The organism is Albidovulum sp. (genome assembly GCF_041919395.1).
Taxonomy (GTDB): domain Bacteria; phylum Pseudomonadota; class Alphaproteobacteria; order Rhodobacterales; family Rhodobacteraceae; genus Albidovulum.
Genome location: NZ_JAYRTX010000003.1, coordinates 1 through 82284, shown reverse-complemented (window position 1 = coordinate 82284; position 82284 = coordinate 1). Strand labels below are relative to the sequence as shown.

Genomic DNA, 82284 nt, shown 5'->3' with positions numbered 1-82284 from the left:
GCCCGGCAACCTCGTCGGCAACGGCGCCTATCTCTTGAAGGAGCACATCCTCGGCGAAAAGGTCGTGATGGAGCCGAACCCGGCGTACTGGGACAACGAGCACACGATCCTGACCAAGGTCACGGCGCTGACGATCAACGACGAGAATGCGGCGCTGACGCGCTACCTCGCCGGAGAGCTTGACCGCACCCAGATTCCGGCAGGCCAGTATCCGCGCCTGAAACAGGAATATCCCGACCAGGCGATCTCGGTCCCGCAGTCGTGCTCCTACATCTACATGTTCAACGTCGACAAGGAGAAGGGGCCCGCGGCGCTGCAGGACGTGCGCGTCAGGAAGGCTCTTTCCTACGCAATCGACCGTGACATCATCGTCAACAACATCCTGCAAGGCGGCCAGGCGCCGTCCTACAACTGGACCCACGCGGCGACCGAAGGCTTCAAGCTGCCCGAGATCGACTACGCCAAGTGGACCCAGGAAGAGCGCACCGCGAAGGCGAAGGAACTTCTGGCCGAGGCGGGCTACGGCCCGGACAATCCGCTGAAGATCACGCTGAACTACAACACGTCGGAGGCGCACAAGAAGATCGCCATCGCCGTCCAGCAGTTCTGGAAGGGCGTCGGCGTTGACCTCACGCTCAACAACATGGAATGGAAGGTCCATACCGACAAGATGCAGAACCAGGACTTCGAGGTCGCCCGCTATGCATGGTGCGGCGACTACAACGAAGCCTCGACCTACCTCGACCTCTTCACCTCGTACTCGGGCCACAACAACGGCAAGTTCTTCTCGGAGCGCTATGACGAGCTGATGAAGCAGTCGAAGACGGCGGCCGATCCGAACCCGATGTATACCGAGGCCGAGCAGATCCTCGCCGAGGAGATGCCGATGGCGCCGATCTACCAGTACACCAAGGTCGAGATGATCAAGCCCGACATGCGCGGGCTCGGGCTGAACAACCTGATGCAGAACTGGTACCTGAAGGACATGTACCGCGTCGCCAACTGACGCTTGACACGGGGTGCGGCCCACGAAGGCCGCACCCCCCCTCTCCTTTCGGGTCACCGCAGATGTTTTCCTTCGTCGTCAAACGTCTGGCCGTCGCCGTGCCGACGCTTCTTCTGTTGATCGTGATTTCCTTCCTGCTGATGCACGCGGCCCCGGGTGGGCCCTTCACCCAGGAACGCGCGCTGCCGCCGCAGGTTCTGGCAAACCTGGAGGCGAAGTACGGGCTCGACCAGCCGCTCTGGCGCCAGCTTGTCACCTATGTCTGGGGCATCGTCGCCCATTTCGACTTCGGACCCTCGTTCATCTACAAGGACCGCACGGTGAACGAGATCATCGCGCAGGGCTTCCCCGTCACGCTGACCTACGGATCGGTCTCCTTCGTCGTCGCGGTCATCGTCGGCATAACGCTCGGTGTCGCGGCGGCGATCCGGCACAACTCCTGGCTCGACTACCTCGCCGTCGGCATCTCGATCGGCGCGCAGGTGCTGCCGAACTTCGTCATGGCGCCGCTGCTGCTCCTGACCTTCACCTGGTGGCTCGGCTGGCTGCCCGGCGGCGGCTGGGAAGACGGCCAGTGGCAGTACATGGTGATGCCGGTGATCGCGCTTTCCACCTCATACATGGCCTCCATCGCGCGGCTTACCCGCGCTTCCATGCTGGAAGTCCTGACCTCGAACCACATCCGTACCGCCCGCGCCAAGGGCCTGCCGGAACGCCAGGTGATCCTGCGCCATGCGCTGAAGCCGGCGCTCCTGCCGGTGATGTCCTACCTCGGCCCGGCCTTCGTGGCGATGATCACAGGGTCGGTGGTGGTCGATTTCTTCTTCTCCACCGGCGGCATCGGGCGTGCCTTCGTGGACAGCGCGCTGAACCGCGACTACGCGGTGATGCTCGGCATCACGATCCTCGTCGGTGCGCTGACGATCCTCTTCAACCTCGTGGTCGATGTCCTCTACGGCTGGATCGACCCCAAGATCCGGTACTAGGCCATGGCGATCGACGTGAGGGCAATGGACCGTCTTGCCGAGGGAGAGGTCAAGGGACGCTCGCCCTGGGCCGACGCGCGGCGACGGTTCTTCCGCAACAAGGCAGCGGTGGCGGGGATGGTGACGCTCCTCCTCATCACGGCTCTGGCGCTCTTCGGGGACGCGCTGGCGCAATGGTCGAACGAGGAGATCGACTTCACCGTGATGGGCCAGGCCGCCCAGCTCGGCCAGCCCTCGATCGCCAACGGCCACTACTTCGGCACCGACGACCTCGGCCGCGACCTCTATTCCCGCACGCTCCAGGGGACGCGGATCTCGCTCATGGTTGGCATCGTCGGCTCACTCATCGCGGTGGTCGTCGGCACCCTCTACGGCGCGGTCTCGGGCTACGTCGGCGGACGCACCGACCAGATCATGATGCGGATCGTGGACATCCTGCTCGCCGTGCCGTTCATGTTCGTTGTCATTCTCCTTCTGGTGATGTTCGGCCGTTCGCTCTTCATGCTCTTCTTCGGCATCGGGCTCATGTCCTGGCTCAACATGGCGCGGATCGTCCGGGGCCAGACGCTGAGCCTCAAGCACAAGGAATACGTCGAGGCTGCGCAGGCCACCGGCGTGCCAACCTTCACTATCATCCTGCGCCACGTCGTGCCGAACCTCGTCGGCATCGTCGCGGTCTATGCGACGCTGCTGGTGCCCGAGATGATCCTGATCGAAAGCTTCATCTCCTTCCTCGGGCTTGGCGTGCAGGAACCGCTTACCTCGCTTGGCGCGCTCATCTCGGAAGGCGCGCGGACGATCTACTACGGCACGACCTGGCAGCTCCTCTGGCCGCTGGCCTTCTTCATCGCCACGCTCTTTTCCTTCTTCTTCGTCGGCGACGGGCTGCGCGACGCGCTCGACCCGAAGGACCGCTGAGATGGCCATGCTGGATATCCGGGATCTCACGGTGCGGTTCGACACGCCCGACGGCACGGTCACGGCCGTGAACGGCGTCAACCTTTCGCTCGACCGGGGCGAGACCCTCGGAATCGTCGGCGAGTCCGGCTCTGGCAAGAGCCAGCTCGCCTTCGCGGTGATGGGCCTCCTGGCGAAGAACGGCCGGGCGACGGGGTCGGTGGCATTCGACGGGCGGGAAATCCTGAACGCGCCGCCCGCGGACATCAACCGGGTCAGGGCGACAAAGATCGCCATGGTCTTCCAGGACCCGATGACCTCGCTCAACCCCTACATGCGCGTCTCGGACCAGATGGCCGAGGTGCTCATCCACCACAAGGGCATGTCGAAGTCGCAGGCGCTGGCCGAATGCGTGCGGATGCTGGACGCCGTGAAGATCCCCGACGCGGCCGGCCGGGTGCGACTTTTCCCGCACGAGTTCTCGGGCGGGATGCGGCAACGCGTGATGATCGCAATGTCGCTTCTCTGCCGGCCCGAGCTTCTGATCGCAGACGAACCGACGACGGCGCTCGACGTGACCGTGCAGGCGCAGATCATGACACTTCTCGGCGACCTCAGGCGCGATTTCGGCATGGCGACGATCCTCATCACCCACGACCTCGGCGTGGTGGCGGGGTTCTGCGAGCGCGTCGTCGTGCTTTACGGCGGCCAGATCATGGAGCAGAGTCCGACCGATCCCCTGTTCGCCACGCCCGCGCATCCCTACACGCGCGGCCTTCTCGGCGCGATCCCGCGTGTCGATCAGGAAGGCGAAGAGCTTTCGGCCATCCCCGGCAGCCCGCCCAACATGACCCGCGCGCCGAAGGGCTGCCCCTTCGCGCCGCGCTGCGCCCATGCGGGCGAGGATTGCCTCGACCACCTCGATCCCTTGACGGAATTCGCGCCCGGGCGCTGGCGCGCCTGCAACCGCTCGGTGGAGGAACTGGCATGACCAAGCCTCTCTTGTCCGTCGAGAACCTGCGCGTCACCTTCGAACTCAGGCGCGCGGGGGACATGCCCTGGACCCAGCCGCGCCTCCTTCATGCCGTCTCGGGCGTGAGCTTTGCGCTCCTGCCCGGCGAGACCCTCGGCATCGTGGGGGAGTCGGGCTGCGGCAAGTCCACGCTCGCCCGGGCCTTGGTGCAGATGGTTCCCGCCACGGGCCGCGCCGTCTGGACCGACGGCACCGACCTTCTGTCGCTGTCCCGCGCGCAGATGCTGAAATACCGGGCCGACATCCAGATGGTCTTCCAGGACCCGCTGGCGAGCCTCAACCCCCGCATGACCGTGGGCCAGATCATCGCCGAGCCGCTTCGCACGCATCACAAGGGCCTTTCCGATACCGAGGCGAAGGCGCGCGTGAAGGAGATGATGGACCGCGTCGGCCTCCTGCCCAACCAGATCAACCGCTACCCGCACGAGTTCTCCGGCGGCCAGTGCCAGCGGATCGGCATCGCTCGCGCGCTTATCGTTCGGCCGAAGCTCCTGATCTGCGACGAGCCTGTCTCGGCGCTCGACGTTTCGATCCAGGCTCAGGTGATCAACCTCCTGGCCGAGCTGCAGCGCGACCTCGGACTGGCGATGATCTTCATCGCCCACGATCTATCCGTCGTGAAGCACATATCGGACAGGGTGATGGTGCTCTACCTCGGCCGGACGATGGAGATCGCGGAAAGCGGCGCGCTCTACTCCGGTCCGCAGCACCCCTACACGCAGGCGCTGCTCTCGGCCGTGCCGATCCCCGACCCCGCGGCGGAGCGGGCGAAGCGCATCATCCCGCTCGAGGGCGACCTTCCCTCGCCGATGCACCCGCCTTCGGGCTGCGTCTTCCGAACCCGCTGCCCGCGGGCCGAGGCCGTCTGCGCCGAAAAGGTTCCGGTGCTCTCGACGGGCGAACATGGCGTGGCCTGCCACTTCCCCGGCCCGATCCCAAGGACCCGGCGCATGGCCGAGCCGGCCTGAGCCTCCTCAGCCGGCAACCACCCGCTGGGTCTGCACGCCTAACCCCTCTACCGAGAGCCTCATGACATCGCCGGGCCTGAGAAAGCGTGGCGGCTTCCGCCCCATGCCGACGCCGGGCGGCGTGCCGGTGGCTATCACGTCCCCCGGCTGGAGCGACATGAAGCGGCTGACGTAGGCGACAAGGAAGGGCACCTTGTAGACCATGGTCGCCGTTGATCCCGTCTGCATCCGCTCGCCGTTGACGTCGAGCCACATCCCGAGGTTGCCCGCGTCACCCACCTCGTCCGGCGTGACGAGCCAGGGACCGAGCGGTCCGAACGTGTCGCAGCCCTTGCCCTTGTCCCAGGTGCCGGCCCGCTCGATCTGGTACTCGCGCTCCGACACGTCGTTGACGACGCAGTAACCGGCGACGTGGGACAGCGCGTCGTCCTCTTCGATGTATTTTCCGGCCCGGCCAATGACCACGCCCAGTTCCACTTCCCAATCGGTCTTGACCGATCCGCGCGGGAGTTCCACATCGTCGTCGGGACCGGTTATGGCCGAGGTCCACTTGCCGAAGACCACCGGTTCCGGCGGCACCTGCATCCCGGACTCCGCTGCATGGTCGGCGTAGTTGAGTCCGATGCAGATGAACTTGCCGACGCCCCCGACGCAGGGACCGAGCCGCAGGCCGGCCTGCGGGACTCCTGGCACCAGCGGCAGCGATTCCGGTTCCAGGCCCGCGATTTCGCCGAGAGTCGCCGGCAGGAGAGCGTGACCGGCGATGTCCGCAACCACGCCCGAAATGTCCCGCACCCCGCCCTCTGCGTCGAGCAGCCCCGGTCGTTCCGCTCCCCGCGCCCCGTACCGTACCAGTTTCATGTCGCCTCCCCCGTCGCTGCGGCCGCAGGCTCGCCGCTCGGGCCGGCAGGGTCAAGGCCATGCCCTGCCGCCTTTGCGCTTGACTTCGATTTTTACCAAGAGGTTAATCGATCCACGACGCCCCGGCCGGCCGGTACGGCTCGAGAATCCGGGGACAACAACAAACGACCGACAGCGGAGAGTTCATCCATGCATCACAGTCGCAAACTGCTCGCGGCCACCGTCGCGGCCTTCGCGTTCTTCAGCGCGCCGGCCGTCAAGGCGGAAACCCCGCCCGACACGCTCATCCAGGCCTGGGCCATCGACGACATCATCTCGCTCGACCCGGCCGAGATATTCGAGTTCACGGCCTCCGAAATCGCCGGCAACTCCTATGAGGGGCTGATCGGCTACGACCCGATGGACGTGACCAAGATCTACGGCAAGATCGCCGAAAGCTGGGAAGTCGCCGAAGATGGCATGTCGATCACCTTCAAGATCCGGCCCGGCCGCACCTTCGCCTCCGGCAACCCGATCACGGCCGAGGACGTCGTGTTCTCGCTCACCCGCGCGGTGAAGCTCGACAAGTCGCCGGCCTTCATCCTGACCCAGTTCGGGCTGAACGCCGATAACGTGGACCACATGGTCGTGCAGACGGGCGAGGACACCGTCCAGTTCAAGATGGACAAGCCCTACGCGCCGACGCTCGTCCTCTATTGCCTGACGGCGACAGTCGGCTTCATCGTCGACAAGAAGCTCGTGATGGAGCACGAGGCGAACGGCGACTTCGGCTATGAATGGCTGAAGACCAACTACGCCGGCTCCGGCCCGTTCACGATCCGCGAATGGCGGGCAAACGAGACCGTGGTGATGGAGCGCAACCCGAACTATTCGGGCGACGCCCCGCCGATGGCCCGCGTCATCTACCGCCACATCCCGGAAGGGGCGACCCAGCGGCTCCTGCTCGAACAGGGCGACATCGACATCGCCCGCTCGCTTGGCGCCGAAGAGATCGACGCGGTGCGCGCGAACCCTGACCTGAAGATCATGGAAGGCCCCAAGGGCTCGATCTACTACCTCGGACTCAACCAGAAGAACGAGAATCTCGCCAAGCCGGAAGTGCGTCAGGCGATGAAGTATCTCGTGGATTACCAGGCCATCGCCGACACGATCATGAAGGGCAAGGTAACCGTTCACCAGGCATTCCTGCCCAAGGGCTTCCTCGGCGCGCTCGAGGACACGCCCTTCTCGCTCGATGTCGCCAAGGCGAAGGAGCTTCTGGCGGCGGCCGGCCTGCCCGACGGATTCTCCGTCACGATGGACACGCGCAACACGCCCGAGATCACCGGGATCGCCCAGGCGATCCAGCAGACCATGGGCGAGGCGGGCATCAAGATGGAGCTGATCCCGGGCGACGGCCAGCAGACGCTGACGAAGTACCGCGCGCGCAACCACGACATCTACATCGGCCGCTGGGGACCGGACTACCAGGACCCGCACACCAATGCCGACACCTTCGCGCGCAACCCCGACAACTCGGACGATGCGGCCTCGAAGCCGCTGGCCTGGCGCAACGCCTGGGACATCCCCGAGATGACGAAGAAGGCCGACGCCGCCGTGCTCGAGGCCGACGCAGAGAAACGCGCCGAGATGTACCGCGAGATCCAGCGCGAGCATCAGGAAACGTCGCCCTTCGTGATCATGTTCCAGGAGATCGAGGTCTCCGCGATGCGGTCGAACGTGAACGGCTTCGTCGTCGGCCCGTCGTTCAACGACAACAGCTACGCCCATGTGACGAAGTGATCGCATGAGCGATGCGACCACCGACGGGGGGCGCGAAAGCGCCCTCCTGCGTCTGCTGTGGAAGGCGGCGAAGCTGCTTGCCACGGTCGCGCTGACGTTCCTCGGCCTTCTCGTCGTCACCTTCCTGATCGGACGGGTCGTCCCCGTGGACCCGGTGCTCGCGGTCATCGGCGACCGCGCACCGAAGTCGGTCTACGACCGCGTCTTCGTCGAGCTCGGGTTGGACCGGCCGCTTTACGAACAGTTCTGGATCTATCTCCATAAGGTCTTCACCGGCGATTTCGGCGAGAGCTTCCTGACGAAGCGGCCGATCATCGATGACATCGCCCGCGTCTTCCCCGCGACCCTGGAGCTTGCGACCGTCGCCATCCTCATCGGCACCGTTCTCGGGATTCCGATGGGGGTCTGGGCGGCCGTGCGGCAGGGGCGGCTCGCCGATCAGGTCGTGCGCGTCCTCGGGCTCGTGGGCTATTCCGCGCCGATCTTCTGGCTCGGCCTCCTCGGCCTTCTGGTCTTCTATGCGCGGCTCAACTGGGTCGCGGGGCCGGGGCGCATCGATATCGCCTACGAATACGCCATCACGCCGAAGACCGGGCTCCTCCTTCTCGACAGCGCGATGCAGGGCCAGTGGGACGCCTTCCGCAACGTCTTTGCGCACATAATCCTGCCCGCCGCGCTGCTCGGCTATTTCTCCATGGCCTACATCAGCCGGATGACGCGCAGCTTCATGCTGAACGAACTGGCCCAGGAATACGTGACGACCGCCCGGGTGAAGGGCGTGCCGGAGTGGCGGATCATCTGGGTCCATGCGCTCAGGAACGCCGCTGTGCCGCTGGTGACGGTGGTCGCACTTTCCTACGCCAACCTCCTCGAAGGCTCGGTCCTGACGGAGACCGTCTTCGCCTGGCCGGGGCTCGGGCAGTACATCACGAACTCGCTCCAGAACGCCGACATGAACGCGGTGCTCGGCGGCACGTTGCTCATCGGTGCGATCTTCGTCGGGCTGAACCTTCTTTCGGACCTGCTCTATACCCTTCTCGACCCCCGCGTACGGAAGCAGGCATGACCGCGATGACCCGCCGTGACTGGCTCCTCTCCGACCAGCCCGCCTCGCGCAGCCAGGCGCGGCTCGGCCAGGCCTTCCGCACCTGGCTTGCGTTCCGCTCCAACTGGCTGGCCATGGTCGGTCTCGGGATCGTCGTCCTTCTCATTCTCGTCGCACTCGGCGCCAATCTCATCGCCCCCCACGATCCGCTTCTGGGCGGTGACCTGCGGACCGAACGCTTCCTCCCGCCCCTGACCGAGGGGCATCTTCTGGGCACCGACGACCTCGCCCGCGACATTTTCAGCCGCATCGTCCATGGCTCGCGACTCACGCTCATGGTCGTGGTCCTGGTGGCCGTGATCGCCACGCCGATCGGCCTTCTCGTCGGCACCACGGCCGGCTATTTCGGCGGCTGGATCGACACCGTCCTGATGCGGCTCACCGACATCTTCCTCGCCTTCCCGCGGCTCATCCTCGCGCTCGCCTTCGTGGCCGCCCTCGGCCCCGGCATCGAGAACGCGATCATCGCCATCGCCATCACCAGTTGGCCGCCCTATGCCCGCCTCGCGCGGGCCGAGACGCTGACGATCCGCGACAGCGACTTCATCAACGCTGCGCGCCTGCAGGGCGCCTCCTCCGCCCGCATCCTCTGGGGCCATGTCACGCCGTTGTGCCTCTCCTCCGTGATCATCCGCGTCACGCTCGACATGGCGGGCATCATCCTGACCGCCGCGGGACTCGGCTTCCTCGGCCTCGGGGCGCAGCCGCCACAGCCGGAATGGGGCGCCATGATCGCGGCCGGGCGACGTTTCCTCATCGACCAGTGGTGGGTCGCCACCATGCCGGGCATCGCCATCTTCATCGTCTCGCTCGGCTTCAACCTCCTCGGCGACGGCCTGCGCGACGTGCTCGATCCGAAGGCGCGCAAATGAGCTTTCATCTTGCCCCAGACAGCTCCGCCGGAGGCTCCCGCCCATGAGGCCGCTCCTGACGGTCGAAGACCTGCGCATCACGTTCCCGACCCGCCAGGGCCCCTCCGAGGTCGTGCGCGGCGTCAGCTTCACGCTCGGCCGAGAGCGGCTCGGCATCGTCGGCGAAAGCGGCTCGGGCAAGAGCCAGACCGGCAGAGCCATCCTCGGCCTCACCCCGCCGCCGGGGCGCGCCACCGCGAAGGTGCTCGACTTCGACGGCATCGACCTCCGCACCGCCTCCGCCGCCACCTGGCGGCGCCTGCGCGGCGCGCGGATGTCGATGGTGATGCAGGACCCGAAGTTTTCCCTAAACCCCGTGATGACCATCGGCAAGCAACTGCTGGAGGCGCTGAAGTTCGGCGCCGGCGAAACCCGTGCCGAGGCGAGGGCGCGCGCGCTCGCCATGCTGGAAGCCGTGCAGATCCGCGACCCCGAACGGGTCTTCCGCGCCTATCCGCACGAGCTTTCGGGCGGCATGGGCCAGCGGGCGATGATCGCCATGATGCTGGTGACCGAACCCGACCTGCTGATCGCCGACGAACCCACCTCGGCGCTCGACGTGACGGTTCAGGTGGAGGTGCTGCGCATTCTCGACCGGCTCGTGCGCGAACGCGGCATGGGACTCATCTTCATCAGCCACGACCTCCGGCTCGTCTCCTCCTTCTGCGACCGCGTGCTTGTCATGTATGCCGGCCGCGTGGTGGAGGAACTGAAGGCCGCCGACCTCGGCAAGGCGCAGCACCCCTACACGCGCGGCCTCATGAACTGCCTGCCGAAGATCGAGGGCGGGGTGCGTCCGCTACCGACTCTGGAAAGGGATGCGGCATGGGCGAGGTGATGCTGTCGGTCGAGGCGCTCGACGTCACCTTCCGGCGGGGCGGCGACACGGTGCGCGCCGTGCGCGGCGTCAGCTTCGGCGTGGCGCGCGGCGAAAGTTTCGGCATCGTCGGCGAATCCGGATCGGGCAAGTCGACGGTGCTGCGGGCCATCTGCGGCCTTGCGCCGACCTCGGCGGGGACAATCCGGCTGAAGGGTCAGCCGCTGCCCGACCCCCGGCCCGCCGCATTCTTCCGCGCGGTACAGATGGTCTTCCAGGACCCCTATGCCTCACTTCACCCCCGCCACACGGTGGACCGGGTGCTGTCCGAACCGCTCGCGATCCACGGCTTCGACCGGCGCGAGGAGCGGATCGAGGGCGCGCTCAGGGACGTCGGCCTCGGGCCCGACTTCCGCTTCCGCTACCCCCACCAGCTCTCCGGTGGCCAGCGCCAGCGCGTCGCGGTCGCCCGGGCGCTGATCCTTGAACCGGAGGTGCTGCTGCTCGACGAGCCGACCTCCGCCCTCGACGCCTCGATTCAGGCCGAGGTCTTGAACCTCCTCGACCGGCTTCGGGCGGAACACGGGCTCACCTACGTCATGGTCAGCCACGACCTTGCCGTCGTTGCCCACATGTGCGACCGGCTGATCGTGATGCAGCATGGGGCGGCGGTGGAGGAACTGACGCGCGCCGCGCTCTCCGCCCACCGGGCCGAGACCGATTATACCAAGAAACTGCTCTCGGCTTCCGAGGGCTACACTCCAGCCTGAGGCGCCATGATCCCTGTCTTCGACGGCCACAACGATTTCCTGCTGCGCCTTCTGCGCGACCCCGAGAACCGCGAGACCATCTGGCTCAAGGGCGAGGGCAAGGGCCATCTCGACCTGCCGCGCATGAAGGCGGGCGGCTTCGCCGGCGGCTTCTTCGCGGTCTACATCCCCTCGCCCACCGCCCATGACGCGCCCGACTACGAGGCGATCATGGACGCGCCGCCCTACGACCTGCCGCTGCCCGACCTCATCGGCGCCGAGGCGGCGCAGCCCGTGGCCGCCGCGATGATCGGCCATCTGATGTGGATGGAGCGCACCGGAACGCTCGCGATCTGCCGCTCGGTCGCCGAGATCCGGGCGGCGATGGCGGCGGGAAAGATCGCGGCGATCCTGCACTTCGAAGGCGCAGAGCCCATCGGCGAGGATCTCGACGCGCTGCATCTCTGGCACGCGGCGGGCCTGCGCTCGCTCGGGCCGGTCTGGTCGCGGCCCACGGTCTTCGGTCATGGCGTCCCCTTCCGCTTTCCCGGCCACCCGGACACCGGGCCGGGCCTGACCGAGGCCGGCAAGCGACTCGTCCGCGAATGCAACGGGCTCGGGGTGATGATCGACCTCAGCCACCTGAACGAGGCGGGGTTCAACGATGTCGCCGCGATTTCCGACGCGCCGCTCGTTGCCACCCACTCCAACGCCCATGCCATCACGCCCTCCACCCGCAACCTGACCGACCGGCAGCTCGCCATGATCGCCGAAAGCGACGGCATGGTCGGGCTCAACTTCGCCACCGTCTTCCTGCGCGAGGACGGGCGGAAGTCGCCCTTCGACGGATGGGATCCGGTGCTGAGACACATGGACCACCTCATCGGCGCGCTCGGCGAGGATCGCGTCGGCCTCGGTTCCGATTTCGACGGCGCGACCCTTCCGGCCGACATCGGCGACGTGGCCGGACTGCCGCGCCTCGTCGGCGCGCTCAGGGTGCATGGCTATGACGAACCGCTGCTGAGGAAGCTCGCGCACGAGAACTGGCTTGCGCTCCTGTCGCGAACCTGGGGCGGATGATCCGGGTCGCGCATGACGCTTCCGATCCTTGGCAACGAACCGGCGCGGCGGCTCTTTCTTGACCGCCACGCGCTGATCGAACCGCCCTCCGGCCCGGCGAAGGGTGCGGACCTTCTCGCGCTGATCCGCCGGCTCGGCTTCGTGCAGGTGGACAGCGTCAATACAGTCGAACGTGCCCACCACATGATCCTCTGGTCGCGGCGCCAGTCCTATCGCCCGGAGAACCTCGCCCGGCTTCTCGAGCGCGACCGGGCGCTTTTCGAGCACTGGACGCATGACGCCTCGGTGATCCCGACGGAGTTCTTCCGCTGGTGGAAGCTCAGGTTCACGCGCGACGCGGACCGTATCAAGGAGCGCTGGACCGGCTGGCAGGGCGCGGACTTCCACGACCGGATCGGGGACGTGCTGTCCCATGTCCACGCCACCGGCCCCGTTGGCACCGGCGATGTGGGCGCGGACGAGGTACGGGCCGGGGGCGGCTGGTGGAACTGGCACCCCTCGAAGACGGCTCTCGAATATCTCTGGCACACGGGAGAGGTCTCGGTCTGCCACCGGACGAACTTTGCCAAGCAGTTCGACCTGACCGAGCGCGTCCATCCGGCGGAATGCGCGGAGCCGGCGCCCTCGGAGCGGGAGACCATCGACTGGGCCTGCAACGCAGCACTCGACCGGCTCGGCTTCGCCACCTCGGGCGAACTCGCGGCCTTCTGGGCGACGGTGAAGCCGGAAGAGGCGAAGGCCTGGTGCGCAGGGGCGCTGAAGCGCGGCGAGATCGTCGAGATCGCCATCGAGGGGGCCAACGGAACGTTGCGGAAATGCTTCGCCCGCCCCGACGCGCGCGACGCCGCCGCGGCGGTCGCGCAGCCGCAGACCCGGGTCCGCATCCTGTCGCCCTTCGACCCGGCGCTTCGCGACCGGGGGCGGGCCGAGCGGCTCTTCGGCTTCTTCTACCGGATCGAGATCTTCGTGCCCGAGCCGAAGCGCCAGTATGGCTACTACGTCTTCCCGGTGATGGAGCGCGACCGCATCATCGGCCGGATCGACGCCAGGGCTATCCGCGCCGAAGGCAGGCTCGCCGTCCGCGCCTTCTGGCCGGAACGCGGCGTGGCGATGGGCGCCGGCCGGCTGGCGCGGCTTGAGACCGAGCTTCAGCGCCTGTCGCGCTTCGCCGGCTGCGGCGACGTGACGTTCGCTCCCGACTGGCTGCGCCCGGCCTGAGGCCTGGTCGCAAACGTCGGTGGCCGAGGTCGCTGCCGGGCAAGCCGGCATCCCTTCCCGTCGCCAACCTGAGGCCCGAGGAGAGGCAGGATGGCAGGCGGAACCGGATACCGGCGGGGCGTGGCGCTCGTCGTCGCGGCGGCGGCGCTCTGGTCGCTCATGGGGCTTGCGATCCGCCTGATGGGCGACGCGGGCACATGGCAGGTGCTGTTCTGGCGCTCGTTCGGGCTCGTGCCCGTGCTCTTTTTCGTGATATTGCGCCGGTCTGGCGGGAAACCTCTGACACTGGTCCGAGCAACCGGCTGGGCAGGTGCCATCGGCGGCACCGGCCTCGTCTTCGCCTTCGCCGGCGCCATCTTCGCGATCCAGTCGGCGCCGGTGGCGAATGCCGTCTTCCTCTTCGCCGCGGCTCCCCTGATGACAGCAGTCATGGCCTGGCTGCTTCTCGGCGAACCGGTCCGGTCCGCCACCTGGGCGGCGATCGCGGTCGCGGGCATCGGAATCTTCGTCATGGTGCGCGAGGGGCTCGCCCTTGGCGCGGGAATTGGCAACGTGGCGGCACTTCTCTCTGCGGCCGGGTTCGCAGCCTTCACCGTGACGTTGCGCTGGGGCCGGCTGGGCGACATGTTGCCCGCCGTGCTGATCGGCGGGGTGCTGTCGGTCGCCGTGTCCGCCATTGTGATCGCGCTCAGCGGCGAGGATTTCGCACTGCCGCCCCGGGCAGTCGCCATCGCTCTCCTCATGGGCGCACTGATTCTCGGCGGCGGTATGGCCAGCTATACCGCCGGCAGCCGGGCCGTGCCGGCCGCGGAAATCGGCATCCTCTCGCTGGTAGAGGTGATGCTCGCCCCCGTTTGGGTCTGGCTCTTCCTCGGCGAGGGGGCGAGCGCCGCGACCTTCGTCGGCGGGGCGATCCTGCTTGTAGCCATAGCGCTCAATGCCCTTACCGGGATGCGCCACCGCCCGCCGCCCATCACCGCTTGATCAGCGCGAACGGCGGAAGAAGCGGGCGCGCGCATATAGGTCTTCGAGCCGCTTCATGCGCGCCTGCGTCTCGTCCCAGATGAGCGTCTGGACCGCGGCCAGGAGCGTCTCGACCAACACCTGGATGGCGACCGTGGAGTCCCAGGCCGAAGGAGCCTCGATATGCGCCGACAGCCGGTAGCGCGCGCGCTCGGCGGCCGGAGAGACCCACTGGTCGGTGATGAGGACGACCTCAGCCCCCTGCTCGGCCGCGATCTCCACGAGGCTGAGCACGTTGTTCTCGTAGCGGCGGATGTCGAAGGCAAGCAGGACGTCCCCCGGCGCCATGTCGATGATCGCCGGCGGCCAGGCGTTGGACATGTCGGAGATCAGCGACACGTCGCGGCGGATGATCTTCATGTGGGTGACGAAGTAGTCGGCCATCGCATGGGTGATCCGTCCGCCCATGGCGTAGATCTTGCGGCCCTTGTCCGCCATGAGTTGCGCGATGGCGTCGAACTCCGCGTGGTCGATCTGTCCGAGCGTGGCCTGCAGGTTGCCCACCACCGCATCGGCGAAGCGATTGAGGATATGGGTGTCCGGCACCCCGCCCGCCCAGCGATCGTGCTTGGCGATGGGCGAGATCAACCGCTCCTCCACCTCGGCGCGGACGACGGCCTGGAAATCGGGATAGCCCTTGTAGCCGAGCTTCTGCACGAGCCGGACCACCGTTGGCGTGGAAACCTCCGCCCCCTTGGCAAGTGCGGTGATGGAACCGAGCGCGACCACCGGATAGTGCCGGGTTATATGGTTCGCGAGCTGGCGCTCGGCGCGGGTCAGGTCGGCGAAGCTCGCCCGGATCTGCTGTTCGATTGTTCTGGCAGCACTCGGCACACTCTTGTCCTCCCTCGCGGGCGGGTTCCGCCGCGCCGCGCCAGAAAAGATTGTAACAGGATTCTCCATCAAGAAAACATCTTGACAGAAACAGAGGTGGCGAACGAGCCTTGTAGTCGTGAATCGGGGGGGAAGCAGAACGATGGCGGGGGCGCAGAAGTCCGGCCTTGAGGTCGTCGTGACAAAGAACCGCGAGGCGCCAGGGCCTTTCCTGGTCGTCTGCGAACATGCTTCGAACCACTTCCCGGCCGCCTTCGGCACGCTCGGCCTGACGCCCGAGGCGCGCGCGGCGCATATCGCCTGGGATCCGGGCGCTCTCGGTGTCGCCCGGCGGCTGGCCCGGCTGCTCGATGCGCCGCTCGTGGCGGCAGGGGTGTCGCGCCTTGTCTACGACCTGAACCGCCCGCCGCACTCGCCGGGGGCGATGGCCGCCCGCAGCGAAGACTACGACATTCCGGGCAATGCGCGCCTCTCCGCGGCCGAGCGGCGCCGGCGGACGGAAGCCGTCTATCTTCCCTTCCACGCCGAACTCCGCGCCGAGATCGCCCGCCGTCTCGCCCGCGGCCGCCCTCCCGTCATCGTCACGATCCACAGCTTCACGCCAGTCTGGTTCGGCCAGCCGCGCGCGGTCGAGTTCGGCGTCATCCATGACGAGGACCCGGCCCTCGCTTTGGCTGTCCTGGCCGAGGCGAAGGCGCAGACCCGGCTCGACTGCCGGCTGAACGAGCCCTACTCCGCGGCCGACGAGGTCACCCATACGCTGCGGCTCCAGGCGACGCCCTACGGGCTTGCGAACGTCATGCTGGAAATCCGCAACGACCTCATCGCCACGCCCGGGGCCGAGGAGGCGATGGCGGCGACGCTGGCCCCCGTGCTCAAGGCCGCGCTTGCGGCGATCAACCCGCCGGTGACCGAGGAGGCAATGGCCTGACATGCCGGACTGGGCGCGATCCTACGTGAAATTCGTCGAGGCGCTGAACTTCCGGATCGGGCGCTTCGCGATGTATCTCCTCTTCGTCATGATGGCGATCCTGATCTGGTCCTCGATCACCAAGATCATCCGGGTGCCGGCGATCTGGACCCTGGAAATGGCGCAGTTCACGCTGGTGGCCTACTACCTTCTGGGCGCACCCTACACGTTCCTTCTGAACACCAACGTGCGGATGGACCTCGTCTATGCCCGGCTCAGGCCGCGCACGCAGGCGTGGTGGGATGTCTTCACCGTCTTCGCACTCCTCTTCTATCTCGGCGTCATGCTCTACGGCGCGATCGGCAGCACCGCCTATTCGTTCGAGACCTGGGAGCGGAACCCCACCGGCTGGCGCCCCTACCTCTGGCCGATCAAGGTGGTGATCTGCGTGAGCTTCTTCCTGATGATCCTTCAGGCCATTGCCCATCTCATCCGCGACGTCGCGGTCATCCGCGGTGAGGAAATCTGATGTCCTACGAGATGATCGCCACCCTGATGTTCTCGACCATGCTCCTGATGATGATCACGGGGCAGCGGGTCTTCGGCGCCATCGGCTTCGTCGCCGTGGTCGCCGCGATCCTCCTGTGGGGGCCGGGCGGGTCCGACATGGGCTTTTCCTCGGTCATGAAGCTGATGAAGTGGAACGCGCTGCTCACGCTGCCGATGTTCGTCTTCATGGGCTACGTGATGTCGGAAAGCCGGCTGGCGGAGGACCTCTACAAGATGTTCCACGTCTGGTTCGGCCCGCTGCCGGGCGGGCTTGCGGTGGGCACTATCCTGCTGATGGTCATGATCTCCGCGATGAATGGCCTGTCTGTCGCCGGAATGGCGATCGGGGCCACGATCGCGCTGCCCGAACTCGTGAAACGCAATTACGACAAGCTGATGATTTCGGGCGTCATCCAGGGCGGGTCGAGCCTCGGCATCCTCATCCCGCCCTCGGTCGTCCTCGTGCTCTACGCCCAGATCGCCCGCCAGCCGGTCAGCGAACTCTGGCTTGCGGGCCTCATGCCGGGGCTGCTTATGGCCTCCTTCTTCGTCGTCTACATCGTGGTGCGGTGCTGGCTGAAACCCGGCCTCGCCCCGCGGATGAACGCGGAGGAACGCGCCGCGATCACCTGGGCCGAGCGCATCCGGCTTCTGCAGGCGGGACTCCTGCCCGTCGTCATCTTCGGGGCGATGATGATTCCCTTCGTGAAGGGCTGGACGAGCCTGACCGAGGCTTCGGTCGTCGGCGCCCTGACGACGGTTGTCGCCGCAGCGATCAAGGGCCGCTTCACGCGCGAGGTCTTCGAGGTGGCGACACGCTCCACCCTCGCCATCACGACGATGTTCATGCTGATCATCATGGCGGCGCTGTCGTTCGGCGCGGTCTTCGACGGACTGGGCGCCGGCCGCGCGATCGAGAATTTCTTCGTCCGCGACCTCGGCCTCTCGGCCTGGCAGATACTCGTCCTGATGCAGCTCAGCTTCCTCGTCATGGGGATGTTCCTCGATGACACCGCGATGCTCGTCATCGTCGCGCCGATCTATGTCGGCCTTGCCAAGGCGCTCGGCTTCGACCTGATCTGGTACGGCATCCTCTACACGATCACCTGCCAGATCGCCTATCTGACCCCGCCCTTCGGCTACAACCTCTTCCTGATGCGGGCGATGGCGCCGGCGGACTTCTCGCTGCCGATGATCTACCGCTCGGTCTTTCCCTTCGTCATGGTGATGATTTTCACCCTGATCGTGCTGATGATCTTCCCGGAGATCGCCCTCTGGCTGCCGGAGAGACTGCTTTGACCAAGAAGAAGACCCCGGGGGGGCCCGGGGCACCTGCAACAAGGAGAAGTGAGATGACGACAAGACGCAAGTTCCTGACCTCTGGCGCGCTTGCCGCGGGCGCCACGCTGGCCGCGCCGGCGACGTTGCGCGCGCAGGACACGATCAAGTGGAGGCTCCAGACCTACGCGGGTGCGGCGCTCGGCGCGCAGGTCATCCAGCCGGCCATCGAGGCCTTCAACACCATCGCGCAGGGCCAGATGGAGATCGAGCTCTACTTCTCCGACCAGCTCGTGCCGACGGCAGAGCTTTTCCGGGCGATGCAGAACGGCACCATCGACGCGGTGCAGTCGGACGACGATTCGATGGCCTCGCCGACCGAGGTCACGGTCTTCGGCGGCTACTTCCCGCTCGCGCTGCGCTACTCGCTCGACGTGCCCGCGCTCTTCAACCACTACGGTCTCGACGAGATATGGAAGGAAGAATACGCCAAGGTCGGCATCCAGCACATCTCGGCGGGGTCGTGGGACCCCTGCCACTTCTCGATGAAGGACCCGGTGACGAAGCTCGCCGACCTCAACGGCAAGCGCGTCTTCACCTTCCCGACCGCCGGACGTTTCCTCGCCCAGTTCGGCGTGGTCCCGGTCACGCTTCCGTGGGAGGACATCGAGATCGCGCTGCAGACAGGCGAACTGGACGGCGTGGCCTGGTCCGGCATCACCGAAGTCTATACTGCGTCCTGGGCAAAGCAGGCGCCGAATTTCCTGACCAACAACATCTCCGGCGCCTGGATCGGCCATTTCTTCGCCAACCAGGAACGCTGGAACGCGGTGCCGCCGCACCTGCAGCTTCTGATGAAGACCTGTTTCGAGCAGTCGCACTACTACCGCCAGCACTGGTACTGGGCGGGCGAGGCGAAGCTGCGCGTCGAGGGCGCCGATACCAAGCTCACCTCCATCCCGGACGAGGAATGGGCGACGGTCGAAGAGGCCGCGCGGAAATTCTGGGAAGAGATCGCGGCCGAAAGCGAGACCAAGGCCAAGGTCGTCGCCATCATCGAGAAGTACAACGAGAACATGGTCAAGGCCGGGCGGCCTTACCGTTACACATGACAACCAGAAGGGGCGGCGGGCATTCCGCCGCCCCTTTCCTTTCGCAGAAAATTTGATCAAATACCGGATCGACAGGGTGGGGCCCGAATCCGGGCCCGAAAAGACGAGCGAGGAGAGGCGAAATGCCCGCAAACCTGACCTTCGACGCGCTGAAGAAGGCCGTCGCCGCTGGCGAGATCGACACCGTCCTCGTGGCCATCGTGGACATGCAGGGCCGCCTCATGGGCAAACGCTTCGTTGCCCAGCACTTCGTGGACAGCGGGTGGGAGGAGACGCATTGCTGCAACTACCTCCTCGCCGTCGACGTCGAGATGTTCACGGTTCCGGGCTACAAGTCGGCCGGCTGGGAAAAGGGCTACGGCGACTATGTGGTGAAGCCGGACCTCGCCACGCTGCGCCGCGTCCCCTGGCTTGCGGGCACGGCGCTCTGCATGGCCGACCTTCTCGACCATCACACGCATGAGGAGGTCGCCGTCAGCCCCCGCGCGATCCTGAAGCGCCAGGTCGCCCGCGCCAAGGCGATGGGCTTTGACGCCATGATGGCGACGGAGCTGGAATTTTACCTCTTCGAGGAAAGCTTCGACGCGCTGCACGACCGCGACTACCAGAACCTCCGCACGCTCGGCCGCCACAACGCCGATTACGCGATCTTCGGCACCAGCAAGGAAGAAGCGGTGATGCGGGCGATCCGCAACGGCCTCTGGGCCGCCGGCATCCCGATCGAGTGCTCGAAGGGCGAGGCCGAGGCCGGGCAGGAAGAGGTGAACGCGAAGTATTCCGACGCGCTCGACACCTGCGACATGCACGCCATCATCAAGAACGGCGTGAAGGAGATCGCCCATGCCCAGGGCCGGGCCGCGACCTTCATGGCGAAATACGACCACCGCCGCGCGGGCTCGTCGAGCCACGTCCACCAGTCGCTGTGGAAGGGGGGCAAGCCCGCCTTCCGCGACGAGAAGGACCCGCACGGGATGTCCGCGCTGATGAAGCACTACATTGCCGGACAACTGGCCTACGCGCGCGAGATCACGCCGCTCCTCGCGCCCTACATCAACAGCTACAAGCGTTTCGTCGTCGGCATGTTCGCGCCCACCAAGGCCGTCTGGTCGCTCGACAACCGCACGGCGGGCTTCCGCGTCTGCGGCGAGGGGACGAAGGCGGTCCGAGTCGAATGCCGCATCGGCGGCGCCGACCTCAACCCCTACATGGCCTGCGCCGGGCTTCTGGCGGCGGGACTCGCCGGGATCGAGCAGAAGCTGGAACTGGAGCCCGCGATCGCCGGCGACATCTACCACGCCCGGCGCGTAAGGGAGATCCCCCATACGCTCGGCGAGGCGGCGGCGCTGATGAGCAAGTCGAAGATGCTCCGCGCCGCCTTCGGCGAGGACGTGGTGGACCATTACGTCCATGCCGCGGAGTGGGAAGTCAGCGAACACAACCGCGTCGTGACCGACTGGGAAGTGAAACGGGGATTCGAGCGGCTGTAAGGCCGTGACAGGCGCGCAAGGCGCCAAGTGAGGACCAGATGACGAAGATGATCCAGTGTATCTCGCCCGTGGACGGGCGGGTCTATGCCGAGCGGCCGCCGCTTTCGCCGGAGGCGGCGGCTTCGGTCGTGGCGCGGGCGAAGGCGGCGCAGCCCGCCTGGGCGGCCCGGACGCTCGACGAGCGCATCCGGCTCGTGAAGGACGGCGTGGCCCGGCTCAATGCCGACAAGGAGCGGATCGTCGAGGAACTGGCCTGGCAGATGGGCCGCCCGACCCGCTTCGGCGGCGAGTTCGGCGGGCTGAACGAACGCACGAACTACATGGCCGGCATCGCCGCCGAGGCGCTGGCGCCGATGCTGGTTGAGGAGACCGACCGCTTCGCCCGCCGGATCGAATTCGCGCCCCATGGGCTCGTCTTCGTCGTCGCGCCCTGGAACTACCCCTACATGACCGCGATGAACACGGTCGTCCCCGCGCTCATCGCCGGCAACGCGGTGATCCTGAAGCACGCGAGCCAGACGCTCCTTGTTGGCGAACGCATCGCCGAGGCGCTGCATGCCGCGGGCGTGCCGCAGGACGTGTTCCAGAACGTCGTCCTCGACCACGCCGGGACAGAGAAACTCATTGCCGATCGCTCCTTCGGCTTCGTGAACTTCACCGGCTCGGTCGGCGGCGGCCAGGCGATCGAACGGGCCGCGGCAGGCACATTCACGGCACTGGGGCTGGAGCTTGGCGGCAAGGACCCCGGCTACGTCATGGAGGATGCCGATCTCGACTGGGCGGTCGATGTGCTCATGGATGGCGCGATGTATAACGCCGGCCAGTGCTGCTGCGGGATCGAGCGCATATACGTCAACCACAAGCTCTTCGACGCGTTCGTCGAGAAATCGGTGAAGTGGGTGAACGCCCTGAAGCTCGGCAACCCCTTCGAAGCCGACACCACGCTCGGCCCCATGGCCAACCGCCGCTTCGCCGACACGGTCCGCGCCCAGACCGCCGAGGCCGTTGCTGCTGGCGCCAGGCCGCTGATCGAGCGGCAGAACTTCCCGGCCGATGACGGCGGAGCCTACCTCATGCCGCAGATCCTGGTGAACGTCGATCACTCCATGCGGGTGATGACCGAGGAAAGCTTTGGCCCCGTCGTCGGCATCATGCCCGTGAAGGACGACGCAGAGGCGCTCAGGCTGATGAACGACAGCCCCTACGGGCTGACCGCGAGCCTCTGGACCCAGGACCCTGACCGCGCCTGGGCGCTGGCCCGGCAGATCGAAACGGGCACCGTCTTCATGAACCGCGCCGACTACCTCGATCCGGCGATCTGCTGGACCGGCTGCAAGGACACCGGCCGTGGCGTCGGCCTGTCGAAGCTTGGCTACCAGTCCGTCACCCGTCCCCGCTCCTACCACTTCCGCAAGGTGAAACCATGACCGTGCCCACCGCCAATTGGTCCTATCCGACCGCCGTGAAATTCGGCCCCGGCCGCATCCGCGAGCTTGCCGACCACTGCAAGGCGGTCGGCATGAAGAAGCCGCTTCTTGTCACCGACAAGGCGCTGGCCCCGCTGCCCATCACGGCAGAGGCGACGGGCATCCTCGATGCCGCCGGCCTTGGCCGCGCGGTCTTTTCCGAGGTGGACCCGAACCCGAACGAGATGAACATGGAAGCCGGGCTGAAGGTCTACCGCGCCGGGGGGCATGACGGCGTCGTCTGCTTCGGCGGCGGCTCGGCCTTGGACCTCGGCAAGATGATCGCGCTGATGGTCGATCAGAAGGTCAGCGTCTGGGACCTTGAGGATATTGGCGACTGGTGGACGCGGGCGGACGCATCGAAGATCGCGCCCATCGTAGCAGTGCCCACGACCGCTGGAACCGGGTCCGAAGTCGGCCGCGCCGGGGTGCTGACGAATTCCGCCACCCACAAGAAGAAGATCATCTTCCACCCGAAGCTCTTGCCCTCGGTCACGATCTGCGACCCGGAACTGACGGTGGGGATGCCCCGGTTCATCACGGCGGGCACCGGGATGGACGCGCTCGCCCATTGCCTCGAAGCCTTTTCGAGCCCCTTCTACCACCCGATGAGCCAGGGTATCGCGCTCGAGGGGATGCGGCTCGTGTTCGAGAACCTGCCGAAGGTCTACGACAACCCGAACGACCTGGAAGCCCGCGCCCACATGATGAGCGCGGCGGCGATGGGGGCTGTGGCCTTCCAGAAGGGCCTCGGTGCGATCCACTCGCTTTCTCACCCGGTCGGCGCGGTTTACGGCACGCACCACGGCACGACGAATGCCGTCGTCATGCCCATGGTGATGGAGTTCAACCGTAAGGCCATCGAAGACCGGATCGAGAAGGCCGCCGCCTACATCGGCTTCGGGGGGGGCTTTGCCGGCTTCCACGATCAGGTCATGGAGCTGCGGGCGAAACTGGGCATCCCGGAGAGCCTCTCGGCCATGGGCGTGCAGTTCGGCGACCTCGACATGCTGACCGAAATGGCGCTGGAGGACCCGTCATGCGGCGGTAATCCGGTAGCGATGACGCGGGAGAACACCCGCGCACTTTTCGACGCCTGCATGTGATCTGCGCGAGCCGCGGGGCGGTCTCACCGTCCCGCGGCACCAAGCGTTGCATTAATGACCGCCAGGCGGCGAAGCATCGCCCGCCGAGTGGGCGGATTTGCCTTAGCCCCTCGCAGCCGCCGGTGATCCGTGTATAGTGTCGGCAAACAAAGGCGCCGCAACAAGAAGACGGAGAGCAGGGTGCGGGGACAGAAGATCGCAGGCATCGGCCTCACCACTGTGGCCGCGCTTGGAGCCTTGGTAGCCTATGCCGAGCCGACACTCGCGCCCAGCCCGGGGACCTTCGGCCTGCCCGGGCTCATCGACATGCCGACGGCCGAAAGCAACCCCGAAGGGATCATCACGGCGAGTGTCTTCCGCTTTCCCGGCGCGCTCAGGATTACGGCCACATTCCAGGTTACGGACCGGCTTGGCGGCGCCTTCCGCTATTCGCGGGTGCCGGGCATCTTCACCAACGGGACTGCGCTCTACGACCGTTCCTTCGACGTCCAGTACCGTGTGCTCGACGAGAAGGGCTGGCGTCCGGCGCTCGCCATCGGCCTGCGCGACTTCATCGGGACCGGTGTCTATTCTGGCGAATACGTCGTCGCGTCGAAGACGATAACGCCGCGTCTCAGGGCAACGGCCGGTCTTGGCTGGGGCCGTCTCGGCAGCCATGGCGACATCGCAAGCCCCTTCGGTTCGCGCCCGGTGCTTGACATCGGCGAGGGCGGCAAGGCCAACACGGACCAGTTCTTCCGTGGCCCGGTATCGCCCTTCTTCGGCCTTGCCTGGGCGGCGACCGACAAGCTGACGCTGAAGGCGGAATATTCCTCGGATGCCTACGACCGCGAAACGACGGCGGGCACGTTCTCCCGGGATTCCTCGGTCAACCTCGGCTTCGAGTATCGCTTCAACAAGTCGGCGAGCCTGACGGGATACTACCTCTACGGCTCGGAAGTCGGGCTCCAGTTCAACCTGACCGTCGATCCGCGCCGCGCGCCCGCGCCGAGCGGGCTGGAGTCGGCACCGCTGCCGGTCCGGCCGCGCCCCGCGCCGTCGGCTGATCCTGCGGCATGGGCGACGGACTGGACGGCCGACCCCGAGGTGCACCCCGGCGTGCAGTCCGCGCTGGCCAAGGCGTTGGCCAAGGACGGGCAGGTCCTGGAAAGCATGGCGCTTTCGGCGACACGGGTGGAAGTGCGCATCCGCAACCAGAAATACCTCTCCCAGCCGCAGGCGGTGGGTCGCGTCGCGCGGGCCCTGACCCGAGCCCTGCCGCCCTCGGTCGAGACATTCGTCATCACCTCGATGGCGAGCGGGATGCCGACATCCTCCGTGACGCTGCGGCGAAGCGACATCGAGCGGCTGGAGAGCGAAGGCTCGGTGGAAATCCTGCGGACGGCGGAGTTCACCGATCCGTTGACCGGGCCGAACACCGGCCTTGTGCCGACTCCGGGCACCTACCCGCGCTTTGTCTGGTCCCTCTCGCCTTATGGCGAGGCAAGCGTGTTCGATCCCGACGATCCGGTCAGGGCCGATTTCGGCGTGCAACTCGCCGGGCGCTACGAGTTCGCGCCCGGGCTGATCCTGTCGGGCAGCCTGCGCAAGAAGATCGTAGGCAATCTGGACGAATCGACGCGCGTCTCGGACTCGACGGTCTATCACGTCCGTTCCGACCTCGTGGAGTATCAGAAGCAGGGTGACCCGGGCATCCACGACCTGACGCTCGCCTGGTATGCCCGGCCCGCCCCCAATCTCTACAGCCGAGTGAGCGTGGGCCTCCTCGAACGCATGTACGGCGGCGTCTCGGGCGAGGTGCTCTGGAAGCCGGTGGACGGTCGGCTCGCGCTCGGGGCCGAGGTCAACTACGTGAAGCAGCGCGACTTCGACACGCTCTTCTCCTTCCGCGACTACGACGTGGCGACCGGCCATGTCTCCGCCTACTACGACTTCGGCAAGGGCTTCCTCGGCCAGGTCGATGTGGGCCGCTATCTTCTCGGCGACTGGGGCGCGACCTTCACGCTCGACCGAGAATTCGCGAACGGATGGAAGGTCGGCGCCTACGCGACCTTCACCGACCTTTCCGAAGCCGACTTCGGCGAGGGCTCCTTCGACAAGGGTGTGCGCCTGACGATCCCCGTCAGCTGGACGACCGGCAAGCCTTCCGTCAACAAGGTGACGACGGTGATCAAGCCGCTGAACCGCGACGGCGGCGCGCGGCTCGACGTCGACGGAAGGCTCTACGAGACGGTCCGCAGCACCCACCAGGGCGACATGCAAATCCAGTGGGGGAGGTTCTGGCGGTGACATCCCAGGCCGCGCCCGCCGGGCGCACGCTCCGCCGTGCCGCCTTCGTCGGCGCCGGTCTCGCGGCGCTGTTCCTCGCAGGCTGCGGCACGGATACCTCGAAGACCGAGGGGACGAAGATCGCTGTCGGCGTGGTCAAGGGCATGACGGCAAGACTGTCGCCGAAGCGGTCCGCGGGGCCGGCGACCGTGCCTGACCCGGAAAAGCTCGCCGCTTCGGCCATGACATCCTTCAAGGGGCCGCTGATCCTGGCGCAGATCGAGAAGGCCGGGCTGTTGACAGCGCTGGGTGAGACCGGACGCAACGGCGCGGTGCGGACCTTCGCCACGCCGAACGAACAGACTCTCGTCCTGCGCAACGGCCTGCTCACCGCCACGCGCGGACTCGGCGACGATCTGATGTCGGCGAAAACGGGCGCGGCGGAAGGGTTGATCCTGCGCCGCCAGACCGGCACGGCCGATCGCATCTACCGCTATCTCGACGGCGAGGGGATCGAACGCCCCCTTCCCATGACATGTACTGTCACGACGGGGCCCGCAAAGTCCTTCGACTTCGCGGGGCGCCATTACGACACGAAGCAGGTGGATGAATCCTGCCAGGCGACATCCACGGCGCTGACCGTCAGCAACAGCTACTGGGTCACCGCCGACGGCACCGTGGCGCTGTCACGGCAGTGGATTGGCCCGGCACTCGGCCATGTTACGATCCAGCTCGTCCGGCCCTGAGACATGTTCGGGATCGAAGGCGCGGCTCAGGGTCATCCCCGCCCGCAATGACGAAGGCCGGGCGCACAGCACCCGGCCTTCGCCTGGATTATCAAACTTCGGTCCCGAGATCAGGAGTCCGACGAAGCCGCCGCGATGACGCCCAGCAGCAGCAGCGCCGGAACGATCAGGCCCGCGTTCGACGAGCTCGCGCCGGTTTCCACGGCAACCGGCTCGGCTTCCACGACGGGGGCCGAGTAGCCGCCGGCGAACGCCGCGCCGGCCGAAATGGTCATGACCGCAGCGAGGGTCGCAATTTTCTTCATGTTCATTCTCCGCTCTTAGCCTTCAAGAGCCGCCACTCGCGGCAGCATCCTGTGGCAGGAGAGCATAAACCTGCACGAAATCAAAGCAGTTTTCAGCGTTGCTGCGGCGCGGCTACGATAGTGTTGCAAATACGCCCGTGGCCCTGCCACCTGCGTGCGTCAGCCCGCAAAGCTCTGCGAAACGTAATAATTTCCGCAGTATGGCGCCTTGCCATCGAAACCGATCCCCGAGCCGACCCGCGTCACCTTGCGGTCGAGGATGTTCCGGCGATGATCCGCCGAAGCCATCCAGTAGGCGACAATCGTACGCGCCAGAGTTGAATAGGAGTGGGGTGGAATCACCTGACCATCGCCGCCGAGAAAGCCGCAGGAGGCCGCGTCGGCGATCCGGAAGGATTTGCCGTCTATCTGGAAGCGCGCGATCTGGCCGATGTTCTCGGACCCTGCGCGGAACCTGACACCGGAGGCTCTTATCCGCGCGAGGGTTGTCGCCTGCCCTGGCGTCTGGGACTGGTGCGACAGCACCCGGGCACTGGCCATCCACTTCGCGTGTCGGCCCGCGACCTTTCGCAGGCCCTGCGCGTCCGAGAGCGCGGGCAGTCCGGCCTTGCAACGGTGGTAGTTGAGTTCTGCCAGTATCGCGGCATCGACCACTGCCTGGTCGATGCGCGCCTCCGGTCGGATCGGGGCTTCCGCGCCCGCAACCGTCGCGCGCGAACATGCATCGGCCGCACCCACGAGTGTCACGCCGGCGAGGAACCCGGCGGCAACGAGTTTGATGGTGCGCGCGATCATTCCCGGACCCCGAACCGAACGACGACAAGTCACGACATTTCGCGCGACTGTGCACGAAACCACGGCATTTCAGGGGCAGGATTGCGCCGAATTACGGCTGAGGCGTTGACAGGCGGGTTGGGATGGGTCCTTCTCCAGCCCGAGTATTGGTCGGGGGCTGTTTCATGAAGATCGCGATGATCGGCACGGGCTACGTAGGGCTCGTCTCGGGCGTCTGCTTCTCCGATTTCGGGCACGAGGTCGTCTGCGTCGACAAGGACCCGCGCAAGATCGACATGCTGAATGCGGGACAGGTGCCGATCTATGAACCCGGTCTCGATGTCCTGATGGCGAAGAACGTCGCCGCCGGACGTCTTTCCTTCACCGGCAATCTGGCTTCGGCCGTCGATGGCGCCGATGCGGTCTTCATCGCCGTGGGCACGCCAACGCGCCGCGGCGACGGCCATGCCGACCTGACCTACGTGATGGCGGCCGCGGAGGAGATCGCCCGCGCCCTGACGGATTACGCCGTCGTGGTGACGAAATCGACGGTCCCGGTCGGCACCAATGCCGCGGTGCGCGCGGTGATCGAACGGACCGCGCCCGGCAAGGAGTTCGACGTCGCCTCGAACCCGGAGTTCCTGCGTGAAGGCGCGGCGATCGACGACTTCATGCGGCCCGACCGCGTCGTCGTCGGCGTTACCTCCGAGCGGGCGAGAAAGGTCATGGGCGAGGTCTACCGGCCGCTCTTCCTGCGCGACTTCCCGATCCTCTACACGGATCTGGAGACGGCCGAGCTGATCAAGTATGCCGCCAACGCCTTCCTCGCGACGAAGATCACCTTCATCAACGAAATCGCCCGGCTCTGCGAAAAGGTCGGCGCCGATGTGAAGCAGGTGTCGAAGGGCATCGGCCTCGACGGCCGGATCGGCAACAAGTTCCTGCACGCCGGCCCAGGCTACGGCGGGTCGTGCTTCCCGAAGGACACCTCGGCCCTTGCCCGCATCGGCCAGGAACACGCCGCGCCGATGCAGATCGTCGAAACAGTCATCAAGGTCAACGACGAGATCAAGCGGCGCATGGTCGACAAGGTGATGGACCTCTGCGGCGGCTCTGTGAACGGCAAGACGATCGCCGTGCTCGGCGTCACCTTCAAGCCCAACACCGACGACATGCGCGACGCCCCCGCGCTTACCATCGTGCCCGCACTCGTCGGCAACGGCGCGAAGCTGCGCGTGGTCGATCCGCAGGGCCGGCGCGAGGGCGAGCATCTCCTGCCGGGCGTCACCTGGATGGATGACGCCTATGCAGCGGCGGCGGGGGCGGACGCCGTCGTCATCCTGACCGAATGGAACGAGTTCCGTGCGCTCGACCTGTCCCGCATGGCGAAGGCGATGACCCACGCCCGGATGGCCGACCTCAGGAACGTCTATTCGCCGAAGGACGCCGCCGAGGCCGGGTTCGAGGCCTACACCGGCGTCGGCCGGTGAGTCAGGAGGCGAAGATGTCCCGGAACTCCTCGCGCAAGACCGTCTTCTGCACCTTGCCCATCGTGTTGCGCGGCAGGCTGGCGCGGAAGGCCACGACCTTCGGCTGCTTGAACTTCGCCAATGTCTCGGACAGCGACGCCCGGATCGCGGCCTCATCCAGCGGGGCGCCGGCCTCCGGCACGACGACTGCCACGACACCCTCGCCGAAATCGGGGTGCGGAGCGCCGATCACCGCACTTTCCAGAACGCCGGGCAGCGCGTCGATGGCAAGCTCCACCTCCTTCGGATAGACGTTGAAGCCGCCGGTGATGACCAGGTCCTTGCCCCGGCCGACGATGGACACATAGCCGTCTGCGTCCACGAAGCCCAGGTCGCCGGTAATGAAGAACCCGTCCGAACGCAGTTCCTCGGCGGTCTTTTCCGGCATGTTCCAATAGCCCTTGAAGACGTTGGGGCCCCGCACTTCGATGGTGCCGATCTCACCCCGCGGCAGTTCGCGCCCCGCCGGGTCGCAGACCTTCAGTTCCACCCCCGGCAGGGGCAGGCCGACGGTGCCTGCGCGCCGGTCGCCGTCGCAGGGGTTCGAGGTGTTCATGTTGGTCTCGGTCATGCCGTAGCGTTCGAGGATGCGGTGCCCGGTGCGGGCCTCCCACTGGCGGTGGGTCTCGGCCAGCAAGGGCGCCGAGCCAGAAATGAAGAGACGGACCTTGGCGGCCAGGTCACGGGTCAGGCGCGGGTCCTCAAGCAACCGCGTGTAGAAGGTCGGCACCCCCATCATCGCGGTCGCCTCGGCCAGATGGCGGATCACCTGATCGGCGTCGAACTTCGGCAGGAAGATCATCGGACAGCCGGCGAGAAGCGCCACGTTGGTGGCAACGAAAAGCCCGTGCGTGTGGAAGATCGGCAGCGCGTGAAGGAGCACGTCGCGATCCGTGAAGCGCCAGACGTCCACCAGAACCTCGGCGTTCGACAAGAGGTTCGCATGGCTCATCATCGCGCCCTTCGACCTGCCCGTCGTGCCGGAGGTGTAGAGGAGCGCGGCAAGGTCATCGGCCGCCCGCTCGGCCACCGGCCCCGGCGCGGCGGCGCGCGCAGCTTCGGCGAAGCTGCCGCTTCCGTCGGCGTTCAGCGTGGCAAGGCGCGCGCCCGCCGCCGCGGCCACCGGGGCGAGGGCGGTTTCAGTCCGCCCATCGCATAGCAGGAGCCGCGCGCCCGCGTCAGCGACGAAGTAGCTGATCTCGGCCGGCGTGTAGGCGGTATTGAGCGGCAGGAAGACGATCCCCGCCCGGATCGCCCCGGCGATCACCGCCAGCATGTCGGGGCTCTTCTCCAGTTGCAGCGCCACCCGGTCGCCAGATTCGAGCCCTGCCCCCAGAAGGGCGGACGCATAGCGCGCGGCCATGGCGCCGAAACCGCCGTGGCTGAGCCGCGACCCGTCCGGAAGGATCAGGAAGTCTGCCGTGCTCCCCTCGTGCCGTCCGAAGAGCGCGTCGTAGAGATGATTGGCCATTCTGTCCCCCGGGGGTCTTCCACCCGGCCGGAATATCGCTGTCGCGGCCGGGAATCTAGCGGGCGCGGAAGGGGATCAGGCTCAGGCCGAAAAGGCCGGCGGCGGCGGCGACGATCGAGGGTCCCGCGGGCGTGTCGAGGAAAAGCGACAGCGAGAGCCCCGCCACCACCGAAACCGCGCCCACCGCCACCGCCCAGACCGCCATCGCCTCCGGCGTGCGGGCAAGCGCGCGGGCGGCGGCGGCGGGGATGATCAGCAGGGCGGCGATCAGGAGTGCGCCGACGATCTTCAGCGCCACCGCGACGACGAGCGCAAGCGCGAGCGTCAGGGTGAGCTTCTCCCGCCGCGGGTCGATACCGGCCGCCTGTGCCAGTTCTTCGTTCACTGTCGCGGTCAGAAGCGCATCCCACCGCCAGACGAGGAGCGCCAGCACCGCGACCGAACCGCCCCAGATCCAGAGGAGGTCTCCCATCCCCACGGTCAGCACGTCGCCGAAGAGCCAGGAGGAAAGGTCGGAGCGGACGTTCGGCAGGAACGACACGGCGACGAGCCCGAAGGCCAGCGCCGAATGGGCCAGGACGCCGAGCGCGGTGTCCGCCCCCCTTCCCCGGTTGCTGAGCACGGTGACGGCAAGCGCCATCAGGAGCGCCACCACCGTCGTCCCGGCCGCGACCGGCATGCCGGACGCCAGCGCCAGCGCCACGCCAAGAATGGCCGCATGGGCGGTCGCATCGCCCATGTAGGCCATCCGCCGCCAGACGACGAAGGCACCGAGGGGACCGGCCGCCAGCATCAGGCCGATGCCGGCGAGCCCCGCCATGATCAGGAAGCTGTCAGGCATCCTCGTCCTCGTGCCGGTGCGCGTCGCCCTGCGCATGACCATGGTCGTGGTTGTGGCCATGGGGATGATCGTGGGCATCGGTGGTACCATCATGCGCATGGTCGTGGACATGGCGATAGAGCGCGAAGGCCCCGCCAGTCCCCGCCCCGAAGAGTGCGCGGTATGCCGGCGCCGCCGAGACGACGCTCGGCGTCCCCTCGCAGCACACATGACCGTTGAGGCAGACGACGCGGTCCGACGCGCTCATGACGACGTGAAGGTCATGGCTGACCATCAGCACCGCGACGCCCGTCTCCCGCCGCACCTCCTCGATGAGCCGGTAGAAGGCCGCCGTCCCCGGCTGGTCAAGGCCCTGCGTCGGCTCGTCGAGGATGAGTATCTCGGGCCGCGCCAGAAGCGCGCGGGCAAGCAGCACCCGCTGCAATTGTCCACCCGAGAGCGACGCGACCTGCCGGTCCTCAAGCCCCGGAACGCCGGTCCGGTCGAGCGCGCGCGCCGCCGCGTCCCCGCCCACGCGCCCCGGCAGCGAGAGAAACCGCGCCACCGTCATCGGCAACGCGGCGTCGAGATGCAGCCGCTGCGGAACATAGCCGATGCCGAGGCCCGGGCGCCGCACGACCGTCCCTGACACCAACTGCTCGAGTCCGATCAGCGCGCGGACGAGTGTGGACTTTCCCGACCCGTTCGGGCCCACGATGGTCACGATCTCGCCGGCCGAAATGGCGAAATCGACGTTCTCCAGTACCGCCTGCGCGCCATGACGGATGCAAAGCCGGCTGGCCTCTACGAGCTTCATTCCGTGCTCTCCGCGCAGGCGGGACAGAGCCCGAGCGCCTCGACGTTCATCCGCTCCACCGTGAAACCGATCCCTTGCGCGACCTCCGCCAGGGCATCGCGTACCGTCTCGGCCGGCGCCTCCGCGACAGCGTCACAGGCGCGGCAGATGAAGAACACCGGGCTGTGTGTCTCGCCGGGGTGCATGCAGGCGGCAAAGGCGTTGAGCCGGCGGATGCGGTGGGCAAGCCCCTGTTCGACGAGAAAATCGAGCGCCCGGTAGGCCACCGGCGGCTGGTTGCCGAAGCCTTCCTCCGCCAGACGCTCCAGCACCTCGTAGGCGCCGAGCGCCCGGTGGGAATGCAGCAGGATTTCCAGCGTCCGGCGCCGGACCGGTGTCAGCCGCGCACCCGCGGCCGCGCTCACGGCCTCTGCCCGCGCCAGCACCCCGCCGGCGCAGAGCGCATGATCATGGTCCGCGAAGGCCGTCGCGGGGTCGACCCGCGGTTCTGTGTCAGGCAAGGCAAGGTCCCCTTGACATGTTATGATATTACATACGATATCTCCGAGACCCGGACAAGAGCCAAGGAGTTTCCGATGCCATCCATGCTGCGCCTGGCGGCCGCGGCCGCGCTGGCGGCCATTCCCGCGAGCGCCGATGTGCCGCAGGTTGTGGCCGACACGCCAGTGGTCCACTCGCTCGTCGCGATGGTGATGGGCGATCTCGGCGGGCCGGCGCTCCTGCTCGGCCAGGGCGCGGATGCGCATGACTTCCAGCTCCGGCCGTCCCAGTTGCGCGCGGTCAAGTCGGCCCGGCTCGTCGTCTGGATCGGGCCGGAGATGACGCCGTGGCTCGACCATGCGCTCGCGAGCGGGCACGCGGGGCAGGACCTCGCCCTTCTCGGCCTGCCGGGAACGTTCCTGATCGACTACGACGACGGCACCGCGGATCCGGCGGGAAGCCATGATCACGGCGAAGCCCACGACCACGGCGACACCGACCCGCATGCCTGGCTCGATCCGGCCAACGCCGCGCTCTGGGTGGGCGCAATCGCCGGAAAGCTGGCCGCGCTCGACCCCGGGAATGAAGGCACCTACCGCGCCAATGCCGCGGCGGCGCGGGACCGCATCGCGGCGCTGGACGCCGCGCTCACCGCGCGCCTTGCGCCGACGCCGGGCAAGGGACTGGTCTTTGGCCATGCCGCCTACGGCTATTTCACGGGCCACTATGGGCTTGCCGTCGCAGGCAGCCTTGCCGAGGGCGACGCGGCCGATCCCGGCGCAGCCCATGTCGCGGAGCTGCGCGCCCGTGCCGAGGCGGGCGAGGTCGCCTGCGCCTTCCCCGAGGCCGGGCATGATCCGCGCGCGATCGAGAGCCTCGTCGCCGGCACGCCCGCCCGACTCGGCGCGCCCCTCGATCCGGAGGGCCGGGCGGCCGAACCGGGGCCGGGGCTCTACCTCGCCGTCCTGGACGGCATCGGCACCGCCATCGCCGACTGTCTCGCAGGGGATTGACGGCGGCCGTGCGGGCGCGACCATGCCGCCAGCGGGCGGACGGGGGAGGGCAGCGATGATCGAGGCGGGCAGGATGGCGGACGGGCGCGCCGTCCATGCACTCCACCTCACCGGCGGGGGTCTGAGCCTCCGCCTGCTGACCCTCGGCGCGACGGTTCAGGACCTCCGGCTAGCCGGCGTGGACTGGCCGCTCGTTCTCGGCGCGGCGGACCCCGCGGATTACGCAGGCCCGCTTCTCTACGCCGGCGCCATCGTCGGACCGGTCGCCAACCGCATCGCCGGGGCGCGGGCCTTCATCGCCGGCCGCCTCTGCCACTTCGAGGCGAACGAGGGCCGCACGCTCCTGCACTCCGGCGCGCGCGGCCTTCACGCCCGGATCTGGGCGGTCGAGGACGCCGGGCCGGACCATGCCACGCTCCGCGCAGACCTCGCCGACGGCGAGGGCGGATTTCCCGGCAACCGGACGATCCGGGCGCGCTTCCGGCTAGCGTCACCGGCCACGCTGACCCTGGACCTGACCGCGACGAGCGACGTCATGACGATCGTGAACCTCGCGCACCACGGTTACTGGAACCTCGACGGCAGCGCCGATACCGGCGGCCACCGCCTTGCGGTCGCCGCCGACCGATACCTCGCGGTCGATGCCGCGATGATCCCCACGGGCCCGCCGCTCTCCGTCGCAGGCACCTCGTACGACTTCCGCGCGGCCCTGCAATTGTCCGGCGCGCCGCCCCTCGACCACAACTTCTGCCTCGCCTCCGCCCGCCGCGACCTGACCGAAGTGGCGACGATGACGGGGTCATCGGGCGTCCGGCTCAGCATCGCGACGACCGAACCGGGGCTTCAGGTCTATGACGGGCGGCATCTCGCGGTCGCCGCCGGCGGCGGACTCGACGGCCGCGCCTACGGCCCGCGCGCGGGCATGGCCTTCGAACCGCAGGTCTGGCCGGACGCGCCGAACCGGCCGGACTTCCCGCCGGCGGTGCTCGGACCGGGCGAGAGCTATCGCCAGACGACCCGCTTCCGGCTCGACCGCGTGCGGACGCCTTGACGGAGCGGCGATTTTCGCGAGGCTGGAACAACCCTTCGCGAAAGAGCACCATGGCCGCCACCCAAGCCTTTCCCGAAATCGTCGCCGAACTGGGAGCGCTCTGCGGCATCTCGCGCCCCGCCGGGCAGTGCTTCGCGGCGATCTGGCGCGCGGCCCAGCCGCCCTGCGCCGACGACCTGACCCAGGCGCTCGGCCTGTCCCGGTCGAATGTTTCGACGGCGCTGAAGGAACTGCGCGAATGGGGCCTGATCGCGCGGGCCCGCGCGCCGGCCGACCGCAAGGACTATTTCACCGCGCCGCCCGACCCCTGGGAAATCATCCGCCTCCTTGTCGGCGGGCGGCAGCGCCGCGCGGTCGCGCCGCTCCTGGACCGGCTGCTCGCGGCCGAATCCGCATCCGGCGATGCCCGCATCGCGGCGCTGCATGAGGTACTCGCCACCGTGTCGGCACGGATGGAGGCAATTGCGGCGCTGGACGCCGCAAGGCTTGCGGATGTTTTCGAGGCCGATCCCGGCGGGGAGACCGCGACCGACCGGGTGCCGGGCAAGAAGAAGAAAAAGAAGAAGAAGGCCTAGCTAGGACCCACGGACTGCCACCCTGCGGTCAGCGCCGGCCCCGCCCCTCGTCCTCGTCATCCTCGTCATCGCCGTGCGGCAGGTTGAAGAAGCTCTCCGCATCCGAATAGTCGGCCGGGTTCTTCTCTTCCTCTTCCTGTGCGCGCGAGAAGGAGAAGTTCTCCAGCCCGGCGATGGAAGAGGGAATCTTCGGCTCGGTGGACATGCCGAGCGACTGCTCGGTCGAGACGAGCTTGCGGCGTTCGTCATCCGACATCACCGCGCCGTCGCCCGCCTTCTTCTTCGCCGCCTTCTGCACCGCCGCGTCAAGCTCGGTCTGCCGGCATAGGCCGAGCGCCACCGGATCGATCGGCGTGATGTTCGAGATGTTCCAGTGCGTCCGGTCGCGGATCGAGGCGATCGTGGGCTTCGTCGTGCCGACGAGCTTGGCAATCTGCGAATCGGCAAGCTCTGGGTGGAACTTCACCAGCCACAGGATCGCCGCCGGCCGGTCCTGCCGCTTGGAAAGCGGCGTGTAGCGCGGGCCTCGGCGCTTTTCCTCGCCCAGAGCGGCCGGGTTGTGCTTCAGCTTCAGCCGGTAGAGCGGATCGGCCTGCCCCTTCTCGATCTCGCCAGGTTCGAGCTGGTTGTTGGCGATCGGGTCGAAGCCCTTCACGCCAGTTGCAACGTCACCGTCGGCGATGCCCTGCACCTCAAGCTCGTGCATGCCGCAGAAATCGGCGATCTGCTTGAAGCTCAGCGTCGTGTTGTCCACCAGCCAGACGGCCGTGGCCTTGGCCATGAGCGGTTTCGTCATCGGGCTTCTCCTTTACAAATCTCTCCCGAGCCGGGAAAACGGCTGCGACCCTCGGGCCGCGGTTCCTCGTTTTCGGGGAATTGCGGCGCTATATAGTCGCTCTGCCCCCCGGAGAAAAGAGAAAATGCGCGCCCTCGCCCTCCTCCTTCTCAGCGCCCTGCCCGCCTCGGCCGAAGGCGAGCGGGCCGGGGTGTTCGATTATTACGTCCTGTCGCTTTCGTGGTCGCCGACCTTCTGCGCCCTTGATGGCGATGCCCGGGGAGAAGACCAGTGCGATCCCCGCCATGACTTCGGCTTCACGCTCCACGGTCTCTGGCCGCAGTACGAGTTCGGCTGGCCGAGCTACTGCAGGACGGGCGCACGCGATGCCACGCGGGCGGAAACGCGCGCAATGGCCGACATCATGGGCTCCGCCGGGCTTGCCTGGTACGAATGGAAGAAGCACGGCCGCTGTTCCGGCCTATCGGCCGCAGACTATTTCGAGACGTCGCGGCAGGCCTACGAAGGCATCGTCATCCCGGATGTCTTCCGCGCGCTTCGGCAAGACGTGACGCTGCCCGCGTCCGTCGTCGAAGAGGCCTTCGTCGAGGCCAACCCCGGCCTCGATGCGGCGATGATCACGATCACCTGCGACGCGGGACGGATCGAGGAGGCAAGGATCTGCCTCACCAAGGAACTCGCCCCCCGGCCCTGCGGGCTCGACGCCGCGCGCGACTGCCGGATGCGCGATGCGCTCATGGAGGCAGTGCGATGACGGACCGCCTCGACGATCTGGAGGTCGGCTACGACATTCCGGCGCGGCCCGGCATGGCAGAGGCCGAGGTGCAGACGCCCTGCCTCGTGCTCGACCTCGACGCGCTCGACCGCAACCTCGCGAAGATGGCGGCGGCGGCGCGGGCGGCCGGGCTCAGGCTCAGGCCGCATGGGAAGATGCACCGCTCGGCCGACGTGGGGCGCCTGCAGGTGAACCACGGGGCCGTCGGCCTCTGCGCACAGAAGGTGAGCGAAGCAGAGGCCTTCGTACGCGGTGGCATCGCCGACGTTCTGGTGACAAACGAGGTCCGGAACCCGGCGAAGATCGACCGGCTCGCCCGGTTGCCGCTGCTCGGGGCGCGGGTAGGGGTCTGCGTCGATGACCTCGCGAATGTGGCCGAGCTTTCCGCCGCCGCCGCACGCCATGGCACAGGACTCGACGTCTACGTCGAACTCGACTGTGGCGGTGCCCGTTGCGGCGCGCCGGACGCAGGCGTGGCCGTGATGCTCGCCCGCGCGGTCGCCGAGGCACCGTGCCTCACATACGCGGGGCTTCATGCCTATCATGGCGGGATGCAGCACATCGAAGCGCCGGAAGACCGCCGCCGCGCGGCCGAGACCGCGTTTGCCCGCGTCCGCGAGGCCATTGCTGCGCTGACCGCGGCGGGGCTTGCGCCGACGGTCGTCACCGGCGCCGGCACCGGATCCTGGCCGCTGGAGGCCGGTTCGGGACTTTACACGGAACTGCAATGCGGATCCTACGCCTTCATGGATGCGGACTACGCGCGCATCCGCGGCGAGGGGAACGCTCGGCTCGACGGTGAGTGGGAGCACGCTCTTTTCGTGCTCACCGAGGTGATGAGCACCCCGGTCCCCGGCCGCGCGGTCTGCGATGCGGGTCTGAAGGCCCATGCGACCGACAGCGGCCTGCCGCGGGTCGCGGGGAGGGCGGACCTGACCTATGCCTCGGCCTCGGACGAACACGGCGTGATCGACGATGCCGGTCACACGCTGAAACCGGGCGACCGCCTGCGCCTGATCCCCGGTCATTGCGACCCGACATGCAACCTTCACGACTGGTATGTGGGCCTGCGCGGCGGCCGTGTCGAATGCCTCTGGCCTGTCACCGCCCGCGGCCGGGGATACTGAACGGCCGGGAATTCGGGCGTATCGGGTACATTTTCGGCATTTTCAATCGCTTGCATGCGGCTAGGATCGGCGCGGAACAAGAAGGGGCTGCCCATGACGATCCGCGTCGCGCTCAACGGCTTCGGCCGCATCGGCCGCTCGGTGCTGCGCGCCGCCCTTTCGGGGTCGTCCGGCGACGGGCTGCAGATCGTCGCAGTGAACGACATCGCGCGGCCCGAATTGGCCGCCTATCTCTTCGAATACGATTCCACCTTTGGCCCCTGGAAAGGCGAGGTGCGGCTGGAGCCGGATACGCTCGTCGTGGACGGGCGCCGCATCCGGCTGACGGGTGCGCGCGACCTCGGCACGCTCGACCTGTCCGATATCGACGTGGTGATGGAATGCACCGGGCTCGGCGGAGAACGGTCCTTCGCCGAGGCGGGCCTCCGGGGGGGCGCGCGGCGGGTGCTCGTCTCCGGCCCCTCCGCCACGGCCGACTTCACGCTCGTCATCGGCGCAAACGACGAAAAGCTTTCGCCCGGCCATCGCATCGTGTCCAACGCCTCCTGCACCACGAACGCGCTTGCGCCGCTTGTCCGGCTGATCGAGCGAGAATGGGGCGTGGAAACCGGGTGGATGACAACGATCCATTGCTATACCGGCAGCCAGCCCACGGTGGACGCGCCGGGGGCCGACTATGCCCGCAGCCGCGCGGCGGCGCTTTCGATGGTGCCGACCACGACCTCGGCGCAACGCCTGCTGGACGTCGTGCTGCCGGAGATCTCGGGCCGGATCGAGGGCGCGGCGGTGCGCGTGCCGGTGGCCTCCGTCTCGGCCGTGGACCTGTCGGTGATGACCCGTGCGCGGCCCGGACGCGAGGCGGTCATTGCGCGGCTCGCCGCGACGGGCGGCGTAATCGGCTGGACCGACCGGCCGCTCGTGTCATCGGATCTGCGTGCGCGGCCCGAAAGCATCGTCATGGCCTTGCCGGAGACCCATGTGACAAAGGGCGGACTGCTCCGCGTCTTCGGCTGGTATGACAACGAATGGGGCTTCTCCAACCGCATGCTCGATGCGGCGCGGCTGATGGCGCGCCGCTGACACCCCTGCCGCCTTGGCGGGAATTGCGCCAAACTCGAACCGACTTTCGCCGAATCGGACGCAATCATGGATCGCCTCGCCTCGGACCGGATGTTCATCGCGGTGATGGAGACCGGCAGCTTCACGGCCGCCGCGCGCCGCTTCGGTACCACGTCGGGGCAGGCCTCCAAGGTCGTCGCGCGGCTGGAGGCGGAACTGGGGGTGCGGCTTCTGAACCGGACCACGCGCGCCGTCTCGGCGACCGAGGTCGGACAAGCCTATTACGAGCAGCTCCGCGGCCTCGTCGAGGAATTCGATGCACTGGACCAGAGTGTCCGCGACGCCTCCGCAAGCCCCCGCGGGCGGGTGCGGCTGACCGCGCCCCTGACCTTCGGCACGACCGAACTCGTCCCCGCGCTCAATGACTTCGCCGCCGCCTATCCGGACATCTCGCTGGACGTTTCCTTTTCCGACCGGGTCGTGAACCTTGTGGACGAAGGCTTCGACGCAGCAATCCGGGTCGGCAGGCCTTCCGACACAACCCTCGTCGCGCGCCGGCTCTGCGAGATCCGCGTGGTGCTGGTCGGGGCGGATGCCTATCTCGCCCGAAAGGGCGTGCCGGAGAGTCCCCTCGACCTTGCCCGGCACGAATGCGTCATCGACACGAACTACCGCGATCCCGGCCACTGGCGTTTTCTTGTCGGCGGAGCGATCACCTCCGTCCCGGTGCGCGGCCGGCTCCACTACTCGAACGCCGAGGCCTGCCTTCAGGCCGCTGCGGCCGGGCTTGGTCTGGCCTATGTCCCCGACTTTGTCGCCGCCGAGGCTTTGCGCGGCGGCCGGGTCCGCGCCCTCCTGGCGGACTTCGTGGACGAACCTTTCGGCGCGTTCGCGCTCTATCCGCCGGGGCGCCACCTCGCCGCCAAGGTGCGGGTGCTGATCGACCATCTCGTGATTCATTTCCGCGGACGCGATTGGGGCGTTTGACCCGAATTGCTTCCTTATGGGATGCAATGATCTTCCCGAATTCCGGATTATAATTTCTATCGGATGAGATCATCTTTCCCGCATCGCCCGACCCGGGCCAACCCTCGAAAGGACAGATGATGACCACCTACGATGCCACCGCCCCGCTCGCCCGGCCGACCAATGCCGACTATGCCGCGTTGATCCTGCGCCTCTCGACAGGCGTCTACTTCGTCCTTCACGCCTGGCTGAAGATCGCGGTCTTCACCCCCGCGGGCACCGCCGGCTATTTCTCCTCGATCGGCCTTCCGGGCTTTCTCGGCTATCTGACCATCGCCCTCGAACTCATTGGCGGCCTCGCGCTCATCGCCGGCTTCTACACCCGCGCGATCTCGCTCGCGATGGTGCCGGTGCTTCTCGGAGCGGCCTGGTTCGGGCATGGCGCCAACGGCTTCTTCTTCTCCAACCCGAACGGCGGCTGGGAATATCCGGTGCTCTGGGCCATCGTGATGGCGGCACTCGCCCTTCTCGGCAACGGCGCCCACGCCCTTTCGCGCCGCTGACCCGGCTCAGAGGAAAGCAACGACCATGTCCACCGCCTCCGCCCCCGTCGAGATCGGCCGCGTTGCGCTGACCGTGCGTGACATCGACCGCGTCGCCGCCTTCTACGAGACCGCGATCGGGCTGACCCCCATCGCCTCCGAGGGTGGGGTCCGCACCCTCGGCGCGGGCGGGCGGGTTCTACTGGAACTCCGCGCCGACCGCGCCGCCAAGGCCGCGGATCCCCGTGAGGCGGGGCTCTTCCACACCGCCTTCCTCCTGCCCTCGCGGGCCGACCTCGGCGCCTGGCTCCTCCACGCCTCCGGGGCCGGCCTGCCGCTTCAGGGCGCCTCGGACCATCTGGTGAGCGAGGCGATCTACCTCGCCGACCCCGAGGGCAACGGCATCGAGGTCTATCGCGACCGCGCGCGGGACGAATGGCCGCGGCGCGACGGCCGGATCAGGATGGCGACCGACCCGCTCGACCTGCGGCTCCTCGCTGCCGATGCCGCGCGTCCCTGGACGGGCGCGCCCGACGGCACCGTGGTCGGGCACGTCCACCTTCAGGTGGGCGATGTGCCGGCGGCCGAGGCGTTCTACGCCGGCACGCTCGGCTTCGACATCGTGACCCACTACCCCGGCGCCGCCTTCCTGAGCACCGGCGGATACCACCACCACCTTGCCGCCAACGTCTGGAACAGCCGCGGAGCCGGCAGGCGCAGCCCGGACGCGGCCGGTCTCGCCGAGGTCAACCTTCTTGCCGACGCCGCGAACCACGACCGGCTCTCGGGCGTCCTGGCGACGCGGGGGACGGACCCCTGGGGCACCCCGATCACCGTGTCACGGAAAGACACCTGAGATGCTCGTACGCGGGAAATGGACCGAGAAATGGCAGCCGGTGCAGGCGAAGGACGAGAAAGGCGGCTTCGTCCGCCAGACCTCGTCCTTCCGCAACTGGGTCACAGCCGATGGCACCGCCGGGCCGACCGGCACGGGTGGCTTTCCGGCCGAGGCCGGGCGCTACCGGCTCTATGTCGCGCTGATCTGCCCCTGGGCCTCGCGCACGCTGATCGCGCGGGCGCTGATGGGGCTTGAGGGCGCCGTCCCGGTGACGGTGGTGGAACCTGCGCTTTCCGACCAGGGCTGGCGCTTCGGCGCCGAGGCCGATCCGGAGCGGGCGGCCAGCTACCTGCACGAACTCTATTCGGTCGCCGATCCGGACTTCACCGGACGCGCCACCGTACCGGTCCTATGGGACACCCGGACGGGCGTGATCGTGAACAACGAATCCGCCGACATCCTGCGGATGATGAGCCTCGGCTTCGGAGGGCTGGCCACCAAGGGCGCGGACCTTTACCCCGCGTCGCTCCGCCCCGCGATCGACGCGTTGTCGGACTGGATCTACCCCAGGCTCAACAACGGCGTCTACCGGGCCGGTTTCGCCACCACGCAAGTCGCCTATGACGAGGCCGTTGCGGGCGTCTTCGCCACCCTCGACACGCTCGAGGAACGGCTTTCGGACGGCCGGGCCTTCCTCTTCGGACCGGGGCTGACCGAAACGGACATCCGGCTCTTCGTGACGCTGGTGCGCTTCGACGCGGCCTACCACGGGCTCTTCAAGTGCAACATCCGCCGGCTTGCGGACTATCCCCGGCTTGTCGCCTATCTCGAACGGGTGCTCGACCTGCCGGGCGTGGGGGCGACGGTGAACCTCGGCCACATCAAGCGCGGCTACTACTCGATCCGCACTCTGAACCCGACCGGGATCGTCCCTGCCGGGCCGCACCTGCCCTGGGCCGCCCGGACCGCGTCAGAGGCCTGAAAGGACGCCGGCCATCCGGTCAAGGAAGATGTCGGCGTGCGCGCGGGTGAAGACCAGAGGCGGACGGATCTTCAGGACGTTGCCGGCCTTCGCGGTGGCCGAGATCAGGACCTTCGCCGCGCGGAGCCCGTTTACCACCCGCGCGGCGAGCGCCGCATCGGCCGCGCCGTCGCGGACGATGTCGGCACCGATGAAGAGCCCCGCGCCGCGCACCGCCCCGAGGCAGTCGTGACGGGAGGCAAGGTCGCAAAGGCCGCCGGCCAGATAGGCGCCCGTGTCGCGGGCATTGCCCAGCAGTCCCTCGTCCTCGATCACGTCGAGAACCGCCGAGGCCGTCGCCGCCGCCACAGCATTGCCGCCGAAAGTGTTGAAATACCGCGCCTTCGCCCCGAACGCCGCGACCACCTCGGGCCGGACCACCAGCCCCGCCACGGGATAGCCGTTGCCCATCGGCTTGCCGAGCGAGACCATGTCGGGGACGACGCCGTGGCCAAGAAACCCCCACATCGCGGCACCGGTGCGGCCGAACCCCGGCTGCACCTCGTCGGCGATGAAGATGCCGCCGGCGGCACGGATCGCGGCAACCGCGGGGGCAAGAAAGCCGTTCGGGTCGGCAAAGACCCCGTCAGAGGAGAAGATCGTATCGACGAGGAGCGCGCAGGGCCTGATGCCGTGGCGCAAAAGATCGTCGATGGCCCCCTGCACGGCGGCGGCGAAGCCGCCCGCGACGTCGTCGCCGTAGCGCGCCGCGTCGGGGGCGGGCACGGTGCGGACATGGGGCCCGAGCGGCACGCCCGCGCCGAGCGAGGGCGAGCATTCGGCGACGGCGGCGGTGACGCCGTGATAGGCGTTTTCCGTCACGATGATGCCGCTGCCGCCGGTATGTTCGCGCGCGATCCTGAGGCCGAGGTCATTCGCCTCGGACCCGGTGCAGGTGAACATCACATGCGACAGTTCGGCCGGAAAGGTCGCCAGCAGCCGCTCGGCATAGGCAAGGATGCCCTCGTGCAGGTAGCGCGTGTGGCTCGCGAAGGTGGCCGCCTGCCGCGCCATCGCCTCCACCACACGGGGGTGGCAGTGGCCGACACAGGCGACGTTGTTGTAGGTGTCGAGATAGGCGTCGCCGGCCCGGTCGTAGAGCCAGACGCCCTCCCCCCGGACGAGATGCACGGGCGTCTCGTAGAAGAGCCGGTAGGCCGGGCCGAGAGACTTCGCCCGCCGCGCCACCAGCGCCGTGTCGCCGGGCGGCAGCTCCCCCCGGCCCGCGACATAGGCGTTGGGCATCGCGTCCTTCAGGGTCATGGAGCACCTGTGCGGATGAGGGCCGCGAGACGCGCGCGGGCCGCGCCGCGGTCGAGGGCGGAGAGCGCCTCGAACCCGGCGCGCGAGACGGGCAGGTTTCTGAGGAAATAGCCGGCATGTTCCGGTTGGCGCGCGGCGCGCCAGTTCGAGAGCACGATGGTCGTCACCATGCGCATTGCCACGAGGTCGAGGATGAGCCCCTCCTCGCCGGCAAGCAGCGGCAGGACCGAATGCCAGCCCGCGATCACATCGACCAGCGTGGCGAGCGGTTCGGCCGGGTCGGCGTGGTAGGAGGCCGCGACGGCAAGGTCGCAGACGCGGGCGGTGCGCACCATGTCGCCGAAGTCGAGGATCCCGGTGATCCGCGTCGCCCCCGGGTCGGTCAGGAGGTTGTGCGGGTTGAAGTCGGCGTGGACCACCTGCCATGGCAGGCGGGCCAGCGCCGGCGATATCTCCGCGTCGAAGCGGTCGAGCGCGGTCTCGCAGGTCGCGCGCAGGGCGATATCCGGCACGGAGGCAAGAAGCTGTCGCAACCTGCCCGCGTTGCGGATGTCCCAGATGAGTTCGTGTCCCTCGGCCGCATGGCGGAAGCCTTCAAGGGCCTTGGTGAGGTGCGCCGCCATCGCGCCCACGCTGCGCCGGAGTGCGGGCGTCCGCGGCACGAGATGAAGGGGCGTGCCCTCGACCCACGTCAGGATCCTCACGATGCTGCCGGACGGAAGCGCGATCTCCACCCGACCGTCGCGCGCGGCGATGACGCGCGGCACGGGCAGGTCGGGCGCCGTCCGCGCGATATGCGCCAGCGCCTCGGTCTGGAAATTCGTGACCTCTGCCGGCTCGGCGGCATTGGCGATCTTCAGCACGTAGTTCCGGCCCTCCGCCGTGGTCAGGCGGAAATTCTGGTCGCGTTCCGAGGTGAGCGGGGCCAGCGTGCCCGTCAGGCCGAAATGGTCGCGCGCGAGCGCGCCAGCCTCCGCCGCCGTCAGGCGGGGCTGCTCTGCGGTCATGCGCTGGCCGACCGATGAATGCGACACTTGATGCGACACGGGCAGGTCTCCTCGCGCGCGAGGAAGGCAGGAAACCGGCCGGGATTCAAGGCCCCCGGCCGGTCTTTCCGGTCAGTGCTCGATCGCCTCGGCCGCCCGGCGCAGTTCCTCCTCCGTGCCGGTGGCGCCGTTGAAGAAGGCATTCAGGGCGACCGCCGAGATTGTCGCCAGCAGGATGCCGCTGTCGATCAGGGGATGGATCGCATGGGGCATCCAGAGCTTGAAGTCAGGCGCCACGAGCGGGATCATCCCGAAACCGAGCGAGACGGCCACCACGAAGAGGTTGTGGCGGTTGGCTTGGAAATCGACGCCCGCGGAGAGAATCCGGATCCCGGTGGCGGCAACCATGCCGAACATCACGAGCCCTGCCCCGCCCAGGACCGCCGTCGGCAACGCCTCGACGAGCGCGCCCATCTTCGGCACCAGCCCGAGGACGATCAGGATCAGCCCGCCGGCGACGCAGATGAAGCGGCTCTTGATCCCGGTAACGCCGACGAGGCCGACGTTCTGGCTGAATGACGTGTAGGGGAAGGTGTTGAAGATGCCGCCGATGAGCGTGCCGAGACCGTCGGTCCTGAGGCCGGCCGAAAGCCGTTCGGGTGTGACCCTGCTGCCGGTCATGTCGCCGAGGGCAAGGAACATGCCGGTCGATTCGATCATCACCACGATCATCACCAGCACCATGGTCACGATCATGACCGGGTCGAAGATCGGCGCGCCGAAGTGGAAGGGCGTTATCAGCGCGAACCAGCCGGCTGCGCCCACCTTGTCGAAGTGCATCATGCCGAGAGCCGCGGCAAGGACGCCGCCGACGACGATGCCGAGGAGGACCGCGATATTGGCGACGAAGCCGCGGCCGAACCGGGCGATGAGGAGGATCGCCACGAGGACGATGGCCGAGATCAGGATATTTCCCGGTGCTGCATAGGCCGGGTTGGCCACCGAGGGCGCAATCCCCATCCCCGGCGGTACGGCAGGGATCGTTCCCCCGGACGCCGCCGCAAGCTCGCCCACCTGCTTCAGCCAGTCGGCATGTTCGGGGTTGACCGTCTTCGGCGCGGTCGGACCCGCGGGCAGGCCGAAGATCCAGTTGATGCCGATGCGCATCAACGTGACGCCGATCACGAGGATGATCGTGCCGGTGACCACTGGCGGGAAGAAGCGCAGGAGCTTCGACATCAGCGGCGCGATCAGCATCGCGACGATCCCGGCGGCGATGATCGCGCCGAAGATCATCCGCGCGCCTTCCGTGCCCGGGTTCGCGTTGCCGATGGCGATCATCGGCCCCACCGCGGCGAAGGTGACGCCCATCATCACCGGCAGCCGGATGCCGAACCATTGCGTGACGCCGAGCGACTGGATCAGCGTGACGATGCCGCAGACGAAAAGGTCTGCCGAGATCAGGAAGGCGACGTCCTGCGGTTCGAGCTTCAGCACGCGGCCGATGATGAGCGGCACCGCGATCGCGCCCGCATACATGACGAGGACGTGTTGCAGCCCGAGCGTGAAGAGCTTGGGCGTCGGGAGGATTTCGTCCACGGGATGCGTGGTCACACTCATAAGCTTTCCTTTCCCTCGGGGCCGTTATCGTTCCGCCGTCCCGCGCCGCCCCGTGGGTCGCGGTCCGGTCAGTGCCGGCGTTTCAGGCGGCGCCGGTCCGCACGACCCGCCAGGGCGCGTCGTAGCGATACTCCTCGAGGTTTGCTCCTTCGCCGATCCGGTCCACGACGGCGAAGAGGCCGGGCGCGTGGAGCGGCGTCAGGACGCCGTGCCAGGTGCCGCGCAGGAGGTTGATCCCCTGCGACCCGTCGGTGAGGAAGGCCCGCGGTCGGCCGGGCCACCCGCCCTCGTCGCGCGCCACGATGACCAGGAAGGGATGCGCGGCCATCGGCAGGAAGGCCTGGCTCCCCTCAGGGTGCCGTTCGACGAGGGTGAAGTCGTAGGGAAGCGCGCGCGGCACGGCATCGAAGACCGAGAGGCCGGCGCGTCCGGTCCCGAAATCGAGTCGCGCACGGTCGTGATACCGTCCGCAGAGTCCCTCGTTGATGAGCCGGTCCGGCACGCCGCGCGCTTCGAGGACGTCGCCGAAGGCGGCGAAGGCATCCGCCGTCAACGGTTCGGCCGGGATCGTCCTGCTCATGTCGCCCCGCCGAGGCGCGGCCCCCGGAACCCGAAGGTACTTCGGCAACGCAGAAGACGGGGCGCGCAGATCGCGGTCATCGGCCGAAGGCGCCGGGGCCGCGCAGCTTCGCGTGGCGGTTGACGTCCTTGTAGAGGAGGTAGCGGAAAGGGCCGGGGCCCGCGGCATAGCAGGCCTGCGGGCAGTAGGCGCGGAGCCACATGAAGTCGCCCGCCTCGACCTCGACCCAGTCGCGGTTGAGCTTGTAGGCGGCCTTGCCCTCGAGCACGTAGAGCCCGTGTTCCATCACATGCGTCTCTTCGAAGGGGATGAGACCGCCGGGCTGGAAGGTCACGATGTTGACGTGCATGTCATGGGACAGGTCGTCGGGATCGGCAAAGCGCGTCGTGGCCCAGCGGCCGCCGGTCTCGGGCATGGCCACGGGCTTGATGTCGCGGTCGGAGGTGACGAAGGCCTTCGGAGCGGCAAGGCCCGGCGCGTACTCATAGAGCTTGCGGACCCAGTGGAAACGCGCGGGATGGTCGGTGCCGTTGTGGAGCCGCCAGTCGGTGCCGGGCGGGATATAGGCATAGCCGCCGGGGCCGAGGTCGTGCTCCTGCCCGTCGAGCGAGAGCCATATCTCGCCTTCCGTGACGAAGATCACGCCCTCGGCCACCGGGTCCGGCTCGGGCAGGTCGGAGCCGCCGCCAGGCGCGACCTCCATGACGTACTGGCTGAAGGTCTCGGCAAAGCCCGACATCGGCCGCGCGATGAGCCAGAGGCGGGTGTTCTTCCAGCCGGGAAGGCTGCTTGTCACGATGTCGGAGAAGCAGCCCCTGGGGATGAGGCAATAGGCGTCGGTGAAGACGGCGCGGCCGGTCATCAGCGCGGTTTGCGGCGGCAGCCCGCCGGGGGGGGCGTAGTAGGGGCTCATCTGGGAAGCATGTCCTTGAGACGGAGTTCGGCGATGCGTTCGACCTGCGCGCAGGCTTCGGAGAATTCGGTCTCGTTGTCCTGTTCGAGGCGGCGGCGGAAGGCCGCAAGGATCGCCGCCTTCGCGTTGTCGCGTACCGCGATGATGAAGGGGAAACCGTGGCGCGCAGTATAGGCGTTGTTGAGCTCGGAGAACTCGGTGCGCTCGTCGTCCGTGAGCGCATCGAGCCCGGCGGAGGCCTGTTCCGCGGACGAGGCCGCGGTCAGCCGCCGTGCCATGGCAAGCTTGCCCGCAAGGTCCGGATGCGCGGTCAGAACGCCCAGCCGTTCGGCGCGCGTGGCGGAACGGAAGACACGGGCGAGCGCACCGGCCAGCCCGGTCGCCGTGTCATGCGCGGGGCCAAGCTCCAGCGCCCAGGCGCGTTCGGCGACCCAGGGAGAGTGCTCGAAGACGCCGCCGAAGCGGGCGACGAATTCGGCCTTCTCCATGCGGCTCGGGCGGTCGAAGTCGCGTGGCGGATGGGTGGCGGTCCAGTGCCGGGCGATGTCGATGCGCCGGGGAAACCAGACGCCGTCGTGCCCCCGCGCGTAGTCCAGGAAGCGCTCCAGCCCGGCCATCTTGCCGGGCCGCCCGATCAGGCGGCAATGGAGGCCGACCGACATCATCTTGGCCTGCCCCGCCTGCCCTTCCGCGTAGAGCACGTCGAAGGCGTCCTTGAGATACTGGAAGAACTGCTCGCCCGTTATGTAGCCCGGCGCCGTGGCAAAGCGCATGTCGTTGGCGTCGAGCGTGTAGGGAATGACGAGTTGATGGCGGTCGCCAACCTCCAGCCAGTAGGGCAGGTCGTCGTCGTAGGTATCGGAAATCCAGTCGAAGCCCTGCTCGGCCGTGAGCCGCACGGTGTTGACCGAACAGCGCCCGGTATACCATCCGGTCGGGCGCGTCCCCACGACCTCGGTATGAAGGCGGATCGCCTCGGCGATTTGGCGCCGCTCCTCGGCCTCGGCCATGTCGCGGTGTTCGACCCACTTCAGCCCGTGGGAGGCAATCTCCCACCCTGCCGCCTTCATCGCGGCGACCTGTTCGGGCGCGCGGGCCAGAGCGGTGGCGACACCGTAGACCGTGACGGGAATCCCGAGGCCGGTGAAGAGCCGGTGGAGACGCCAGAACCCCGCACGGGCGCCGTAGTCGTAGATCGACTCCATGTTCCAGTGGCGCTGGCCCGGCCAGGGCTGCGCGCCGGCAATGTCCGAGAGGAACGCCTCGGAGGCCGCGTCGCCATGGAGGATCGAGTTCTCGCCCCCCTCCTCGTAGTTCAGCACGAGCGAGACGGCGACCTTCGCGCCGTCCGGCCAGCCTGCATCGGGAGGGGTCGGGCCGTGGCCGGACATGTCGCGGGGATAGCGGTTCATGAGTACCTTCGAAGTTTGCGACTAGGTTAGTCGCGGTGGCGGACGTTGATTATACGCAAAATCCGAAAAGTCCTGACAGAAACTCGCGGGGTCGCCTTTCTCCCGGATAGCGTCGAAGATGCGGGCACCCGGAAAGGAGGCGCCATGTCAGGCTATCTCACCACCCATGTTCTCGATACGGCGCGGGGCCGGCCGGCCGCGGGGATCAGGATCGCGCTCTATCGGCTGGCAGACGGCGCGCGGCGCGCGATTGCCGAGGCGGTCACCAATTCCGACGGGCGCACCGACGCACCGATCCTTCCCGCCGGGGCCTTCGCACCCGGAACCTACGAGCTTGTGTTCTTCGCCGGCGACTACCTCAGGGCGACCGGCCAGGCAGGAGACGGGCCGCTGTTCCTCGACGAGGTGCCGATCCGCTTCGGAATTGCCGACGGCGCGGCGCACTACCACGTGCCGCTCCTGCTGTCGCCCTACGGCTACTCCACCTACCGCGGCAGTTGAGAGGATTCAGAGGTCGCGGAACCAGGGATCGATCTTCCAGTAGCGCGCCATGTCGCCGGCCGTTACGTGCGGCAGTCCCACCGCCGCCATCGCGCAAAGATCGGCACCGACAAGCGCGGCAAGCCGCCAGCCCTGCGCGGCCCCCTCGCGGGACGGGCTGCCCGGGCCGAACATCTGCTCGATCTCGGTCGCCGCGGCGACGATGGCGAGGATCACCTCGCCTGCCGGCGCCTCCGGCCAGCGGGCGACCATCTCGCGCACGAGCGGACGCCAGCCGTCGGGTGCATCGAGCAGATGCTCGATCGCAAACTGCATCCTGTCCAGATCGCCCGGTGTCCCGGTGACCGCCCCCGCCATCGCCCCGGTCTTCGCCCCAGTCATCGCCCCAGTCATCGCCCGGCCACACGTTCGCCGGCGGCCCCCAGCCGCCGTCATCCGGCCCCTTTCCCGCCGGTTTCGGTGCATGTGTCAACTGCGAAACCGGAAACGGCTCCTTTTTTGACCTTCCGGTCAAACCGGCGCGTTGCAGTTGGCCGGGACAAGCGATAGCCTTCCGTGCGATGATCGCGCGGCGGTTCGGACGGGTAAGACGATGACGGTGACCGACGGGCAAGTCCCATCCAACAGCGCGCGCAACCGCGGCGTGGCGTTGCAGACCGACTGGTTCGAGCAGATCGCCGTGAACACCCCCGCCGCCGAGCGGCGCGCGGCTGCGCTGACGACCCGGCGCACCGTGAAGAAGGAATGGCAGGCGGCCTGGCTCGTCAACGCGGTCCGCTGCATGGACCTGACGACGCTCGCGGGCGACGATACCGAGGATCGCGTGCGCCGGCTCTGCGCCAAGGCCGCGCGGCCTCTGGCCGGTCACATCCTGGCCGGGCTCGGCCTGGACCGCCTGACGACCGGGGCGGTCTGCGTTTATCCGACCATGGTTCCGGCGGCGGTGAAGGCGCTGAAGGGCACCGGCATCCCGGTGGCCTCGGTCGCCACGGGGTTTCCCGCTGGCCTGATGCCGCTCGACCTCCGCCTTGCCGAGATCCGCTACGCCGTCGACCAGGGTGCCGACGAGATCGACATCGTCATCACCCGCGCCCATGTGCTCGACGCCAGATGGTCCGCGCTCTACGACGAAGTGGCCGCGATGCGCGAGGCTTGCGGGTCGGCGCACATGAAGGCGATCCTCGCGACAGGCGATCTCAGGACGCTCAGGAACGTCTACAAGGCCTCGGTGGTGGCGATGCAGGCGGGGGCGGATTTCATCAAGACCTCGACCGGGAAGGAAGGCGTGAACGCGACCCTGCCGGTCAGCCTCGTCATGGTGCGGGCCTTGCGCGACTATGGCGAACGCACCGGCTTCCGCATCGGATTCAAGCCGGCGGGCGGCATGAAGACCGCGAAGGATGCCATCGCGTGGCAGATCCTGATGAAGGAGGAACTGAGCACCGACTGGCTGCGCCCCGACCTTTTCAGGCTCGGCGCCTCGTCGATGCTGGCCGATATCGAGCGCCAGCTCGAACATCACCTGACCGGGCGCTACGCCGCATCCTCGCGTCATGCGATTGCCTGAGGGACCCATGCCGACAGTGACCGAAATCCTCGAGACGATGGACTACGGACCTGCCCCCGAGGCCACGGGCGAGGTCATGGCCTGGCTGAAGGCGCGCGGCAGCTTCGGCCACTATATCGACGGCGCCTTCACCCGGCCGGCGAAGACCTTCGCGACGGCGAACCCCGCGACGGGCGCGCCGCTTGCCGAGGTCGCGCACGGGACGGCGGCCGACGTTGCCGCTGCCGTCAAGGCCGCCCGCGCGGCCCTGCCCGGCTGGTCCCGCCTTCCCGGCCACGAACGCGCGAAATGGCTCTACGCGCTCGCCCGCCATGCCCAGAAGCGCGAACGCTTCCTCGCGGTGCTGGAGACGCTCGACAACGGCAAGCCGATCCGCGAAAGCCGCGACATCGACGTGCCGTTGGTCGCGCGCCACTTCTACCATCACGCGGGCTGGGCCGCGATGCTGGAGGCGGAGTTTCCCGGCGCGAGACCTGTGGGCGTCTGCGGCCAGATCATCCCGTGGAACTTCCCGCTCCTCATGCTCGCGTGGAAGATCGCGCCGGCGCTCGCCGCCGGCAACACGGTCGTCCTCAAGCCGGCGGAGCAGACCCCGCTCACCGCGCTCGCCTTCGCCGAGATCTGCGCCGAGGTCGGCCTGCCGAAGGGCGTCGTCAACATCGTGACGGGCGACGGCGCCACGGGCGCCGCGCTGGTCGGCTCGGAGGTCGACAAGATCGCCTTCACCGGCTCGACCGAGGTTGGCCGTGCCATCCGCAAGGCGACGGCCGGGACGGGCAAGAAGCTCACGCTGGAACTGGGCGGCAAGTCGCCTTTCGTGGTCTTCGCCGATGCCGATCTCGATGCCGCCGTCGAGGGCGTGGTGGACGCGATCTGGTTCAACCAGGGCCAGGTCTGCTGCGCCGGATCGCGCATTCTCGTCGCCGAATCCGTCGCGGGGACGTTCCAGCACCGGCTGTCAGCGCGGCTGGCGAAGCTGCGGGTTGGCGACCCCCTCGACAAGTCGACCGACGTCGGCGCCATCGTCGATGCAACGCAGCTCGCCCGCATCCGCGATCTGGTGGCGCAGGGCGAAGCGCAGGGGGCCGTGCTGCATCAGGCACCCGTTGGGCTTCCGTCGCAGGGCTGCTTCTTCGCCCCAGGCTTTCTCACCAACGTCGCTCCCGCCAACATCGTGTCGGAGGTGGAGATCTTCGGCCCCGTCGCCACGCTCACCACGTTCCGCACACCCGACGAGGCGGTGGAATTGGCCAACAACACCCGCTACGGGCTCGCCGCCTCGATCTGGTCCGAAAACATCAACCTCGCGCTCGACGTCGCCTCGAAGGTCAATGCGGGCGTGGTCTGGATCAACTCCACCAACGTCTTCGACGCGGGTGCCGGGTTCGGCGGCTACCGCGAAAGCGGGTTTGGCCGTGAGGGAGGCCGCGAGGGGATGCGAGAGTACCTCACCACTCCGGCCCCGAAGGCTCTGCCCGAGGCGGAGGCGGGGCGGCTCGATGCCGCGCCGCATCCGGGCCCCGCGTCCAGGGGCCCAGCCGCGGTCGACCGCACCGCCAAGCTCTACATCGGCGGCGCGCAGAAGCGTCCCGATTCGGGCTATTCCTACACCGTCATGGCAAAGGGGCGCGAGATCGGGCTGGCCGCGCTCGGCAACCGCAAGGACATCCGCAACGCCGTGGAGGCGGCGCATGCCGCGAAGGGATGGGGCAAGGCCACTGGTCACAACCGGGCGCAGGTGCTCTATTACCTCGCCGAGAACCTCGCCGCGCGCGAGGCGGAGTTCGTGGCGCGGCTGAAGGCGGCCGGCGTGGCGAAACCCGTCGACGAGGTGGCGCTGTCGATCCGCCGTGCCTTCTTCTACGCGGCGCAGGCCGACAAGTTCGACGGCGCGGTGCATTCCACGAAGTCGTCCCATGTCACCCTCGCCATGCCAGAACCCTTCGGCGTCATGGGGATCGCCTGCCCGGACGCAGCACCGCTTCTGGGCTTTCTCAGCCTCGTCCTGCCGGCCATCGCCATGGGCAACCGCGTGGTAGCAATCCCGGCGGCGTCGATGCCGCTGGCCGCGACCGACCTCTACCAGGTCTTCGACACCTCGGACCTTCCGGGCGGCGTCGTGAACATCGTCACCGGTGCGAAGGACGAACTCGCGAAGGTGCTCGCCCAGCACGACGACGTCGCCGCGCTCTGGTACTGTGGCGGACCGCAGGGCCGCACTTCGGCCGAAACCGAAAGCGCGGGCAACCTGAAGGCCACCTGGACCTTCCCGAACCGCGACTGGCGCGGGGGCGATGGTCAGGGCCGCGAATTCCTGCTACGCGCGACGCAGGTGAAGAACATCTGGGTTCCCTACGGCGAATGACCGACATCCTCTTTCCCCCGCCCGCCCCCGTCCTCGTGCCGATGCGCGATGGTTCGGGCTTCTACCCCGTCAGCCGCATCTTCTGCGTGGGACGCAACTATGCCGACCACGCCAGGGAAATGGGGGGGGAGGTCGACCGCGAGGCGCCCTTCTACTTCACCAAGTCGCCCGCGCATCTCACCCTGTCGGGTGCGACCACGCCCTATCCGCCGGGGACGGAGGACTTCCACCACGAAATGGAGTTCGCCTTCGCGATCGGCGCGGAGGGGTTCCGCGTGGCGGCCGCGCGCGCGGTGGACCTCGTCTTCGGCTACGCCGCCGGGCTCGACATGACCCGGCGCGACCTTCAGGGTGCCGCGAAGGACAAGCGTCGGCCCTGGGACACCGGCAAGGACTTCGAGAACGCTGCCGTGATCGGCCCGCTGACGCGCGCGACCGAGTTCGGCGCACCCGGGCCGCAGGCGATCACGCTTCTCCTGAACGGCGAGCCGGTGCAGCGGTCGCACCTGTCCGAAATGGTCTGGTCGGTGCCCGAGATCGTCGCCCATCTCTCGACGCTCTACCACCTTCGGCCGGGCGACCTCATCTACACCGGCACGCCCGCCGGCGTCGGGCCGGTCGCGCCCGGCGACCGGCTCCATGGCGAAATCGACGGCCTCGCGCCGGTCGATCTGACCATCGCCGCCGCCGATTGAGGACGCTCGGCGCCCCGGTATCGCTGCGGGCCGAAACGCGCTATGATGCCCTGAGATTGAATCGATACCCGCGCCCGCAATTCATCGGCGCAACCTTTCCGAAGTGACACTTCGACGCCCGTTCCGCGCGGGTCCGGTCCGCATTTCCCGACGTGACGAGTTGCCGTCCGGTCCGATCCCATTTCAACCCCAATCCGCTTCAGGAGCCAAATCATGGCCGAACATGACTTCTATGAAGGAATGACGATTTCCATGGCCAGCGTCGAGGGCCTGCCCCCCGGCGCCGCCGACCGGCTTGAGAGCCTCGGCCTGCTCGACGCCCAGCAGTTCGTCGATGCCGCCGCCGACCCGGTCACGGCCGAACGGCTGGCCGCGTATCTGGAGGTCACGCCGGGGCAACTGCGCGAGATCGCACTTGCGGCGGCGGCGCGTCTTCCCGTGACCTTCGAGGAGCGGCGCGAAGCGCTCGAGCCCCTTTCGCTCGGGGCCTTTCCGCCCACGGCGGAGGATGAGGAAAGGAACCTCCTGCCGCGATTAGAGGCGCCGCCGATGGCGGCGGCGCTTCCGGCCTCGGTCAACCATGCCGCCGTGCTCGGCCGGCCCCGCAACCAGGGCGCGCGCGGCACCTGCGTCGCCTTCGCGGTGACCGCGATCCACGAGTTCTTCCTCAAGACGAACGGCAACGCGACGGACCTGTCCGAACAGTTCCTCTACGACGAGACCAAGAAGGTCGACGGCTTTCCCCAGACTTGCGGGACCTGGCAGGTGAAGGCGGCGATCGTGCTGAAATCGCTCGGCCAGTGCAAGGAAAGCACCTGGCGCTACAACAGCGCGCTTCCGTGCAACGGCAACGGGACCCAGCCGGGAAACGCCAAGGCGGACGCGGGAGCGCGGAAGCTGAACCTGCGCACGCTCCCCAAGACCAATGTGAACGCGATCAAGGCGGCGCTTGCGGGCGGGGCGGTCGTGGGCTTCTCCGTGCCGGTCTTCGACAGCTGGTACCAGAACCCCACCTCGCGCCGCGCCGGCCGCATCACGCTGCCGGTCCCGAACGAGGCGTCAAGCGGCGGTCATGCCATGTGTCTCATCGGCTACGAGGATCAGGCCAATGTCCCGGGCGGGGGATTCTTCATCCTGCGCAACAGCTGGTTCGGCCAATGGGGCCAGCAGAGCCCCTATGGGTCGGGAAACGGAGTCATTCCCTACGAATACATCAAGCAGCACAACTGGGAAGCGCTGACCTTCTGACCCCGGCGCGACCGGCCAGGCGCGATTGCCCGCCCTCGCGGATTGCGGCAGGATGAACCCGATCCGAAGGGGAGAGCCGAGCGTGCCCGCAATCCGCCTGCGCAAGATGACCGTCGTCGTCGATGAAATCCACCACGACGGCGGGCCGGATTCGGCGGCGCCCCGGCTCAGGGGTGCCGTCCTCGGCATCGTCTCGAACCCCTTCGCGGGACGTTTCGAACCCGACCTCCAGCCGGCGATGGAGGACCTGAAGCCCCTTGCCGTCACCATGTGCGAGCGTCTCATCGCGGCGCTCGGCGGCAAGGACGGGATCGACGGCTACGGCAAGGGTGCCATCGTCGGCGCGGCAGGAGAACTGAAGCACGGCGCGCCCTGGCATGCGCCGGGCGGCTACGGGATGCGCGCGATTCTTGGCGATCCGAAGGCGATCGTGCCCTCGGCGAAGACGTTGGGCGGCATGGGGGACGCGATCGACCTGCCCGTCGCCCACATCAACGCGGCCTATGTCCGCAGCCATTTCGACACGATGACGGTTTCCGTGCCCGACGGACCGAAACCCGACGAGATCGTCTTCGCGCTCGTCATGGCCAGGGGACCGCGGGTGCATTCCCGCATGGGCGGGCTCGAAGCCTGGCAGGCGAAGGGCGAGGACGGGCTGCGCTGATGCGGGGCCTCCGGGTCGCTCTCCTCGTCGTTCCGGGCGCGGCCCATGCCCATGCCTCCGAACGCGCAGTCCTGCTGACCCTGCCGACGGGCTGGTACCTCATCGGCGCGGCTCTCGTCGTGGCGCTGACGGCAGCGTTGGCGCTCCTCGCCGGCAAGCTCCCGGCATTCGCCGCGCACCGGCTTTTAGACCGCCGCGTGTTCCTGCCGCGCGGGGTGACAAGCTGGATTTGCGCCGCGCTTTTCTGGGGGCTGGTCGCCGTTGGCATCTGGGGCACGCGCGACCCTCTGGAAAACCTCCTGCCGTTGACCGTCTGGACGGTGATCTGGGTGGGGCTGACGCTCGCCTCCGTCCTCCTCGGCAACCTGTGGCGCGATCTGGAGCCCTGGTCGGGTCCGGTGCGGACCATCCGCCGCCTCATCGGCTGGCGGGGGGCCGTCGGTCTCTCGCGCCTCGGCCACCTGCCCGCCACCTTCGGCTACCTCGCCTTCGCCTGGTTCGAGATCGTCTCGCTGTCCCCCGCCGATCCCCTTGTCCTTGCCCGCGCGGCCGCAGCCTACTACGTCCTCATTCTCGCGCTCGGCGTGGCCGAGGGCGAGGACTGGCTGCCGCGGGGCGAATTCCTGACCGCCTATTTCGCGGTCGTGGCGAGGATCGCCCCCTTCTGGGCGGACTATGCGCCGGGCCGCGTGACCGTCATGGCCGGCTGGCCGGGTGCGCAGGTGCTGCGGATGGCCCCGCCCGGTCCTTCGGCGATTGCCTTCGTCACCCTCGTCCTCGCCTCGGTCAGCTTCGACGGGCTGCACGAGACCTTCTGGTGGCTCGTGCGCCTCGGCGTCAACCCTCTGGAGTTTCCCGGCCGCTCGGCCGTCTACGGCGCCAACTCCCTGGCGCTCGTCCTTTTCTGGGGCCTTTCGGCCGCGCTGATCCTCGGGGCGATCCGGCTCGGCCTGCCGAGCGGAGCATTTCGCCGGGCCGTGGGACCGATGATGCTCTCCTTCGTGCCGATTGCAGCCGGCTATCATGTCGCGCACTACCTCGTCGCGCTCCTGACCGACGGCCAGTATGCCATTGCCGCGCTCAACGATCCTTTCGGTGCTGGCCGGTCGCTCCTCGGCCTTCCGGATCACTGGGTCTCCTTCGGTTTTCTCGCCACGCAGTCGGGCGTTCTCGCCGTCTGGACCGCCCAGTTCACGGCAATCGTCGTCGCGCATGTGCTTGCGGTGCTGCTCAGCCTGCGCCTGTCGGGGAATGACGACCACGCCGCCCGTGTTCGCACGCATGTTCCGATGACGCTCCTGATGATCGCCTACACGGTCTTCGGGCTCTGGCTTCTCTCCGCGCCGACCGGCGCATGAGAAAGCAATTGCAATGCGCCCCGACTCGTTGTTCCGTGACCTTGGGCCAATGCCCCCAGAACGCGGATGGCCAGAAAAACCGCGCCGGTTCAACAGCGGAGACGTTTGATGACCAACAAGCTGATCACCCCCACTTCCTCGCGCCGGACGCTCCTGAAGGGGATGGCGGCCGGCGGTGCGCTGCTGGCGACGGGCCTTGGCGCCCGTTTCGCGCAGGCGCAGTCCTCGGCGCCGATCAAGCTCGGCTTCCAGCTGCACCGCACCGGCATCGGCGCCTCCTACGGCCGCTGGTACGAACGCACCGCGACGGCGGCCCTGAAGGTCCTGAACGACGCCGGCGGCATCAACGGGCGGCCGGTGGAGATCGTTTTCGAGGATGACGGCACCGACCCGAAACGCGGCGCCGAGGTCGTCGAGAAACTGACGAGCCAGGCCGGCTGCGACCTGATCTTCGGCACGCTCTTCTCCCACGTCGTCATGGGTTCCGCCCCGCGCGCGGGGGAACTGAAGGTGCCCTATCTCGTCTGCTCCGAAGGCCACCACGTCGCCTCGGGGGCGCTCAACCGCTGGACGCTCCAGCCCGGCATCACCGATGTGAAGAGCCAGGTCCAGTCGATGGCGCCCTGGGTCACGCAGAACCTCGGCAAGAAGGTCACGATGGTATTCCCAGACTACGCCTTCGGCCATGACCACCGCGACTTCTTCACCGCCGCCGTCGCCGCGCAAGGCGGAGAGGTCATCGCGCAGATCGCCATTCCGCCGACCGAGACCTCCTTCACCCGTTACTTCCCGCAGATCCCGGCCGAAACCGAAGTGCTCTACCACGTCATGGTCGGCCCGGCCGTCCTGACCTTCGTGAAGGAGCTCGGTGAGTTCTACGGCACAGGCGCACGGCCGCAGATCTTCGGCTTCATCGACTCGCTCGAAGCCGTGAACATCGCCTCGCCCGGCCTCGAGTTCCTCGAAGGCACGCATTTCTGGGAAGGGCACCCCCGCTACAAGCAGGCGGACGCGTCCGCGGCCGAGACCGCCTACCGCGCCGCCGTGGGCGTCGACGACACCGGCGCCTCGGTCACCGACCCCAACGACATCGCGACCTATGCCCACATGTTCTCGGTCTGGGAGACGCTCTTCGTCATCAAGGACGCGATGACGGCCGCCGGCTACGAGGGCCCCGCCGACCGGCAGAAGGTGGTCGAGGCGATGGAGGCGATGACCGACTTCGCCGAAGGTCCCGAGCATCCGCAGGGACCCAAGGTCTTCAACGGCAAGACCCACCAGGGCTTCGGGCTCCAGTCGATCTCGAAGGTGGAGGGCGGCAAGCTGATCCGCGTCCACCAGACCGCGATGGAGGACGGTTTCTACCCCGACGAGGTCGACTACACGACGATGGCCTTCTGATCGCGAGCGGGCGGGGGCGACCCCGCCCGGCCTGCCCATGAGCTTCGGTCCCTTTCTTCTCCTCGCCCTGATGGAGGGCCTCGTGACCGCGGCGGTGCTTGCGCTGACGGCCTCGGGGCTTTCGCTCGTCTTCGGCATCATGCGCGTGGTGAACGTCGCCCATGGCGCCTTCTTCATGCTGGGCGCGGTCATCGCCTGGTTCGTGTCGGAGTTCGTGCCGGGACCGCCGGCGCTGGACTTCGCGGCGGCGCTGGTCGCCTCCCCCCTCATCGTGGGCGCCATCGCGGCAACGGCCGACACGCTCGTGCTGAAGCGGCTGAACTACGAGCCCGAGGCGACGATCGTGGCCACCATCGGCCTCCTCTACATCCTCGAACAGGCGGCGCTGAGCCTGTTCGGACCCGACGCGCGCCCGGTTCCGGCACCCTTCAGCTTCCGCCTGCAACTGCCCTGGTTCGGCTATTCCGGCTACAAGCTCGCCGTGGTCGTGGCAGCGATCCTTCTCCTCCTCGGCGTCTGGCTGATCCTGAAGCACACCAGGGCGGGGCTCGTCATGCGGGCCACGCAGATCGACCGCGACACGGCGCGGGCCTTCGGGATCAACGTCGACCGGGTCTATGCCGGGGTCTTCGCCATGGGGGCGGGGCTGGCGGCCATCGCCGCGGTGCTGATCGTGCCGATCCAGCAGGCCCACTACCTCATGGGCGGCGACCCGCTGCTCCTCTCCTTCATCGTCGTGATCATCGGCGGCCTCGGCTCGTTGCGCGGCACGCTCGTGGCGGCGCTCCTCATCGGCTTGTCGGACGGCGTCATATCCACCTTCTTCGCACCGACGCTGGCGAAGATCGTCGCCACGCTCGCCGTCGCGCTCGTCCTCGTCTTCCGCCCGCAGGGGCTTTTCGGGAAGCGCGCGTGACCATGGGCCGCGCCCTCTTCCTGCACCTCGGCGTGCTCGCGGCGCTCCTCGCGTTCCACTTCGCGGCGCCCGCCTACCACCACACCAACCTGGCCCGGATCATGGTGCTGGCGATCTACGCGATGGGCTACAACATCGCCTTCGGCTACACCGGCCTTCTCAGCCTCGGCCACGCGCTTCTCTTCGGCGCGGGGCTCTATGGCGCGGGGCTTCTCGTCTACCACGCAGACGCCGGCGCGGCGGGGGCGATGCTCGCCGGCCTTCTCGCAGGGGGCGCGATCGCGCTCGCAGTGGGGCTTCTCGCGCTCAGGACCTCGGGCGTGGCCTTCATGATCGTCACCCTGATGTTCGCGCAGGCCGGGTATCTCACGGTGCTCTACTTCGGCGCCTGGACGCGGGGCGACGAGGGCATCGTCATACCCCGGACCGCACGCGCGATCGGCAGCCTCGACCTCTCGGACGACGGCACCCGCTACCTCGTCGCGCTGACCCTCTTCGCCGTCGCGCTTCTGGCCAATCTCGCGCTCGTGCGCTCCCCCTTCGGCCGCGTGATGGTGGCGATGCGCGAGAACGAGGAGCGGAGCCGGATGCTCGGCTTCAACCCCTTCACGGTGAAGCTCACCGCGCTCACCGTCTCGGGCCTCTACGCAGGGCTTGCCGGTGCGTCCTACGGGCTGATGTTCGGCTATGTCGGCGCCAGCCTTGCCTCGGTCCAGTACTCGATCCTTCCCTTGCTCTACGTCCTGCTCGGCGGCGCGGGCACCGTGCTCGGGCCCTTCCTCGGCGCGCTCGTGATGTTCTATCTGATCGACTATGCCAGTGCCGTCACCGACGCGCACCAGTTCGTCACGGGCGCGGCGCTCGTCCTTCTCATCCTCTTCGCGCCGAAGGGCATCCTCGGCACGCTCCGCGCGCGGGGGGTCCGATGGCTTCCGTGACGCTTATGGAGGCGCGCGGACTCACGCGGCATTTCGGCGGCCTGAAGGCCGTCGACGGCGTGGACTTCACGCTTATGGAAGGCGAGATCCATGCCCTGATCGGCCCGAACGGCGCCGGCAAGACGACCTTCGTCAGCCTCCTTTCCGGTCGCGTCCCGGCGCAGTCCGGCACCATCCTGCTGAGGGGCCGCGACATCACCCGCCTGCCTGCCCATGCCCGGGTCCATGCCGGCATCGCCTATACCTTCCAGATCACCCAGGTCTTCGCGGCGCTTCCGGTCTTCGACAACGTGGCGCTGGCGGTACAAAGCCGGGGCGGCCGGCCGATCGCGACGGAAGCGATGGCCGCGCTGGAGCGCGTCGGGCTGGCCGAACGCGCCGACCAGATCGCCGGCACGCTCAGCTACGGCCACCAGCGTGTGCTTGAGATCGCCATGGGGCTGGCGCTGAAACCGGTCCTTCTCATCCTCGACGAGCCGACGCAGGGCCTGTCGGATGGCGAGATCGCGACCTTCAAGGAGATCGTGCGCGCGGTGGTGCCGAAGACCACGGTGCTGCTCATCGAGCACAACATGGACGTGGTAATGGGGCTTGCGGAGCGGATCACGGTCCTGAACTTCGGCAAGGTGCTCGCCACCGGCACGCCCGAGGCGATCCGCGCCGACCGGGCGGTGCAGGCTGCCTATCTGGGGGGATAGATGCTGATCCTCGACGCCATCGATGCGGGCTATGGCGCGGTGCAGGTGCTGCGCGGCCTCACCCTCTCCGTCGCGCCGGGCGAAGTCCTTTGCGTCATGGGTCGGAACGGGGCGGGCAAGTCCACCATGCTTCGCGCGATCATGGGGCAGGTGCCGGCGACGAAGGGGCGGATCACGCTCGACGGGGCGCGAATCGACGGGCTGCCCGCGCACGAGGTGCCACGCCACGGCATCGGCTACGTGCCGCAGGGACGGCGGCTCTTCGGCGACCTGACCGTGGCCGAGAACATCGAGATCGGGCTGATGACCCGCGGCCGCGACGCCCGCGTGAGGGACACCGTGCTCGACCTCTTTCCCCGGCTGAGGGAGCGCATGGACCAGGTGTCGCGCACTCTCTCGGGGGGCGAACAGCAGATGCTCGCCATCGCCCGCGCGCTCTGCCTCGAACCCAAGGTTCTGCTGCTCGACGAGCCGACCGAGGGGCTGCAACCCTCGATGATCGCGCTCATCCGCGACACGGTGGTGGCGCTGAAGGCGACAGGGGTGGCGACGATCCTCGTGGAACAGCGCGTCGATGCGGCGCTTTCGGTCGGCGACCGCATCGCCTTCATGGTGGCGGGCCAGGTGGCCGAGACGGTTTCCGCAAAGGGTCTTCATCCCCATGCCGCGCATTTCGCCACCTATGTGGGCGTCTGAAGGCGGGTGCCCTGCACCGGGGGGACGCCCTGCAGAATTGCCTTGGCGCGAATCTCTGCGACCTTTACCACTTGATAAAATTATGGGCGCGAAGGCGCCATCCAACAGGGGGCTGAAATGACGAGACTGCTCAGGGCCGGAATCAGCCGGCGTCACCTCATGGCAACCGGTGCGGGCGTGGCGGCGACGGGCCTCGTGGGTCTGCCCATGCGCGCCTTCGCCGCCGATCCGGTCAAGGTCGCCGGCATCTATACCGTGCCGGTCGAGCAGCAGTGGGTGAGCCGCATCCACAAGGCGGCCGAGGCCGCAGTGGCCGCGGGCACGGCCGAATACGTCTACACCGAGAACACCGCGAACACCGACTATCCGCGCGTGATGCGCGAGTATGCCGAACAGGGTTACAAGCTGATCGTCGGCGAGATCTTCGGGGTGGAACAGGAAGCGCGCGAGGTCGTGGACGAGTATCCCGACGTGGCGTTCCTCCTCGGCTCGTCCTTCCCGCCCGACGAAGCGCACCCGAACCTCGCGGTCTTCGACAACTACATCCAGGACGCGAGCTACCTTTCGGGCATCATCGCCGGCGCGATGACCAAGGGCAACATCGGCATGGTCGGCGGCTTCCCGATCCCCGAGGTCAACCGCCTGATGAACGCCTTCATGGCCGGCGCCCGCGAGATGAACCCCGACATCAGGTTCCAGGTCTCTTTCATCGGCTCCTGGTTCGATCCGCCGAAGGCCAAGGAGACCGCCTTCGCAATGATCGACGGCGGCGCCGACCTGCTCTACGCCGAGCGCTTCGGCGTCTCCGACGCGGCAAAGGAACGCGGCGTCCTGGCGATCGGCAACGTGATCGACACGCAGGCCGATTATCCCGACACGGTCGTCGCCTCGGCGCTCTGGCATTTCGAGCCGACGCTGGACGCCGCGCTTGCCAAGGTCGCGGCCGGCGAGTTCAAGGCCGACAACTACGGCGTCTACTCCTACATGAAGGAAGGCGGTTGCTCGCTCGCCCCCCTGGGCACGTTCGAAGGCAAGGTGCCCGAAGCCGCGATGAAACTCGTGGCCGAGCGCGAGGCGGCAATCAAGGACGGCTCCTTCACTGTCGAGATCAACGACGAAGAGCCGAAGTCGTCCTGATGGCACCGGAAACGGGGGCGGAGGTCGTCCTCCGCCTCGACGGCATCACCAAGCGCTTCGGGCCGCTTCTGGCCAATGACGCGATCAGCTTCGGGCTGGGAAAGGGCGAGGTCATCGCCCTACTCGGCGAGAACGGCGCGGGCAAGACCACGCTGATGAACATCCTCTTCGGCCACTACACGGCCGACGAGGGCACGGTCGAGGTCTTCGGCCGGCCGCTGCCCCCCGGCCATCCTCGCGCCGCCCTGGCCGCGGGGGTGGGCATGGTGCACCAGCACTTCACGCTGGCCGACAACATGACGGCGCTGGAGAACATCCTTCTCGGCACCAGGCCGCTTCTTGCGCCGCGGCTCGGCGCGCGCGCCGCACGGGCGAAGGTTGCCCGGCTGTCGCGGGACTTCGGGCTGGCGGTCCATCCCGACGCCCGCGTCGGCGCGCTGTCCGTCGGCGAGAGGCAGAGGGTGGAGATACTTAAGGCACTCTACCGCGACGCTCGCATCCTGATCCTCGACGAACCCACGGCGGTGCTGACGCCGCAGGAGACCTCGGCGCTCTTCGAGACGCTGAGGAAGGCGGTCGCGCAGGGCCTTTCGGTCATCTTCATCTCGCACAAGCTTGGCGAGGTGATGGAGATTTCCTCGCGCGTACTCGTCCTCCGCCACGGGCGGCTGGTCGGCGAAGTGGCGACCGCCGACACCGACCGGCACCGGCTGGCAGAGATGATGGTGGGGGCCGAGATCGCTGCACCCCGGCTTTCGGAAAGGGCGCCAGGCCCGGCGCTCCTGACACTCTCGGAGGTGGACACACCCCGCCGGGGCAACGCGCCCGGGCTGAGAGGCGTGACGCTCGCGCTGCGCGCGGGTCAGATCACCGGCCTCGCCGGAGTGTCCGGCAACGGCCAGACCGCTCTTGCCGCGCTCATCGGCGGGCTCGAGACGCCGGTTCGGGGCAGCATGGAACTGGACGGCGCGCCGCCCGCCGACTGGTCGCCCCGCGCCGCGCTCGCCGCCGCAATCGCCCGCATCCCCGAGGACCGGCACAGGACCGGAACCGTGGCCGACTTCACGCTGACCGAGAATGCCGTGCTCGAGAGCTACGCGGACGCGCCCTTCAGCCGCAGGGGCTGGATGAACTGGCGCGCCGCCGAGGACTTTGCGCGGAGGATCATCGCGACCTACGATGTCCGCTGCCCCGGCCCCGCCGCCCGCATCCGCCTCCTCTCCGGCGGCAACATGCAGAAGCTCATCCTCGGCCGCGCGCTGGAGGCCGAGCCGCGGATCATCCTGGCCAACCAGCCGGTGCGCGGGCTCGACATCGGCGCCGTGACCTTCGTCCAGAACCGCCTGATCGCCGCGCGCGACAAGGGTGCCGCGGTGCTCCTCATTTCGGAAGACCTCGACGAGGTGATGGCGCTTTCTGACGTGATCCACGTCATCTACGAGGGCCGGCTGTCGCCCGCCTTCCCGCGCGGCACGATGACACCTGCCGGGCTTGGCGGCTGGATGGCCGGTCACGGTTTCGGGCCCGAATACACGCGGGGAGGCGCCGATGCGGCTTGAGCCGATCGCCAACCCCTCGCTCGTGCGGAGGGTGGGCCTGCCCGCGGCCGCGTTGGCACTGACGGTCCTCATGGCCTCGCTTCTGGCGCTTCTGGCGGGGGCCAACCCCTTCGCCACGCTCGGCCTGATCGTGAAGGGCGCGGCCGGGTCGAAATTCGCGCTGCTCGAAACGCTCAATCGCGCCACGCCCCTGATCTTCACCGGCCTCGCCGTTGCCGTCGCGTTCCGCGCGAAGCTCTGGAACATCGGGGCCGAGGCGCAGCTTTACGCCGGCGCCATCGTCACCGTGCTGCTGGGCACAGGCGCGCTGCCGTTGCCCTCGGCGCTCCTCCTGCCGGTGATTGCGCTTGCCGCGATGGTCGCGGGCGCGCTCGTCCTTCTCGGACCGGTGCTTCTGAAAACGCGGGCCGGCGTCGACGAAGTTGTCACCACGCTCCTCTTCAACTTCATCATGCTGCTGTTCGTGTCGCTGCTTCTCGAAGGACCGCTGAAGGACCCGATGGGGATGGGCTGGCCGAAGTCGCCCGCGCTGGAGAAGGCCGCGCGCCTGCCCCGGATCGTGGAGGGACTCAGGCTCCACTGGGGTTTCGCGCTGGCCATCCTTTCGGCCCTTGCCGTCTGGGTGATCCAGACCCGCACCACGCTCGGCTACGAAATCCGCGCCGTCGGGCTGAATGCCGAGGCGGCGCGCTTCGCGGGCATTCCGGTAGGCCGCGTGATGATCAAGACTGCGGTCCTCTCCGGCGGGCTCGCGGCACTCGCCGGCTTTTCCGAGGTCGCGGGGCTCAAGGGCAACCTCACGTTGGACCTCTCGCCCGGCTTCGGTTACACCGGGATCATCGTCGCCATGCTCGCGCTTCTGAACCCGCTGGGCGTCGTCCTCTCCGCGATCTTCGTCGCCGGTGTCTTCGTCGGCGCAGACAGCATGAGCCGCGCGGCCGGCGTTCCCACCTACATCGCCGACATCCTGACGGCGACGGCACTCCTGACGATGGTGCTGGCGATCCGCCTCACCCGCACGAAGATCAGGTGGCGCTGATGGACATCCTCGAGATCATCCTCACCGCGAGCTTCTGGGCCGCCGCCGTGCGCATCGCCTCGCCCCTGATCTTCGCCACATTGGGCGAGCTCATCTGCGAACGCGCGGGCGTCCTCAACCTCGGCATCGAGGGTATCATGGTCATCGGCGCCTTCACCGGCTGGATGACCGTCTACCTCGGCTTCGGACTCTGGACGGGCGTTCTGGTGGCGATGCTGGCGGGGATGCTCTTCGGACTGGTCCATGCCACGCTCACGGTGCCCTTCGGGCTTTCCCAGCATGTCGTGGGTCTCGGCGTGACGCTCCTCGCCACCGCAACGGCGGCCTTCGCCTACCGCCTGTCGCTGCCCGAGGTCACGTCGCCACCGAAGATCGTGCCGTTCCAGCCGCTTCCGGTTCCCGGCCTTTCGGAGCTTCCGCTCATCGGCCCCGCATTCTTCGCGCAGACCCCGCTTACCTACCTCGCCTTCGTCCTCATCGCCGTCGTCTCCGTCGTACTCTACCGCACGCCCCTCGGCCTCGCGCTCAGGGCTGCGGGCGAGAATCCGGCCTCGGTCGAGGCGCAGGGCCTTTCCGTCACCGCGATGCGCATGGGCGCGGTCATCGTCGGCTCGGGCCTCATGGCGATCGGCGGCGCGTTCCTGACGATGTCGGCCTTCTCGTCGTTCTTCTTCGAGATGGTGAACGGGCGCGGCTGGATCTGCATCGCGCTGGTCGTCTTCGGCGCCTGGCGGCCGGGCAAGGCCGCGCTTGGCGCACTTCTCTTCGCGGCCTTCGACGCGCTTCAGGTGCGGCTCCAGCAGACGCCGATGGGCGCCTACGTGCCCTATCAGGTGTTCCTGATGGTTCCCTACATCCTCTCCATCCTCGCGCTCGTCCTCATGTCGCGCCGCGCCGAGGTTCCGGCCGCGCTGATGGTCCCGTTCAACAAGGGGGAACGCTGAATGTTCGACCTTCTCGTCAAGGGGGGCACGCTTCCCGACGGCACGGTCTCCGACATCGCCATCCGGGGTGACAGGATCGTGGCGACGGGCCGGGTGGAGGGCGCGGCGCGCGAGGTCATCGACGCGACCGGCGACCTCGTCTCGCCGCCTTTCGTCGACCCGCATTTCCACATGGACGCAACACTCTCCTACGGCATCCCGAGGGTGAACGGGTCCGGCACGCTGCTCGAAGGCATCGCCCTCTGGGGCGAGTTGCGGGAGCTAGCGAGCGTGGAGGACATGGTCGCCCGCGCGCTCACCTACTGCGACTGGGCCGCCTCGATGGGGCTGCTGGCGATCCGCAGCCACGTGGACACGACGCCGGACCATCTGCGCACCGTCGAGGCGATGCTGGAGGTCAGGCGCCGGGTCGCCGGATACATCGACCTCCAGCTCGTGGCCTTTCCGCAGGACGGCCTCTACCGCAGCCGGACGGGACGCGAGAACCTGATCCGTGCGCTCGACATGGGGCTCGATGTCGTCGGCGGCATCCCGCATTTCGAACGCACGATGGCCGACGGCGCGGAGTCCCTGCGCGACCTCTGCCGCATGGCCGCCGACCGCGGTCTCAGGGTCGATGTGCATTGTGACGAAAGCGACGATCCGATGAGCCGGCATGTGGAGACACTGGCAGCGGAGGTGACGCGCCACGGTCTCGGCGCCCGCGCGGCGGGGTCGCACCTGACCTCGATGCATTCGATGGACAACTACTATGTCTCGAAACTCCTGCCGCTGATCGCCGAATCGGGGATGACCGCGATCCCCAATCCCCTGATCAACATCACAATACAGGGACGACACGACAGTTTCCCCAAGCGCCGCGGCCTGACACGGGTCAAGGAGATGCAGGCCCATGGCATCACCGTGGGCTGGGGCCAGGACTGCGTGATGGACCCGTGGTATTCGCTGGGCACCGCAGACATGCTCGACGTGGCCTTCATGGGCCTCCATGTCGCGCAGATGACCCACCCCGAGGAGATGGCGCGCTGCTTTCGCATGGTGACGGAGGACAACGCGAAGATCATGGCCCTTGAGGGCTACGGACTGGGAAAGGGCTGCATCGCCTCGCTCGTCGTGCTGGATGCCGGGAACCCGACCGAGGCGATCCGGCTCCGCCCGGAGCGCCTCGCCGTGGTGTCGAAGGGCAAGATCGTCTCCCGTCGCGCGCGCAATGACGCGCAGCTTGCGTTGCCGGGCCGGCCGGAAGCGGTGCGGCGGCGGATCGAGGGGCGGTAATACATTCGGGAAGGCCGGGGGCAGCCGTTGTCCCGCCTGGCCTTCCGGCTCAGCGTCCCGCCGCAAGCCAGATCGGGCTTGAGAGCATCTCGCGCACCACGCCCGTCTGCCCCTCCACACCCATTCGCGCGAAGAGCTGTTTCGATGTGCTGCGGGCCGTCTCGATCGTCCAGCCGAGATCCGCCGCGGCTTCCGCGAGGCTCATCCCGTCAGCGATCCGGGCCGCGAGCCGGGCTTCGCTGCGGCTGATGCCGAAGGCGGCGGCGATCCGGTCGGGCGGCTCGTTTCCGGCCGGACGCTGCCAGCGGACCCAGGCGACGAGCGCGCGGTCGCCAAGCTGGTCTTCGGCGCGGATCGCGAGGCGGATCGCCGGGTCGCGTGTGGGAACGAGGACGCCCGAGCGCGTGCCGCCTGCCCGGTCATCCCCCGCCTGTGCCGCTGCCAGCGCCCGGCCGAAGGCCTGCGCCATCTCGTCGTCGGTGAAATCGAGCCAACCGTCGGCCCGCAGGCGGAGCCCGGCCCGTGCCGCGAGACCCTCGGCGAGCCCGGGCGACGCGGCACGGACACGGCCCGATGGGCCAAGCAAGAGCCATCCGACCCCGAGGCGCTGCGCCGCCATACGGTCGAATGCCGCGTGCGCCCGTTCGGCACGCAGGAGCCGCCAGCCGGCAAGCGCCCGCGCCACGAACCGGCCGAGGCCGGAGAGGCGGGCACCGTCGACGGCACGGAAGTCGCGGCCCTGCCGTTCGGCCACGAGGACCGCGGAACCGCCCCCCGGCATCGGGCTGCGCAGCCACCTCAGCGGCATCCGGTCGCCCTCGGCGCCCGGCAGGTCGACCTGCGAATAGACCCGGTCCAACCGCATCCGGGCAACCGCGGCAAGGTCCGGCGGGGCGGTGACCCGGCCAACCTGCCAGCGGCCTGAGGCGCGGTCCTGATCGAACGCCACCAGACAAAGGCCGTCGGCCGAGATCGCCGCCGCCAGCCGGTCGAGAAAAGCCGGCCAGAGGTCCTGCGGCCCGGTCTCGCCATGGCCCACATGGCCGGTGGCTGCGGCCAGTAGCGCCTCGATCAGGTCGGACTCCTCCGACATCGCCAAGCCCCCCGAACACATTCCCCCCCCATATGGGGGGTTCTTTTGCTTCTCTGCTGCTTTACGCGGCAGGTCAACCGGATTCACTGAGGCGCCGCATGACCATCAAGACCCTGACCCACCTGCAACGCCTGGAGGCCGAAAGCATCCACATCCTGCGCGAGGTTGTCGCCGAGGCAGAGAAACCCGTGATGCTCTACAGCGTCGGCAAGGACAGCGCCGTGATGCTGCATCTGGCCAAGAAAGCCTTCTACCCGGCGCCGCCCCCCTTCCCGCTCCTCCATGTCGACACGACCTGGAAGTTCCGCGACATGTATGCGCTGCGCGACAGGGCGGCGAAGGCGGCGGGGATGGACCTGATCGTCTATCAGAACCCCGAGGCGCTGGCGAAGGGCATCAACCCGTTCGACCACGGCTCGCTCCACACAGACATGTGGAAGACCGAGGGGCTGAAGCAGGCGCTCGACCAGTACGGCTTCGACGTGGCCTTCGGCGGCGCCCGCCGCGACGAGGAGAAGAGCCGCGCCAAGGAACGCGTCTTTTCCTTCCGCTCCGCCAATCACCGCTGGGATCCGAAGAACCAGCGCCCGGAGCTCTGGCGGCTCTACAACGCCCGCAAGGCGAAGGGAGAGAGCGTCCGGGTCTTTCCGATCTCGAACTGGACCGAACTCGACATCTGGCAATACATCTACCTCGAGGGGATCGAGATCGTGCCGCTCTACTTTGCCGAGCCGCGCCCGACCGTGGTGCGCGACGGGCTGACCCTGATGGTGGATGACGAGCGCTTCCCGCTTCGCGAGGGCGAAACGCCCGAAATGCGCTCGGTGCGCTTCCGCACCCTCGGTTGCTACCCGCTCACCGGCGCGGTGGAGAGCGAGGCGCGGACGCTGCCCGAGGTCATCCAGGAAATGCTCCTGACCACCACCTCGGAACGGCAGGGCCGGGCGATCGACCACGATCAGGCCGCCTCGATGGAGAAGAAGAAGCAGGAAGGCTACTTCTGACCGCTTCTCCGCCTCCGCCACAGCCAGACAGGACCGCCATGACGACCCAGGATCCGATCTACAAGACCGACGCGCTTATCGCCGAGAATATCGAGGCCTATCTCGAGGCGCATCAGCACAAGACCATGCTGCGCTTCATCACCTGTGGCTCCGTCGATGACGGCAAGTCCACGCTGATCGGGCGGTTGCTCTACGACAGCAAGATGATCTTCGAGGATCAGCTTGCCGCGCTGCAGGCCGACAGCCGCAAGATGGGCACGCAGGGCCAGGAGATCGACTTCGCGCTCCTCGTCGACGGGCTCGCCGCGGAACGCGAGCAGGGCATCACCATCGACGTTGCCTACCGCTTCTTCGCCACCGAGAAGCGCAAGTTCATTGTCGCCGACACGCCCGGCCACGAGCAGTACACGCGCAACATGGTCACCGGCGCCTCGACCGCCGATCTCGCCGTGATTCTCATCGACGCCCGCAAGGGTGTGCTGACACAGACCCGGCGGCACAGCTATCTCGTTCATCTCCTCGGCATTCGCCATATCGTCCTGGCGGTGAACAAGATGGACCTCGTCGACTACGACCGGGCCGTGTTCGAGCGCATCCGAGACGACTACGCGGCCTTCGCCCGGAGCATCGGCATCGCGGACTTCACCGCCATCCCGATTTCCGGCTTCAAGGGCGACAACATCACCGGGCCGAGCGCGAACACCCCCTGGTTCGAGGGACCTGCACTGCTGCCGTATCTGGAGACCGTGGAGGTCGAGGATACCCGCGATCAGGCCGGCCCCTTCCGCATGCCGGTGCAATGGGTCAACCGCCCCAGCCTCGATTTCCGCGGCTTCTGCGGCCTCATCGCCAGCGGGCAGGTGCGGCCCGGCGACGCCGTGAGGGTGCTGCCCTCGGGCAAGACATCGAAGATCGCGCGAATCGTCAGCCAGGAGGGCGACCGCGACCTCGCGGTGGCCGGGGAATCGGTGACGCTCACGCTCCAGGACGAAATCGACTGCTCCCGCGGGCAGGTGCTCGTCGCGGCGCAGGCGCCGCTCGAGGTCGCCGACCAGTTCGAGGCGACGATCGTCTGGATGGACGAGGCCGAGATGGTGCCGGGCCGGGCCTACTGGCTGAAGATCGGCACCCAGACGGTTTCGGCCACGATCCACGCGCCCAAGTTCGAGATCAACGTCAACACTCAGGAACATCTGGCCAAGAAGACGCTCGACCTCAACGCGATCGGCGTGGCGGTGGTCACGACCGACCGTCAGATTCCCTTCGCGTCCTATGCCGAGAACCGCGACCTCGGCGGCTTCATCCTCATCGACAAGCACACCAACCATACGGTTGCGGCGGGGATGATCCATTTCGCGCTGCGCCGGGCGCAGAACATCCACTGGCAGGCAACCGACATCGGCCGGGATCATCACGCGGCGATGAAGAACCAGAAGCCGGCGGTGCTGTGGCTGACGGGCCTTTCCGGCTCTGGCAAGTCCACCATCGCCAACATCGTCGAAAGGAAGCTGGCGCGGATGAACCGGCATACCTTCCTCCTCGACGGTGACAACGTCCGCCACGGGCTGAACAAGGATCTCGGCTTCACCGAGGCCGACCGGGTGGAGAACATCCGCCGGGTGGGCGAGGTGGCCAAGCTGATGACCGATGCCGGGCTCATCGTCATTACCGCCTTCATCTCGCCGTTCCGGTCGGAGCGCGAGATGGTGCGCGGCATGATGCAGCCGGGCGAGTTCCTTGAGGTCTTCGTGGACACACCGCTGGAGGTGGCCGAGGGCCGCGACGTCAAAGGACTCTACGCCAAGGCGCGGGCCGGTCAGCTGAAGAACTTCACCGGCATCGATTCACCCTACGAGGCCCCCGAGGCGCCCGAGATCCGCATCGACACGACCGAGACGAGTGCCGATGAGGCCGCGGACCTGATCATCGCGCGCCTGATCCCCTGAACTGGTGGAACCGGCCGGCGCCCTTCCGGGGCCGGCCGCCCCGGGGTTCAGTTGCCAAGGATCGCGGGAAGGCGAAGCCCGTGGTCCTTCGCACACCGGATGGCGGTGTCGTATCCGGCATCGGCATGGCGCCAGACGCCGCTGGCCGGATCGTTCCACAAGACCCGCTCCAGCCGCCTCGCGGCCTCGGGCGTGCCGTCGGCGACGATCACGACGCCGGCATGCTGGGAGAACCCCATCCCGACGCCGCCGCCATGGTGCAGGCTGACCCAGGTGGCGCCGGAGGCGGTGTTGACCAGCGCATTGAGAAGCGGCCAGTCGGAAACCGCGTCCGAGCCGTCCTTCATCGCCTCGGTTTCCCGGTTCGGGCTCGCGACGGAGCCCGAGTCCAGATGGTCCCGCCCGATCACGATCGGGGCCTTCAGTTCCCCCGATGCGACCATCTCGTTGAACATCAGCCCCGCCCGGTGCCGGTCGCCGAGACCGATCCAGCAGATGCGGGCCGGCAGGCCCTGGAAGGCGATCCGTTCTCCCGCCATGTCGAGCCAGCGGTGCAGATGGGCGTTTTCGGGGAAGAGCCGCTTCATCGCCGTATCGGTCCGGCGGATGTCGTCCGGGTCGCCCGAGAGCGCGCACCAGCGGAAGGGGCCGATCCCCTTGCAGAAGAGCGGCCGGATATAGGCGGGCACGAAGCCCGGGAAGGCGAAGGCGTTCTCGAAGCCTTCCTCCTTCGCGACCTGGCGGATGTTGTTGCCGTAGTCGAGCGTGGGCACGCCCGCGTTCCAGAAACCCACCATCGCTTCGACATGCGCCCGCATCGAGGCCCGCGCCGCCGTCTCGACCGCCTTGGGGTCGGTCTCCTGCTTCGCGCGCCACTCGGCCACCGTCCAGCCCGCCGGGCAGTAGCCATGCAGCGGATCGTGCGCCGAGGTCTGGTCTGTGACGATGTCGGGCCGCGGGCCCCCGGCCTGCATCCGCGCGAGAAGCGCGGGGAAGATCTCGGCCGCGTTGCCCAAGAGCCCGACCGACTTCGCCTCGCCCTCCGCCGTCCACTCCGCAATCAGCGCCAGCGCCTCGTCCAGCGTCTTGGCCTTGGCGTCGAGGTAGCGGGTGCGGATGCGGAAATCGATCCGCGTCTCATCCACCTCGACGGCAAGGCAGCAGGCCCCGGCCATGACCGCGGCGAGGGGCTGCGCGCCCCCCATGCCGCCAAGGCCCCCGGTCAGGATCCAGCGGCCCTTCAAGTCGCCGCCGTAGTGCTGACGCCCGGCCTCGGCGAAGGTCTCGTAGGTGCCCTGCACGATTCCTTGCGTGCCGATGTAGATCCAGCTTCCAGCCGTCATCTGGCCGTACATCATCAGCCCCTTGCGGTCCAACTCGTTGAAATGCGCCCAGGTCGCCCAGTGGGGGACAAGGTTCGAATTGGCGATCAGCACGCGCGGGGCGTCGGCATGGGTGCGGATGACCGCGACCGGGCGGCCGGACTGCACCACCAGCGTCTCGTCGGCCTCCAGGTCCTTGAGCGTGGCGACGATCCGGTCGAAATCCTCCCAGGTGCGCGCCGCCCGGCCGATGCCGCCATAGACGACGAGCTCGTGCGGGTTCTCGGCCACGTCGGGGTGCAGGTTGTTCATCAGCATCCGCATCGCGGCCTCGGTCTGCCAGCTCTTCGCGGTCCGATCGGGGCCGGTCGGCGGATAGATGTCGCGCAGGTTGTGGCGAGGGTCGGTCATGGGCGTGCGTCCTTCGGTAGCTCGGCCGCGGCGTCGGCGACCGCGTCAAGAATATGCTTCAGCCAGCGGCGGAGCCGGTCGGCCTTGCGCGTGTCGTAGCTCCAGGGCGGAGCCTCTTCCGTGAGATAGGCGGACTGCGCGATCTCCATCTGGATCGCATGGACCCCGGTTTCCGGCCGGCCGTAGTGGCGGGTTGTCCAGCCGCCCCTGAACCGGCCGTTGAGGACGCTGGAATAGGGCGAGGAGGCGGCGCACCCGACCGCCGCGGCCTCGATCTCCGGCGCGCAGGTGCGGCCGCCGTCGGTGCCGATGTTGAGCGCCGGCAGGACGCCCTCGAAGAGGAACGGAATCTCCGACCGGATCGAGTGGCAGTCCCAGAGAACCGCGAAGCCGTGCCGGGCGCGCACCCGCGCCAGTTCCGCGGCAAGCGCTGCGTGATAGGGCGCGTGGAAGGCGGCGCGGCGCGCCTCGACCTCCTCGGCGGAGGGCTCCTGCCCCTCGGCCCAGATGGCGCGACCGTCGAAGTCCGTCAGTGGCACGAGGCCAGTGGTGTTCTGCCCCGGATAGAGCGAGCCGCCCGAAGGGTCGCGGTTGGCATCGATGGCGTAGCGGTGGAAGGTCGCCCGAACCACCGTCGCGCCGGGCGCGAGCCCGTCATAGAGCCGGCCGATGTGCCAGTCCGTGTCCGCCAGCGCCCGGCCGGTCCGGTTCAGCCGCGCCGCGATATCCTCGGGCAGCCTGGTCCCGCCATGGGGCTGGCCGAGGACGAGGGCGCCGTCGCCGCGGATCACTTCCACCGGTGTCATCGGCGAAGGTCCGGAAGCGCGAGCCCTGCAGCATTGGCAACCGTGCCGTCGGCGACGAGCCTGGCCGCCGTCTCGAGGTCGGGGGCAAGGTAGCGGTCCGCTCCGATCGGCGCGACCTCCTGCCGCAACCGGGCCAGCACCTTTTGCAGCGGCTTCGAGGTGGCAAGGGGGGCGCGGAACTCCACCCCCTGCGCGGCGCAGAGAAGCTCCACCCCGAGGATGCGGTTGAGGTTCCCGACCATCTGCCCCAGCCGTCGCGCGCCGTGGGCGGCCATGCTGACATGATCCTCCTGGTTGGCCGAGGTCGGCGTGGAATCGGTCACGCAGGGATTGGCGAGGTGCTTGTTCTCGCTCATCAGCGCCGCCGTCGTCACCTCGGCGATCATCAGGCCGGAGTTGAGGCCGGGGGCGGGCGTCAGGAACGGCGGAAGGTCGTGGCTGAGGGTCGGATCGACCATCAGCGCCACCCGGCGCTGGGCGATGGCGCCGATCTCGGCCACGGCGAGCGCGATCATGTCCGCCGCGAATCCCACGGGCTCGGCATGGAAGTTGCCGCCCGAGACAATCCGGCCATTCGACAGGACGAGCGGATTGTCGGTCGCCGCGTTCGCCTCGACCTCCAGCGTTCCTGCGGCCATGCGCAGCATGTCCATCGCGGCCCCCGTCACCTGCGGCTGGCAGCGGATGCAATAGGGGTCCTGCACCCGCGTGTCGCCCTCGCGATGGCTTTCGCGGATCGCCGAGCCATCGAGCAGCGCGCGCATGGCGGTGGCGGCCTCGATCTGGCCCGCATGGCCGCGCAGGCTGTGGATCTCGGGCTGGAGGGGTGCTGTCGATCCCATGATCGCATCGGTGGACATGGCCGAGATCACCAGCGCCGATCGCGCCGCGTGCCAGGCGCCGAAAAGCCCTGCGAGCGCGAAAGCGGTCGAGAACTGCGTGCCATTGATGAACGCGAGACCCTCCTTCGGGCCAAGCGGCACCGGGGCGAGCCCCGCGGCCGCGAGCGCCTCGCCCCCCGGCAGGATGCGGCCGCCGTATTCGGCAAAGCCCGCGCCGATCATCACGGCGGTCATGTGCGCCAGGGGCGCAAGGTCGCCGCTCGCGCCCACGGACCCTTGCGCGGGCACCACCGGCGTCACCGCGCCCGCCAGCATCGCTTCGAGAAGCTCGATCAGTTCCCAGCGCACACCCGAGGCGCCGCGGCCGAGGCTGAGCAGTTTCAGCGTCATCATCAGCCGTGTCGTGTTCGCCGGGATCGGCTCGCCCACGCCACAGCAATGCGACAGGATCAGGTTTTCCTGGAGCTTCGCCGTGTCCTTGGGCGCGATCTTCAGGTGGGCGAGCTTGCCGAAGCCGGTGTTCACTCCATAGACCGCCGCGGAGCCGGCGGCGGCTTCGGCCACCCGGGCGGCGGCGGCCTCGACCCCGGCACGGGCCGAAGGGGCGAGCCGGGCGGGAGCGCCGCCGCGCCAGATCCGCTCGAGTTGGGAAAGCGCGGTGGCGCCGGGGACGAGGGTTTCAGGCGTCAAGGCGGCCTCCGAACATGCGGGTGTGAAGGGGCGTGGCGCCGATCCGGTAGGAAAGCTCGGCCGGATGCGCCGCGTCCCAGACGGCGAGGTCGGCGCGCAGGCCCGGAGCGATGCGGCCGCGATCGGCCAGCCCGAGCGCGGCGGCGGCATGGCGGGTGACGCCCGCCAGCGCCTCCTCCGGCGTCAGACGGAAGAAGGTGCAGGCCATGTTCATCGCAAGCGTGAGCGAGGTCATCGGCGCGGTGCCGGGGTTCATGTCGGTGGCCACGGCCATCGGCACCCCGTGCCGTCGCAGAAGGTCGATCGGCGGCAGTTTCGTCTCGCGAAGCGTGTAGAAGGCAGCAGGCAGGATGACAGCGACGGTGCCGGCGGCGGCCATTGCCGCGATGCCCTCCTCGTCCAGATACTCGAGATGGTCGGCCGACAGCGCCCCGTATCTGGCCGCGAGTGCCGCGCCGCCGAGGTTCGAGAGCTGTTCGGCGTGAAGCTTGACCGGCAGGCAGAGCGCCCGGGCAGCGTCGAAGACCCGGCCGATCTGCTCAGGTGAAAAGGCGATGCCCTCGCAGAAGCCGTCCACCGCATCGGCGAGCCCCTCGGCATGGGCGGCGTGCAGGGCGGGGATGCAGACCTCATCGAGGTAAGCATCGGCGCGGCCGGCGTATTCGGGCGGGACCGCATGGGCGGCGAGCAGGCTCGTGACCACCCCGACCGGGCGCTGCCGGCCGAGCGCGCGGGCGGTGCGCAGCATCTTCAGCTCGTCCGCGACGGTGAGGCCGTAGCCCGACTTCACCTCAAGCGTGGTCACCCCCTCGGCCAGCATCCGGTCGAGCCGTGCCAGCGCACTCTCCTCCAGCTCGGACTGGCTCGCCGCACGCGTGGCGCGGACGGTCGAGACGATCCCGCCGCCGGCGCGCGCCACATCTTCGTAGCTCGCACCCTCTAGCCGCATCTCGAATTCGCGCGCGCGGTCGCCGGCGTGGACGAGATGAGTATGGCAGTCGATCAGCCCCGGCGTGACCAGGCGACCGCCGAGGTCGACCTGCTCCCCCTTCGCCGCTGGAAGGTCAGCCCGCGGTCCGGCCCATTGGATGCGCTCGCCCGAGACAATCACGGCGCCATCGGGGATCAGCCCCGCGCCCTCGGTCATGGTCGCCAGCACCGCATTGAGGAGAATCATCGGTAGCGCCTTGTATCGTCTGCGATGTCGTGTATTATGTCTGCACATATTATCCTGTCAAGACGGGTTCCCCGATGCAACGGATCTGGGCGCGTGAAGCGCTACTTCCCGAAGGCTGGCGCGACAGCGTCCTGATCGAGATCGCACCCGGCGGACGCGTCGGCGCGGTAGGACCCGACACCGCGCCGACCACGGATTGCCTGCGGGTCGGCGTCCTCGTTCCCGCCCCGGCCAACTGCCATTCTCATGCGTTCCAGCGCGCGATGGCCGGGCTGACGGAACAACGCGGGGCCGAACCGTCCGACACCTTCTGGACCTGGCGGCAGCGGATGTTCGCCTTTCTCGAACGGATCATGCCGGAGCAGGTGGAGGCCATCGCCGCGCAGGTGCAGATGGAGATGCTCGAGGCGGGCTTCGCCACCAATGTCGAGTTCCACTACTTGCACCATCGGCCGGACGGCGGCCCCTATGCCGATCCGGCCGAGATGTCGGCCCGCATCGCCGCCGCCGCCGCAACCACCGGGATCGGGCTGACGCTGCTGCCGGTGCACTACCAGTTCGGCGGGCTCGACCGCCGCCCGCTTGGCGCCGGCCAGCGGCGCTTCGGCACCGATCCCGACCGCTTCGCCCGGCTCGTGGAGGGGGCGGAGCGGGCGCTCGGCGTCCTGCCCGCCGACACCGTTCTCGGCATTGCGCCGCATTCCCTGCGCGCGGTGGCGCCGGAGACGCTCGCCATGCTCGCGGCGCTGAGGCCCGGCGCGCCGGTGCACATGCACCTCGCCGAGACGCCGGGCGAGGTGGCGGAGGTCATGGCCGCACTCGGCCGCCGGCCGGTCGAATGGATGATGGAGAACGTCGCGCTCTCGTCGCGCTGGTGCCTGATCCACCTCACCCAGATGCTTCCGGCGGAGACCCGGGCGCTGGCCCGTACCGGCGCGGTCGCGGGACTCTGCCCGTTGACGGAGGCGAGCCTTGGCGACGGCATCTTCGACGGCGTCACCTGGTGCGACGAGAACGGCGCGATCGCACTCGGCTCCGACAGCAACATCCGCATCTCGCTGGCCGAGGAACTGCGTCAACTCGATACCAGCCAGCGCCTGCGCGATCACAGCCGCGCGGCGCTGGCGACGGCCGCGCGGTCAACGGGGCGGCGGCTGCTGGAAGATGTCGCGACGGGCGGTGCCACGGCATCGGGCCGCGGCCGCGGCCGGATCGAGCCCGGGGCCTGGGCCGATCTCCTCGCGCTCGACACGACCCATGTCGACCTCGAGGGGCTGCGGGGCGACACCCTCCTCGACAGTTTTGCCTTCGCGGGCGACAGCGGCATGGTCGCGGAAGTCTGGGCGGCCGGACGTCACTTGGTTCGGGGCGGGCGCCACATCCGCCGCGACGAAATCACGGCAGCCTATCGCACCGCGGTGCGGGGCCTCAGGGAAAGCACCTGAAAATCAGTACCGCGTGGTCATCCGGTGCCCTGGCCGGTGGACCAGACGCACATAAGTCACTGTCTCGCCGTTCCACCGGGTGAGCCGCTCGGTCGTCAGGAGTGGATCGCCGATCCCACAATCGAGATGGGCGGCAAGCGCCGCGTCCGCCGCAGTGGCAGAGATGCTGATCTCGACGGCGGAGAAGGGAATCTGCGATACCAGCCACTCTGTCGGGCCGCTCGCGGAGAAATCCGCCGTCCGCGCCTGCGGCAGGAGGCCGAGGTTGATCCAGCGATCCTCGTGCTGCCAGGGCGCGCCATCGGCGAAATGCAGGCAGACCAGGTGCCGTACCGGATCGCCGGGTGCGAGCGCGAGCCGCGCCCGCAGCCACTCGGGCGCCTCGATCACCTCCGACCGCACGAGGGCGTAGCGGTAGCTGCGGCCCTGTCCCTCCACCTCGCGCCGGACGACCGGGATGTCGAACCGCGCCTGCCGCAGGGGGGACGACCGGACCCTTGAGCCCGACTTTCGCTTGCGCTCGATGATCCCGTCCTCGGCGAGTTCGCGCATGGCGCGGTTCACCGTGGCGCGGGCCGAGCCATAGGTTTCGGCCAGTTCCAGTTCGCCCGGAATGAGGCTACCCGGCTTCCATTCACCCCGGGTGATCCTGCCCAGGATGTCCGCCTTTATGTCGCGGTAGGTCACCACTCCCACCTGCCCCTTGTTCCCTGCCGGGCCGCCGGCCATTGCCAAGTCCAAGAATAAATCTTGGACATATCTGACCTTAAGTCCAGTCAAAAGACACCTGCCATGCAGCGTGCGTTTGCGGACAATTCGCGCTATCGCGGCACTGCCGGACAGGGCCGGCGAAAGGCTGTCTTAACCATCCGGAGGAAAAGATCGTCAACGGTTCAAGGCGCGGGGGGCGCGATGCTGTCCTGGTCGGCGACGGCAGTCATGTTCGGGAACGGAGGCACCCTTCCCCTTGCCATAACCGGGCTGGAAAGCTCGGTCGAGAACGGTCGCACCCATCTTTCTGCGGTTTCGGCAAACGGCGGGGCGATCCTTCGTTTCGAGATCGGGGCGGGTGGCACACTCGTTTCCCAAGGCTCCGTGCCGCTGCCCATGGGGCAGATCGTCGCCGAGGGACTGGTGGAGGTCGAAGTCGGCGGAACGTCCTACTTCGCTGCGCTCGCGCCGCTTACGTCCGCCATGCCGGACCTGACCCTTCTCGATCCGGCGGGTACTGGCAGCCTCGTGCTCGCCGATGCCGGCATGCGGATCACCTCGGTCGCGACGGCCGATTTCGGCGGGACAAGCTTCCTGTTCGTCGCCCATGCCGATGGCGGCGCAGTCGATACCTATGTCCGCACCGACTCCGGCGAGTTCGCCATCGCCGTCCGCACCGCCGCGGCGACCGGCGGCGGGACGTATCCCGGCACGCTTGTGGTGGCGTGGGCGGGCGGCACGCCCTACGTCATCACCACCTCGGCGGCAGACGACGCCATTCGGTCGAACCGGATCCAGGCGGACGGAACGCTCGCCGAGATCGACCGCGACGGCGCGCCGAGCGGGCTTGGAATTGATGCCCCATCCGCGACCTGCTGGACCACGCTTGACGGTGACACCTACATCTTGCAGGCGGGTGCCGGCAGTTCCTCGCTGAGTGTGCTCAGGCTCGAGACGGACGGGCGGCTCACGCCGACCGACCACATCGTGGACAACCTCGCCACCAGGTTCCAGTCGGTCACGGCCCTCGCCACAGTCGAGGACGGAACACGCCGCTACGCGATCGCCGGCGGTGCCGACGGCGGACTAAGTGTCTTTGCCCTCCTGCCCGGAGGGCGTCTCTATCACCTCGGGGCGATCGCCGACACCGCGTCCTTGACCCTCGCCGCAGTGAGCGTGGTCGCGGCCGCAATGTCCGGAGGCCAGATCCAGGTTTTCGCTGCAGGCGGCCGCGAGGCCGGCTTTACCCACCTCAGCATGGCGCCCGGGATCACCGGCAGCATCGTCGGCGGCACGGCTGCCGGTGAGACGGTCTCGGGCACCTCCGGCTCCGACATCCTTCGCGACGGTGCCGGCTCGGACGTGCTGATCGGCGGGGCCGGGGCCGATGTCTTCGTCCTCGACTACGACGGTTCGGCCGACACGATCGCGGATTTCGACCCCACGATGGACCTGCTCGACCTCTCCGGCTGGACGCTGTTGCGCAGCGCCGACCAGCTTGACGTCACTCCGACGAACTCCGGCGCCATGATCGGCTATCGCGGCGAGGTCCTGCATGTCCGCTCCACGCAGGGCAGCCCGCTCACCGCCGCCGACTTCGCCCGCATCGGCGTGACCAACCTCGACCGGATCCTCTCCGGATTCGTCGATGGTGCAGAAGTGGAGGGGACCGCCTCTGGAGATCGTCTGACTGGCACGGGGGCGAAGGACAGGCTCGTCGGTTACGACGGAAACGACACGCTCGACGGCGCCGGCGGGGCCGACACGCTCGTCGGCGGCACCGGACTCGACTGCGCGGATTTCTCCTGGGCCACGACTCCCTTGACGGTCAATCTCGCCGACCCCACCCTCAATGCCGGCGAGGCTCTCGACGTCATATTCGAAAGTGTCGAGGGAGTGTTCGCCGGCAGCGGCGACGACAGCGTGACGGGGAACGCGGCGAACAACGACCTGCGCGGCGGGGGCGGCAACGACAGCCTGCTGGGCGGGTCCGGCAACGACACTCTGAACGGCGGGTCGGGGGGCGACGTGCTGGACGGGGGCAGCGGAACCGACACGGTATCCTACGAGGGCTCGACCGGGTCGCTGCGGGTCGACCTGATGTTTGCCGGCATCAACACCAACGTGGCGGCCGGCGACAGCTATGTCTCGATCGAGAACCTGATCGGCAGCCAGGGCTTCGACAACCTGCGCGGCACGACCGGCGCCAACCGGATCGAGGGCATGGCGAACGTGGACTACGTCTTCGGCCGCGCCGGCAACGACACGCTGGTGGGCGGTGTCGGCGACGACGTGCTCTTCGGCGGGGTGGGGGCAGATGTGCTCGACGGCGGGGCCAACCGCGACCGGGCGCAGTATTCCGAGAGCCTGGCCGCACTCCTCGTCGACCTGATGAACCCCGGCCTCAATACCGGCGAGGCGGCGGGCGACAGCTACGTCTCGATCGAGGACCTGGCGGGAAGCCGGTTCGACGACACGCTCTCCGGCGATCTCGGCGACAACCGGCTCTTCGGGCGCGAGGGCGCCGACCGGCTCTACGGCCGCGCCGGCAACGACTATCTCAACGGCGGCGCCAACAACGACCGGCTCGACGGCGGCCTCGGCGACGACACGCTGCGGGGCGGGCAGAACGCCGATACCTTCGTCTTCGACGCCGGCGCCGACCGGGTGGAGGATTTCACCGCCGTCCAGAACGACCGCATCGCGATCGACAAGGCGCTCATCGGCGGCAGCGTGCTGACCGGGGCCGAGATCGTCGCCAGCTACGCCTCGGTCATCGGCGGCATGGTCGTCTTCGACTTCGGCTCGGGCAATACCCTCACCCTCGAAACCCTCGCCTCCACCGCAGGCCTCGACGCATACGTCTTCGCGTTCTGAGAGGGCAGGGTCAGACCGGGATTCCCAGGCGTCC

General features: G+C 68.1%; 76 protein-coding genes. 54 read left to right on the top strand and 22 right to left on the bottom strand.

Going from position 1 to position 82284, the window contains the following annotated elements:
- From ACMUOO_RS01445 to ACMUOO_RS01425, 5 genes are all read left to right on the top strand, one after another.
- Positions 1-1006: peptide ABC transporter substrate-binding protein (locus ACMUOO_RS01445; protein WP_413854764.1), on the top strand; the 1006-nt coding region annotated here is incomplete at its 5' end.
- 62 nt (positions 1007-1068) lie between these two features.
- Positions 1069-1992, top strand: a complete 924-nt coding sequence (gene oppB, locus ACMUOO_RS01440) for an oligopeptide ABC transporter permease OppB (RefSeq protein ID WP_301919372.1) — start codon at positions 1069-1071, stop codon at positions 1990-1992.
- A gap of 3 nt (positions 1993-1995) precedes the next feature.
- Positions 1996-2910, top strand: coding sequence for an ABC transporter permease subunit (locus ACMUOO_RS01435; protein ID WP_301919373.1), 915 nt, complete (start codon positions 1996-1998; stop codon positions 2908-2910).
- A 1-nt stretch (position 2911) separates the two neighbouring features.
- Positions 2912-3880, top strand: coding sequence for an oligopeptide/dipeptide ABC transporter ATP-binding protein (locus tag ACMUOO_RS01430; RefSeq protein ID WP_301919374.1), 969 nt, complete (start codon positions 2912-2914; stop codon positions 3878-3880).
- Positions 3877-4890: an oligopeptide/dipeptide ABC transporter ATP-binding protein gene (locus tag ACMUOO_RS01425; RefSeq protein WP_301919375.1), complete on the top strand. Its 1014-nt coding sequence runs from the start codon at positions 3877-3879 to the stop codon at positions 4888-4890. The genes ACMUOO_RS01430 and ACMUOO_RS01425 overlap by 4 nt, the downstream gene beginning before the upstream one ends.
- A 6-nt stretch (positions 4891-4896) precedes the next feature.
- On the opposite strand, the gene ACMUOO_RS01420 is transcribed toward ACMUOO_RS01425, so the two are convergent.
- On the bottom strand, positions 4897-5751 hold the full coding sequence (locus ACMUOO_RS01420) for a fumarylacetoacetate hydrolase family protein (RefSeq protein WP_301919376.1): 855 nt from the start codon (positions 5749-5751) through the stop codon (positions 4897-4899).
- Positions 5752-5940: 189 nt separating this feature from the next.
- On the opposite strand from ACMUOO_RS01420, the gene ACMUOO_RS01415 reads away from it, so the two are divergent.
- From ACMUOO_RS01415 to ACMUOO_RS01380, 8 genes are all read left to right on the top strand, one after another.
- Entirely contained in the window at positions 5941-7533 is a 1593-nt protein-coding gene (locus ACMUOO_RS01415; RefSeq protein WP_301919377.1) for an ABC transporter substrate-binding protein, read from the top strand.
- 4 nt (positions 7534-7537) lie between these two features.
- Complete coding sequence (locus ACMUOO_RS01410) at positions 7538-8599, top strand: ABC transporter permease (RefSeq protein WP_301919378.1); 1062 nt, start codon at positions 7538-7540, stop codon at positions 8597-8599.
- A gap of 5 nt (positions 8600-8604) precedes the next feature.
- Complete coding sequence (locus tag ACMUOO_RS01405; RefSeq protein WP_301919438.1) at positions 8605-9510, top strand: ABC transporter permease; 906 nt, start codon at positions 8605-8607, stop codon at positions 9508-9510.
- A gap of 43 nt (positions 9511-9553) precedes the next feature.
- Positions 9554-10387 (top strand): ABC transporter ATP-binding protein, encoded by an 834-nt coding sequence (locus ACMUOO_RS01400; RefSeq protein WP_301919379.1) that lies wholly within the window; start codon positions 9554-9556, stop codon positions 10385-10387.
- A complete protein-coding gene (locus tag ACMUOO_RS01395) occupies positions 10387-11136 on the top strand; it encodes an ABC transporter ATP-binding protein (RefSeq protein WP_301919439.1) in 750 nt (249 codons plus the stop codon). Before ACMUOO_RS01400 ends, ACMUOO_RS01395 begins: the two co-directional genes overlap by 1 nt.
- A gap of 6 nt (positions 11137-11142) precedes the next feature.
- A complete protein-coding gene (locus tag ACMUOO_RS01390) occupies positions 11143-12195 on the top strand; it encodes a dipeptidase (RefSeq protein ID WP_301919380.1) in 1053 nt (350 codons plus the stop codon).
- 12 nt (positions 12196-12207) lie between these two features.
- Positions 12208-13413, top strand: a complete 1206-nt coding sequence (locus ACMUOO_RS01385) for a winged helix-turn-helix domain-containing protein (RefSeq protein WP_301919381.1) — start codon at positions 12208-12210, stop codon at positions 13411-13413.
- A 90-nt stretch (positions 13414-13503) separates the two neighbouring features.
- On the top strand, positions 13504-14397 hold the full coding sequence (locus tag ACMUOO_RS01380; RefSeq protein ID WP_301919382.1) for a DMT family transporter: 894 nt from the start codon (positions 13504-13506) through the stop codon (positions 14395-14397).
- Here ACMUOO_RS01380 and ACMUOO_RS01375 read toward each other — a convergent pair whose 3' ends face one another.
- On the bottom strand, positions 14398-15270 hold the full coding sequence (locus tag ACMUOO_RS01375) for a MurR/RpiR family transcriptional regulator (protein WP_301919383.1): 873 nt from the start codon (positions 15268-15270) through the stop codon (positions 14398-14400).
- A gap of 142 nt (positions 15271-15412) precedes the next feature.
- On the opposite strand from ACMUOO_RS01375, the gene ACMUOO_RS01370 reads away from it, so the two are divergent.
- The 9 genes from ACMUOO_RS01370 (at position 15413) to ACMUOO_RS01330 (ending at position 26192) form a co-directional block, all read left to right on the top strand.
- Positions 15413-16201: an N-formylglutamate amidohydrolase gene (locus ACMUOO_RS01370; protein ID WP_301919384.1), complete on the top strand. Its 789-nt coding sequence runs from the start codon at positions 15413-15415 to the stop codon at positions 16199-16201.
- Position 16202: 1 nt separating this feature from the next.
- A complete protein-coding gene (locus tag ACMUOO_RS01365) occupies positions 16203-16709 on the top strand; it encodes a TRAP transporter small permease subunit (RefSeq protein ID WP_301919385.1) in 507 nt (168 codons plus the stop codon).
- Positions 16709-18028, top strand: coding sequence for a TRAP transporter large permease (locus tag ACMUOO_RS01360; RefSeq protein ID WP_301919386.1), 1320 nt, complete (start codon positions 16709-16711; stop codon positions 18026-18028). Before ACMUOO_RS01365 ends, ACMUOO_RS01360 begins: the two co-directional genes overlap by 1 nt.
- Before the next feature lie 53 nt (positions 18029-18081).
- Positions 18082-19119, top strand: coding sequence for a TRAP transporter substrate-binding protein (locus tag ACMUOO_RS01355; protein WP_301919387.1), 1038 nt, complete (start codon positions 18082-18084; stop codon positions 19117-19119).
- 122 nt (positions 19120-19241) lie between these two features.
- Positions 19242-20606 (top strand): glutamine synthetase family protein, encoded by a 1365-nt coding sequence (locus tag ACMUOO_RS01350; RefSeq protein WP_301919388.1) that lies wholly within the window; start codon positions 19242-19244, stop codon positions 20604-20606.
- A 38-nt stretch (positions 20607-20644) separates the two neighbouring features.
- The gene (locus tag ACMUOO_RS01345; protein WP_301919389.1) at positions 20645-22033 is read left to right on the top strand and encodes an aldehyde dehydrogenase family protein; all 1389 of its coding nucleotides are present in this window, start codon (positions 20645-20647) and stop codon (positions 22031-22033) included.
- Entirely contained in the window at positions 22030-23178 is a 1149-nt protein-coding gene (locus tag ACMUOO_RS01340) for an iron-containing alcohol dehydrogenase (protein WP_301919390.1), read from the top strand. The genes ACMUOO_RS01345 and ACMUOO_RS01340 overlap by 4 nt, the downstream gene beginning before the upstream one ends.
- Positions 23179-23358: 180 nt before the next feature.
- The gene (locus tag ACMUOO_RS01335; RefSeq protein ID WP_301919391.1) at positions 23359-25467 is read left to right on the top strand and encodes a YjbH domain-containing protein; all 2109 of its coding nucleotides are present in this window, start codon (positions 23359-23361) and stop codon (positions 25465-25467) included.
- Positions 25464-26192, top strand: coding sequence for a YjbF family lipoprotein (locus ACMUOO_RS01330; RefSeq protein ID WP_301919392.1), 729 nt, complete (start codon positions 25464-25466; stop codon positions 26190-26192). The genes ACMUOO_RS01335 and ACMUOO_RS01330 overlap by 4 nt, the downstream gene beginning before the upstream one ends.
- Before the next feature lie 110 nt (positions 26193-26302).
- Here the strand turns inward: ACMUOO_RS01330 and ACMUOO_RS01325 are convergent, their stop codons facing one another.
- Positions 26303-26503 (bottom strand): hypothetical protein, encoded by a 201-nt coding sequence (locus tag ACMUOO_RS01325; RefSeq protein ID WP_367891212.1) that lies wholly within the window; start codon positions 26501-26503, stop codon positions 26303-26305.
- A 153-nt stretch (positions 26504-26656) separates the two neighbouring features.
- A complete protein-coding gene (locus ACMUOO_RS01320) occupies positions 26657-27292 on the bottom strand; it encodes a CAP domain-containing protein (protein WP_301919393.1) in 636 nt (211 codons plus the stop codon).
- A 164-nt stretch (positions 27293-27456) separates the two neighbouring features.
- Here ACMUOO_RS01320 and ACMUOO_RS01315 point away from each other — a divergent pair, with 164 nt between their 5' ends.
- Positions 27457-28761 (top strand): UDP-glucose dehydrogenase family protein, encoded by a 1305-nt coding sequence (locus ACMUOO_RS01315; RefSeq protein ID WP_301919394.1) that lies wholly within the window; start codon positions 27457-27459, stop codon positions 28759-28761.
- A 1-nt stretch (position 28762) separates the two neighbouring features.
- Here the strand turns inward: ACMUOO_RS01315 and ACMUOO_RS01310 are convergent, their stop codons facing one another.
- The 4 genes from ACMUOO_RS01310 to ACMUOO_RS01295 are packed head-to-tail and all read right to left on the bottom strand — an operon-like array spanning position 28763 to position 32408.
- Positions 28763-30271 (bottom strand): malonate--CoA ligase, encoded by a 1509-nt coding sequence (locus ACMUOO_RS01310; RefSeq protein ID WP_301919395.1) that lies wholly within the window; start codon positions 30269-30271, stop codon positions 28763-28765.
- Positions 30272-30326: 55 nt separating this feature from the next.
- Positions 30327-31112: an iron chelate uptake ABC transporter family permease subunit gene (locus ACMUOO_RS01305; RefSeq protein WP_413854769.1), complete on the bottom strand. Its 786-nt coding sequence runs from the start codon at positions 31110-31112 to the stop codon at positions 30327-30329.
- Positions 31105-31908 carry an ATP-binding cassette domain-containing protein gene (locus ACMUOO_RS01300; RefSeq protein WP_301919396.1) on the bottom strand — a complete coding sequence of 268 codons (804 nt, stop codon included), beginning with the start codon at positions 31906-31908 and terminating at the stop codon, positions 31105-31107. The genes ACMUOO_RS01305 and ACMUOO_RS01300 overlap by 8 nt, the downstream gene beginning before the upstream one ends.
- Positions 31905-32408, bottom strand: coding sequence for a transcriptional repressor (locus ACMUOO_RS01295; protein ID WP_301919397.1), 504 nt, complete (start codon positions 32406-32408; stop codon positions 31905-31907). Before ACMUOO_RS01295 ends, ACMUOO_RS01300 begins: the two co-directional genes overlap by 4 nt.
- Positions 32409-32483: 75 nt before the next feature.
- Here ACMUOO_RS01295 and ACMUOO_RS01290 point away from each other — a divergent pair, with 75 nt between their 5' ends.
- Genes ACMUOO_RS01290 through ACMUOO_RS01280 form a run of 3 tightly spaced genes read left to right on the top strand, consistent with a single transcriptional unit; the run spans position 32484 to position 35027 of the window.
- Positions 32484-33401: a zinc ABC transporter substrate-binding protein gene (locus ACMUOO_RS01290; protein WP_301919398.1), complete on the top strand. Its 918-nt coding sequence runs from the start codon at positions 32484-32486 to the stop codon at positions 33399-33401.
- A 55-nt stretch (positions 33402-33456) separates the two neighbouring features.
- Complete coding sequence (locus ACMUOO_RS01285) at positions 33457-34452, top strand: aldose epimerase family protein (protein ID WP_301919399.1); 996 nt, start codon at positions 33457-33459, stop codon at positions 34450-34452.
- A 50-nt stretch (positions 34453-34502) separates the two neighbouring features.
- Positions 34503-35027, top strand: a complete 525-nt coding sequence (locus tag ACMUOO_RS01280) for a GbsR/MarR family transcriptional regulator (RefSeq protein WP_301919400.1) — start codon at positions 34503-34505, stop codon at positions 35025-35027.
- Positions 35028-35055: 28 nt separating this feature from the next.
- On the opposite strand, the gene ACMUOO_RS01275 is transcribed toward ACMUOO_RS01280, so the two are convergent.
- On the bottom strand, positions 35056-35823 hold the full coding sequence (locus ACMUOO_RS01275) for a DUF1013 domain-containing protein (RefSeq protein WP_301919401.1): 768 nt from the start codon (positions 35821-35823) through the stop codon (positions 35056-35058).
- Positions 35824-35947: 124 nt separating this feature from the next.
- On the opposite strand from ACMUOO_RS01275, the gene ACMUOO_RS01270 reads away from it, so the two are divergent.
- The 7 genes from ACMUOO_RS01270 to ACMUOO_RS01240 all read left to right on the top strand — a co-directional run bounded on the left by ACMUOO_RS01270 (position 35948) and on the right by ACMUOO_RS01240 (position 42112).
- Positions 35948-36577: a ribonuclease T2 gene (locus ACMUOO_RS01270; RefSeq protein ID WP_301919402.1), complete on the top strand. Its 630-nt coding sequence runs from the start codon at positions 35948-35950 to the stop codon at positions 36575-36577.
- Positions 36574-37725: a DSD1 family PLP-dependent enzyme gene (locus tag ACMUOO_RS01265; RefSeq protein ID WP_301919403.1), complete on the top strand. Its 1152-nt coding sequence runs from the start codon at positions 36574-36576 to the stop codon at positions 37723-37725. Before ACMUOO_RS01270 ends, ACMUOO_RS01265 begins: the two co-directional genes overlap by 4 nt.
- A gap of 93 nt (positions 37726-37818) precedes the next feature.
- Positions 37819-38805, top strand: a complete 987-nt coding sequence (locus ACMUOO_RS01260) for a type I glyceraldehyde-3-phosphate dehydrogenase (RefSeq protein ID WP_301919404.1) — start codon at positions 37819-37821, stop codon at positions 38803-38805.
- 66 nt (positions 38806-38871) lie between these two features.
- Entirely contained in the window at positions 38872-39771 is a 900-nt protein-coding gene (locus ACMUOO_RS01255; protein WP_301919405.1) for a LysR family transcriptional regulator, read from the top strand.
- Between the two features lie 119 nt (positions 39772-39890).
- The gene (locus ACMUOO_RS01250) at positions 39891-40313 is read left to right on the top strand and encodes a DoxX family protein (protein WP_301919406.1); all 423 of its coding nucleotides are present in this window, start codon (positions 39891-39893) and stop codon (positions 40311-40313) included.
- Between the two features lie 25 nt (positions 40314-40338).
- Complete coding sequence (locus ACMUOO_RS01245) at positions 40339-41148, top strand: VOC family protein (protein WP_301919407.1); 810 nt, start codon at positions 40339-40341, stop codon at positions 41146-41148.
- Between the two features lies 1 nt (position 41149).
- Positions 41150-42112: a glutathione S-transferase family protein gene (locus tag ACMUOO_RS01240; RefSeq protein ID WP_301919408.1), complete on the top strand. Its 963-nt coding sequence runs from the start codon at positions 41150-41152 to the stop codon at positions 42110-42112.
- Here ACMUOO_RS01240 and ACMUOO_RS01235 read toward each other — a convergent pair.
- The 6 genes from ACMUOO_RS01235 to puuE form a co-directional block, all read right to left on the bottom strand.
- Positions 42101-43414 carry an aspartate aminotransferase family protein gene (locus ACMUOO_RS01235; protein ID WP_301919409.1) on the bottom strand — a complete coding sequence of 438 codons (1314 nt, stop codon included), beginning with the start codon at positions 43412-43414 and terminating at the stop codon, positions 42101-42103. The genes ACMUOO_RS01240 and ACMUOO_RS01235 overlap by 12 nt on opposite strands.
- On the bottom strand, positions 43411-44460 hold the full coding sequence (locus ACMUOO_RS01230) for a phosphotransferase (RefSeq protein WP_413854747.1): 1050 nt from the start codon (positions 44458-44460) through the stop codon (positions 43411-43413). The genes ACMUOO_RS01235 and ACMUOO_RS01230 overlap by 4 nt, the downstream gene beginning before the upstream one ends.
- A 72-nt stretch (positions 44461-44532) precedes the next feature.
- Positions 44533-46020, bottom strand: coding sequence for a nucleobase:cation symporter-2 family protein (locus tag ACMUOO_RS01225; RefSeq protein WP_301919411.1), 1488 nt, complete (start codon positions 46018-46020; stop codon positions 44533-44535).
- An 82-nt stretch (positions 46021-46102) separates the two neighbouring features.
- A complete protein-coding gene (locus ACMUOO_RS01220; RefSeq protein WP_301919412.1) occupies positions 46103-46600 on the bottom strand; it encodes an ureidoglycolate lyase in 498 nt (165 codons plus the stop codon).
- A gap of 76 nt (positions 46601-46676) precedes the next feature.
- Positions 46677-47513, bottom strand: coding sequence for a bifunctional allantoicase/(S)-ureidoglycine aminohydrolase (locus tag ACMUOO_RS01215; RefSeq protein WP_301919413.1), 837 nt, complete (start codon positions 47511-47513; stop codon positions 46677-46679).
- Complete coding sequence (gene puuE, locus ACMUOO_RS01210) at positions 47510-48925, bottom strand: allantoinase PuuE (RefSeq protein ID WP_301919414.1); 1416 nt, start codon at positions 48923-48925, stop codon at positions 47510-47512. Before puuE ends, ACMUOO_RS01215 begins: the two co-directional genes overlap by 4 nt.
- 144 nt (positions 48926-49069) lie before the next feature.
- Between puuE and uraH the strand changes: the two genes are divergently transcribed.
- On the top strand, positions 49070-49426 hold the full coding sequence (gene uraH / locus ACMUOO_RS01205) for a hydroxyisourate hydrolase (protein ID WP_301919415.1): 357 nt from the start codon (positions 49070-49072) through the stop codon (positions 49424-49426).
- Between the two features lie 6 nt (positions 49427-49432).
- Here uraH and ACMUOO_RS01200 read toward each other — a convergent pair whose 3' ends face one another.
- Positions 49433-49807, bottom strand: coding sequence for a hypothetical protein (locus ACMUOO_RS01200; RefSeq protein WP_301919416.1), 375 nt, complete (start codon positions 49805-49807; stop codon positions 49433-49435).
- Between the two features lie 211 nt (positions 49808-50018).
- Between ACMUOO_RS01200 and deoC the strand changes: the two genes are divergently transcribed.
- The 16 genes from deoC (at position 50019) to ACMUOO_RS01120 (ending at position 67926) form a co-directional block, all read left to right on the top strand.
- Positions 50019-50993, top strand: coding sequence for a deoxyribose-phosphate aldolase (gene deoC / locus ACMUOO_RS01195; RefSeq protein WP_301919417.1), 975 nt, complete (start codon positions 50019-50021; stop codon positions 50991-50993).
- Positions 50994-51000: 7 nt separating this feature from the next.
- A complete protein-coding gene (locus ACMUOO_RS01190; protein WP_301919418.1) occupies positions 51001-53358 on the top strand; it encodes an aldehyde dehydrogenase family protein in 2358 nt (785 codons plus the stop codon).
- Positions 53355-54053: a fumarylacetoacetate hydrolase family protein gene (locus ACMUOO_RS01185; RefSeq protein WP_301919419.1), complete on the top strand. Its 699-nt coding sequence runs from the start codon at positions 53355-53357 to the stop codon at positions 54051-54053. Before ACMUOO_RS01190 ends, ACMUOO_RS01185 begins: the two co-directional genes overlap by 4 nt.
- Before the next feature lie 213 nt (positions 54054-54266).
- Entirely contained in the window at positions 54267-55301 is a 1035-nt protein-coding gene (locus tag ACMUOO_RS01180) for a C1 family peptidase (protein ID WP_301919420.1), read from the top strand.
- A gap of 82 nt (positions 55302-55383) precedes the next feature.
- A complete protein-coding gene (locus ACMUOO_RS01175; RefSeq protein ID WP_413854741.1) occupies positions 55384-55965 on the top strand; it encodes an amino acid synthesis family protein in 582 nt (193 codons plus the stop codon).
- Positions 55965-57323 carry a hypothetical protein gene (locus ACMUOO_RS01170; RefSeq protein WP_301919422.1) on the top strand — a complete coding sequence of 453 codons (1359 nt, stop codon included), beginning with the start codon at positions 55965-55967 and terminating at the stop codon, positions 57321-57323. Before ACMUOO_RS01175 ends, ACMUOO_RS01170 begins: the two co-directional genes overlap by 1 nt.
- Before the next feature lie 105 nt (positions 57324-57428).
- The gene (locus ACMUOO_RS01165) at positions 57429-58724 is read left to right on the top strand and encodes an ABC transporter substrate-binding protein (protein ID WP_413854738.1); all 1296 of its coding nucleotides are present in this window, start codon (positions 57429-57431) and stop codon (positions 58722-58724) included.
- Positions 58725-58761: 37 nt separating this feature from the next.
- Entirely contained in the window at positions 58762-59640 is an 879-nt protein-coding gene (locus ACMUOO_RS01160) for a branched-chain amino acid ABC transporter permease (RefSeq protein WP_301919424.1), read from the top strand.
- Positions 59641-59642: 2 nt separating this feature from the next.
- On the top strand, positions 59643-60578 hold the full coding sequence (locus tag ACMUOO_RS01155) for a branched-chain amino acid ABC transporter permease (protein ID WP_413854767.1): 936 nt from the start codon (positions 59643-59645) through the stop codon (positions 60576-60578).
- Positions 60575-61276, top strand: a complete 702-nt coding sequence (locus ACMUOO_RS01150; protein WP_301917409.1) for an ABC transporter ATP-binding protein — start codon at positions 60575-60577, stop codon at positions 61274-61276. The genes ACMUOO_RS01155 and ACMUOO_RS01150 overlap by 4 nt, the downstream gene beginning before the upstream one ends.
- On the top strand, positions 61277-61972 hold the full coding sequence (locus ACMUOO_RS01145; RefSeq protein ID WP_301917395.1) for an ABC transporter ATP-binding protein: 696 nt from the start codon (positions 61277-61279) through the stop codon (positions 61970-61972).
- A 117-nt stretch (positions 61973-62089) separates the two neighbouring features.
- The gene (locus ACMUOO_RS01140) at positions 62090-63109 is read left to right on the top strand and encodes a BMP family protein (protein ID WP_301917396.1); all 1020 of its coding nucleotides are present in this window, start codon (positions 62090-62092) and stop codon (positions 63107-63109) included.
- Positions 63109-64668, top strand: a complete 1560-nt coding sequence (locus tag ACMUOO_RS01135) for an ABC transporter ATP-binding protein (RefSeq protein ID WP_301917397.1) — start codon at positions 63109-63111, stop codon at positions 64666-64668. Before ACMUOO_RS01140 ends, ACMUOO_RS01135 begins: the two co-directional genes overlap by 1 nt.
- On the top strand, positions 64658-65707 hold the full coding sequence (locus ACMUOO_RS01130) for an ABC transporter permease (protein ID WP_301917398.1): 1050 nt from the start codon (positions 64658-64660) through the stop codon (positions 65705-65707). Before ACMUOO_RS01135 ends, ACMUOO_RS01130 begins: the two co-directional genes overlap by 11 nt.
- Entirely contained in the window at positions 65707-66651 is a 945-nt protein-coding gene (locus ACMUOO_RS01125; RefSeq protein ID WP_301917399.1) for an ABC transporter permease, read from the top strand. Before ACMUOO_RS01130 ends, ACMUOO_RS01125 begins: the two co-directional genes overlap by 1 nt.
- Complete coding sequence (locus tag ACMUOO_RS01120; RefSeq protein ID WP_301917400.1) at positions 66652-67926, top strand: amidohydrolase family protein; 1275 nt, start codon at positions 66652-66654, stop codon at positions 67924-67926.
- Positions 67927-67975: 49 nt separating this feature from the next.
- On the opposite strand, the gene ACMUOO_RS01115 is transcribed toward ACMUOO_RS01120, so the two are convergent.
- On the bottom strand, positions 67976-69019 hold the full coding sequence (locus ACMUOO_RS01115) for a helix-turn-helix transcriptional regulator (protein ID WP_413854734.1): 1044 nt from the start codon (positions 69017-69019) through the stop codon (positions 67976-67978).
- A gap of 98 nt (positions 69020-69117) precedes the next feature.
- On the opposite strand from ACMUOO_RS01115, the gene cysD reads away from it, so the two are divergent.
- Together cysD and cysN are read left to right on the top strand one after the other, a co-directional pair.
- Entirely contained in the window at positions 69118-70023 is a 906-nt protein-coding gene (gene cysD / locus ACMUOO_RS01110) for a sulfate adenylyltransferase subunit CysD (RefSeq protein ID WP_301917402.1), read from the top strand.
- A 38-nt stretch (positions 70024-70061) separates the two neighbouring features.
- Positions 70062-71969, top strand: coding sequence for a sulfate adenylyltransferase subunit CysN (gene cysN, locus ACMUOO_RS01105; RefSeq protein WP_301917403.1), 1908 nt, complete (start codon positions 70062-70064; stop codon positions 71967-71969).
- Between the two features lie 47 nt (positions 71970-72016).
- Here the strand turns inward: cysN and hutU are convergent, their stop codons facing one another.
- Genes hutU through hutI form a run of 4 tightly spaced genes read right to left on the bottom strand, consistent with a single transcriptional unit; the run spans position 72017 to position 77217 of the window.
- A complete protein-coding gene (gene hutU, locus ACMUOO_RS01100) occupies positions 72017-73702 on the bottom strand; it encodes a urocanate hydratase (protein WP_301917404.1) in 1686 nt (561 codons plus the stop codon).
- A complete protein-coding gene (gene hutG, locus ACMUOO_RS01095; protein ID WP_301917405.1) occupies positions 73699-74508 on the bottom strand; it encodes an N-formylglutamate deformylase in 810 nt (269 codons plus the stop codon). Before hutG ends, hutU begins: the two co-directional genes overlap by 4 nt.
- On the bottom strand, positions 74505-76040 hold the full coding sequence (hutH, locus tag ACMUOO_RS01090; RefSeq protein WP_301917406.1) for a histidine ammonia-lyase: 1536 nt from the start codon (positions 76038-76040) through the stop codon (positions 74505-74507). Before hutH ends, hutG begins: the two co-directional genes overlap by 4 nt.
- Entirely contained in the window at positions 76030-77217 is a 1188-nt protein-coding gene (gene hutI / locus ACMUOO_RS01085; protein WP_301917407.1) for an imidazolonepropionase, read from the bottom strand. The genes hutH and hutI overlap by 11 nt, the downstream gene beginning before the upstream one ends.
- A 74-nt stretch (positions 77218-77291) precedes the next feature.
- Between hutI and ACMUOO_RS01080 the strand changes: the two genes are divergently transcribed.
- Entirely contained in the window at positions 77292-78662 is a 1371-nt protein-coding gene (locus ACMUOO_RS01080) for a formimidoylglutamate deiminase (protein ID WP_301917408.1), read from the top strand.
- Positions 78663-78665: 3 nt separating this feature from the next.
- Here the strand turns inward: ACMUOO_RS01080 and ACMUOO_RS01075 are convergent, their stop codons facing one another.
- Positions 78666-79391, bottom strand: coding sequence for a GntR family transcriptional regulator (locus tag ACMUOO_RS01075; protein ID WP_413854729.1), 726 nt, complete (start codon positions 79389-79391; stop codon positions 78666-78668).
- A gap of 183 nt (positions 79392-79574) precedes the next feature.
- On the opposite strand from ACMUOO_RS01075, the gene ACMUOO_RS01070 reads away from it, so the two are divergent.
- Positions 79575-82250 carry a hypothetical protein gene (locus tag ACMUOO_RS01070; protein WP_413854727.1) on the top strand — a complete coding sequence of 892 codons (2676 nt, stop codon included), beginning with the start codon at positions 79575-79577 and terminating at the stop codon, positions 82248-82250.
- Positions 82251-82284 lie beyond the last annotated feature (34 nt).

What these genes read in the sequence shown, in the direction of transcription:
- ACMUOO_RS01280 (WP_301919400.1), top strand. Translation starts at nt 34,503, where the DNA reads ATGGCCGCCACCCAAGCCTTTCCCGAAATCGTCGCCGAACTGGGAGCG.
- ACMUOO_RS01240 (WP_301919408.1), top strand. Translation starts at nt 41,150, where the DNA reads ATGCTCGTACGCGGGAAATGGACCGAGAAATGGCAGCCGGTGCAGGCG.
- ACMUOO_RS01245 (WP_301919407.1), top strand. Translation starts at nt 40,339, where the DNA reads ATGTCCACCGCCTCCGCCCCCGTCGAGATCGGCCGCGTTGCGCTGACC.
- uraH (WP_301919415.1), top strand. Translation starts at nt 49,070, where the DNA reads ATGTCAGGCTATCTCACCACCCATGTTCTCGATACGGCGCGGGGCCGG.
- ACMUOO_RS01170 (WP_301919422.1), top strand. Translation starts at nt 55,965, where the DNA reads ATGCGGGGCCTCCGGGTCGCTCTCCTCGTCGTTCCGGGCGCGGCCCAT.
- hutG (WP_301917405.1), bottom strand. Translation starts at nt 74,508, where the DNA reads ATGACACCGGTGGAAGTGATCCGCGGCGACGGCGCCCTCGTCCTCGGC.
- ACMUOO_RS01070 (WP_413854727.1), top strand. Translation starts at nt 79,575, where the DNA reads ATGCTGTCCTGGTCGGCGACGGCAGTCATGTTCGGGAACGGAGGCACC.
- hutI (WP_301917407.1), bottom strand. Translation starts at nt 77,217, where the DNA reads ATGATTCTCCTCAATGCGGTGCTGGCGACCATGACCGAGGGCGCGGGG.
- deoC (WP_301919417.1), top strand. Translation starts at nt 50,019, where the DNA reads ATGACGGTGACCGACGGGCAAGTCCCATCCAACAGCGCGCGCAACCGC.
- ACMUOO_RS01365 (WP_301919385.1), top strand. Translation starts at nt 16,203, where the DNA reads ATGCCGGACTGGGCGCGATCCTACGTGAAATTCGTCGAGGCGCTGAAC.
- ACMUOO_RS01235 (WP_301919409.1), bottom strand. Translation starts at nt 43,414, where the DNA reads ATGACCCTGAAGGACGCGATGCCCAACGCCTATGTCGCGGGCCGGGGG.
- ACMUOO_RS01320 (WP_301919393.1), bottom strand. Translation starts at nt 27,292, where the DNA reads ATGATCGCGCGCACCATCAAACTCGTTGCCGCCGGGTTCCTCGCCGGC.
- ACMUOO_RS01290 (WP_301919398.1), top strand. Translation starts at nt 32,484, where the DNA reads ATGCCATCCATGCTGCGCCTGGCGGCCGCGGCCGCGCTGGCGGCCATT.
- ACMUOO_RS01315 (WP_301919394.1), top strand. Translation starts at nt 27,457, where the DNA reads ATGAAGATCGCGATGATCGGCACGGGCTACGTAGGGCTCGTCTCGGGC.
- ACMUOO_RS01410 (WP_301919378.1), top strand. Translation starts at nt 7,538, where the DNA reads ATGAGCGATGCGACCACCGACGGGGGGCGCGAAAGCGCCCTCCTGCGT.
- ACMUOO_RS01220 (WP_301919412.1), bottom strand. Translation starts at nt 46,600, where the DNA reads ATGAGCAGGACGATCCCGGCCGAACCGTTGACGGCGGATGCCTTCGCC.
- puuE (WP_301919414.1), bottom strand. Translation starts at nt 48,925, where the DNA reads ATGAACCGCTATCCCCGCGACATGTCCGGCCACGGCCCGACCCCTCCC.
- ACMUOO_RS01395 (WP_301919439.1), top strand. Translation starts at nt 10,387, where the DNA reads ATGCTGTCGGTCGAGGCGCTCGACGTCACCTTCCGGCGGGGCGGCGAC.
- ACMUOO_RS01130 (WP_301917398.1), top strand. Translation starts at nt 64,658, where the DNA reads ATGCGGCTTGAGCCGATCGCCAACCCCTCGCTCGTGCGGAGGGTGGGC.
- ACMUOO_RS01125 (WP_301917399.1), top strand. Translation starts at nt 65,707, where the DNA reads ATGGACATCCTCGAGATCATCCTCACCGCGAGCTTCTGGGCCGCCGCC.
- ACMUOO_RS01275 (WP_301919401.1), bottom strand. Translation starts at nt 35,823, where the DNA reads ATGACGAAACCGCTCATGGCCAAGGCCACGGCCGTCTGGCTGGTGGAC.
- ACMUOO_RS01380 (WP_301919382.1), top strand. Translation starts at nt 13,504, where the DNA reads ATGGCAGGCGGAACCGGATACCGGCGGGGCGTGGCGCTCGTCGTCGCG.
- hutU (WP_301917404.1), bottom strand. Translation starts at nt 73,702, where the DNA reads ATGACCGACCCTCGCCACAACCTGCGCGACATCTATCCGCCGACCGGC.
- ACMUOO_RS01185 (WP_301919419.1), top strand. Translation starts at nt 53,355, where the DNA reads ATGACCGACATCCTCTTTCCCCCGCCCGCCCCCGTCCTCGTGCCGATG.
- ACMUOO_RS01435 (WP_301919373.1), top strand. Translation starts at nt 1,996, where the DNA reads ATGGCGATCGACGTGAGGGCAATGGACCGTCTTGCCGAGGGAGAGGTC.
- ACMUOO_RS01360 (WP_301919386.1), top strand. Translation starts at nt 16,709, where the DNA reads ATGTCCTACGAGATGATCGCCACCCTGATGTTCTCGACCATGCTCCTG.
- ACMUOO_RS01190 (WP_301919418.1), top strand. Translation starts at nt 51,001, where the DNA reads ATGCCGACAGTGACCGAAATCCTCGAGACGATGGACTACGGACCTGCC.
- ACMUOO_RS01155 (WP_413854767.1), top strand. Translation starts at nt 59,643, where the DNA reads ATGGGCCGCGCCCTCTTCCTGCACCTCGGCGTGCTCGCGGCGCTCCTC.
- ACMUOO_RS01385 (WP_301919381.1), top strand. Translation starts at nt 12,208, where the DNA reads ATGACGCTTCCGATCCTTGGCAACGAACCGGCGCGGCGGCTCTTTCTT.
- ACMUOO_RS01225 (WP_301919411.1), bottom strand. Translation starts at nt 46,020, where the DNA reads ATGAGTGTGACCACGCATCCCGTGGACGAAATCCTCCCGACGCCCAAG.
- ACMUOO_RS01340 (WP_301919390.1), top strand. Translation starts at nt 22,030, where the DNA reads ATGACCGTGCCCACCGCCAATTGGTCCTATCCGACCGCCGTGAAATTC.
- ACMUOO_RS01270 (WP_301919402.1), top strand. Translation starts at nt 35,948, where the DNA reads ATGCGCGCCCTCGCCCTCCTCCTTCTCAGCGCCCTGCCCGCCTCGGCC.
- ACMUOO_RS01305 (WP_413854769.1), bottom strand. Translation starts at nt 31,112, where the DNA reads ATGCCTGACAGCTTCCTGATCATGGCGGGGCTCGCCGGCATCGGCCTG.
- ACMUOO_RS01260 (WP_301919404.1), top strand. Translation starts at nt 37,819, where the DNA reads ATGACGATCCGCGTCGCGCTCAACGGCTTCGGCCGCATCGGCCGCTCG.
- ACMUOO_RS01145 (WP_301917395.1), top strand. Translation starts at nt 61,277, where the DNA reads ATGCTGATCCTCGACGCCATCGATGCGGGCTATGGCGCGGTGCAGGTG.
- ACMUOO_RS01415 (WP_301919377.1), top strand. Translation starts at nt 5,941, where the DNA reads ATGCATCACAGTCGCAAACTGCTCGCGGCCACCGTCGCGGCCTTCGCG.
- ACMUOO_RS01310 (WP_301919395.1), bottom strand. Translation starts at nt 30,271, where the DNA reads ATGGCCAATCATCTCTACGACGCGCTCTTCGGACGGCACGAGGGGAGC.
- ACMUOO_RS01200 (WP_301919416.1), bottom strand. Translation starts at nt 49,807, where the DNA reads ATGACTGGGGCGAAGACCGGGGCGATGGCGGGGGCGGTCACCGGGACA.
- oppB (WP_301919372.1), top strand. Translation starts at nt 1,069, where the DNA reads ATGTTTTCCTTCGTCGTCAAACGTCTGGCCGTCGCCGTGCCGACGCTT.
- ACMUOO_RS01430 (WP_301919374.1), top strand. Translation starts at nt 2,912, where the DNA reads ATGGCCATGCTGGATATCCGGGATCTCACGGTGCGGTTCGACACGCCC.
- ACMUOO_RS01115 (WP_413854734.1), bottom strand. Translation starts at nt 69,019, where the DNA reads ATGTCGGAGGAGTCCGACCTGATCGAGGCGCTACTGGCCGCAGCCACC.
- ACMUOO_RS01075 (WP_413854729.1), bottom strand. Translation starts at nt 79,391, where the DNA reads ATGGCCGGCGGCCCGGCAGGGAACAAGGGGCAGGTGGGAGTGGTGACC.
- ACMUOO_RS01135 (WP_301917397.1), top strand. Translation starts at nt 63,109, where the DNA reads ATGGCACCGGAAACGGGGGCGGAGGTCGTCCTCCGCCTCGACGGCATC.
- ACMUOO_RS01160 (WP_301919424.1), top strand. Translation starts at nt 58,762, where the DNA reads ATGAGCTTCGGTCCCTTTCTTCTCCTCGCCCTGATGGAGGGCCTCGTG.
- ACMUOO_RS01350 (WP_301919388.1), top strand. Translation starts at nt 19,242, where the DNA reads ATGCCCGCAAACCTGACCTTCGACGCGCTGAAGAAGGCCGTCGCCGCT.
- ACMUOO_RS01140 (WP_301917396.1), top strand. Translation starts at nt 62,090, where the DNA reads ATGACGAGACTGCTCAGGGCCGGAATCAGCCGGCGTCACCTCATGGCA.
- ACMUOO_RS01215 (WP_301919413.1), bottom strand. Translation starts at nt 47,513, where the DNA reads ATGAGCCCCTACTACGCCCCCCCCGGCGGGCTGCCGCCGCAAACCGCG.
- ACMUOO_RS01250 (WP_301919406.1), top strand. Translation starts at nt 39,891, where the DNA reads ATGACCACCTACGATGCCACCGCCCCGCTCGCCCGGCCGACCAATGCC.
- ACMUOO_RS01180 (WP_301919420.1), top strand. Translation starts at nt 54,267, where the DNA reads ATGGCCGAACATGACTTCTATGAAGGAATGACGATTTCCATGGCCAGC.
- ACMUOO_RS01345 (WP_301919389.1), top strand. Translation starts at nt 20,645, where the DNA reads ATGACGAAGATGATCCAGTGTATCTCGCCCGTGGACGGGCGGGTCTAT.
- ACMUOO_RS01390 (WP_301919380.1), top strand. Translation starts at nt 11,143, where the DNA reads ATGATCCCTGTCTTCGACGGCCACAACGATTTCCTGCTGCGCCTTCTG.
- ACMUOO_RS01265 (WP_301919403.1), top strand. Translation starts at nt 36,574, where the DNA reads ATGACGGACCGCCTCGACGATCTGGAGGTCGGCTACGACATTCCGGCG.
- ACMUOO_RS01285 (WP_301919399.1), top strand. Translation starts at nt 33,457, where the DNA reads ATGATCGAGGCGGGCAGGATGGCGGACGGGCGCGCCGTCCATGCACTC.
- ACMUOO_RS01080 (WP_301917408.1), top strand. Translation starts at nt 77,292, where the DNA reads ATGCAACGGATCTGGGCGCGTGAAGCGCTACTTCCCGAAGGCTGGCGC.
- ACMUOO_RS01400 (WP_301919379.1), top strand. Translation starts at nt 9,554, where the DNA reads ATGAGGCCGCTCCTGACGGTCGAAGACCTGCGCATCACGTTCCCGACC.
- ACMUOO_RS01370 (WP_301919384.1), top strand. Translation starts at nt 15,413, where the DNA reads ATGGCGGGGGCGCAGAAGTCCGGCCTTGAGGTCGTCGTGACAAAGAAC.
- ACMUOO_RS01425 (WP_301919375.1), top strand. Translation starts at nt 3,877, where the DNA reads ATGACCAAGCCTCTCTTGTCCGTCGAGAACCTGCGCGTCACCTTCGAA.
- cysD (WP_301917402.1), top strand. Translation starts at nt 69,118, where the DNA reads ATGACCATCAAGACCCTGACCCACCTGCAACGCCTGGAGGCCGAAAGC.
- cysN (WP_301917403.1), top strand. Translation starts at nt 70,062, where the DNA reads ATGACGACCCAGGATCCGATCTACAAGACCGACGCGCTTATCGCCGAG.
- ACMUOO_RS01325 (WP_367891212.1), bottom strand. Translation starts at nt 26,503, where the DNA reads ATGAACATGAAGAAAATTGCGACCCTCGCTGCGGTCATGACCATTTCG.
- ACMUOO_RS01420 (WP_301919376.1), bottom strand. Translation starts at nt 5,751, where the DNA reads ATGAAACTGGTACGGTACGGGGCGCGGGGAGCGGAACGACCGGGGCTG.
- ACMUOO_RS01255 (WP_301919405.1), top strand. Translation starts at nt 38,872, where the DNA reads ATGGATCGCCTCGCCTCGGACCGGATGTTCATCGCGGTGATGGAGACC.
- ACMUOO_RS01355 (WP_301919387.1), top strand. Translation starts at nt 18,082, where the DNA reads ATGACGACAAGACGCAAGTTCCTGACCTCTGGCGCGCTTGCCGCGGGC.
- ACMUOO_RS01300 (WP_301919396.1), bottom strand. Translation starts at nt 31,908, where the DNA reads ATGAAGCTCGTAGAGGCCAGCCGGCTTTGCATCCGTCATGGCGCGCAG.
- ACMUOO_RS01120 (WP_301917400.1), top strand. Translation starts at nt 66,652, where the DNA reads ATGTTCGACCTTCTCGTCAAGGGGGGCACGCTTCCCGACGGCACGGTC.
- ACMUOO_RS01405 (WP_301919438.1), top strand. Translation starts at nt 8,605, where the DNA reads ATGACCCGCCGTGACTGGCTCCTCTCCGACCAGCCCGCCTCGCGCAGC.